General features: G+C 36.8%; 96 protein-coding genes, 10 tRNA genes, 4 rRNA genes, 1 other RNA gene and 5 pseudogenes (1 of these 116 running past the window's edge). 22 read left to right on the top strand and 94 right to left on the bottom strand.

The genetic code is table 11. The features are described from left to right. Nucleotides 1–40: 40 nt before the first annotated feature. Nucleotides 41–1,572: ribosomal RNA gene (locus EHV10_RS12865) — 16S ribosomal RNA — on the bottom strand. A 454-nt stretch (nt 1,573–2,026) separates the two neighbouring features. Between EHV10_RS12865 and holA the strand changes: the two genes are divergently transcribed. From holA to EHV10_RS12895, 6 genes are read left to right on the top strand one after another with little or no spacing between them, the layout of a single operon-like run. Next, nucleotides 2,027–2,995: a DNA polymerase III subunit delta gene (holA, locus tag EHV10_RS12870; protein ID WP_128675003.1), complete on the top strand. Its 969-nt coding sequence runs from the start codon at nt 2,027–2,029 to the stop codon at nt 2,993–2,995. A gap of 41 nt (nt 2,996–3,036) precedes the next feature. Next, nucleotides 3,037–3,624 carry a xanthine phosphoribosyltransferase gene (locus tag EHV10_RS12875; protein WP_128675004.1) on the top strand — a complete coding sequence of 196 codons (588 nt, stop codon included), beginning with the start codon at nt 3,037–3,039 and terminating at the stop codon, nt 3,622–3,624. 18 nt (nt 3,625–3,642) lie between these two features. Further along, nucleotides 3,643–4,197 carry a phosphodiesterase gene (gene yfcE / locus EHV10_RS12880; RefSeq protein WP_128675005.1) on the top strand — a complete coding sequence of 185 codons (555 nt, stop codon included), beginning with the start codon at nt 3,643–3,645 and terminating at the stop codon, nt 4,195–4,197. Further along, complete coding sequence (locus EHV10_RS12885; protein WP_128675006.1) at nt 4,181–5,338, top strand: THUMP domain-containing class I SAM-dependent RNA methyltransferase; 1,158 nt, start codon at nt 4,181–4,183, stop codon at nt 5,336–5,338. Before yfcE ends, EHV10_RS12885 begins: the two co-directional genes overlap by 17 nt. 2 nt (nt 5,339–5,340) lie before the next feature. After that, nucleotides 5,341–5,943, top strand: a complete 603-nt coding sequence (gene rdgB, locus EHV10_RS12890; protein WP_128675007.1) for an RdgB/HAM1 family non-canonical purine NTP pyrophosphatase — start codon at nt 5,341–5,343, stop codon at nt 5,941–5,943. Beyond that, complete coding sequence (locus EHV10_RS12895; protein WP_128675008.1) at nt 5,924–6,418, top strand: metallophosphoesterase family protein; 495 nt, start codon at nt 5,924–5,926, stop codon at nt 6,416–6,418. The genes rdgB and EHV10_RS12895 overlap by 20 nt, the downstream gene beginning before the upstream one ends. Before the next feature lie 40 nt (nt 6,419–6,458). On the opposite strand, the gene EHV10_RS12900 is transcribed toward EHV10_RS12895, so the two are convergent. The 11 genes from EHV10_RS12900 to EHV10_RS12950 form a co-directional block, all read right to left on the bottom strand. After that, the gene (locus EHV10_RS12900) at nt 6,459–8,102 is read right to left on the bottom strand and encodes a cell wall-binding protein (RefSeq protein WP_128675009.1); all 1,644 of its coding nucleotides are present in this window, start codon (nt 8,100–8,102) and stop codon (nt 6,459–6,461) included. Nucleotides 8,103–9,156: 1,054 nt separating this feature from the next. Then, the gene (locus EHV10_RS12905; RefSeq protein ID WP_128675010.1) at nt 9,157–12,870 is read right to left on the bottom strand and encodes a glycosyltransferase; all 3,714 of its coding nucleotides are present in this window, start codon (nt 12,868–12,870) and stop codon (nt 9,157–9,159) included. 12 nt (nt 12,871–12,882) lie between these two features. Then, nucleotides 12,883–14,211, bottom strand: coding sequence for an ABC transporter ATP-binding protein (locus tag EHV10_RS12910; RefSeq protein ID WP_128675011.1), 1,329 nt, complete (start codon nt 14,209–14,211; stop codon nt 12,883–12,885). 8 nt (nt 14,212–14,219) lie between these two features. Beyond that, nucleotides 14,220–15,029 carry an ABC transporter permease gene (locus EHV10_RS12915; RefSeq protein ID WP_207667170.1) on the bottom strand — a complete coding sequence of 270 codons (810 nt, stop codon included), beginning with the start codon at nt 15,027–15,029 and terminating at the stop codon, nt 14,220–14,222. Between the two features lie 85 nt (nt 15,030–15,114). Then, nucleotides 15,115–15,669, bottom strand: a complete 555-nt coding sequence (rfbC, locus tag EHV10_RS12920; protein ID WP_128675013.1) for a dTDP-4-dehydrorhamnose 3,5-epimerase — start codon at nt 15,667–15,669, stop codon at nt 15,115–15,117. 115 nt (nt 15,670–15,784) lie between these two features. Beyond that, a complete protein-coding gene (dnaJ, locus tag EHV10_RS12925) occupies nt 15,785–16,882 on the bottom strand; it encodes a molecular chaperone DnaJ (RefSeq protein WP_128675014.1) in 1,098 nt (365 codons plus the stop codon). A 15-nt stretch (nt 16,883–16,897) separates the two neighbouring features. After that, nucleotides 16,898–18,766: a molecular chaperone DnaK gene (gene dnaK / locus EHV10_RS12930; protein WP_128675015.1), complete on the bottom strand. Its 1,869-nt coding sequence runs from the start codon at nt 18,764–18,766 to the stop codon at nt 16,898–16,900. Between the two features lie 95 nt (nt 18,767–18,861). After that, nucleotides 18,862–19,479, bottom strand: a complete 618-nt coding sequence (gene grpE / locus EHV10_RS12935; protein ID WP_128675016.1) for a nucleotide exchange factor GrpE — start codon at nt 19,477–19,479, stop codon at nt 18,862–18,864. Between the two features lie 11 nt (nt 19,480–19,490). Then, nucleotides 19,491–20,522, bottom strand: coding sequence for a heat-inducible transcriptional repressor HrcA (gene hrcA, locus EHV10_RS12940; protein ID WP_128675017.1), 1,032 nt, complete (start codon nt 20,520–20,522; stop codon nt 19,491–19,493). A 187-nt stretch (nt 20,523–20,709) separates the two neighbouring features. Beyond that, nucleotides 20,710–22,056, bottom strand: a complete 1,347-nt coding sequence (locus EHV10_RS12945; RefSeq protein ID WP_128675018.1) for a sodium-dependent transporter — start codon at nt 22,054–22,056, stop codon at nt 20,710–20,712. 79 nt (nt 22,057–22,135) lie between these two features. Beyond that, nucleotides 22,136–23,821, bottom strand: coding sequence for a tryptophanase (locus EHV10_RS12950; protein ID WP_128675019.1), 1,686 nt, complete (start codon nt 23,819–23,821; stop codon nt 22,136–22,138). A gap of 613 nt (nt 23,822–24,434) precedes the next feature. Between EHV10_RS12950 and EHV10_RS12955 the strand changes: the two genes are divergently transcribed. Then, nucleotides 24,435–25,091: a helix-turn-helix transcriptional regulator gene (locus EHV10_RS12955; RefSeq protein ID WP_128675020.1), complete on the top strand. Its 657-nt coding sequence runs from the start codon at nt 24,435–24,437 to the stop codon at nt 25,089–25,091. 145 nt (nt 25,092–25,236) lie between these two features. Beyond that, nucleotides 25,237–26,040, top strand: a complete 804-nt coding sequence (locus EHV10_RS12960; RefSeq protein WP_128675021.1) for an N-acetylmuramoyl-L-alanine amidase family protein — start codon at nt 25,237–25,239, stop codon at nt 26,038–26,040. Nucleotides 26,041–26,331: 291 nt separating this feature from the next. Here EHV10_RS12960 and EHV10_RS12965 read toward each other — a convergent pair whose 3' ends face one another. Then, nucleotides 26,332–26,553 (bottom strand): transposon-encoded TnpW family protein, encoded by a 222-nt coding sequence (locus EHV10_RS12965; protein ID WP_128675022.1) that lies wholly within the window; start codon nt 26,551–26,553, stop codon nt 26,332–26,334. 176 nt (nt 26,554–26,729) lie between these two features. Continuing rightward, entirely contained in the window at nt 26,730–27,626 is an 897-nt protein-coding gene (locus EHV10_RS12970; protein WP_128675023.1) for a hypothetical protein, read from the bottom strand. A gap of 232 nt (nt 27,627–27,858) precedes the next feature. Here EHV10_RS12970 and EHV10_RS12975 point away from each other — a divergent pair, with 232 nt between their 5' ends. Beyond that, on the top strand, nt 27,859–29,142 hold the full coding sequence (locus tag EHV10_RS12975) for a helix-turn-helix domain-containing protein (RefSeq protein WP_128675024.1): 1,284 nt from the start codon (nt 27,859–27,861) through the stop codon (nt 29,140–29,142). A 417-nt stretch (nt 29,143–29,559) separates the two neighbouring features. Here EHV10_RS12975 and EHV10_RS15640 read toward each other — a convergent pair whose 3' ends face one another. The 12 genes and pseudogenes from EHV10_RS15640 to EHV10_RS13030 form a co-directional block, all read right to left on the bottom strand. Beyond that, entirely contained in the window at nt 29,560–29,706 is a 147-nt protein-coding gene (locus EHV10_RS15640) for a hypothetical protein (RefSeq protein ID WP_243116141.1), read from the bottom strand. 20 nt (nt 29,707–29,726) lie between these two features. Then, on the bottom strand, nt 29,727–30,284 hold the full coding sequence (locus EHV10_RS12980; protein ID WP_243116142.1) for a replisome organizer: 558 nt from the start codon (nt 30,282–30,284) through the stop codon (nt 29,727–29,729). 117 nt (nt 30,285–30,401) lie between these two features. Then, nucleotides 30,402–31,886, bottom strand: a pseudogene (locus EHV10_RS12985) (MobA/MobL family protein); the annotation flags it as partial. Between the two features lie 527 nt (nt 31,887–32,413). After that, nucleotides 32,414–32,572, bottom strand: a pseudogene (locus EHV10_RS15645) (DUF3847 domain-containing protein); the annotation flags it as partial. 177 nt (nt 32,573–32,749) lie between these two features. After that, complete coding sequence (locus tag EHV10_RS12995; RefSeq protein ID WP_128675025.1) at nt 32,750–33,166, bottom strand: sigma factor-like helix-turn-helix DNA-binding protein; 417 nt, start codon at nt 33,164–33,166, stop codon at nt 32,750–32,752. Between the two features lie 180 nt (nt 33,167–33,346). Further along, nucleotides 33,347–33,811 (bottom strand): hypothetical protein, encoded by a 465-nt coding sequence (locus EHV10_RS13000; RefSeq protein WP_128675026.1) that lies wholly within the window; start codon nt 33,809–33,811, stop codon nt 33,347–33,349. After that, entirely contained in the window at nt 33,795–34,448 is a 654-nt protein-coding gene (locus EHV10_RS13005) for a HEAT repeat domain-containing protein (protein ID WP_128675027.1), read from the bottom strand. Before EHV10_RS13005 ends, EHV10_RS13000 begins: the two co-directional genes overlap by 17 nt. Before the next feature lie 3 nt (nt 34,449–34,451). Next, the gene (locus EHV10_RS13010; protein ID WP_128675028.1) at nt 34,452–34,976 is read right to left on the bottom strand and encodes a PadR family transcriptional regulator; all 525 of its coding nucleotides are present in this window, start codon (nt 34,974–34,976) and stop codon (nt 34,452–34,454) included. Nucleotides 34,977–35,047: 71 nt separating this feature from the next. After that, a pseudogene (locus tag EHV10_RS13015) lies at nt 35,048–36,875 on the bottom strand (DUF4368 domain-containing protein). Nucleotides 36,876–36,964: 89 nt separating this feature from the next. Then, nucleotides 36,965–37,417, bottom strand: coding sequence for an IS200/IS605 family transposase (gene tnpA, locus EHV10_RS13020; protein ID WP_128675029.1), 453 nt, complete (start codon nt 37,415–37,417; stop codon nt 36,965–36,967). 208 nt (nt 37,418–37,625) lie between these two features. Next, complete coding sequence (locus tag EHV10_RS13025) at nt 37,626–38,000, bottom strand: hypothetical protein (protein ID WP_009664220.1); 375 nt, start codon at nt 37,998–38,000, stop codon at nt 37,626–37,628. Nucleotides 38,001–38,285: 285 nt separating this feature from the next. Beyond that, nucleotides 38,286–38,359, bottom strand: a tRNA-Pro gene (locus EHV10_RS13030). Between the two features lie 183 nt (nt 38,360–38,542). Between EHV10_RS13030 and EHV10_RS13035 the strand changes: the two genes are divergently transcribed. Both EHV10_RS13035 and EHV10_RS13040 read left to right on the top strand, forming a co-directional pair. After that, complete coding sequence (locus tag EHV10_RS13035) at nt 38,543–39,082, top strand: hypothetical protein (protein ID WP_243116143.1); 540 nt, start codon at nt 38,543–38,545, stop codon at nt 39,080–39,082. A 232-nt stretch (nt 39,083–39,314) separates the two neighbouring features. After that, complete coding sequence (locus EHV10_RS13040) at nt 39,315–40,277, top strand: Mbeg1-like protein (protein WP_128675030.1); 963 nt, start codon at nt 39,315–39,317, stop codon at nt 40,275–40,277. A gap of 42 nt (nt 40,278–40,319) precedes the next feature. Here the strand turns inward: EHV10_RS13040 and EHV10_RS14565 are convergent, their stop codons facing one another. The 9 genes from EHV10_RS14565 to EHV10_RS13070 form a co-directional block, all read right to left on the bottom strand. Next, on the bottom strand, nt 40,320–40,472 hold the full coding sequence (locus EHV10_RS14565; protein WP_158609922.1) for a hypothetical protein: 153 nt from the start codon (nt 40,470–40,472) through the stop codon (nt 40,320–40,322). Nucleotides 40,473–40,515: 43 nt separating this feature from the next. Continuing rightward, a complete protein-coding gene (locus tag EHV10_RS13045) occupies nt 40,516–40,746 on the bottom strand; it encodes a transposase (protein ID WP_128675031.1) in 231 nt (76 codons plus the stop codon). An 11-nt stretch (nt 40,747–40,757) separates the two neighbouring features. Beyond that, nucleotides 40,758–41,027, bottom strand: coding sequence for a hypothetical protein (locus EHV10_RS14775; protein WP_128675032.1), 270 nt, complete (start codon nt 41,025–41,027; stop codon nt 40,758–40,760). A gap of 41 nt (nt 41,028–41,068) precedes the next feature. After that, nucleotides 41,069–41,233, bottom strand: coding sequence for a hypothetical protein (locus tag EHV10_RS14665; protein WP_167456734.1), 165 nt, complete (start codon nt 41,231–41,233; stop codon nt 41,069–41,071). An 87-nt stretch (nt 41,234–41,320) separates the two neighbouring features. Then, the gene (locus EHV10_RS13055) at nt 41,321–41,611 is read right to left on the bottom strand and encodes a hypothetical protein (protein WP_128675033.1); all 291 of its coding nucleotides are present in this window, start codon (nt 41,609–41,611) and stop codon (nt 41,321–41,323) included. 206 nt (nt 41,612–41,817) lie between these two features. Further along, nucleotides 41,818–42,147, bottom strand: a complete 330-nt coding sequence (locus tag EHV10_RS13060; RefSeq protein WP_128675034.1) for a hypothetical protein — start codon at nt 42,145–42,147, stop codon at nt 41,818–41,820. After that, nucleotides 42,144–42,392: a hypothetical protein gene (locus tag EHV10_RS15165; RefSeq protein ID WP_243116152.1), complete on the bottom strand. Its 249-nt coding sequence runs from the start codon at nt 42,390–42,392 to the stop codon at nt 42,144–42,146. Before EHV10_RS15165 ends, EHV10_RS13060 begins: the two co-directional genes overlap by 4 nt. Before the next feature lie 114 nt (nt 42,393–42,506). Continuing rightward, a complete protein-coding gene (locus EHV10_RS15270) occupies nt 42,507–42,644 on the bottom strand; it encodes a hypothetical protein (protein WP_330508558.1) in 138 nt (45 codons plus the stop codon). 34 nt (nt 42,645–42,678) lie between these two features. After that, nucleotides 42,679–42,888, bottom strand: a complete 210-nt coding sequence (locus EHV10_RS13070) for a helix-turn-helix domain-containing protein (protein WP_128675035.1) — start codon at nt 42,886–42,888, stop codon at nt 42,679–42,681. 175 nt (nt 42,889–43,063) lie between these two features. Between EHV10_RS13070 and EHV10_RS14570 the strand changes: the two genes are divergently transcribed. The 4 genes from EHV10_RS14570 to EHV10_RS13090 all read left to right on the top strand — a co-directional run bounded on the left by EHV10_RS14570 (nt 43,064) and on the right by EHV10_RS13090 (nt 46,036). After that, nucleotides 43,064–43,651 carry a helix-turn-helix transcriptional regulator gene (locus tag EHV10_RS14570; RefSeq protein ID WP_158609923.1) on the top strand — a complete coding sequence of 196 codons (588 nt, stop codon included), beginning with the start codon at nt 43,064–43,066 and terminating at the stop codon, nt 43,649–43,651. A gap of 22 nt (nt 43,652–43,673) precedes the next feature. After that, nucleotides 43,674–43,895 (top strand): hypothetical protein, encoded by a 222-nt coding sequence (locus EHV10_RS13080; RefSeq protein ID WP_128675036.1) that lies wholly within the window; start codon nt 43,674–43,676, stop codon nt 43,893–43,895. 45 nt (nt 43,896–43,940) lie between these two features. Beyond that, nucleotides 43,941–44,774, top strand: a complete 834-nt coding sequence (dinD, locus tag EHV10_RS13085) for a DNA damage-inducible protein D (RefSeq protein ID WP_128675037.1) — start codon at nt 43,941–43,943, stop codon at nt 44,772–44,774. A gap of 158 nt (nt 44,775–44,932) precedes the next feature. Beyond that, complete coding sequence (locus tag EHV10_RS13090) at nt 44,933–46,036, top strand: tyrosine-type recombinase/integrase (RefSeq protein WP_128675038.1); 1,104 nt, start codon at nt 44,933–44,935, stop codon at nt 46,034–46,036. A gap of 268 nt (nt 46,037–46,304) precedes the next feature. On the opposite strand, the gene EHV10_RS13095 is transcribed toward EHV10_RS13090, so the two are convergent. The 33 genes from EHV10_RS13095 to EHV10_RS13255 form a co-directional block, all read right to left on the bottom strand. Next, the gene (locus EHV10_RS13095) at nt 46,305–46,856 is read right to left on the bottom strand and encodes an ImmA/IrrE family metallo-endopeptidase (RefSeq protein WP_128675039.1); all 552 of its coding nucleotides are present in this window, start codon (nt 46,854–46,856) and stop codon (nt 46,305–46,307) included. Further along, nucleotides 46,849–47,217 (bottom strand): helix-turn-helix domain-containing protein, encoded by a 369-nt coding sequence (locus EHV10_RS13100; RefSeq protein WP_128675040.1) that lies wholly within the window; start codon nt 47,215–47,217, stop codon nt 46,849–46,851. The genes EHV10_RS13095 and EHV10_RS13100 overlap by 8 nt, the downstream gene beginning before the upstream one ends. 361 nt (nt 47,218–47,578) lie before the next feature. Next, nucleotides 47,579–47,651 (bottom strand) — tRNA-Lys (locus tag EHV10_RS13105). A 13-nt stretch (nt 47,652–47,664) separates the two neighbouring features. Further along, nucleotides 47,665–47,737, bottom strand: a tRNA-Phe gene (locus EHV10_RS13110). Between the two features lie 4 nt (nt 47,738–47,741). Next, nucleotides 47,742–47,815 (bottom strand) — tRNA-Met (locus EHV10_RS13115). 49 nt (nt 47,816–47,864) lie between these two features. Continuing rightward, nucleotides 47,865–47,946: transfer RNA gene (locus EHV10_RS13120), tRNA-Tyr, on the bottom strand. Nucleotides 47,947–47,985: 39 nt separating this feature from the next. Then, nucleotides 47,986–48,058 (bottom strand) — tRNA-Thr (locus tag EHV10_RS13125). A gap of 61 nt (nt 48,059–48,119) precedes the next feature. Next, nucleotides 48,120–48,192, bottom strand: a tRNA-Val gene (locus EHV10_RS13130). Nucleotides 48,193–48,227: 35 nt separating this feature from the next. After that, nucleotides 48,228–48,301: transfer RNA gene (locus tag EHV10_RS13135), tRNA-Asp, on the bottom strand. Between the two features lie 66 nt (nt 48,302–48,367). Beyond that, a 23S ribosomal RNA gene (locus EHV10_RS13140) occupies nt 48,368–51,255 on the bottom strand. A 202-nt stretch (nt 51,256–51,457) separates the two neighbouring features. After that, a tRNA-Ala gene (locus EHV10_RS13145) sits at nt 51,458–51,530 on the bottom strand. Between the two features lie 3 nt (nt 51,531–51,533). After that, a 5S ribosomal RNA gene (rrf, locus tag EHV10_RS13150) occupies nt 51,534–51,651 on the bottom strand. Nucleotides 51,652–51,725: 74 nt separating this feature from the next. Then, nucleotides 51,726–53,257: ribosomal RNA gene (locus tag EHV10_RS13155) — 16S ribosomal RNA — on the bottom strand. Together the 16S, 23S and 5S rRNA genes with 9 tRNA genes alongside form the textbook arrangement of a ribosomal RNA operon. Before the next feature lie 354 nt (nt 53,258–53,611). Beyond that, nucleotides 53,612–53,699, bottom strand: a tRNA-Ser gene (locus tag EHV10_RS13160). A gap of 100 nt (nt 53,700–53,799) precedes the next feature. Continuing rightward, entirely contained in the window at nt 53,800–54,396 is a 597-nt protein-coding gene (locus EHV10_RS13165; RefSeq protein ID WP_128675041.1) for a DUF6630 family protein, read from the bottom strand. A gap of 138 nt (nt 54,397–54,534) precedes the next feature. Further along, nucleotides 54,535–56,256 (bottom strand): [FeFe] hydrogenase, group A, encoded by a 1,722-nt coding sequence (locus tag EHV10_RS13170; protein WP_128675042.1) that lies wholly within the window; start codon nt 56,254–56,256, stop codon nt 54,535–54,537. Continuing rightward, nucleotides 56,250–58,082, bottom strand: a complete 1,833-nt coding sequence (locus tag EHV10_RS13175; protein ID WP_128675043.1) for an NAD(P)-binding protein — start codon at nt 58,080–58,082, stop codon at nt 56,250–56,252. Before EHV10_RS13175 ends, EHV10_RS13170 begins: the two co-directional genes overlap by 7 nt. 273 nt (nt 58,083–58,355) lie before the next feature. Beyond that, on the bottom strand, nt 58,356–58,958 hold the full coding sequence (locus EHV10_RS13180; RefSeq protein WP_128675044.1) for a regulatory protein RecX: 603 nt from the start codon (nt 58,956–58,958) through the stop codon (nt 58,356–58,358). Beyond that, the gene (gene recA / locus EHV10_RS13185; protein WP_243116150.1) at nt 58,955–60,070 is read right to left on the bottom strand and encodes a recombinase RecA; all 1,116 of its coding nucleotides are present in this window, start codon (nt 60,068–60,070) and stop codon (nt 58,955–58,957) included. Before recA ends, EHV10_RS13180 begins: the two co-directional genes overlap by 4 nt. A 260-nt stretch (nt 60,071–60,330) precedes the next feature. Beyond that, nucleotides 60,331–61,695 carry an exopolysaccharide biosynthesis polyprenyl glycosylphosphotransferase gene (locus tag EHV10_RS13190; protein ID WP_128675046.1) on the bottom strand — a complete coding sequence of 455 codons (1,365 nt, stop codon included), beginning with the start codon at nt 61,693–61,695 and terminating at the stop codon, nt 60,331–60,333. Between the two features lie 87 nt (nt 61,696–61,782). Continuing rightward, entirely contained in the window at nt 61,783–62,742 is a 960-nt protein-coding gene (dusB, locus tag EHV10_RS13195) for a tRNA dihydrouridine synthase DusB (protein ID WP_128675047.1), read from the bottom strand. After that, a complete protein-coding gene (locus tag EHV10_RS13200) occupies nt 62,742–63,164 on the bottom strand; it encodes a GtrA family protein (RefSeq protein WP_128675048.1) in 423 nt (140 codons plus the stop codon). The genes dusB and EHV10_RS13200 overlap by 1 nt, the downstream gene beginning before the upstream one ends. 1 nt (nt 63,165) lies before the next feature. Next, nucleotides 63,166–63,534: a DUF6145 family protein gene (locus EHV10_RS13205; protein ID WP_128675049.1), complete on the bottom strand. Its 369-nt coding sequence runs from the start codon at nt 63,532–63,534 to the stop codon at nt 63,166–63,168. Nucleotide 63,535: 1 nt separating this feature from the next. After that, nucleotides 63,536–64,504: a 6-phosphofructokinase gene (pfkA, locus tag EHV10_RS13210; protein WP_128675050.1), complete on the bottom strand. Its 969-nt coding sequence runs from the start codon at nt 64,502–64,504 to the stop codon at nt 63,536–63,538. Between the two features lie 224 nt (nt 64,505–64,728). After that, nucleotides 64,729–64,991: signal recognition particle sRNA large type (gene ffs / locus EHV10_RS13215), an RNA gene on the bottom strand. Nucleotides 64,992–65,126: 135 nt separating this feature from the next. Continuing rightward, the gene (locus EHV10_RS13220; RefSeq protein WP_128675051.1) at nt 65,127–66,782 is read right to left on the bottom strand and encodes an ABC transporter ATP-binding protein; all 1,656 of its coding nucleotides are present in this window, start codon (nt 66,780–66,782) and stop codon (nt 65,127–65,129) included. 1 nt (nt 66,783) lies between these two features. Then, complete coding sequence (locus tag EHV10_RS13225) at nt 66,784–68,580, bottom strand: ABC transporter permease (protein ID WP_128675052.1); 1,797 nt, start codon at nt 68,578–68,580, stop codon at nt 66,784–66,786. 45 nt (nt 68,581–68,625) lie between these two features. Continuing rightward, on the bottom strand, nt 68,626–70,029 hold the full coding sequence (locus tag EHV10_RS13230; RefSeq protein WP_128675053.1) for a hypothetical protein: 1,404 nt from the start codon (nt 70,027–70,029) through the stop codon (nt 68,626–68,628). 204 nt (nt 70,030–70,233) lie between these two features. Beyond that, the gene (gene mfd / locus EHV10_RS13235) at nt 70,234–73,572 is read right to left on the bottom strand and encodes a transcription-repair coupling factor (RefSeq protein WP_128675054.1); all 3,339 of its coding nucleotides are present in this window, start codon (nt 73,570–73,572) and stop codon (nt 70,234–70,236) included. Nucleotides 73,573–73,580: 8 nt separating this feature from the next. Further along, complete coding sequence (gene pth, locus EHV10_RS13240; protein WP_128675055.1) at nt 73,581–74,210, bottom strand: aminoacyl-tRNA hydrolase; 630 nt, start codon at nt 74,208–74,210, stop codon at nt 73,581–73,583. 7 nt (nt 74,211–74,217) lie between these two features. Continuing rightward, complete coding sequence (locus EHV10_RS13245) at nt 74,218–75,555, bottom strand: glycoside hydrolase family 32 protein (RefSeq protein WP_128675056.1); 1,338 nt, start codon at nt 75,553–75,555, stop codon at nt 74,218–74,220. Nucleotides 75,556–75,567: 12 nt separating this feature from the next. Then, nucleotides 75,568–76,761: a toxic anion resistance protein gene (locus EHV10_RS13250; protein WP_128675143.1), complete on the bottom strand. Its 1,194-nt coding sequence runs from the start codon at nt 76,759–76,761 to the stop codon at nt 75,568–75,570. Nucleotides 76,762–76,765: 4 nt separating this feature from the next. Further along, on the bottom strand, nt 76,766–77,884 hold the full coding sequence (locus tag EHV10_RS13255) for a 5-bromo-4-chloroindolyl phosphate hydrolysis family protein (protein ID WP_128675057.1): 1,119 nt from the start codon (nt 77,882–77,884) through the stop codon (nt 76,766–76,768). 341 nt (nt 77,885–78,225) lie between these two features. Here EHV10_RS13255 and EHV10_RS13260 point away from each other — a divergent pair, with 341 nt between their 5' ends. The 5 genes from EHV10_RS13260 (at nt 78,226) to EHV10_RS13280 (ending at nt 84,820) form a co-directional block, all read left to right on the top strand. Beyond that, complete coding sequence (locus EHV10_RS13260; RefSeq protein ID WP_128675058.1) at nt 78,226–78,822, top strand: TetR/AcrR family transcriptional regulator; 597 nt, start codon at nt 78,226–78,228, stop codon at nt 78,820–78,822. A 65-nt stretch (nt 78,823–78,887) separates the two neighbouring features. Further along, nucleotides 78,888–81,353 carry a PEP/pyruvate-binding domain-containing protein gene (locus tag EHV10_RS13265; protein ID WP_128675059.1) on the top strand — a complete coding sequence of 822 codons (2,466 nt, stop codon included), beginning with the start codon at nt 78,888–78,890 and terminating at the stop codon, nt 81,351–81,353. A gap of 1 nt (nt 81,354) precedes the next feature. Next, on the top strand, nt 81,355–82,692 hold the full coding sequence (locus EHV10_RS13270; RefSeq protein WP_128675060.1) for an MATE family efflux transporter: 1,338 nt from the start codon (nt 81,355–81,357) through the stop codon (nt 82,690–82,692). 110 nt (nt 82,693–82,802) lie between these two features. Beyond that, nucleotides 82,803–83,480, top strand: coding sequence for a response regulator transcription factor (locus EHV10_RS13275; protein WP_128675061.1), 678 nt, complete (start codon nt 82,803–82,805; stop codon nt 83,478–83,480). Beyond that, nucleotides 83,477–84,820, top strand: coding sequence for a sensor histidine kinase (locus EHV10_RS13280; RefSeq protein ID WP_128675062.1), 1,344 nt, complete (start codon nt 83,477–83,479; stop codon nt 84,818–84,820). Before EHV10_RS13275 ends, EHV10_RS13280 begins: the two co-directional genes overlap by 4 nt. Before the next feature lie 80 nt (nt 84,821–84,900). Here EHV10_RS13280 and EHV10_RS13285 read toward each other — a convergent pair whose 3' ends face one another. The 8 genes and pseudogenes from EHV10_RS13285 to EHV10_RS13320 all read right to left on the bottom strand — a co-directional run. After that, nucleotides 84,901–85,092: a resolvase gene (locus EHV10_RS13285; protein ID WP_128675063.1), complete on the bottom strand. Its 192-nt coding sequence runs from the start codon at nt 85,090–85,092 to the stop codon at nt 84,901–84,903. Between the two features lie 260 nt (nt 85,093–85,352). Continuing rightward, nucleotides 85,353–86,678 carry an IS1380 family transposase gene (locus EHV10_RS13290; protein ID WP_128672997.1) on the bottom strand — a complete coding sequence of 442 codons (1,326 nt, stop codon included), beginning with the start codon at nt 86,676–86,678 and terminating at the stop codon, nt 85,353–85,355. 318 nt (nt 86,679–86,996) lie between these two features. Next, nucleotides 86,997–87,380, bottom strand: coding sequence for a hypothetical protein (locus tag EHV10_RS13295; protein ID WP_128675064.1), 384 nt, complete (start codon nt 87,378–87,380; stop codon nt 86,997–86,999). Then, nucleotides 87,380–88,432, bottom strand: a complete 1,053-nt coding sequence (locus EHV10_RS13300; RefSeq protein WP_128675065.1) for a phosphodiester glycosidase family protein — start codon at nt 88,430–88,432, stop codon at nt 87,380–87,382. The genes EHV10_RS13295 and EHV10_RS13300 overlap by 1 nt, the downstream gene beginning before the upstream one ends. Before the next feature lie 15 nt (nt 88,433–88,447). After that, nucleotides 88,448–89,524, bottom strand: a complete 1,077-nt coding sequence (locus tag EHV10_RS13305) for a bifunctional glycosyltransferase family 2/GtrA family protein (RefSeq protein ID WP_128675066.1) — start codon at nt 89,522–89,524, stop codon at nt 88,448–88,450. After that, nucleotides 89,524–91,380, bottom strand: a complete 1,857-nt coding sequence (locus tag EHV10_RS13310; RefSeq protein ID WP_128675067.1) for a carbohydrate-binding domain-containing protein — start codon at nt 91,378–91,380, stop codon at nt 89,524–89,526. Before EHV10_RS13310 ends, EHV10_RS13305 begins: the two co-directional genes overlap by 1 nt. A gap of 241 nt (nt 91,381–91,621) precedes the next feature. Beyond that, nucleotides 91,622–92,091 (bottom strand): annotated as a pseudogene (locus tag EHV10_RS15455) (transposase); the annotation flags it as partial. Next, nucleotides 92,082–92,879: pseudogene (locus EHV10_RS13320) on the bottom strand (carbohydrate-binding domain-containing protein); the annotation flags it as partial. The pseudogenes EHV10_RS15455 and EHV10_RS13320, both read right to left, overlap by 10 nt. A 229-nt stretch (nt 92,880–93,108) precedes the next feature. On the opposite strand from EHV10_RS13320, the gene EHV10_RS13325 reads away from it, so the two are divergent. Beyond that, the gene (locus EHV10_RS13325) at nt 93,109–93,474 is read left to right on the top strand and encodes a hypothetical protein (protein WP_128675068.1); all 366 of its coding nucleotides are present in this window, start codon (nt 93,109–93,111) and stop codon (nt 93,472–93,474) included. Here EHV10_RS13325 and EHV10_RS13330 read toward each other — a convergent pair. The 5 genes from EHV10_RS13330 to EHV10_RS13350 all read right to left on the bottom strand — a co-directional run bounded on the left by EHV10_RS13330 (nt 93,467) and on the right by EHV10_RS13350 (nt 99,099). Further along, nucleotides 93,467–94,111 (bottom strand): cyclase family protein, encoded by a 645-nt coding sequence (locus EHV10_RS13330; protein ID WP_128675069.1) that lies wholly within the window; start codon nt 94,109–94,111, stop codon nt 93,467–93,469. The two genes, EHV10_RS13325 and EHV10_RS13330, sit on opposite strands and share 8 nt — an antisense overlap. Nucleotides 94,112–94,120: 9 nt before the next feature. Further along, a complete protein-coding gene (locus EHV10_RS13335) occupies nt 94,121–94,642 on the bottom strand; it encodes a cysteine hydrolase family protein (RefSeq protein WP_128675070.1) in 522 nt (173 codons plus the stop codon). Nucleotides 94,643–94,767: 125 nt separating this feature from the next. Further along, entirely contained in the window at nt 94,768–96,492 is a 1,725-nt protein-coding gene (locus tag EHV10_RS13340) for a DUF3298 domain-containing protein (protein ID WP_158609924.1), read from the bottom strand. Nucleotides 96,493–96,515: 23 nt separating this feature from the next. Next, nucleotides 96,516–98,234 carry an RsiV family protein gene (locus EHV10_RS13345; protein WP_128675072.1) on the bottom strand — a complete coding sequence of 573 codons (1,719 nt, stop codon included), beginning with the start codon at nt 98,232–98,234 and terminating at the stop codon, nt 96,516–96,518. 223 nt (nt 98,235–98,457) lie between these two features. Continuing rightward, a complete protein-coding gene (locus tag EHV10_RS13350; protein ID WP_128675073.1) occupies nt 98,458–99,099 on the bottom strand; it encodes a helix-turn-helix transcriptional regulator in 642 nt (213 codons plus the stop codon). A gap of 254 nt (nt 99,100–99,353) precedes the next feature. On the opposite strand from EHV10_RS13350, the gene EHV10_RS13355 reads away from it, so the two are divergent. After that, nucleotides 99,354–99,803: a hypothetical protein gene (locus EHV10_RS13355; RefSeq protein WP_128675074.1), complete on the top strand. Its 450-nt coding sequence runs from the start codon at nt 99,354–99,356 to the stop codon at nt 99,801–99,803. Nucleotides 99,804–99,859: 56 nt separating this feature from the next. Here the strand turns inward: EHV10_RS13355 and EHV10_RS13360 are convergent, their stop codons facing one another. From EHV10_RS13360 to EHV10_RS13420, 13 genes are all read right to left on the bottom strand, one after another. After that, nucleotides 99,860–102,922, bottom strand: a complete 3,063-nt coding sequence (locus EHV10_RS13360; protein ID WP_128675075.1) for a toll/interleukin-1 receptor domain-containing protein — start codon at nt 102,920–102,922, stop codon at nt 99,860–99,862. A 2-nt stretch (nt 102,923–102,924) separates the two neighbouring features. Beyond that, complete coding sequence (locus EHV10_RS13365; protein WP_128675076.1) at nt 102,925–104,784, bottom strand: hypothetical protein; 1,860 nt, start codon at nt 104,782–104,784, stop codon at nt 102,925–102,927. A gap of 237 nt (nt 104,785–105,021) precedes the next feature. Further along, on the bottom strand, nt 105,022–106,509 hold the full coding sequence (locus EHV10_RS13370; RefSeq protein ID WP_128675077.1) for a UDP-glucose--hexose-1-phosphate uridylyltransferase: 1,488 nt from the start codon (nt 106,507–106,509) through the stop codon (nt 105,022–105,024). Nucleotides 106,510–106,606: 97 nt separating this feature from the next. Further along, nucleotides 106,607–107,164 carry a chromate transporter gene (locus tag EHV10_RS13375; RefSeq protein ID WP_128675078.1) on the bottom strand — a complete coding sequence of 186 codons (558 nt, stop codon included), beginning with the start codon at nt 107,162–107,164 and terminating at the stop codon, nt 106,607–106,609. Beyond that, on the bottom strand, nt 107,161–107,721 hold the full coding sequence (locus EHV10_RS13380; RefSeq protein ID WP_128675079.1) for a chromate transporter: 561 nt from the start codon (nt 107,719–107,721) through the stop codon (nt 107,161–107,163). The genes EHV10_RS13375 and EHV10_RS13380 overlap by 4 nt, the downstream gene beginning before the upstream one ends. Beyond that, on the bottom strand, nt 107,714–108,712 hold the full coding sequence (gene mgrA, locus EHV10_RS13385; protein ID WP_128675080.1) for an L-glyceraldehyde 3-phosphate reductase: 999 nt from the start codon (nt 108,710–108,712) through the stop codon (nt 107,714–107,716). The genes EHV10_RS13380 and mgrA overlap by 8 nt, the downstream gene beginning before the upstream one ends. A gap of 19 nt (nt 108,713–108,731) precedes the next feature. Beyond that, nucleotides 108,732–109,391, bottom strand: coding sequence for a YoaK family protein (locus tag EHV10_RS13390; protein ID WP_128675081.1), 660 nt, complete (start codon nt 109,389–109,391; stop codon nt 108,732–108,734). A gap of 112 nt (nt 109,392–109,503) precedes the next feature. Continuing rightward, the gene (locus EHV10_RS13395; protein ID WP_128675082.1) at nt 109,504–110,232 is read right to left on the bottom strand and encodes a hypothetical protein; all 729 of its coding nucleotides are present in this window, start codon (nt 110,230–110,232) and stop codon (nt 109,504–109,506) included. 138 nt (nt 110,233–110,370) lie between these two features. After that, nucleotides 110,371–111,531 (bottom strand): enhanced serine sensitivity protein SseB C-terminal domain-containing protein, encoded by a 1,161-nt coding sequence (locus EHV10_RS13400; RefSeq protein WP_128675083.1) that lies wholly within the window; start codon nt 111,529–111,531, stop codon nt 110,371–110,373. 12 nt (nt 111,532–111,543) lie between these two features. Then, nucleotides 111,544–112,179, bottom strand: coding sequence for an acyl carrier protein (locus EHV10_RS13405; protein WP_128675084.1), 636 nt, complete (start codon nt 112,177–112,179; stop codon nt 111,544–111,546). Between the two features lie 20 nt (nt 112,180–112,199). Further along, the gene (locus tag EHV10_RS13410) at nt 112,200–112,832 is read right to left on the bottom strand and encodes a hypothetical protein (RefSeq protein ID WP_128675085.1); all 633 of its coding nucleotides are present in this window, start codon (nt 112,830–112,832) and stop codon (nt 112,200–112,202) included. A 125-nt stretch (nt 112,833–112,957) separates the two neighbouring features. After that, on the bottom strand, nt 112,958–113,644 hold the full coding sequence (locus tag EHV10_RS13415) for a hypothetical protein (protein ID WP_128675086.1): 687 nt from the start codon (nt 113,642–113,644) through the stop codon (nt 112,958–112,960). A 111-nt stretch (nt 113,645–113,755) separates the two neighbouring features. After that, nucleotides 113,756–115,343, bottom strand: the 3' portion of a protein-coding gene (locus EHV10_RS13420; protein ID WP_128675087.1) for a hypothetical protein. It continues 224 nt past the right edge of the window; the window shows 1,588 of its 1,812 coding nt (coding positions 225–1,812); its start codon lies beyond the right edge, outside the window; it ends in the stop codon at nt 113,756–113,758.

The following is a 115,343-nucleotide window of genomic DNA, read 5'->3' on the forward strand; positions in this document are numbered from 1 at the left end:
AAAACTAAACAGTACTCACAACCCCTACTTTTATCCTTAGAAAGGAGGTGATCCAGCCGCACCTTCCGATACGGCTACCTTGTTACGACTTCACCCCAGTTATCCTCCCTGCCTTCGGCAGCTCCTTCCTTTCGGTTAGGTCACTGACTTCGGGCATTGATGACTCCCATGGTGTGACGGGCGGTGTGTACAAGACCCGGGAACGTATTCACCGCAGCATTCTGATCTGCGATTACTAGCGATTCCAGCTTCATATAGTCGAGTTGCAGACTACAATCCGAACTGAGACGTTATTTTTGTGATTTGCTTGGCCTCGCGGCTTTGCTTCACTTTGTTTACGCCATTGTAGCACGTGTGTAGCCCAAATCATAAGGGGCATGATGATTTGACGTCATCCCCACCTTCCTCCGGATTATCTCCGGCTGTCTCGTCAGAGTGCCCATCTTACTGCTGGCTACTGACGACAAGGGTTGCGCTCGTTGCGGGACTTAACCCAACATCTCACGACACGAGCTGACGACAACCATGCACCACCTGTATCCCTTGTCCCGAAGGTCTAGCTTCATTACAAAACTATTCAAGAGTATGTCAAGATTTGGTAAGGTTCTTCGCGTTGCTTCGAATTAAACCACATGCTCCACCGCTTGTGCGGGTCCCCGTCAATTCCTTTGAGTTTCATTCTTGCGAACGTACTCCCCAGGTGGAATACTTAATGCGTTAGCTTGCGGCACCGATGAGTTTACCTCACCGACACCAAGTATTCATCGTTTACTGCGTGGACTACCAGGGTATCTAATCCTGTTTGCTCCCCACGCCTTCGAGCCTCAACGTCAGTTGTCGTCCAGTAAGCCGCCTTCGCCTCCGGTGTTCCTCCTAATATCTACGCATTTCACCGCTACACTAGGAATTCCGCTTACCCCTCCGACACTCAAGCTATACAGTTTCCAAAGCAGTTCATGGGTTGAGCCCACGCCTTTCACTTCAGACTTGCATTGCCGTCTGCGCTCCCTTTACACCCAGTAAATCCGGATAACGCTTGCCCCCTACGTATTACCGCGGCTGCTGGCACGTAGTTAGCCGGGGCTTCTTAGTCAGGTACCGTCATTTTCTTCCCTGCTGATAGAGCTTTACATACCGAAATACTTCTTCACTCACGCGGCGTCGCTGGATCAGGGTTTCCCCCATTGTCCAATATTCCCCACTGCTGCCTCCCGTAGGAGTTTGGGCCGTGTCTCAGTCCCAATGTGGCCGTTCACCCTCTCAGGCCGGCTACCGATCGTCGCCTTGGTGGGCCTTTACCTCACCAACTAGCTAATCGGACGCGGATCCATCTTATACCTATAAATATTTTACCCCTGCACCATGCGGTGCTGTGGTCTTATGCGGTCTTAGCGGAAATTTCTCTCCGTTATCCCCCTGTATAAGGCAGGTTATCCACGCGTTACTCACCCGTCCGCCACTAAGTCTACCTAAATTCCATCCGAAAACTTCCTCCAGGCAGCTTCGTTCGACTTGCATGTGTTAAGCACGCCGCCAGCGTTCATCCTGAGCCAGGATCAAACTCTCATATAAAAGTTTAATCTAGCCTTCTCGCTAGCTTGCATCTGTTTTCACAGATCTACTGTTTTTTAAGGTTGTTCTATCGCACTCGTTTCACTCGTACGAAGAACTACTTTTTCACTAAGATATGAAACAAGCTTTCGCTCGTTTTCATCAAGTGAAAAATGCATCTGAAATCTCATCGATTATTATTAAAATAATCAAGTTATTTTCAGGGTTGTGTGTACTGTTTAATCTTAAATTATCAAGGTTCATGTTGCTTTGCTGTTTAAAACAGCTTAGCTATTATATCAAGTTCATTTTACCTTGTCAACAACTTTTTTAAATTTGTTTGATGTTTTTTTTGAACTTTTTCTGCTTGTTTTAAGCAGCTTTGATATAATACCAAACTTTTAAATTCGTGTCAACAATATTTTTAACGACTTTTTACTGGTGACTTTTTTCTATTCATGTTATAATCACCCTCATGAAAGTATTAAATAATGATTTGAAAAATTCCACATTCAAAGGCATTTATGTACTATCAGGTGATGATGAATTTTTAAAAAACAGCTATAAAAAAAGATTAAAAATGGCTATGGTAGGTGATGACCAAATGAACTATGCCTATTTTGAAGGAAAGGGGATAGATGTAGACGCTATTATTGACTTTGCCAATACGCTTCCGTTCTTTTCAGAATACAGATGTATTCTTATAGAAGAAAGCCAATGGTTTAAATCCGGAAACGATAAGTTTTTAAACTATATTTCAGATAAACCCGATAGTACAAAAATCATTTTTGTAGAAAAAGAAATCGATAAGCGTTCAAAACTCTACAAAAAGGTCAAGGATATCGGATATATCGCAGAACTCAATCATCCTACAGATGATGAGCTGAAAAATTGGGCAGGAAATATCATAAACAAATCCGGCAAAAAAATCACTGTTTCCAACATGGATTTTTTTATTGCCAGAGTTGGAAATGATATGGAAAGAATAAAGAGCGAATTGGATAAATTACTTTCCTATACTCTTGACAAAGATATTATAGAAGAGGAAGATATAGTAGCGATAACAAGCATCAGTCTTACCAACAGGATCTTTGAGCTGGTAAAAATGATTACCAACAATAAAATCAAAGAGGCGTTGGATATATATGAAGACCTGGTCGCTTTAAAAGAGCCGTCACTAAAAATAATGATTCTTATCACAAGACAGTTTAACCAACTTTTGCAAATCAAGGAATTGATGTCTGCAGGTTTTAATGAAAAGGATATAGCATCAAATCTGAAGCTTAATCCCTATGTAGTTAAAAATCTTATGCGTCAAGCCCGAGGCTTTGACATGGCATTGCTTTTATCCTATGTCAAAAATGCAATCGAGTTGGAAGAAGCTATAAAAAAAGGTAATATTAATGAGAAATTAGCACTTGAGTTGCTAATGCTTACACGTTAGTGTAAGCATTTGTTGTGTATTTTCAAAAAGAGAGGATTTTCATGAAGTTATTAGAAGAGCGTATCAGAAAAGATGGAGTAATCAAAGAAGGTAATGTAGTAAAAGTTGATTCCTTTTTAAACCACCAAATGGATGTGGAACTCTTTTTAGAAATGGCTAAAGAGTTTAAGTCAAAATTTGCTTCACACAATATAAACAAGATTTTGACAATAGAATCCTCAGGTATAGGTATTGCCGCAATAGCAGGACTTGAATTCGGAGTTCCTGTAGTATTTGCCAAAAAATCAAAATCCATCAATATAGACGGTGATATGTATACCGCAGAAGTTGAAAGCTTTACACACAAATGTAAAAATCAAGTAATAGTATCAAAGAAATTTTTAAGTGCTGATGACAGAGTTCTTATTATTGACGATTTTCTGGCAAACGGATGTGCACTGCAGGGACTTATCTCTATAGTAAATGAGTCGGGCGGAACAGTTGAGGGCATCGGCATTGCAATAGAAAAAGGATTCCAAAGCGGTGGACGTACTATAAGAAATCTCGGTTTCCATTTGGAATCACTTGCAATAATTGATTCTATGGATGCCGCTACACAGAATGTAGAATTCAGACAACAGGAGGACTAGGTCTTAGACCTTTTATTTATGAAATATTTTTTTGCATCCGATATACACGGCTCAGCTTTCTATACAAAAAAGATAATAGAAAAGTATAGAGAAAGCAATGCCGACAAACTTATACTGCTCGGTGACCTCTTATATCACGGTCCAAGAAACGATCTGCCAAAGGACTACTGCCCTAAGGAAGTCTTTGCAATGCTAAATGAATTTAAAGATGACATTATTGCGGTAAGAGGAAATTGCGATTCAGAGGTCGATCAGATGGTACTTGAATTTCCAATGCAATCCGATTATTGTATCGGAAATTTTAATGACATTTATTTTTTTATAACTCACGGGCATGTTTATGGAGAAGAAAGACTGCCGAAGCTGCCAAAGGCAGGTGCATTCATATACGGGCATGTACACCTTCCTATCGCAAAAAAAGTCGGAGATGTTTATATATTAAATCCCGGATCGGCATCACTTCCAAAGGAACAAAACCCAAACTCCTATGCAATACTTGATAATGACCTTTTTTCTATATATGATTTTGACGGCAATGTATTAAAGGAGATAAAACTTGAGAAAAATATTTGAACTGTACGCACCATGCCACTTCGGTCTTGAGGCTATTCTAAAAAAAGAAATAATAGATATAGGCTATGACATTACAAGAGTAGAGGATGGAAGGGTGTATTTTGAAGGTGATGACGAAGCCATCGCCAGAGCCAATATGTGGCTTCGTACTACGGAAAGGGTACTGATTAAAGTTGCGGAGTTTAAAGCCACAACCTTTAGTGAACTCTTTGATTCCGTTGCCGCTATACCTTGGGAAGATTATATCCCTGCCGACGGTAGGTTCTGGGTAAGTAAGGCTACTTCCATTAAAAGTAAACTATTCTCTCCTTCCGACATCCAATCAATAGTCAAAAAGGCTATGGTTGAGAGAATGAAAAAGATTTATAAGAAGGAATGGTTTGAAGAAACAGGTGCCGATTATCCGCTTAGAGTTTCTTTAAATAAAGATATTGTCACAATAGGACTTGATACCACCGGAGTATCTCTTCATAAAAGAGGCTACAGAACTATGACCGCCAAAGCTCCTATTACAGAAACTTTGGCTGCCGCCCTTATTATGCTTACACCTTGGAAAAAAGACAGAATACTTGTCGATCCTTTCTGCGGTAGCGGTACTTTTGTAATAGAGGCCGCTATGCTGGCTGCAAATATTGCTCCGGGGCTTAAAAGAGGTTTCTTAAGCGGCAAATGGTCAAATCTTATAGACAAGCAAATTTGGGATGATGCTTACGAAGAGGCAAGAGAAATGGTAAGTATCGATACAAATGTGGATATACAGGGATATGATATCGATAAATCCGTTGTAGAAGCTGCAAGAAGCAACGCAACAAGGGCAGGTGTTATGGATATGTTACATTTACAATACAGAGATGTGGCATCACTTTCTCATCCGAAGAAGTACGGATTTATCATTACAAATCCTCCCTATGGTGAAAGATTGGAAGAAAAAGAAAATCTTCCGGCTATTTATAAGAGTCTTGGCGACAGATATGCGGCTCTTGATTCATGGTCACTATATCTTATCACATCATATGAAGATGCTCAAAAATATATAGGAAGAGAATCCGATAAAAATCGAAAGATATACAACGGCATGATGCAGACAAGGTTCTATCAGTATATGGGCCCAAAGCCACCTAAGAGAACCGGACGGGAATAACAATGAAAAAAATCATTTTTGCAACCGGAAATAAAAATAAACTTAAGGAAATCAAAGAAATTCTGCCGGGATTTGATATCATATCAGCAAAGGATGCCGGTATATCTATTGATGTGGAAGAGACCGGAACAACATTTAAAGAAAACGCCTATATAAAGGCAAAAGCCATTTGGGATATCACCGGAGGTATAGTTCTCTCAGATGATTCCGGTTTAGAGGTAGATTACATAGGGGGAGAACCCGGAGTATATTCTTCCAGATATATGGGAGAAGACACTTCTTACACTGTAAAAAATCAAAACATTATATCAAGACTGAAAAATGCGCAGGGTAATGAAAGAAGTGCAAGATTTATAGCATTCATCTGTGCTATACTTGATGACGGTACAACTGTCTTTACAGAGGGAAGTATGGAGGGACTTATTGCTCATACCATATCGGGTGAAAACGGATTCGGATATGATCCGATACTTTTTCTTCCGGAATACGGTAAAACAAGTGCCGAAATAAGTCCTGAAGAGAAAAACAAGATAAGTCATAGAGGAAAAGCACTTATTGCAATGAAGAAAAAGCTAGAGGAATTTTATGAAGATACTGATTGTTAGTGATACCCATAGAATGGATGATATACTAAAAAAGGTAATCGGTAAAGAAAAGCCTTTTGATATGTTTATCCATCTTGGTGATATAGAAAGTAGCGAAACAAAAATAAGCTATATGATTGAACCTGACTGCGCCTGCCATATGGTACAGGGTAATAATGACTTCTTTTCACAGCTTCCAAGAGAAAAGGAAGTAAATATAAAAAATCACAAAGCCCTTTTGGTCCACGGACACCAGTACGGTGTAAGTATGAATGTAGATATCTTAAAAGATGAGGCTATTTCAAGAGGATGTGATTTTGCAATGTACGGTCATACACATAGACCGTTCTGTAAAACTATTGACGGCGTCACCATATTAAATCCCGGCTCTCTCGGATATCCCAGACAGGCCGGACATACTCCTACTTACATGATAATGGAAGTAGCTGACAATGGTGAATTTAAGGTAGAAACAAAAGAAATATTCGGAGCATAAAAACAGACCTGTGCATTTTGCACAGGCCTGTACTTTTTTCTTATTCAAGAGTTACGCTTGTAATAACCTTATTATTTACTTTGATCTTGTAGTCTTCTCCGTCTCTCTTTGTACCGTTCTTTACGATAGTTCCTGAGTTACCGAGTAATTTTACCTGATAATTTGAATTAGGAGCTGTAATCTTCCATGTAGTCTTATTGTCCTTTTCTTCTACAGAAGCCACGTAGCCTGTCATAGTAAGAAGCTCTCCTACAGTTCCCTTGTATACCAGCTGATTGTCATTGCTCTTATCAACTACAACAACCTCATATTTATCATATTGATCAGCCTTTATATTGAGTCCTGCAATATAGAGTCTTTCATCCTTTATACCGTTGAATCCGCTTCCCTTATTTGATCCGCCTTCCTTGAAATAGAAAGTTCTGTCTTCACCGTCAAGTTTAACAGTCTGCTTTCCGTACTTCTGGGAACCGTCCTTACCGTCTCCAAAATACATCATGCGATACTTTCCTGAAAGGAAATCACTGTAATGAATCTTTCCTATAGCATCCACAAACTTTTCCTGAGTACTGTATGGAACCGTTTTATTTCCTGAACCGAGTTTATCAACAAACTCTGTAGTAGAGTACTTTCCGTTATCAAGAAGCTTCATCTCAAATAATCCAAGACCTGATATCATACCGCCCTTATCATCAAAAGCATACTTCTTTCCGTTAATGCTCTTTATCTCATTTGCACTGATATGACCCTTTCCATCTCCGTAGTACCAAGCTGTTCCATCCTCTTCCCATTTACCTTTATTGAGGAAGTATCCCGGAACCACCTTAAACCATCCCTTGGTAGCCTTTGCTCCGTCCTCAGGTGTAGAGAAGTACATAAAGCTCTCTGTGTATTCAGCTCTTGCAGATCTTGAAACCGCTGTAGACGGTGTAGCTTCTGTATACCAGCTTGCAATCATTCTGCCGTACTCATCAAATCCGTACTTCTTTCCATTGATTGTCTTACTGAGATTGTTAATCTCCTTCTTTCCGGACTCTTTAAAATAAAACCATCTTACCTGGTCTGTATCCCAGTAATCTATATTAGGCTGCTCTTCCATTGTTCTCGCATTATCGTCATGAACAAGTATCTCTCTCCAGCCTGTAGTCATAGCTCCATCATTCTCATCACCGAAATAGTACTTTGCATTCTGCCATGCATCCTGATCTGTCAATCTTTCACCCTGTGAAACCCATCCGTAAAGCATTCTGCCTTCAAGATCAAAAGCATATTTCTTTCCATTGATAGTCTTTAGTGTAACATCACTTGTTGCGGAATCACTTCTCTTAAACGCTTTACCGTTTTCTCCGAAGTAGTACCACCACTGATCAGGTTCGTTTTTATCGTAGTCATTGGTATTCGGTATAGCAACCCATCTGTTCTTTACCATTGCACCATTGATATCTACATAATATGTAGCGTTTCCGTCATCAATCAGAGCATCAGTAGCCATATCTCCCATATCGTCCAAGTAATACCAATACTCTCCTGACTGCTGCCACTTCTGGGATACTTTTTCTTCGTTCTTATCATAGTATACCCATGTACCGTTTTCCTGCTGCCAACCTGTTGCGGCAAAAGATGTCATTGCACCTGCAATACTCATAGCGCCCACAAGTATTGCCAGCTTTGTCTTCTTCCTCATTTATTTCTCCCTCATAATCTATTGATATAAGTTCCTATGCCAATGTACACATTCGCTTAATCTGTTTTTATTTTATCAGATGAAAAAGAAATTTTAAAGCTTTTTATAAGATTTATATATATTTTTGCATATTTTATTAATTTTATACAAGTGTTTATATTCAGAATTTATTTTAACAAGTTATATACTAACTTTCTGTATTTTAATCTGCATTTATTTATTTAAAATATATATATTTTGTATATGGCAAGCAAACTTCGATCTTATTGAGTTAGTAAAACCTAACTAAATTAAGAAAATCTATTCATTTATTTACTTTCTGTCCCAACATTTACATAAAAAGAAGAGAGCACTAACCTTTCACATTAATGCTCTCTTCAAAATATTCCTGGTTCCATCGATTAATCCTCGCTTTCATAAAGAACCTTTTTTCTATATTCTTGATGTCCTATCACGATTCTACCGGACATTCTATATAGGTGTTCCTATTCAGTTTTTAATTTTTTCCCCTCCTATAAGCTTCCTTTCACATCTAATACATGGTTGTTATCAATCTATCTACACGGTCCATCTCTCATTCAAATCCTACTTTCTCGTCATAAAACCTGTATGAGTACTATCCTAACCGATTTTTCAGATAGTAACTTTTAGAGTTTTCAATAATATATTATCTCATCAATCTTCTTATAGGTTCCGGATTAGATCTAAGTCTAATCATTACTTAAGTTTTCTTTGGACTGTACCTCTCTTTCTTAAATTTCCACTTTTAAAGTCTTTCTACTTTTTCCCTGTGGATATGCATTCATCAAACTTTTAAGAATATATTCTCTCTTTGTTTATGTCTACAGTATATCAGATTTTTTATTTATGTCAATACTATTTTCTTATATTTTTGATATTTTTATTATTTTATTTTATTATTTGCTTTAAATAGTTATTTTAATCTGTGTTAATTGTGTGTATTGTTTTAATTATCTGAATATTATATATAATTAAAATAACTCTTTAAGGTAAAAAGAGTCTCGGAAAACTTATTTTCCAAGACTCTCTTTCTCTAAAAATCTTCCCTTATGATCTCCCAAACCGCCTCTATACTATGTTTATTCCTTACATAGTCATCTGCCGCCTTACTCATAGCTTTAAGGGCTTCTTTGTCATTATAAAGCTTCACACACTTTTCTACAAAATCACCCGGCTCATCTGCGACAAGCATTTGATTATATGAATTGTCTATACCCTCCGCTCCCACGCTTGTGGTTATTACAGGATCATTGTAGTATAGGGCCTCTATCACCTTGCCCTTTACTCCTGCTCCGTATCTTAGAGGTACCACAACAAGTCTTACCTTCTCATACAGTTCTTTCAGCTCTTCTTCACTTACGAAACCTTTAAATATAATTCCTTTTGCTTCATTGTGAAGAGCCTTTATCTCATCCGTAGCATTTGAACCGACTATATAAAACGGTGCTTTTATCTGTGCATATATTTCATCCCACATATTATCAAGGAAATACTTCAATGCATCTGCATTCGGCGGATGTGAAAATCCTCCGACAAACAGTACACCCTCTCTGATATCGGGATTGTAGTCAATATTGCCAAACTTTTCAAAAACATATGCTGTAATTGCTTTGGCATTTATCCTCTTGTCAAAGGTATGTATATAGTCTACCTCCACATTTGAAGGATAATAGCTTATGCTTGCCTTTCTCATAAGGTCAAGCTCCATACTCTTCCAATATGCACTGGCATTTTTTCTTTCCACATCACCTGTAAGCTCATACTCTCTTCTTTCACGCAGGAAATGTAAGTCATGACCATAGTATATAACCTTTATATTTGTCTTTTCTTTGATGAAATCAATATACTTTGTAGCTATATGCGGTCTGTTAAGATATGCAATATCAATATTTGACTGATTGTTTTCAATCCATTCAAATATATTCGTTCTCATCTCATTGCCGTATAATACCTCTACACCCATTTGCTCAAGTATGGAAGTATATGGCTCAGACTTTGCAAAATTATCAGGTAAGAACTTTACCACATAGCCTCTTTCTATAAACATCTTTATATACTGGAAGGTGGTCTTTGAGCCGGCGTCCTTATCAAAGGTAGGCACATAGTGATCTACAAAGAGGATAACCTTTTTACCTCTGCTTCTTTCCCTGGCTCTGAAGGCATTCGGTACACCTACATTGTCATACTGATTTTTGAATTCCTCACTCCATTTTTCCTGAAGCTTTTTATTGTTCTCCACCTGATATCTCTTAAGGCCTGTACCGTTGACATCTGTACCGTTTGATACTCCCTCAAAGTGTGTTACCACACTGAGCGGCTGATATACCACTCTTAAGCCTCTTTTTCTCACTTCAAAGGCAAGGTCGGAATCCTCACAGTATGCAGGTGCATATCTCTCATCAAATCCTCCGATATCTTCCCAAAGTTTTCTGCTAAGCATTATTGCGGCACCGGATATGTAGTCAACATCTCTTACATAATTGTACTCAGGCTTATTCGGATCATCACATCTTCCATAGTTCCAGCCGCTGCCGTCACTCCATATGATTCCACCCGCCTCTTGCAGTCTCCCGTCAGGATATATAAGTTTTGAACCTACCATTCCTATACTCTCATCAGACTCAAGCAGTCTTATCAGAGATGGCAACCAATCCTTTTGTACGGTTGTATCATTATTTAAGAAGAATATATACTTGCCTCTTGCCTTTTTTGCGGCATTATTGCAATTCTTTAAAAATCCCTGATTGCTTTCATTTCTTGCAATCACAAGTCCGCTTACGAATTTGTCGATTTCCTTTGTCGCATCTGTGGACACATCATCCGCAATAATTATCTCATAGTCAAACCCTTCAGTATTTTCTAAGATTGACACCAGACAGGCATAGGTATAATGTATTTGATTATACACAGGTATAATAATACTTACCTTCGGGTTTTCTACATATGGGAAGTTTAGCTTTCCCTTTTCTCTGTACAGATCGCCTATCTTAAATTCACCCTCTATAAGGTTTTTACCCTGTTCCGAATGGGTCAACTTAAAGTACTTTATAGGGTGGAAAATACTCATAAGTCTGTAGTTTAACTTCTTTCTTTCCACGCTTCCCTTAGGATATTTCTTATTATAAACAGTACTAAGCTTTCTTCTTATCCTGAACGGAATAGAGAGATTGTTATTATAAACATTTAAAGTCTTTGCAAGCTCTTCATTCTCATGCCTTAAATTATCTATTATAATACCCAGATTGTTTACATGATTGTCTGTAAGTGTCTTAAGCCTGTTCATCTCTTTGATGGCAAGCTCTCTGTCCTTATTGATTTCAGTAAGCTCATTTATTTTGTTCTTTGCATGCGGTAATTCGGCGAGTGCTACCAATCCCTCATTTAGAGTTTCATGGCTTACAGTCTCCACAAAGTAATTATCAAGATAAACTTCCTGATAATCTCCATGTATATAATCTTGGAATCGCCTTTCGATAAAGTCCATTCCGTCAATATCATCTATACAAAAACTTTCCATAAAATCAGATTCAGTTAAACAGAATTTATTCTGAATTTCATCTGCATTATTTTGATAGAAACTGTGTAATGCACGATATTTTATAAACAGCTCTCTGTCCTTTATAAAGTCCATAGACTCATCAAATATCCACTCGCAGTCTATTGCTGTAAGCTTATCTCCGTCCAGTATAAAATTATCAAATATAGCATCCAGATTAAGAGCATCCTCATCCACTATCTTTTTAATATACTCTTTAACACCTTCTATAAACCCGTTAATATCTTTTTCAATGTAATCTTCACAAAGTCTGCTTAAAGACTTTCCGTTTACGAAAGGAAAGTTTATCTCTCCGGCATTTTTTAGAGTGCCTTCAAGGACTTTTACACTGTCATTTCTGATAAGCTTTGCGCCGTCATACATACCCAAAATATGTGGAATACCCTCTTTTTTCAAAGCGGACTTTACAACATACTTTTTACCGTCTCTAAGTCTGATTTCCGTCTTTATCTGATACTTTGGAAGTCTGGTTCTGTTGTATTTGATATAGACATTCTCCTCAGTTCCACCTGCAACTATAATATATGAGTTTGCAAAGCTGTCAAAATCTCCTGTTTTTGCAGCCTGGGAAAATCTTTCTCCGATATCTTTCAGTGCAAACTTTGGATAATCATATGCCTTTATCTGTGAAAGCTCACCTGCTCCCGGCATCTCCTTATCTGAGAAAAGCTTATATACATATCTATAGTTCGGATATGGATAGTATGTGGAATGCTCACCTACCCATTCTCTTACGGCTTTTACGCTTAAAGCTTCTTTATCACCAAACTCTTCTTCAAAGTAGTTCATTCCGTATTTATTATCAAATATCAAAACAAGCTTTGTGTTCGGCTTTTCTCTTTGCATTAACTTAGATACCATATCGCTGCCATAGGCAATAACTGTATCAAAATCATTAAAATTTATGCTCTCAAAATCAGCTATATATTCTATATCAATACCGAAAACCGCCTGTACACTTCCAAGCCTTTCCATATCGTCTTCATAAATATATACTTTTGATTTTTTACATAAATCATCCAATATAGCTATTTGACTTCCTAAAAATAATGTCTTACCCTTTATATCTATCCATTCTGTGTTTCCAAGGGATAGGGATGAAAAGAAAGACAAATTTTCCAAACCGGGATTTTCTTTCAAAAGACTATATTCATCTTTTCCATACTTTTTTGAAAGTTCTAAAAGACTCATTTTCTCTCCCTTTTAATTACTCGTTTGAGTAAGATTTACCTTTGATTCCATATCATAAACACCCACAGTGTTCTTGTTTGAAATAACTGTTATGAATGTAACATCATAGAGTCTGTGATATACAACATGTGTGCCGTTTTCAAATCCGGTACAACTCATACTTAGAAGATACTCTCCGCCCTGTAGAGTCATTTTCTGCTTGAATTCCACAACCGCTTCATCACCCGGCTTTACAGGTTTTACTTCCACTCCTTCAAACATGGTATTGGTACCGCTAAGTTCAGTTCCTTTTTTATCTTTAATGGTGAATGTAAATATAGGAGATTCTATATTTGCATTAAACCTTATCTTTTCTCTGATTGTAAACTCTTCTCCCTTAAGCAAGAGATTGGTAAGCTCTCCCTTGGAATCTAAAAGTCCCAGATCGTATATCTCAGCTCTGCCGTCACCATACTCTGTTTTATTCGGATTAATGGATATCTTTTCCTTCATAAGACCATGATATTCTTTTGCATGTGTCTTATTGATATCATTGTTTAATTCCATCATATCTGAGAAATTACTGTCAAGTCTCTTAGCAAGGTCGGCTTCCAAATCGTCCATTCTTCCTGCCAGTATCTTCTTATACAGATCCACCATTTCTCCTGCAGGACCTTCCGCCAAAAACTCTCCCTTATTTAAAAGTATTACCTTATCACAGTACTTTATTACGCTTCCCATATCATGAGTTACCATCAATATGGTAGTACCGGTCTTTCTTATCTCTTCCATTCTTCTGTAGCACTTTGCCTGGAAGAAAACGTCTCCTACCGAAAGTGCCTCATCAACTATCAAAATCTCAGGCTCTACATTTATTGCAAGTGCAAATGCAAGTCTTACAAACATACCTGATGAATAGGTTTTTACAGGCTGGTACACAAAGTCGCCTATATCGGCAAACTCTAGGATCTCAGGAAGCTTTGCCTCCATCTGCTCCCTGCTAAAGCCCATCATAGTTCCGTTCATATATATATTTTCAATTCCGGTATAGTCCATATTAAAGCCGGCACCAAGCTCTAAAAGTGCGGAAATATTTCCGTCAACTTCCACACTTCCTGTAGTCGGATTTAATACTCCGGTTATGATTTTTAATATAGTTGACTTTCCGGAACCGTTTGTTCCTATAATTCCCACTGTAGAACCCTTTTCTACAGAGAAGGATATTTTATCCAAGGCAAAGAATTCCTTGTGATATTTTTTGTGTGTAAGGGAAATACTCTCCTTTAACCTGTCTATAGGCTTATCATACAGTCTGTAGATTTTGGTAACATCACAGACATTTATCGCTAAATTGCTCTGCATACTTCTCCTTATAATACATCTGAAAAATGTGGTCTTAACTTATTAAACATTCTAAGTCCTATAAATAACAGTAGTACGGTAACCACCCAAAAATACACTGTAAGTCCCGGTCTTTCAAAGAAAAAGTTCCCTCTCAGTATGCTGTCTCTGTATCCGACCACAATATAATATACCGGATTTAATTTCATTATCTTCTCAACCTTTGCAGGGAAATATGAGAACATTGTAGGATCCCACATAATCGGTGTCATCCACATTCCAAACTGTAATGCAATTCCAACTATCTGTGCCATATCCTTAAAGAATACATTTATGGCACAGGTTATATATATTATTGCAAGTGCAAATATTGACAAACAGAAGCTGTAATACACTATTCCTATCCAACTTACCATCGGTAATCTGCCAAATGCCAAAGTCATTGTTATCATTATCACAACAAAAATCCCATGCACTATAAGACATGAAATCACCTTGATAACAGGCAGTATTGATACATTAAACACTACCTTCTTAACAAGGTAATTATATTCTGAAAGTACACTTGTTCCCAAATTTAGAGTCTCTGCAAAGAAAAACCATGGCACAATGCCCGGTACCAGCCAAACCACATAGGGAACTCCCGGTACCGGAGGTGTACTCTTAAATCCCATTTGGAAGATTAAAAAGTATATAAGCACGGTAACTACCGGCTGAACAAACATCCATGCAATGCCAAAATAGGACCCGACAAAGCGTTTCTTAAAATCAGCCTTTGCCAAATCCCATATGATTGCTCTTGATTTTAATATTTCTCGTATAAGCGATATTATATTCATATCTTTTTCCATTCATTATTCTTACAAGGTTTTATCAACAATTATGTCGGAAAACCTGCGAACTCACAGGTTTCCAACATTAAAATCAATCAAACTTAAATGTTTCTTTAAGGCCTTTCCACTTTGTATCCTTATCAGACATTATCAGCTCAATTCCCTCTATAGGCCAGTCAATTCCTATATCAGTATCATTGTATATAAGACCACCCTCATCATTTGGATGATAGAAGTCTGTACATTTGTATGCAAATACCGCCTCATCTGAGAGTACTACAAAACCATGTGCAAAACCCTCAGGTATGTAAAACTGCTTTTTATTCTCATCTGATAGAACTACTCCAAAGTACTTACCATAAGTTTTTGAGTTATTTCTCAAATCCACAGCCACATCATAGACTTCACCGCTTAAAACTCTTACAAGCTTGCCCTGTGGATGCTCCTTTTGGAAATGAAGTCCGCGAAGCACTCCCTTTGATGACTTTGACTGATTATCCTGTACAAAGACCATATCAAGTCCCGCCTCTTTGAAGTCGTTCTGATTATATGTTTCTACAAAATATCCTCTGTCATCTTTAAATACTGTAGGAGTGATTACACATAACCCCTCTATTTCACATCTCTCTACTGTGATTTTTCCCATATTAATACACCTCATTGTTTTAGCTTTATTACTGTTCTAAATTATACTTCACAGTAGTATTTCAGTCAAATACGAACGTAAAAAAAGCCACCAAATAGTGGCTTTCTCTTATATTTTATTTATTCATTGTTGCATCAAAGGCTTCCAGTGCTTCCTTTTGTTCCTTTGTAAGCTTTGTAGGTACCGATACCACCAAGGTTATGTAGTGATCACCTCTGTTATTTTTATTTCTAAGGAAAGGTACTCCCTTGCCTTTTAATCTTACTCTTGTATCTGTCTGAGTTCCGGCTTTTACCGCCACTTCCACTTCACCGTCTACTGTCTTTACTCTGATACTGCCGCCAAGTGCAGCCTTTGCAAAGCTTATAGGCACTGTTGAGAAAATATTGGTATCCTGGCGCTTAAAGATAGGATGAGGACTTACGACCGCCTCTACAAGCAAATCTCCTCTCGGACCGCCGTTTATTCCCGGTTCTCCGCCTCCTGCCATTCTTATAGACATACCGTTATCTATACCTGCAGGTATATCCACCTCAAAGCTCTTCTTCTTTTGAATATATGCCTTACCGTTACATTCAGGACATTTGTCCTTAATAATTTTTCCTGTCCCGTTACATTCAGGACATGTCTTTACATTCTGCATAGTGCCAAACAATGTCTGCTGTGAATATATCACCTGACCTTTTCCGTTACACTTCGGACAGGTTGTAGGCGATGTACCCGGCTTTGCTCCCGAACCGTGACATGTAGCACATTCTTCCTTGAAGTTTACCTTAATTTCCTTCTTACATCCGAAAACACCCTCTTCAAAGGTAAGTCTTACAGATGCTCTTACATTTGCTCCCTTCATCGGGCCTGTTCTTGTGGCTCTGCTTCCGCCACCGCCAAACATGCCTCCAAAGAGATCTCCGAAAATATCCTCACCGCCAAAATCAAATCCGGAGAAGCCTCCAAATCCGCCGGCTCCGGCACCTGCTCCACCATCAAAGGCAGCATGACCAAATTGGTCATACTGTCTTCTCTTATCAGGGTCGCTTAGCACTGAATAGGCTTCACTGGCTTCCTTAAACTTCTTTTCAGCCTCAGGATTATCAGGATTTGAATCCGGATGATACTTTTTTGCCAGCGCTCTATATGCCTTTTTTATTGCAGAGTCATCAGCGTTTTTGTCAACGCCAAGTACTTCATAGTAATCTCTTTTACTCTCTGCCATCAGTTGCTCTCCTTATTATACCTCTTTAAAATCACCGTCTATAACATCATCATTTGAAGATGTGCCGGCATCCTGTGCTCCTGTTGTGTCTGCACCTGCTGCACCTGCATTCTGAGCCGCACCTGCCTGCTCATATACCTTTGCAAAAAGCTTCTGAGCACTTTCCATAAGCTTCTCTTTGCCTGCCTTGATATCACTTATCTGATCATCTGTCATAGCATCAATCGGTGCTCTGTTGATAGCCTCTTTTAATGTAGTAAGATCAGCCTCAACTGCAGCCTTGTCATTTGCATCAAGATTGTCACCAACTTCTTTTAAAGCATTCTCAGTCTGGAATACTATAGAGTCGGCTTCATTTCTTGCATCAATGCCTTCTTTTCTCTTCTTATCCTGTGCCTCAAACTCAGCAGCTTCCTTTACAGCCTTGTCGATATCACTTTCTGACATATTTGAACCTGCTGTAATTGTGATATGCTGCTCCTTACCTGTTCCAAGGTCTTTTGCAGATACATTAACGATACCGTTTGCATCAATATCAAATGTAACCTCTATCTGTGGAACACCTCTTCTTGCAGGTAAAATACCGTCAAGTCTGAACTGTCCTAAAGTCTTATTATCTCTTGCAAACTGTCTCTCACCCTGTACTACATGGATATCAACAGCTTCCTGATTGTCTGCAGCTGTAGAGAATATCTGGCTCTTCTTTGTAGGTATTGTAGTATTTCTCTCAATAAGCTTTGTAGCTACGCCACCCATTGTCTCAATTGAAAGTGAAAGCGGAGTAACATCAAGAAGTAATACATCTCCTGAACCTGCTTCTCCTGAGAGTTTACCTCCCTGAATACCTGCACCGATTGCAACACCCTCATCAGGGTTGATGCTCTTAGATGGCTCCATACCTGTAAGAGCTTTTACCTTCTCCTGTGCATTGATCATTCTTGTAGATCCACCTACAAGCAATACCTTTCCAAGATCGCTTGCTGTAATACCTGCATCCTTAAGAGCATTCTGTACAGGTAAAGCTGTTCTTTCAATAAGGTCAAGTGTAAGCTCATCAAACTTAGCTCTTGTAAGTGTAATATCAAGGTGCTTCGGTCCCTCTGCTGTTGCAGTAATAAACGGAAGGTTGATATTTGTTGTTGTTGCTGTTGAAAGCTCCTTTTTAGCCTTCTCTGCAGCTTCTCTAAGTCTTTGAAGTGCCATCTTATCTGTTGAAAGATCCACACCCTCAGTCTTCTTAAACTCACTTACAAGCCAATCTGTAATTTTATTATCAAAGTCATCACCACCAAGATGTGTATCACCGTTTGTAGCCAAAACTTCTATAACTCCGTCACCGATCTCAATGATTGAAACATCGAATGTACCACCACCAAGGTCATATACCATAATCTTTTGCTCTGCATCATTATCAAGACCGTAAGCAAGAGCTGCGGCTGTAGGCTCGTTGATAATTCTCTTTACATCAAGACCTGCAATCTTACCTGCATCCTTTGTGGCCTGACGCTGTGCATCGTTGAAATATGCAGGAACGGTAATAACAGCCTCTGAAACCTTCTCACCCAGGTAGCTCTCAGCATCAGCCTTCAGCTTCTGAAGAATCATTGCTGAAATCTCCTGTGGTGTGTATGACTTACCGTCAATTGTCACCTTATAATCTGTACCCATATGTCTCTTTATTGAAGAGATTGTTCTGTCTGCATTTGTAACCGCCTGACGCTTTGCAGGCTCACCTATAAGTCTCTCACCTGTCTTTGTAAATGCTACTACTGAAGGTGTTGTTCTTGAACCCTCAGAGTTTGGAATAACTACAGGCTTTCCACCCTCCATAACTGCTACACAGCTGTTTGTTGTACCTAAATCTATACCAATAATCTTACCCATTATTTTATCCTCCATAATAAATCAAAATTTGTATTTTCTAAATCTATATAAAATATCTTACTTTGTCTTTACAAAGCAAAATATAGTCTCAAAAATTAATTTGCAACCTTTACCATGCTATGTCTAAGAACACCGTCCTTATACATATATCCTTTTAAAAGTTCCTCAGCGACCACATTTTCACCTAAGCTTTCATCTTCTATATGCATTACTGCATTATGTAAGTTAGGATCGAAGTCTTTGCCCACACAATCAATCGGCTTAACTCCCAAATCCTCAAGAGTCTTTGTCATCTGATTGTATATCATTGCTATTCCTTCAGCAAAAGCTTTGCCTTCACCATCTGCAGGTGCTGCAAGCATTGCCCTTTCAAAATTGTCAACTATCGGCAAAAGTTTTTCAGCCACACTTCTTGCTCCCATATCAAACATGGTAGCTTTTTCTTTTTCACTTCTCTTTCTGAAATTATCAAACTCCGCCATGCTTCTTTTAAGTCTGTCCGTCAAATCAGCAATGGCAAGGTCTTTTTTATCAGGCTTTCCTTCAAGATTTTCATCACTGAAAGCTTCTTCCACCTCAGCCTCCATAGCTGCAGCCTTTGCCGCGGCCTCCTCAGGTGTTTCTTCGGCTTCCTCAACAAATTCCCCTGTCTCTTCGCCTTCTAAAACCTCTTTGTTCTCTTCCTGTTCTCTTTTTAAATCTTTTTCTTCCACAGCCCTCTCCTCTATTCATCATTTTTAAACTGCTCATCAAGCGATGCCATTACAGTTTTTATAGTTTTTAATACTTTCTCATAGTCCATTCTCTTCGGTCCTACTATACCTATAGAGCCTCTGAGTCCTTCGCCTATTTCATAATTGGCTGTAACTACGGAAAGATCTCTCATGTCTGAAATCGGCACTTCATTTCCGATATATACTCTGATACCGTCATTATCATCATCATTTACACCTGCAAGTATTTCCTTCAGCTTATCCTTTTCTTCAAAAGCGTTTACAAGCTGGCTTGCTTTCTCTCTGTCGGAGATCTCAGGGTACTTGAAAATATTTGTGGTACCGCTTGTATATATCTCAAGGTTGTCGGTAGCACTTTCAAACACTGCCGCTACTTCTCGTAAAACCTTATCTACTATATCACTATAAACTCCTGCATCCGTTCGTAACTTATTCATAATGCTTAAGTTTATCTCTTCCACAGTAAGTCCGTTTAATGAAGTATTTATAAGCAGATTCAGGTTTAAGATTTCGCTCTCTGATATTTCGCTGTCGATATCTATTATCTTATTGTTGATAATATTACCTTCGGCAACCGTTACCAAAAGGAGCTTGAACCTATCTATCTTTGAGAGCTGCAAAAACTTTACTTTATTGGAGTGTATTGTCGGTCCTGATATCATCGCGGCATAATTGGTGTCTCTTGCAATAATCTTTGCCAAGTGCTTTAAGAGCGTTTCCAATCTGTCCACTTTTTTAAACATCAAGTCCTTAAATGCCTCAGTCTCTATCTCCTTTTCTCTCAAAATCTCATCTACATAGAATCTGTATCCCTTATCTGAAGGTATACGTCCTGCAGAAGTATGGGGTTGTAAAATATAACCCATTTCTTCCAAATCGCTCATTTCATTTCTTATAGTAGCAGAGCTCAAATTTAACTCAGGGAGCTTTGAAATAGTTCTTGAACCTACCGGCTCCCCGGTTTCCATATAATTCTTTATAATAGCTTTTAAAATAATCGCTTTCCTGTCTTCCGAATCCATTCGCTCCTCCCTTCTTTATTTGTTAGCACTCATTTATATAGAGTGCTAACTCTATTAGTTACTATATTCCATATAGGAATATTTGTCAATAACTTTTTTAAATTTTTTATACCATTTTTTATACCGACAAAATAAAAAACTCCCAAACATATATGTCTGAGAGTTTATATTATTTATTATAGCCTTATCAGCCTATTCCTCCATAGAATGCACCTGCTATAAGTGCAAGCAATGCAAGACCTGTATATACATACTTACCTAAGAAGAACCAGATTTCTCCTTTCGGCTTCTTTGCACCTGTATTTACAGCTTCCATAGTATACTTCTTTCCGAATACAAAGAACAACATTACCGATGCCAGTACCGCACCTATCGGGCAAATATAGATAGATACCGCATCCATCCAGCTTCCTACAATTCCTTGTATAACTATTGCAACAACCACACCTATTACTCCGATGATTCCTACAGACTGTACTCTGCTGAGTTTAAACTGCTGCTGTAATGTAGCTACAGGCGCCTCATACAGATTTACAAGTGAACTGAGTCCTGCAAATGTAACACATACAAAGAATATAATTCCTACAATCATGCCGCCCGGCATCTGATTCATTATATTTACAAGGTAGATAAACATAAGTCCCGGACCGCCTTCACTAAGTTCTGCTCCCGATGTAGCCATAGCAGGTATAATAACGAGTGCTGCAAGAAGTGCCGCACAGGTATCAAATATAGCTATGTTCATTGCAGAGAAAGGTACATCCTCTTTCTTACTGAGATAGGAACCGTAAACAACGGTACCGTTACCTGCAATAGAAAGCGAGAAAAATGCCTGTCCGAATGCAAATATCCAAAGTCTTATGTCCTTTAATCCTTCAGGATTTACAGTAAAGATATACTTATATCCGTTTACTGCACCCGGCTGTATTCCTATATAAACAGCAAGTCCGATCATCATTACGAAAAGTAGCGGCATCATAAACTTATTTGCTTTCTCTATACCGTCTGCAACTCCTAATGCCATGATAGCAAAGTTTACAACGAGTGCTATTATTATCCAGGTGTTGTTTCCGAATGCTGTAGCTGTAGATCCGAAAGTTCCACCAATGACATCCATATTGGTGCCCATTCCAAAAAGCTTACCTGTAAATGCCATTACTACATATTTAAATATCCAACCTACTACACATGAATAACCTATTGCGAGAGCCAAAGAACCTATTGTAGGTATAATTCCTATACTCTCACCTACTTTTCTGCTCTTTCCGGCATGAGCCATAGCAGCACCGAATGCTCCTATAGGACCTTTTCCTGTGCTCCTTCCAAGTGCGATTTCTTCCACTACTCCTGTACTGCCTATCAATATAACGAATATAAAGTAGGGAATCAAAAAAGTCATTCCCCCCCAGGCTGACACAAGCACCGGAAATCTCCACAGGTTTCCCATACCTACAGCTGAACCTACACATGCTATAATAAAACCTATTTGTGAGTTAAAACCATCCTGCTTTACAGGCGTATTATCTAAACCCATAAACTTCCTCCATCTTGCCAAAAAATGCAAGTCCCACTTAAAGCAGTCCGGTCTTTACAAGACCGTCTGCCAAAATGTCTTATTTATTTTCCCAGTATCCGTAATTTCCTTCATCACACATCTCTTCTTTGCTTGGAGCATATGGCTCTGCCCATGCATGGAAATGTCTCATAGGTAATGTGTGACCGAATGTAATCTTTAAATTAGGAACGGTATCTCTGTCTTTATAAAGTTGTGTCAATGCTGCGATAATATAATCCATATGCTGTTTGCTGAACTGACTTCTGTTGATAGCCAAACGAACAACATTACATACTTCCTTTTGCTGCTCAGGAGTCTTTAAATCATATTCCATAGAGAAATCTCCAAGCTCTGAACAACGAATACCGTAACGATGGATCATCTCTAAAGAAAGTGCCTGTCCGGCAAAGCTCTCATGTCCTCTCTTATAGTTAAAGAATTTATCAACATCAATATAAACTCCATGTCCGCCTGCAGGCTGTACAACAGGAACACCGTTTGCTGTAAGTCCGTCTGCCAGATACTGACACTGTCTTACTCTCTCATCCTGATAATCAAATCTTGCCTCTTCATACATACCCTGGCAAAGAGCCATAATATCATGTCCCGACATTCCGCCGTAAGAATCATTACCGTAAGCTGATATCTGACGAACCTTTAAAAGATGTCCGATATCCGTCTTTACGCTGCCGTCCTCATTAAACTCTGAGAACTTCTGCCAGAAAAGACCTTTGTCACGGAAAGCTAAAACTCCACCCATATTTGCATGTCCGTTTTTCTTCAGTGATGCTGAAACTACATCAAAGTAAGAGAACATCTCTTTAGCTATTTCACAGATAGACTTGTCGGCATAACCCTCTTCATTCATCTTTATGAAGTAGCAGTTTTCAGCCCATCTTGCACCGTCCATAACAAATGGGATATTGTACTTATGTGCAATCTTTGAAACTTCTCTGATATTCTTCATAGAAACAGCCTGTCCGCATACCGAGTTGTTTGTTACTGTAGAATAAATAAGCGGAACATTCTCAACACCTACAGCTTCAATAAGCTGATTGAGCTTATCTATGTCCATATCTCCCTTGAAAGGATTTTTCTCATACTTTCCGCTCTCAGGTACCTCAAATAAAATCTCTTTGTGGAAAAGGTTTCTAGGTACATTACCCATCTGCTTGATATTACCTTCTGTAGTATCAAAGTGAGCATTTGACGGAATAGTAAATACTTTACCCGGCCATCTCTTTGCAAATAACGGCTTTAATACATCAAATAAAAGTGCCTCTGCACAACGTCCCTGTGGAACGATAAATGTGTTAGGTCTTGAAAGCTGATACTTACCGCCATTGATAAATCCACCTTCATAGTCAACCAGATACACTTCATTCATCATCTTCTCTACATCATCCTTGTCTACTCCCTCTTTGATGTAATTGATAAGTCTCTTCTGATCGTCTCCTCTTTCCCATACATCTCTGAATGCATCCAAAAGAACATAATATCCTTTATTTCTTCCGTAAGACTCATCTGCAAGGAACATAGCCGACCATTGTGTGTCTGTCATTGATGTAGTACCTGAGTCTGAAAGGCAGTCAATATATAAAAGACCTGCAGGGAAAGCAAACTCATTATAATGAGTCATTTCAAGGGCTTTTCTTCTTTGCTCCTGTGTAACTGTAGGAACTTCTCTCACTACATGTGTCCATGACTTCGGTGCCTCTACACCTAACATCTTCTCATACTCCATTTTAATACCTCCAAATACAAAAATATATTTTGATACCCCGGTCATCGTAAGTAACGACTGGCGGACGGTATTACAATCATTTTGAGCAATAAATATATCATCTGATTATCGAGACTATATGCATTTAATCTCTAAAAGTTTTATATTTATGTGAAATATTATCTAATTATTGCTATGAGAATAATTTATCACCTTTTTAGAACATTGTCAATATTGTTTAATAAAAAGCTTATTGAGGTTTATTTTTAGTATATTTATGTGCATTTTGCATTAATTTTTTATTTTAAGATAATTCTTTGGAAATAAAGAAATCGCTATTTGATAAATTTATCGGGATTTTTCTTAACTTCGGCTTTAAGCAGATATACAGATATATAGTTAAAAGCCCTTTATTTTCATATATATTTTTAAATAAAATAATATTTGAGAATTTTTATGAGAATTTTTTCTCATTTTCTTAATATCAACTCTTTTCTGCTTAATTTTTCATTTTCGTGATTTTGCTTAAAACTTAAATTTTATATCATAATGTTTTAAGTTTTGGTATAATAATAACAGTTATTTCTTCAAGCTTTAATATGCCGGTACAATACAAATATGATTTGGAGTATTTATGAATGAATTTGATATGAAGCGATATATTGATATTTCCGATTTTTTGGGCACTCTGCTGGGCCCGGACTATGAAATCATATTATATGATCTAAAACATATAATATATATAATAAACGGAAATATAACCGGCAGACAAGCAGGTGATGTGCTCAGTACAACGATGAAAACCCTATTGCAGAACAAAGAATCCGCTGATAAAAAATGGATATCAAACTATAGAGCTCTTTCAGCCAACGGCAAAATTCTCAGATGTTCTACATTTTATATAAAAGATGAAAAAGGCAAACTTGTAGGAGCTCTCAATATAAACTTTGACGACAACAGGTACAGAGAACTTTCAAACCTTGTTTTTTCTCTATGTCATCCGGATAATTATGTGTCCAAAAATATTTCTATCGAAATAAAGGGAAACGATGACCAGGCAATTTTTTCCGAAAACATTTCAAATACGATAGATGAAATATTAAAAAGAATCGATAAATCTCTTCCTTTCAGCAGACTGAGTCATTCAGAAAAGCTTGATATAATACGTCAGCTCTATCAAAAAGGTATTTTTTCTATGAAAGGTGCTATAAAGACAGTAGGTCATAGGCTTTCATGCTCTCCTGCAAGCATGTACAGATATCTGGAAACGGTAAAAAATGAGCAGCAATAAATTTCTACAGATATTTAAAAAAGTATATATTATCTTTAATTAAAAGTAATATTAACTACTCAATTTATGTGCTACAATAGTACAAAAGGTATATCTCTTTAAAAAAGAGATGTGAAAAAAATCCGGTATAAAAGAAAGGAATTTTATGAAAAAACTGATTTTAATTTTTTCACTGCTTTTTTCACTCTTTATGAGTATGTCGGTATTTGCTGCCGACTATAGTATAGGCAGTGCTTCATGGGATGTAGGAGACAAGGCATTGGCAACCTGGGATGAGACTGAGGACAAAACAAAGTACAAGGTACAGTTGTATAAGGGAAACAAAAAGGTTGGATCCAATAATGCCGCAAGCTCCGAGAAATATGATTTTACAAAACTGATCATCGACAATGGTGCAGGCAACTACCATTTTAAAGTTTATCCTTTAAAGGGTGGTCCAAGTATGACTGTAGATTCTGATATCGAGTATTTTGACTATGATGCGATAGCTGAATATAAAAAGAAAAGAAGCGGTACAACTCCAAGCTCCAATAATACTAACAACAATACTAACAGCACCACTTCTACAGGAACAAACAACGCAACCGTTACCGGATGGTATCAGACAAACAATACATGGCATTACAGAAAGGCTGACGGTACACATGCCACCAACTGGTTTATGGTAAACAACCTTTGGTATTTCTTTGATGCTAACGGAAATATGCTTACAGGATGGATCGAGAATAATGGTAACAAATATTATCTCAATCAGCCAAACGGTGACATGCCTGTAGGTTGGGCACTTATAAATGATAAGTGGTACTATTTTGAGGAGTCAGGTCTTTATAAAAAGGGCTGGATTGAGTACAACGGACATTGGTATTACCTTGATGCCAACGGACAGATGGTTACAAATACAACTATCGACGGATATAATATAAATCAAGACGGTGTTTGGGTTCAATAATAAAGGGGATTTAATATGCTAAAGAAACATCAATTCTGGGCAATTGTAGCAGTTGTTGGACTGGTAATGTGTTTTATCACAGGACATGCTATGGTAGCAGGACGTAAGACAAATGCAGTTGCAGAATAAAGAAATTAAAAATCAGTACCACCGGCTAAGCCGGTGGTTTGTTATTTCGCCCTATAAGGGCTCTTTACCTGCGCTAGAGTCTAAAGACTCATCGAAAGTTCGCCAACCGCACATCATTTACTTACTTAGCCCCTTAGGCTTATTTTTTCTTATTGTCTTTTATTACCGGCTCACCCTGTTGCTACTTGTCAAGGACTTTTTAATCAAAATCATCTTTTTTTCGTCCGATTTTCTCCTAAGCTCCCTCAACATTATTCTTGTCAACTTATCTTGCATTGTTTCTGTCGCATTTTCATTGAAATGGACAACAACCTCATAGGTGGTCTTTCCAATCTTTCTCTTTGTGCTAATGCCGTTTTTATCCTTATTTTTCAGTTCTTCCATAAATTCTCCTTTCCGTTTTTTGGATTTTTGACAACAAAAAAGGAAGTATCGGCAATTCGCTTTTACTTCCTCTTGGTAATATCCTATTTGATTTTTTTACTTCGACAAACTGGGACTTATCTATTCAACACCGTTATAAATATCAATTTCTCTCCATAACTTCCTATTTATCTATCCTACAACTTAGATTTTGTTTTGCTTATTAATATACAATTATTACTAATATCATTGATAATTTTCTCGATATCATCTTTAGATAGTGGAGTGATTGTCGAAAGTTTATCTTTACCAATTCCATTCAAAGATGTTCCACATAAAATACCCTTTTTTACATTTTCAACTATCCACCATCTATCATGTATAGCTTCAGAATCATAAACATACATCGGTATGGACACCTTCTCAAAAATATTTTTATGTGAATTAATATCACATTTGCGTGTGTCAATAATTAATTTTATACTTGATACTTTTGCTGCTCTAATAATTCCTAAAAATAAGTCTATATAATCTTTATCACATTTCTTAGGAAAAAGATATGGATCAAAAATTGTTAGTTGATTTCCTTCACTTTCGATATTAAGTAATTCTTCAGAAAGAAAAGAAATCTTTTCAGATAAAGTCATATTTTTGTTACCAACAGCCTCCTCAATGTATTGATAATTATTTTCCGCCATATAATTTTTCCATGCGAGATCTACTTCTTTGTTAGGAATACGAGTTATATAATCATAATGTATCCCCATATCTTTTAAAGATTTTCCTATATCTGTAATCGTTATCAAATGTGCAGTCTCCATTAATTCAAGTATTTCTTCAATTGGAGTTTCAACACTTTCATCATCTAGAGAACATAACAACCACTTTTTTCCTTTAAGTATATCATCATTTGCAAAGGGAGGGTATTCTGACCAATTGTTAGAATAGACTTTCACATTTGATAGGGCGGAAAATACCGTATTGAAAAAGAAACATTCTATAATTCCTAAGTTATTCTTTTCTCCATTAACCATAGGATCAATAAAGTTTGTCGTATTTAAATGAAAGTAAATTATTTTCTTTTCCTCCTTCATCACCAATTATACAAATTCTGATTTGTCAATTTCTCGTCCATCCTATTATATCACTTTTCTCATATTTTTCCATTCTATCAAGCTGAATATTCATTCTCCTAGGGTGAAAAGTTTATTTCCACAACCCCTATGCTAAAGTTGCGTTTAGTCTTACACATATTTCAACTTTTACAATAGTTGCGTTTAGTAGTACAATTCAGATAAGACAGCTACCGGAAAGGTAGGTAACACTATTACATCTTTAAACTCATTTTCACATTTAACCCTTGAAGATAGACGAATTATTCTAACGGGTATTACTAACGGCTCCACTAAGACTGCTATTGCTGAAACTATTGGTAAAGATAAATCAACTGTTTGTAAAGAAATCAAGTCACATCGTAAGCTGACATACAGGTGCAGCATGCCGCTTGAATTTAGTAACTACAAGAAGTGCCCTTTTGGACGTGAATGCAAAACTGATTGTATACTTTACTCTCCATTCCACTGCAAAAGACGTGACCGCTCTCCCGGTGCCTGTAACGGCTGCACAAACTGGCGTCATTGTCGTTTTAACAAATATAAATATTCTCCGGAAGATGCATGGAATGATTATCGTTATACACTGGTAGACTCCAGACAAGGAGTAAATCTTACAGTTAAACAAGCTAAGGACATTGCTGATGTGATAGCACCACTCCTTAAACAAGGTTTATCTCCATATCAAATACTTGCTTCTCACCCTGAACTTGGTATTTCTGAAAAGACTTTATACAACTACATAGAAGGCGATGTATTTCATGAAATAGCCGGTATAAGCGTTCTTGACCTTAGAAGGCAAGTCTCTCGTAAAATTCCAAGAAAGAAGTCTAATGGTTTTAAGAAAAGGGCTGACAACAAACATCTGATTGGACGTAACTACAATGACTATAAGCAATATATTGACGAAAATCCTAATGCTCTTATAACGCAGATGGATACAGTCTATAACAACGAAACCACAGGTCCATTTATCCAAACTTTTAAGTTTATTCCATCAGGCATCCTATTTGCAATCTACCAAACTGAAAAGACTTCCACTGCTATGAAGAATGGAGTCGATACTTTAGAAGACATTCTCGGCAATGATGTATTTAGAAAATATGTAAATGTCTTGCTAACTGATAGAGGTTCTGAATTTTATGCGGCAAAGGATATGGAAACAGATATAGATGGCTCCACACGCACCAGGGTATTCTACTGTGACCCGATGCAATCAGGTCAGAAAGGTTCTCTTGAAAACAATCACATACAACTACGTTACATACTTCCAAAACAAACAGACTTGACGTCTATTGGCTTAATCAATCAAAACTCCCTTAACCTTGTTATAAGTCATATAAATTCTGCACCTGTTGAAAAATTTGGTGGCAAGAGTCCTTTAGAGGTTGCTTCCTTTATGTATCATGACCTCTATGAAAAACTTATAGCATATGGTATCAAGGAAATAGAAAAAGATAGGATTGTTTTAAAACCCTATCTTCTAAAAAATAGATAACTCTTATTATAGGTAGCTGTCAAGAGCGTCTCAAACAGGTATTTTACAAGTGGAAGTTAGTCCTACACTCAAAAAAATTCGATTAAAATCCACTTATTTGTGATGCAAAAAATTACACCTATACGCCCAAATAGCTCCCTATAATATTTATATTGTAACAGTTATTGCACCTTTTTAGTAGTATAAATGTTATATTTCTTTGATTCTGTAACACTAAATGCAACTTACATAATTTTACTTTTTAAGTTGAACTAACATTTACACTTCAGCGAATATTCATTCTTGTAACCATATTTTTATTTAACTCACTACAAAACGGTGGTAATCGTTTTAAGGCTCTTTTTCTCTCTCGGCTCTTTGTACCTATTTTGCATTTAGAAACAAAACAGAGTGCTTGCACCGTCTTTTAAGCATATCTTAAAGGTGATCTCCTATCATATATTCCTCAATCGTTGGAGCTTTGCTTCTCTCATTTGTTTTCTTTCTCAATTCTTCCTCATCTTTCTCATACCAGTGAAGCAAGGTTGCATAATGGTCTTGATAGGTCTTTCCACTGCTTTGCATATACCTTAATAGCTTTTCAATCATTGTGTTTGTGTGGCTTTTAACTTTTCCTTTAGTCTTTGATATTCTTCATCGCTTAAGTTGACATTATGAAATTCCCCGTAGGTTTTTGAGTTTGTGGGTGGGGGACTTTCTTCTTCTCCTCTCCCCTTATCTATACTAACCTTATCTAATCTACCCTTATCTATACTGGGTTGACCGCTTGTCAACCTTTGGTCAACCAAATGACAACCACTCTCTTTGATATACATTCCGTTTTTAGTTTGGGATAGGCTTTGCACCTCATTTTCATAAAGGGTCGGCTTGTACCTGTCTTTACAGATAAAGTTGTTGATTTTCCAATGGGTAATGACGATAATTCCTTGTTCAAAGACAATCACAAAGCCTTTGGCAATGAGTATTTTAAGGTCATCTTCATTCGCTCCGATAATCTTGATGATTTTCTTAGGATTATTTACAAAGCCGTCATCATCTGCCCTCATTGATAGATGAAAATATAGGCATTGACTACTTAGTGGCATATCTAAAAATAAATCGCTATCTACTATCTTTAGTGAAAACATTCTTTTATCTGCCATTTTTCTCTCCTTTCGTTCCTCTTATGCACCGAAACAGTGCGTCTGCTTATCTTATTTACGATGTTATCCCATTTTGGGACTTCATCTTTCCTCATTCCTGTAATAGTTCTTTGTCTTTTACTTTCGTTTTTCGTAGGCTTCTTGTTGCTCCTGATATTTCTTAATCTGTGCAATGACACTTGGTTTTTCTCCTCTCTTAATTGCCTTATCAATCTCAATGGATAGGTCTATTCCATAATCGTCATTGACTGTTTTGACGGCATACTTGATATGATTGATTTGCTCGTATTCATCTTTGATAGATTGAGATTGTTTGTTGAGTTTCGATATTTCACTTTCAAGGCTTTCCATCTCTTTCTTCCAACTCTTTGGCTTTAAGGCACTTTCTCCGCTTAATTTTTCAATCCGTCCTTTTGCTCTTTGGTATTTGTCGATTTCCTCTTGATGGGTATTGTAGAAGCTGTCTTTGAACAAAAAGGTTTTGCTTTTCCACTCCTCATAAATCTTTCTGTTTGCTTTGATGATGTCTGCATAGACAAGGCATTGATGAAGTGTTTCTATTCTTTGGGTTTTGGCTTTGATGTCCTGATAGATGTTCTTATTCTTGCCTTGTAGTTCGGTGATTTTTCCTTGCAAATCTGCAATGGTCTGCAATTTGTTATCGGATAGATATATCCTTGCTTTGGAAAAGCAGTTGAGGTCTGCACTTATCTTTTTGTTGCTTGCATAGGGGTTTAGTTTTCTTGCCTTTTCGCCCTGTAAGTCATAGTAAATGCTGATGTACTCATAGAGATTAAAGAGTTCCGCTTTGTCCTCATATTCCACTTTTTTCTCCTGTTTGTACTGCTCATATTTTTCAAATAAAACTTTTGTAAAATCATTCAGCCAAGAGGTGAGTTCAGCTATTCTTTCTCGGACTGCTCTCACAATGGAATTATGCTTTTTGATTTCTCGGTTGATGTTTCCTTTCTCAGTTTCTACTCCTTTTCGCTCTAAGGCACCGGCACTCGCTCCTAAATGAATGGTCGGTATTTCTTCTTTCCCTTGTCTTTGATACGAACGATGATCCACTCGTTTTTGTTCTCCAGCTTTTTCTAAATACTGATTACAAAGCGTAGCAAAATGTTCTCTCCATTTCTCCGCATTTTCTTTGTTGTTCCAATCAGTGAGGTCGATTTCCCTTGTTTTAGGTTTTCCGTTCTTGCCTAAAATCTTGTTTCCCTGTTCATCAAAAAGATATTCTTTTTTTGCTCTTTGCTCCCCAAGTGCCATCTTGACTTAAGGGGCGAACAGTTGTCATTTTATATGAACGTGAATATTTCCGTTTCCCTCGTCATTTCCTTGATGAATAGCAAGGTCTGCAATCATTCCTTTGGATACAAAATTTTCTTGTATAAACTCCCGAATAAGTTCCTTGTTTTCTTCCAAACTTAACTCTTTGGGTAGGGCAATAATGAAGTTTCTTGCAAGTTGTGCATTGATGGCTTTTTCATTCAATTCCACACTGTTCCATAAGGTGGAGCGGTCTAAAAATTCTTTCGGTGCATTTTCCGGCAAGAAAATTTCTTTATGCCCCAAACCCTTTTTGTTGTGATAATCGTGGGTTACTCCGTCCCATTAATTCGTCAGTTTCTCACAAGAAATATAGGCAGCACTTGCCACAGCACTTTTTCCTTTTCCTCTTGAGATGATGGAAATATTAAAGTGAAAACTGTCTGCCACTCTTATCAACTCCTTTCGCTTTTAGATTGTCTTTGTTCTTTTATTTTGTTGTTTCAGGTGTCGGTCTTAGCGGTTTTCTTCTTGGATAATCCGCAAGGTGAATGACCGTTTTGAAACGGTACAATAGAAAAATCCGACTATACTGTAACTTCGTTTGTTGTTTCAGTATGTCGGCTTGATAAGTAGTATCCGTTTCAAATTTTTAGGGTCAAGGGTGAGCGATAGCGAATACACTTTACCCTTGACGATAAAAAAGGGAATGGGGGATATGCGAACATCTTCGCTATTCCTCTTTTGCTCCCTGCAAGGGTAATCTTAAGCAGGACGCAAGGACACTCTTTAGGGTGTATAATTGCGCACTTAGAAAATCTAAGGGAACCAGCAATTATACGATGTCCTTGCTTTTCTTAACTTTTTTGAAATGCTCTTTGCAAAATAGCCTTTATTTCTTGATTACTTTTCTCGCTTGCTCCCTCAATAAAACTTTCTAAAATTGCCCCTCGTTTTATCAATCTATGGTTTCGCTTTTTCCGTTCTTCAAGGCTCGCCCTCTTTCTGATTTTCTTTTCCTGATTTTTTAACTACACCAACTTTTTTTCGTACTTTTCAAGTTCATTTTCTTTGATTTCAATTTCCGATTTTACTTTTTGTAGTTCTGTCCTATTGTCTTTCATATCCATTCCTCGCTTTCGTTTTTTATGAAAAAAGGTTAAGCACATTTCGCACTTAAACTTTTCGATTTATTAGATTTTACCCTCTAAGAGTTTTCTTAATTTCTCTAAAATCTTATCCCTCCTTTTCCCGATTACCTGATAGCTTCTGTTTTTTCTTTCTCCGATAGACCGTAAACTCTCCTCTCTAAAAAATATGGCAGTAATGATGTCCCTTTCTTCTTCTGTAAGAGAATTTAATGCCTTATTCAGTTCTTCGATTTGCATTTTTACTTCTACAATTTTTTCAATATCAATGCTTTCATCTACGATGTTATCTATAAAATGTCCGTCATAGTCAAATACAGAAAAGGGAAGTACATTATACTTCCAATCTTTTCTTTGAAGATACTTTTCGTGTTCCGTTATTCTCCAGTAGGCTCTGTATATTTCCTCATCTACTTTAACCGCTTTTCCTTTGACATAAAGGTAGTAATCCTTTTTATCCATTGTGTAATCCTCCTTTTCCTGTTCTCTGATTTTGGTTTTTGAGAATAGAAAAAGGAGGACTTCTACACTTTGGCGTAAACAGTCCTCTCGTATCAAAAAAAGTTTTCTATTAAAATTAACCTGTTATTTTTTATTATTTCAAAATATCATTTTATTTCAACCTCCTTGTAATTTTCTTACTCAAAATTCTTCAATAATTCCTCGATAGCCGTTCGCTTTCTCTATCAATCTTCCCTTTACACCCATTGTAAAAGCAATATCACTGCTACGAATAGCTAAGAGTTTATCCCCGACTTTTATTTCTAACATCTTCATCAAATCATCTGAAAGGTATACCGTATTTTCTTTTAGTGCAAGCCAACCGTATTTTCTTCCTTTGTAAGCAATCAACTCTCCCTCGCTCAAACTTCGGTCTGCTAAACTTGAATTTTCTTTTAATATATTTTTGAGTTTTGAATGAGAAAGTAAGGGGTCTGTCATTACACAAAATCCCCCTGTCTGCTTGCTACCGGAAACAATATAAATATAGGTTTCTTCTTGTAAATTATATTCATCTACCGCCATTCTAGGAAAGATCAGTTCTCCATTTACTCTTATCCTCGACCAACCAAAAATATATTTTCCGCCTTTAGTCATCTTTGGCATTGTCTTCACTCTCCTTTAATGTTCTTTTGGTAATCCGTATTGCACCAGCACTATGAATACGAACAACAGGGTGTGTGTCATTATATGCAAACCATTGTAATTTTTCTAAATAAGGTTTTATATACTGCGGTTTTCTCTTTCCCATTACTCGAAACATTTCCGGTGCTTCTATCCGCACTCGCACACATTTATCTTGTATCATCTTATAAAACAGATCCATTCTTTCGCAAAATAATTCAGGAGCGTTGGTTGCAATATTTTCACAAGCCCAAACAAAAGCAAGCCTAACATCGTCTGCTTGATCTTTTCTCATTTTCATTATTTTATCTAAATAAGGGATAATCAAGTTTTTATCTGCTCTGCCTATTCTTCCTAAAGCATTAACCGCACGCTCCCTGATTTTTGGATGCTCGTCCTCTAAACAAAAGGCAATATCTATAATATATGCTTCTACTTGCTTCGGATAATTTAATCCCATTTCTCCAAGAAGCCACAAGATTTTTGCTTTTACAATAACAGAATGATTTTCATTTAGTTTATTTGCAACATCATCAATCACTCCTCCCCAGTTTTCTTTGTTCTTTGTTATTTTTCTTAATTCCTTCAGGGTTTCTTTATCCTCATCTTTATTTGCCATTTTTTATTCCTCTAAATACAATTCTCTAAAGTTCTCAATCCACTTATTCAATGCTTCTGATAACAATACTTGTTGTTTTAAAATAGTCTTGCCCGTAAACGGAATATCCGTCCTCTCTTTCTCCAACCCTGATACCGCTTTTTGAAATTCCCTAATTTGACACTCGATATTTTCTGTCAGTTCCTTTCGTTCATACGAAGATACCATTTCCAAATTGATGATGACAGCATTAAAATCCAAAAATATATTTATCATTTGAGCGGAAATTTTCTTCATCAACTCAAGAAAGTATTTATTTCCTTTCTCTGTGATATGATAGATGGACTTTTCGGGCATATTTCCCTCTTTTGACACATTTCCCTTGATATAGCCTTTTTCTTCCAACTGAACAACTTTCTTATAAATGGACGGTGTGCTTACCTTGATCCATTTAGAAATATTTCGATACTCCACATTTTTTTGTAATTCATAAGCACTTTGTTCTTTTTCTTTAATCATTCCTAAAACAATCAAATCTATTGCTGACATATTTTCTCCTCCATAAAAAACTACTATAAATTATATCACTACATTTTATAGTAGTCAATGAAAGGAAATATCTATGCAGGATAATTTTTTTCTATCCTCTTATATTCACTTAGTGGTATTCCGCTTTTTTTCAGTGTTTTCAGTTTCTCCTGTTTAAGTTTTTCTCTTTGCTCCTTATATCTGTCCTCATATTCTTTTTGCTTGCCGTTTGCTTTACGTTTCAAATAGTTTTGATGAAGCCTGTCTTTTCTTACTCGTTCTTTTTCTTCCTCCTCCCTTAAATTCTTCTTTCGACGGTTCATAGTTGCCGATAAAGTTGAAGTAGATTTCGACTTTCTGATTGGAGGTTTGACTGCCTTTTCGATCTCGTTCGTGGACTAAGATTTTTTCTACAAACTCGTTGATGATGGTCGGTGTCAGTTCATCAAAGTTATCATAGCGTTCGATCAATCGGATAAACTTCTTGGCTCTGTCTGTTTCTTTTTCGTATCGCTTGATGGTTTTTTCCAACCCATCGATTTCTTTTCTAAGTTCCCTTTGCTCGGTTTCATACTGATTGTTTAAGATTTCATATCGGGTGTTCGGTATCTTCTCCAGTATCATATCTTCGTATATTCGACACATTAAGCGTTCCAATTCCTGAAGCCTGTTTTTACTATCTGTGAGCCTTGTCTTTTTCTTTTCCATTTCCATTTTCTCGCTTTCTTCCATTTCGTTTTGAATGGAATGGAGAAAGGTTTCGTTATCTTCATCAAGGATTTTCTTAATGTCTTGTAGGTTGCTTTGAATGAGATTTAAGACTACTTCCGCTTTTATCCTGTGAGCAGATGGGCAAAGTATTCCACAAGGTACTTTCGTGTAGGCACTGCAAGTATAATAGGGGATATTCTTGTAGTTGCTCGTTCTGTGAACATACATTTTACTGCCACAATCGGCACAATACATCAGTCCTGTAAGGAGGTGATATTCGCCCCAACCATCTGGATACCGTTTGACATTTCCTCGTATTCTCTGCACATTATCAAAGGTTTCTTGGTCAATAATCGGCTTGTGGGTGTTTTCAAAGATGAGCCAGTTATCTTCAGATACATATTTGCTTTTCTTATCTTTGAAATGCTTTCTTGTTTTGAAGTTGACCGTATGCCCTAAGTATTCTTGTTTTTTTAAGATACTTGCAATCGTGGAACTACACCAACGATATGGATATTCAAACACTTTGCTTTGATGCAGTCCATATCCCAATTTCTGCTGATGATAGGCGGGTATATCTACCTTGTCGGCTTCCAATATCCTTGCGATGGCATAGGGTCCTTTTCCGTCCATTGTCAGATGAAATATTCTTCGGACAACCTCTGCTGCTTTTTCGTCAATAATCCACTGATTTTTATCGTCTTTGTCTTTGATATATCCATAGGGTGGACTGCTTCCTGTGTGTTTTCCGCTTTCTCCTTTCGCTTTGAATGTGGACTTGATTTTCCTTGAGGTATCTCTCGCATACCACTCGTTCATAATGTTTCGGAAAGGAGTGAAATCATCGTCTTTGTAAAAGCTGTCTACATTGTCGTTTATGGCAATGAGTCTTACTCCCTTTTGTCTTAATATCTCCATACATTGACCGACTTTGAGGTAATCTCTGCCAAGTCTACTCATATCCTTTACGATGATACAACCGATATTTCCTTGATTGACTCCGTTCATCATTGCCATAAATCCCGGACGATCGAACTGCGTCCCGCTGATTCCGTCATCGGTAAAATGAACGATGTTCTCCAAATGATTTTTCTTTGCGTATTCTTCCAAGATTTTCTTCTGATTCATGATAGACTTACTCTCACCTTGTAGTTCATCATCTCGGCTTAACCTTTCATACAAGGCGGTTATTTTCTCATAACTTCTCACGATTACCTCCTTTCACTCAAATTCTCCAATAAAAAAGAATTAAGCAAAACATCTTTCACTCAAATAGTGATGAAGTGTTCTTCTTAATTCTATAACTCCGTAAACGGGTCTATATATTCTTTCATACTCATCTGATCATACACCATATCTTCATTTAACTGGTTCCTTATATACTCTTCTATCTTTTTTGCATTTTTTCCTACTGTATCTACGTAATATCCCCTACACCAAAAATGCCTATTTCCATACTTATATTTTAAGTTTGCGTGTCTTTCAAATATCATTAATGTACTTTTCCCTTTTAAATACCCTACAAAATCTGACACACTCATTTTAGGTGGAATTTCTACCAACATATGTATATGATCAGGACATACTTCTGCTTCTACTATATGTACTTCTTTTCTTTTGCATAGCATACTTAATATATTTGCTATGTCCTGTTTTAATTCTCCATATATTATTTTTCTCCTGTATTTTGTCGCAAATACTATATTATACTTACAATTCCATGATGTATGTGATAAACTACTATTATCCATTTGGATACCCCCTTTGATATATTTATTGGTTGGCGAACCTTTAATATTATATCAAATTTGGGGGTTTTTTTACATAACGCTAAAGCTATTTCAACCACCCGCATAGCAGGCGGTTTATTTGTTCTCTTGCGAGAACAGGGCCTTGCCCTAACAATAAAGAGCAGGGACTTTTCTAAGTCACCTGCTCTTTTATCTTTAAAGTTTAATTTTAGAATTTAATAAGCATGCTCTTTGCTATAAACGCCGCACCTCCAAAAATAAGTACCAGCATCACTACCCAATCAAAGAGGGTCAGATACTGAATATAAAACCTGGTCGACTGAATGAGACTTGCTATAATCAAAAGTACACTTAGCACCATAGCAATCTTTGAACCTTTATTCGGTCTTATAAACATCCAAACTAAAGAAAAGATAAACGGTACTATCACCAAACCTGAACTGATGTGCATACCCATCAGTCTAATGCCGCCGCCCCAGAAGGAATTTGTCACAGTTACCTTTTGTGATAAGAAGAACAAACCTACTACCAGCATGATAAGTCCTCCCCAGAAATATAAATAAAAATCATTCTTTCTACTCATATCTTTTCTCCTCTCTACTATGCTTGCTTTTTATATCTACTTTAGGTTCATTTTATCATATATTAAAATTTATACAAATTAATTTTCATTTAAGGTTTATGTGAATGTATGTACTCGAGGGACTTTTATCAGACTTCATAAAGCGGCTTTAGACGTCCTTCTTTTTTAAGCTGTTCAATTTCTTCAGGTAATAACATGCGAATCCCTATTTTTTCTTCTGCAAGCTCCTCCCTAATGCTGTAAATGGCTTAAACAAGTGTCATACATGTTTAAGCCATTTTAATATCGGAATGACAAGACTTGAACTTGCGACCTCTTGACCCCCAGTCAAGTGTGCTACCAAACTGCACCACATCCCGTAAACTATTTATACATTAACCATTATATAAAAGTTTTTATTATTTGCCAACAAAAACTTTTACTGAAACTTATATTCATAGTATAAGATATAAGTTGACAGCTTTTGCAAACGTTATATAATATTAATTAATAATTAAATTTATATTTATATTTTAAGGAGCTAGTATGAAAAAAGATTTTATTTGGCATTATCCACTCTTGCTATCAGTACAATTCTTGCAATGCCTGTATTTGCAGGAACATGGAAACAGGATAATGTAGGCTGGTGGTACGAAAGAGACGATAAAAGCTTTCCTAAATCTATTTGGGAGCAGATAGACGGATCATGGTATTATTTTAATGAGAATGGTTATATGCTATCTAATCAATGGCTTGGCAACTATTATCTCGGTTCTACCGGTGCAATGCTGACAAATACTGTTGTAGACGGATATCAGGTGGGTGCAGACGGTGCATATATCCCGGCTTCACAGTCTACAGGCAGCTCAAAATCAAATACTCAGAATACATCAACTTCAGCTTCTAATAACAGTTCAAATACAGGAACTGTTGTAAATAACAGAGCTACTGATTATATATTAAATAAAAACAGCCATGTATTCCATTATTCAAACTGTACTGCAGTACAAAAGATGAGGGAACATAATAAGATACCTTTTAGCGGAACAAGAGATGAGGCTATTTCCAAAGGATATACACCTTGTCAAATATGTCATCCTTAAAACATGTAACTCTACTAAGTAGTATATGTAATACGCTTTAAAGACTGTATGTCCTGTTAAATCAGAATATACAGTCTTTTCATCTTCTACACTGTTCTATTTCTTTATTAATTATTTTTAATACTTACTTCACTTTATCTATGTTTACAATCAATTGCTTTTATATTATTGTATATCTAAGTAACAATATTTTCTGCAGCCATACATACTGTATTTACAAAAGGAGGTTATAATGGCAAATATCATTGACTATATAAAATGGCGTGGAGATTTATCTTTTGATGTTTCTCCTTTTAATGAACTTGATAATGCGGTTTTTTCATTATTCTCCTATCTTGACTTAAAAGACTTACAAAATGAAATAAACTCAATAGGCGTTTCTCTTGCAGATGCCTGCAGATATCTAATTACTCATGATTATCACTACGGTTATATGAGTGAAATAAATTCTGATTTTTTGAATGCTCTGGCAACTTCCGAGAGATTCGGTAAGGTTATGATCCTTGATTATATAGATCTCTATCATGAGAAAAAATATCAATTTTCGTCAACCGGATTTATGTATGACGACAGTCAGATGTATATTGCATTCAGAGGAACCGATGACAGTATTGTTGCTTGGAAAGAAGACTTTATGATGAGTTTTTCAGTTATTCCGGCTCAGAAATTTGCACTGGATTTTCTAAAGCATGTTATTTCTCGTCATCCGAATACAGATTTTATAGTTGGAGGACATAGTAAGGGCGGTAATCTTGCAATCTACTCCTGTGCAATGTGTGATGAACTATTTAGGGATAGAATTACAACCATCTATAATAATGACGGACCAGACCTTTGTGATGAAGTAATCAATACCGATATAATGAATGCTATAAAGAATAAAATAATCAAAATAGTTCCCGACTTTTGTGTGGTTGGCATGATTTTTAACAATACAAAAAATATAAAAGTGGTAAAAGCCGATAATATTGCTTTCCTACAGCATGATATACTCAACTGGAACTGTATAAGAACAAACTTTGAGTATGTTGATGATATAAACAAGGATGCAGGTAAATTCAACAGTTTTGTAGACAAGGTATTGGAGAACACTGATTTAAGTAAACGCAAGGAATATGTAAATAATTTCTTTGATAAAATAATAGAATCAGGCACGACAAGGCTGCCTTGGGGTAAGAATAATCATACAACTTAAATATAGAAAGGGATTTGAATCAATAAACGGTTCTAATCCCTTTTATACTTCATACAGCGGTTTTATACGCCCCTCTTTTATCAGTTTTTCAACTTCTTCATCCGATAATTTAACAGGGCATCCCGGCATAGATAACCTATCTAAATAAGCTTGATAAGATTCTTTTTGCATTTCTTCTTCACTTTTATTTATCATTATTTCACCTCGATATATACCAATAATTTGCTATAAAATAGTATTAAAGTAGTTCTCGCTCCAAATCAAAGTCTAATCCGATCCTATCTAAGCTTACTTCTCGAACATCAAATTCTGTTCTTAAAATATCCAAGACTTCATAGTATGCCAATGCTCTTCCATCTTTAAACGAGTCTTTTCTATCACCTCTTGATTCTACAGCTGCTTCCCTTGCTCTTTCTACTATTCTTTCTACAATATAGGCTATTCCTTCAATGCTGATCTTGTCTGCCATTTTTTCTTACTTTACTCAAATATCTTTAACAGCTTCTCAATGGTATCCGTGCATTCTGCATATAAAAAAGTTTCCTCTTCAGTTCTTACAATAGTAAAAGGATTTCCGTCTATTTCGCAATCATACAAATCATCCAATGGTGTTTCGTGCTTTCTACCGATACTGATATTTTTCTTTTTTAAAATACTTTGTAATTTTTTCAGTTCTTCTTCCGCCGAAATTCTCTCGTGATTCTGAAAATAAATCCTGTTTTTATCATTTTTAAGTAAAAAAGTTTTCATTATGATATACAAACCTCCGTAAGAATTACTTTCCCATCATATTATTTATCTTCCTCAACGATTTCAAACATATCAGGAGGATACAAATAATCGTCACCTGAATCATCTATGATTCTATACCAACCACGCTCTATAGATATTACATCATAAATCTTGTTATTTGTTAATACCAAAAAATCTGTTTTACCAAGCCATTTAACCTTCATCTTTTTTATCCCGATCCGCAGCTCAGCCTTTGCTTTGGTCGCATTTAATAAAAAGTATGACAAAAGAGACACCTATACTAAGTGTCTCTAAACCTCCATTTTAATTATAGGAAAGTAAGTCGGAGTTGCACCGGCCTTTTCCCCGTAGGGCTGTATACCTCCTATACGATTACCTTCCATTATTAGATGAGAACTTATAAATTTGTATGCTTCTTCTTGATTCAGATTATACCCATTCCGTATACTTTTTTCAAGATTGTGAAAGTCATTATATAGCGCCTGTTCAAAGTATTTACTTCCATCAGTCAATGATTCTAAGTCGTCTATATAATGTTCCAGTTCATGGAATGTGGACTTGAATTTACCTAATCTGTTCATTGAATCCTTGCTTAAATTCACAAAAATACCTTGATTATTGTAAAAAGCACCTCCTAATATTTCATAATTAGCAAAAGTAATTCTATACATATTGCGTTTTATCATGTCTTTAATTATAGGGTGTACACTTTCTATTATGCTTAGTATTTCATCTCTATAACCTGTAGGTAATTGATTGATCGAAAAACTCCTTGCAGTTGTCTTATCTATAAACCTATATAATTTACTTTTCCATTCTTTGACTTTTTTCTATAACTATCTGCATTTTCACTACCCAGTGAGTTTTCAGATAGCCTTGTATATTTCTTTACCTGTCTATCAGCATAATTTACAAGCTGATCCAGTCTATAATCTTCCTTAATCCCATTCAGCTCTCTTCTTGAAAACCTAGCCTCAGGATTATCGTCAAGTATAGGAAAATATGTACTGTGGCTATCTTTACAGTTGGGATGGTAAAGCCCATCTTGCATGGCTGAGCTTAATAGCATATAAGGTCCGTCTGTAGCCTTTCCACCGCTCCATACATCATCTATCATAACTTTGCCCACAAAAGGTAAACATAGCGGGCAAGCCACTGTGGTATCAAATCGTAGTATGTAGCTTTAGGCTGTAATTCTGCTATCTGCTGGTCTTTTATTTTGCTTTCAAGTCTTAGCCTACTAAGCTCCTGCTCTGCTATCCTCAATGCCCTTGCCATAATCTTTTCTGGAGAATTGTAATCTTTCTCTACCTGAATAAAATACTGTCTTGCCTGCTTACCTCTCTCAGTCCTCTGAATCATACAGATTTCTTTTGCCATATCAAGCTTGATTAGGTGGTCGATAAGCTCTATACTAACTTCTCTATCGCCTTCGTTTTGAACTTGGACAAATTTGTCTGAGTTGAAATCCTGCCACTATGTGAACCCATACTCTGCCATTCTCGGAAGCCACTTCATGTAAGGTGTTTCCACTCCCAAGGCCTTGTGCAACTCTATGCCACTTACCACGGGCTCTAAACTCTCATTGACTTCTATCTTTACTAAGATATCCATTTGTATCAACTCCTTTTTAAATTCGCATATCATGCTACAAAATCAGCAAAAAAATTGCATTCACATCTTCCATTGATAGATTTAAGACCTTTGATATTTTCTCAGCTTCGCTTATTGTTAACGTATCACCGTTTGAAGTAAGCTTTCTATACAGGGTTGTTCTGTCTATACCAATGTAAGAGGCTAATTGTGAGACATTTAGACCATTCTCTACAATCTTTCCCTTTAGCTTATTAACATTCATAGCTCTATTTCCTTTTTATCGCATTTATACGACAAGTTTATAATAAATCTTATTTATTTTTTGTCACACATTTTTTGCGTAATATGCGATTTTTTATTTTACAAGTTTTTAGTGGTGCATATTTGCAAATAAAGTTATATAATTACTCTATCCTAATATAAAAGGAGTTCCGTAAATGACGATAGGAGAAAGAATAAAGCAAAGAAGAATGGAATTAGGTTTATCAGTTGATGAAGTCGCTGAAAAACTAGGTAAAAATAGAGCAACAGTTTATAGATATGAAAGTAATGAAATTGAAAATTTGCCTGTAGGGACATTAGAACCCTTGGCAAAGATACTAGAAACCACTCCAGCACGACTTATGGGCTGGGAGTACGAGGAGCAAGACGAAAATTATAGAAGGATATTCGCCCGTAATCTAAATAGATTTTTGAAAATTAACGGGAAAAATCAAGCCGATATCGCTATGCTATTGAATGTGTCACAAGCAGCGGTTTCAACTTGGTGCAAAGGAATAAAATTGCCTAGAATGGATAAGGTTCAGGCCTTAGCGGACTACTTCGGCATAAACAAATCAGATTTATTAGAAAATAAGGGAACTCAGGAAGAGGATAACTCCTATTATATAGATGAGTATGCCAAAGAACTTGCACAGTTCCTTTTTAAAAATCCTGAATACAGGGTATTATTCGACGCTGCGAAATATGTATCGGCCGACGACTTAGAAATGGTAAAGACAATTATAGATAAATTTAAAAAATAGGGATTAAATTAAAAAGTATAGATTGACTAATGATAACTGCAGATATGTATATCTTCCCAGCATACCGCCCAAAATCAAAGGCTTTGTCATGGAAGAGGACGGATATTACACGGTTGTACTTAATCCTGCCTTGTCTGCAGATACAACTAAAAAGACCAAATTGCATGAGATAAAGCACATATTAAGAAGAGATTTCGACAATGCCGACTGCAATCAGGTCGAGAGTGATGTAAGGGGAGCTTAGAGGGAAAGTTTGATTTTTTATTTATAAAAATGGGGAGATAATAATATGATTAATAACTATACAGAAGAAGTATTTGAAAGTATTAAGCATATAAATGAATATGGACAGGAATTTTGGTATGCAAGGGAGTTGCAAAAGGTTCTTGAGTATAAAGACTTTAGAAACTTTGAGCTATCAATCTATAAAGCTATGGAATCGTGTAAAAATAGCGGTTTTGATTTTAATGACCATTTTGGTGAAACCACCGAAATGGTATCTATAGGCTCAAATGCAAAACGAAAAGTTTCAAGTTACATATTAAGCAGATATGCTTGTTATCTTATTGTAATGAACAGTGAACCATCTAAAGAAATTGTTGCACTTGGGCAAACTTACTTTGCAGTAAAAACAAGGCAACAAGAATTAATTGATGACTATGAGCATCTTACAGATGATCAGAAGAGACTTGCTATCCGTAAAGAAATGGCAGAGCATAATAAACAACTTGTAGCTGCTGCAAAAGATGCCGGCGTTGAAAGCTCTCTTGATTATGCTATATTTCAAAATTATGGTTATCAAGGTCTTTATGGTGGTCTTAAAGCTTCGGATATACACAAACTAAAAGGACTTAAAAAAGGGCAACAGATTCTTGATCACATGGGCTATGAAGAACTTGCAGCCAATCTTTTTAGAGCTACACAAACTGAAGCTAAGTTAAGGCGTGAAAATATTCAAGGTAAAGCAAATGCAAATCAGACTCATTTTGAAGTAGGTAAGAAAGTACGAGATACTATAAAGGATCTTGGCGGAACAATGCCGGAGGATTTACCTACACCTGATAAGAGTATTAAACAGATAGAAAAAGAACAGAAAAAGCTTGAAAACAAGCAAAAAAGATAATAAAAAAGCCACCCGGTACGCTAATACAGGATGGCCAAACATACTATTGCAAGCTACTGCTCACTACAATATGCCCTAGACAAGCTATATTGTACCATATTAGCAGCTGTTTTTGCAATGGCTGTTATTTTTGTGCGTAAAATTAAGGAAGGGGCAATATGGCAAAAGCAAAATATACCCAATCTAAAGATGGTAAGTGGTACGCTTATGTATGGGACGGAACATATACAGCTACTGGAGCCAAGAAAAGAAATAAGCTATCCTCATCCAAATCAAGTGGAGATCTTGAGAAAAAGGTTTTTGAATTTAATCGTACATTAAAAGAAAATGAGTATGTTAAACCAAGCCATTATTCTGTTTTAGAATACTCAAGGCATTGGTTTATCACTTATAAGGCAATCAGAGAACTAAATACCAGGAAGATGTATGAGAACATAATAGAAAAACACCTATCTATGTTCTCAACTGTCAGATTACAAGACTTACAACGATTCCATATACAGATGCTAATAAATAAAAATAGTGAGCAGCCTATAACCTGTGAACAAATAATGCTTACTATAAAGCAAATAGTAAAGTCGGCAATATCAGATAAGATTATTCCGCCTACTGCCCTCTTAGATCTGACAACCGGAATAAGCCTTCCAAAGAAAAATACAAAATCTAAAAAGAGACCGCTTACGAAGAATGAAATACAAGCTATCAAAACAGCTGATTTTCTTCCTGATGAAAAAGCCTATGTACTTATACTATATGGCTGTGGACTTAGAAGAGAGGAGGCACTAGCACTTATGAAATCAGATATTAATCTTTTAGATGGAACACTTAGAGTAGAAAGAGCTGTTGTATTTGATGTAAATATCCCTATTATTAAGTCTCCAAAAACTCATAATGGCTATAGAACAATTCCTATGCCTGATTGGCTTACATCATACCTAAAGGAATATATTCCTGCTCTTAAGACAGATTATCTGTTTACTACAAGGGATGAGCTAATAACAAAATCAAGTTTTAATAAGATGTGGAGAAGAATCTTAAAGAAGATGAATCTTGAAACAGATGAAGAGATTACCGGGCTAACCAGTCATATCTTCAGGCATAACTACTGCAGCAACCTCTGCTACCAAATTCCAAAAATCAGTATAAAGAAAATAGCCTCGCTAATGGGTGATACCGAGAAGATGGTCCTTGATATATATAATCATTTGATAGAAGAAAAAGAAAATACAACTGCTGCTATAAGTGAAGTATTTAAGTTGTAGTAAATATATAAAAGCAGAGCCGATGATACCGACTCTGCCCATTTGCATTTATCATTTAACTATTTAGTTACCCAAATTCTAAACGCTCTCTTTCCATAATCTCTAGCATATATTCTATCACCATTTTTTGTGGTAATCCATGCTCTGAAAATGTACATAAAGCACCCTCCTTTCCTCAACTTTTTATTGTCAAGGCCAGTTTGCTGTGCTATAATTTAGTTGCTTAAGAAAATTATAGTTTTAGCTTACCGGCTTTAACTTTGAGTCACTATACAGTGGCTCTTTTTTTATGTAAAAGGCTCTCGCCTGAAACATCAGAATATCTAATTCCTGCTGCCTGTAATGATATTTTACATCTCTCAGAAATTTCTTTTTTACCCATTCCTACTATCAGTTTACTAGGTGCTAGCAATTCACCTGCAAAAGTGTTTGCTTGCCACTCCGGGTCTCTATATGCCGGAATTATATCATTAGTTCTGGCAAGTTTTAAATCACCAATTATCTCAACTGGATGCAATATTATATGTCCCAGTTCGTGTGCCAGAGTAAACCTATCCCTAGGATTATCATTTACCGCTCCGTTATACACACTTTCTCTAATTTTCAGCAACTTCTCATTTGGGTAAGTAACAGCATAAGCCCTATTAAGCTCATGATCTTCCACTATCTCCATTTGATACCCTAATTCATATAAACAGTATTCCAAAAACTGAACTATTGGAAAGTATAGCTCATCACCAAATCCAATTATTTCCCTGAATTTATTTACTATATATTTAATCTTATCTTTTGACATTGGTGGTACTGCTATATCACTCATCAACACCTCTCTTTCTTTCCAGCAGCTTTGCGAAAGTTTCTTTCTTACTATCACTCATTGTACCCAGTTGTCTTGCAAACTTTAGAATCATATCCATATCATCCTGATTACCGGCACTTATCATTTCAACAACCTCAGTTCTGGCCTCTTCTATTGCATCTACTAATTCTCTATAAGTATTTTCATCAAGATCATATAATTCTTTGATTCGCTCTGCCCACTCCCTTACCGGTTTTGACTTTCCATTCTCAACCTTTGATAAAAATGCTGATGACACGCCCAGTTCCTTTGCCATATCATACATTAATATACCTTGGTCGATTCTTATCTTCCTGCATATCTTACCAAATGTTGTTAGCATAAAACCTCCTCCTTCTTTCGTGTTTTCTCCCTTAATACTTTTTACTTTATAGAAAGTATAAAGCAAATTAAGTTAATTATCAAGCGTTAATTTAAAGCATAAAATATATTTTAAAAACCTATGCCATAGTATGTAAAAAAGTTGCATTTACTTTTACTTACTTCCTTTAGTTCCTTTTATTTAAGGCTTTCCACGGTTGCAAAAAAGTTGTATTATGATTTTCATACGCCTATTTTTACCCTAAAGTTACAAGAAAGTTGCATTTACTCTCGCTTATTACAATTACTTTTATATACTGTAAAACACGCTAAAAATAGCGTATATAAGCCATTTCTAGCCTATATACGCCATTCTATACTAGTGAGACACCCGGGACTCGAACCCGGGACAACTTGATTAAAAGTCAAGTGCTCTACCACCTGAGCTAGTATCCCATAAAAGAATAAATGCCTTGAACCGGAATCGAACCAGTGACACGAGGATTTTCAGTCCTCTGCTCTACCAACTGAGCTATCAAGGCATACTTGCGGGGACAGGATTTGAACCTGCGGCCTCCGGGTTATGAGCCCGACGAGCTTCCAGACTGCTCTACCCCGCGATAACTATATTCAGAATAAAACTCACTCTTAAAAAGAGTGACTGAACAATGGGGGAAGGTGGATTCGAACCACCGAAAGCAGTGCTAGCAGATTTACAGTCTGTCCCCTTTGGCCTCTCGGGAATTCCCCCAAACTTATTTAGTTCTTTACCTTTACTCATAAGAGTAAAAGCCGATAATCGGACTCGAACCGATAACCTGCTGATTACAAATCAGCTGCTCTGCCAATTGAGCCATATCGGCATGTACACTATACTATCATATGACTAATATAATGTCAATACCATCTTTTTCCAAAGACAAATGGGACCTACAGGGCTCGAACCTGTGACCCTCTGCTTGTAAGGCAGATGCTCTCCCAGCTGAGCTAAGATCCCATATATAAACTTAAAGGCTGGAATTCTTTAAGTAACGACCCGAATCGGACTCGAACCGACGACCTCCGCCGTGACAGGGCGGCGCTCTAACCAACTGAGCCATCGGGCCATATAAAGGTATGTACCTTCAAAACTGCCTACCAAACTGCATTTCTTATAAATTTTTTCCTATCTTTTGGTTAAACCCTCGACCTATTAGTAACCATCAACTTAATACATTACTGTACTTACATCTTGGCCCTATCTACCTCGTAGTCTTCAAGGGGTCTTACTGTTTTCACATGAGATATCCCATCTTGAGGAGGGCTTCACGCTTAGATGCCTTCAGCGTTTATCCCGTCCCGACATAGCTACCCTGCCATGGAGTTACTCTCCAACAGGTACACCAGCGGTCAGTCCGTCCCGGTCCTCTCGTACTAAGGACGGCTCCTCTCAAATATCTTACGCCCACGCCGGATAGGGACCGAACTGTCTCACGACGTTCTGAACCCAGCTCGCGTACCGCTTTAATGGGCGAACAGCCCAACCCTTGGGACCTGCTACAGCCCCAGGATGCGATGAGCCGACATCGAGGTGCCAAACCACTCCGTCGATGTGAACTCTTGGGAGTGATAAGCCTGTTATCCCCAGGGTAGCTTTTATCCGTTGAGCGATGGCAATCCCACTTTATGCCACCGGATCACTAAGTCCTACTTTCGTACCTGCTCCACCCGTCGGTGTCGCAGTCAAGCTCCCTTCTGCCTTTGCACTCTTTGAATGGTTTCCGACCATTCTGAGGGAACCTTCGAGCGCCTCCGATACTCTTTCGGAGGCGACCGCCCCAGTCAAACTCCCCGTCTGGCATTGTCCCCCGGCCGGATTACGGCCGCAGGTTAGAAATCCAGCAATACAGGGGTGGTATCCCAACAGCGACTCTGCATAAACTGGCGTCCATGCTTCTACGTCTCCCACCTATCCTGTACGAGTATTACCGAATCCCAGTACCAAACTGGAGTAAAGCTCCATGGGGTCTTTCCGTCCTGGCGCGGGTAACCAGCATCTTCACTGGTACTTCAATTTCACCGGGTGCATTGTTGAGACAGCGCTCAAATCATTACGCCTTTCGTGCGGGTCGGAACTTACCCGACAAGGAATTTCGCTACCTTAGGACCGTTATAGTTACGGCCGCCGTTTACCGGGGCTTCAATTCAAAGCTTCGTTTCCTGACTTCTCCTCTTAACCTTCCGGCACCGGGCAGGCGTCAGCCCATATACTTCACCTTGCGGTTTCGCATAGACCTGTGTTTTTGCTAAACAGTTGCTTGAGCCTTTTTTCTGCGACCACTATTTCTAGTGGCACCCCTTCTCCCGAAGTTACGGGGTCATTTTGCCGAGTTCCTTAACAATGCTTCTCCCGCCGGCCTTAGGGTTCTCTCCTCATCTACCTGTGTCGGTTTGCGGTACGGGTACATATAACACAATAGCGGCTTTTCTTGACGGCTCCCTAACCGACTTCCCTACTAAATTTCGGTACGCATCACGTTTTCCCCTTGTATGGTGGTTTTTCCTCCCATACAGGTACTTCGCTTGCCCCGGTTTTTGTCCTCCCGGGTTCGGTTTTAGTCTCCGTGTCCCCACAGTTCTGATTATATGTAGTACAGGAATCTGTACCTGTTATCCATCGACTACGTCTTTCGACCTTGCCTTAGGCCCCGACTTACCCTGAGTAGATCAGCTTTACTCAGGAAACCTTAGATATTCGGCCAAGAGGATTCTCACCTCTTTCTCGCTACTCATTCCGGCATTCTCTCTTCTTATTACTCCACCATTCCTTTCGGTATGGCTTCTACGCCTCTAAGAATGCTCCTCTACCAATGTATAATATACATTCCTAGGCTTCGGTGTTGTGTTTAGCCCCGGACATTTTCGGCGCAGGACCTCTCGACTAGTGAGCTGTTACGCACTCTTTTAATGTATGGCTGCTTCTAAGCCAACATCCTAGCTGTCTTCGAAATCCCACATCCTTTTCCACTTAACACACACTTTGGGACCTTAGCCGTAGGTCTGGGCTCTTTCCCTTTTGACTACCCAACTTATCTCGTGTAGTCTGACTCCCGTCAATCATCTAGCCGGCATTCGGAGTTTGATATCTCTTGGTAGGCTTTGACGCCCCCGCAAAAATTCAGTGCTCTACCTCCGGTAGACTAATAACGAGGCTAGTCCTAAAACTATTTCGAGGAGAACCAGCTATCTCCGGGTTCGATTGGAATTTCTCCCCTATCCACACCTCATCGCCACCCTTTTCAACGGATGTGCGTTCGGTCCTCCATTCACTTTTACGCGAACTTCAACCTGGACATGGATAGATCACCCGGTTTCGGGTCTACACATACTGACTACATTCGCCCTATTAAGACTTGGTTTCCCTTCGGCTCCGTATCTTTAATACTTAACCTCGCCTGTACATGTAACTCGCCGGACCGTTCTACAAAAAGTACGCGGTTCACCTTTCGGTGTTCCACAGTTTGTAAACATAGGGTTTCAGGTTCTTTTTCACTCCCCTCCCGGGGTTCTTTTCACCTTTCCTTCACAGTACTATACGCTATCGGTCACTGACTAGTATTTAGCCTTGGGGGGTGGTCCCCCCTGCTTCCCACAAGGTTTCTCGTGTCTCGTGGTACTCCGGATACTGCTGGATTCAATATATTTTCCCTTACACGGCTCTCACGCTCTTTGGCCCGCTTTTCCAAAACGGTTCAGGTAATATATCTTACTCGTGTTGCAGTCCTCTACCCCGCAGTGCACGCACCACGGTTTGGGCTCTTACGATTTCGCTCGCCGCTACTTTCGCAATCACTGTTGTTTTCTTTTCCTCCGGCTACTTAGATGTTTCAGTTCACCGGGTTCCCCTCTGTACGTTATGTATTGGCGTACAGATACTTGGAGTTCTTCCAAGTGGGTTTCCCCATTCAGACATCTGCGGATCACTGAATATGTGCTTCTCCCCGCAGCTTTTCGCAGCTTGTCACGTCTTTCTTCGGCTGTCAGTGCCTAGGCATCCACCCTACGCTCTTTATGTTTAACCTCTTAAATCATTTAGATTTAGTGTTTATGTATGACACTAGCGTGTATCATACACTATGTTTAAAAATTTATTTTTGTTATTAAATATCAATTACATTATGTAATTGATACCTCGGATGTCTAATTATAAAATATTTATATAATTTCTCGTTTGGTATGCAGTTTTCAAGGTACATTTGTAGTTAAAGCTTTTGCTTTAACAATGGAGATGGAGAGATTCGAACTCTTGACCCCCTGCTTGCAAGGCAGGTGCTCTCCCAACTGAGCTACACCCCCATAAATTGGCATCCACCTACTCTCCCATACCGTCTCCAGTATAGTACCATCGGCCGACTAGGTCTTAACCATCGTGTTCGGAATGGGAACGGGTGTGTCCCCTAGACGCATCGACACCAATAATGTTATGTTTTTAGTTTTATCCTTGATAATGTAAAACTAAACAGTACTCACAACCCCTACTTTTATCCTTAGAAAGGAGGTGATCCAGCCGCACCTTCCGATACGGCTACCTTGTTACGACTTCACCCCAGTTATCCTCCCTGCCTTCGGCAACTCCTTCCTTTCGGTTAGGTCACTGACTTCGGGCATTGATGACTCCCATGGTGTGACGGGCGGTGTGTACAAGACCCGGGAACGTATTCACCGCAGCATTCTGATCTGCGATTACTAGCGATTCCAGCTTCATATAGTCGAGTTGCAGACTACAATCCGAACTGAGACGTTATTTTTGTGATTTGCTTGGCCTCGCGGCTTTGCTTCACTTTGTTTACGCCATTGTAGCACGTGTGTAGCCCAAATCATAAGGGGCATGATGATTTGACGTCATCCCCACCTTCCTCCGGATTATCTCCGGCTGTCTCGTCAGAGTGCCCATCTTACTGCTGGCTACTGACGACAAGGGTTGCGCTCGTTGCGGGACTTAACCCAACATCTCACGACACGAGCTGACGACAACCATGCACCACCTGTATCCCTTGTCCCGAAGGTCTAGCTTCATTACAAAACTATTCAAGAGTATGTCAAGATTTGGTAAGGTTCTTCGCGTTGCTTCGAATTAAACCACATGCTCCACCGCTTGTGCGGGTCCCCGTCAATTCCTTTGAGTTTCATTCTTGCGAACGTACTCCCCAGGTGGAATACTTAATGCGTTAGCTTGCGGCACCGATGAGTTTACCTCACCGACACCAAGTATTCATCGTTTACTGCGTGGACTACCAGGGTATCTAATCCTGTTTGCTCCCCACGCCTTCGAGCCTCAACGTCAGTTGTCGTCCAGTAAGCCGCCTTCGCCTCCGGTGTTCCTCCTAATATCTACGCATTTCACCGCTACACTAGGAATTCCGCTTACCCCTCCGACACTCAAGCTATACAGTTTCCAAAGCAGTTCATGGGTTGAGCCCACGCCTTTCACTTCAGACTTGCATCGCCGTCTGCGCTCCCTTTACACCCAGTAAATCCGGATAACGCTTGCCCCCTACGTATTACCGCGGCTGCTGGCACGTAGTTAGCCGGGGCTTCTTAGTCAGGTACCGTCATTTTCTTCCCTGCTGATAGAGCTTTACATACCGAAATACTTCTTCACTCACGCGGCGTCGCTGGATCAGGGTTTCCCCCATTGTCCAATATTCCCCACTGCTGCCTCCCGTAGGAGTTTGGGCCGTGTCTCAGTCCCAATGTGGCCGTTCACCCTCTCAGGCCGGCTACCGATCGTCGCCTTGGTGGGCCTTTACCTCACCAACTAGCTAATCGGACGCGGATCCATCTTATACCTATAAATATTTTACCCCTGCACCATGCGGTGCTGTGGTCTTATGCGGTCTTAGCGGAAATTTCTCTCCGTTATCCCCCTGTATAAGGCAGGTTATCCACGCGTTACTCACCCGTCCGCCACTAAGTCTACCTAAATTTCATCCGAAAACTTCCTCCAGGCAGCTTCGTTCGACTTGCATGTGTTAAGCACGCCGCCAGCGTTCATCCTGAGCCAGGATCAAACTCTCATACAAAAGTTTAATCTAGCCTTCTCGCTAGCTTGCATCTGTTTTCACAGATCTACTGTTTTTTAAAGGTTTTAAATTCTATTCGAATCTAAACGTTGTTTTTCTGAAACTTCTTAATCATTTTGATTTAGAATTTTTTCAGGGTTGTGTGTACTGTTTAATCTTAAATTATCAAGGTTCATGTTGCTTCACCGTTTGAAACAGCTTAGCTATTATATCAAGCTCATTTCATCTTGTCAACAACTTTTTTAAGTTATTTTTGAGATTTCTTTAAGCTTTTGCTCTTTAGGAGCAACTTTGATATATTATCATATCTATGTTATCTTGTCAAGAATATTTTTAAACTTCTTTGACAAGAAGCGGAGAAGGAGGGATTTGAACCCTCGCGCCGGTCGCCCGACCTACACCCTTAGCAGGGGCGCCTCTTCGGCCTCTTGAGTACTTCTCCTCATTTGCTTTCGCAATGCCTAGACATTATACAAGAATAACTCTTATCTTGTCAATAACTTTTTTAAAGTTTTTTAGCACATTTTCGGCAAATCAATAAACTACATATTTTGGGCAAAGTCGATCCTGTGATTTATACTCTTGGCAAGTTCTGTTAAACTCTTTAACTTATCCGTTTTACATACAAATAATACATAACTGTCGCTGTCTATATCAATGCATGATACACAATACCCGTCTTTCATCCATCTATTGTCCAACTCTTTACACCAAGACGGAATATCCCCTTCATCATCAAGCATAACCTCATCCACAATAAGATTATTCTCTTTTGCCAATTCTTCTATACTTGATAAAAATTCATCTTTTTCTTCTTTCCAATCAAGCTCTATTGCTAACCCGCTCTCAATCATCTCATCCGCTAGGGCAATCCAAACAAAGGTATCTATAGCATCTCTGCTTGTAATACCCCTCTCATCATACCTGTCCGCATTATCTTTAAAGTACTCTCTCGGATGACAAAAACAACTGTCCATATTTTGTAAAAAATCTTCATTATCCGATATGGTCTTTACAAGTTCTCTATAGACATCAACATTATCTATTTTAACATCTTCTACTGTACATTCGCCCTTTTCTACTCCGTCAATATCAAGTTTCCAATCAGACTTTCTTTTGCCAAAGATATTAAACAACATACTCTAAGCTCCATTTTAATAATACTATATACAAAAATTCTAAGGAAATGTAAAAACACTTCCTTAGAAAATAAATTTATTTAACGCACTCGTACCGATAGTAAATCACAATTTCAAAACAATTTTATTATAAAAACATTACTCGTGTACATGTAAAAGCTCATGTGCCTTATGTGAAAGAGGTTTATGGAAATACTCGTCATACAGTGCAATAATATCTTTGTTCTCATGTGAGTATCTTATCTCGGAGTTCTCATCCAGGAAATAAAGCTTCTTTCCTCTGTTAAATGCAAGCTCATAGCCATCTTTTACAGGTTGTCCGCCACCGCCTACGCAGCCTCCCGGGCAAGCCATAACTTCTACAAAATCATACTTTGCTTCACCGCGTTCAATCTTGTTAAGCAACTTTCTGGTGTTACCGAGTCCGCTCACTACAGCAATATTCAATTCAATATCATCAATATTAAACTTAGCCTCTACAGTTCCGTCATTCTCCTGGAATGCCTTACTTCTTACAGGCTTAAATGCATCTGCCGGCGGATTTTCTTTCTTTATTATGCTGTATGCGGTTCTGAGTGCCGCCTCCATTACTCCTCCGGTAGCACCGAATATTACACCGGCTCCCGAATAGTCACCCATCGGTCTGTCGGCTACTACATCCTCAAGACTCTTAGGATCTATATGAGAAGCTCTTATCATACGTGTAAGTTCTCTTGTTGTAAGAGCAATATCCACATCATGACCTGCATATTCACCATGGAAGAGTTCCATTTCTCTTTCGCCCTTTTTAGCTACACAAGGCATTATAGAAACAGATACCATGTTCTCAGGTTTTACACCTATTTTTTCAGCAAAATAAGACTTCATTACAGCACCGAACATCTGCTGTGGAGACTTGGCTGTTGAAAGTGATTTTGTCATTCTCGGATATTGTGATTTTACAAATCTTACCCAGCCCGGACAACATGATGTAAACATAGGTCTGTCACCGATAAGTCCGCTTGTGTATCTGTGTACAAACTCATTTGCCTCTTCCATAATTGTCAAGTCTGCTGAGAATGAGGTATCAAACACATAGTCTGCACCCATCTTCTTTAATGCATCAACGATCTTTCCTACAGTTGCATCCTTATCCTTAAGCCCGAACACTTCACCCCATGCCGTTCTTACAGCAGGTGCAATCTGGACAACAACTGTCTTTTCAGGATCGGCAATAGCTTCCCAGAACTTTGAAGTATCATCTCTTTCGCTAAGTGCACCTACAGGACAATGTGTTATACACTGTCCGCAAAGTGAACAGTCGGCTTCTTCAATCTTTTTATATCCGGTTACGTTTACTGTAGTTCTTGCTCCTGTACCGTGAAGATCCCAAACACTTAAAGTCTGCATCTTATCACAAACCTGTATACATCTCATGCATTTAATACATTTTGATGAATCTCTGATAAGAGGGAAATTCTTATTCCAAGGCTGTTTTTCAAGTTCAACAGCAAATGGTATCTCAAGTATATTTAAGTCATTGGCAACTTTTTGAAGTGAACAGTTGCCGCTCTTAGCACATATAACACATCTGTTATCATGCTGTGAAAGTATCAGCTCAACAGTCTTTCTTCTGTCTCTGATTACTTTTTTACTGTTTGTAAAGATCTCCATACCCTCTTCACATACATTATTACATGATGTGATAAGTTTCTCTTTACCCTTTAATTCAACAACACATACTCTACATGCCGCTATTTCATTCAAATTCTTCAAGAAACACAGTTTCGGAATATTAATATCTATACTCGCCGCCGCTTCCATAATAGTAGTATTTTCTTTTACGGAAACAGGTACATTATCAATAGTTAAGTTTACCATATACTCTCCCTACCTCCTTTGAAAATACCGAAGCCGAAGTGGTCGCATCTTAAACATCTTCCCGCCTCTTGTTTTGCTTCTTTTTCTGTCATGCAATTTTCAACGCCTTCAAAATCGAGAACTCTTTCACAAGCTTCTCTTTCTGTAAGCTCTACTCTACCACAAGGGCTCTTGTCCTCAAGACCGGCCTCAGGTATTACCACATCTACACTTATTTCATGATGATATCCCAAATATTCATCAATATTTGCCGCTACCACCTTTGCCGCACCGATTGCCTTTATAACTGTAGAAGGTCCGCTTGCACAGTCTCCTCCTGCAAATACACCAAGCATCTCTTTAAATGCGCCGGTAGAATCTGTAATGATCTTTCCGTTAGATACAGGGATTCCCGCTTCCTCAAAATGCTTTGTCTCTATATTTTGACCGATTGCAACTACAAGTATGTCGCAAGGGATATAAACATCTTCCTCACCTGTAGCCTTTACACTTGCTCTTCCGTCTTTAATAGAGCTGATCATCTGAGGTTTTACATATATACCCTTTATATTATTGTTCTCATCAACATCTATAGCGGATGGTGCCATCAAAGTTCTTAACTCAACACCCTCTGCAACCGCAGCCTCTATCTCGGCAGGTAAAGCTGTCATATCGGCAACTCTTCTTCTGTATGCAATACTTACTTTCTTCGCACCCATTCTCTTTGCAGTTCTGACCGCATCCATGGATACATTTCCGCCACCGATTATACAAACATTCTTACCTGTAAGATCTTTTATAATATTCTTTCCTACATCACGCAGGAACTCTACAGCAGATACCACGCCGTTTGCGTCTTCATGCTCAAGTCCCAGTTTCTTATCTGTACTTGCGCCTATAGTTATAAGCACCGCATCAAAAGCATTTCTCAAGTCGTCAATTGAAATATCTTCTCCAATCTTGAGACCATGCTTAACTTTCACACCTGTCTTTAAAATAGCCTTGATATCATCATCAAGTCTGTTCTTCGGTAGTCTGTAATTCGGAATACCGTACCTTAACATACCTCCAAGCTCAGGCAACATCTCATATACTGTTGTCTGATGTCCCATAAGCTGTAGGAAATAAGCCGCACTAAGTCCACCCGGTCCACCACCGAGTATTGCAACTTTCTTACCTGTGGACGGAGCACATTTTGGAGGATCGACTTCTCCTGCAAAATCTGCCGCAACTCTCTTTAAACCACGAATATTTATAGAGTCGTCCACCATATTTCTTCTACATCTTGCCTCACAAGGATGCTCGCAAATAAATCCGCAAGTAGTAGGGAAAGGATTATCTTTCCTTATCAATCTTACAGAGTCTGCATATCTGCCTTCCTTTATAAGAGCAATATATCCCGGTATATCCACCTGTGCAGGACATAAGTTTACACAAGGTACAGGCTGATTGTATGAGCATGTACATCTGCCATGTGCTATATGTTCTATATAGTCATCTCTATATCCTATAATACCTTTGTAAACCATATTTGCCGCTTCATAGCCTATGGCACAATCTGCCGATTCCATAATACTGAGGGCCGTCTTCTCCATCAGCTTCAAAGAAGCCATACTTCCCTTACCGTCAAGCACGTTCTCGATCAGCTTTTCAAGCTGTCCTAATCCGATTCTGCATGGAACACATTTACCACAAGTCTGAGCGTGAGCCAACTCCAGAAAAGCTCTGGACATATCAACCGGGCAAAGCCCCGGAGGAGATGCCTCGATTCTTCTTTCCAAATTTTTGTATAGCTCCTCCATAACAATTCTGGCTCTACTTGGGGAGACTATTTCTAATCTACTCATACCTCTTACTCCTAGAATTATTTCACCGTTTTACCGGTAGATTAATATATGTAAATGAATTACATATATAGATTTTAAATTGTATATTTCATGAAATAATAAGAGCACATATCTTTATATTTATTTGATACGAACTTTATACATGCATTATATACTTTTTTTATAAATTTTGTAATACTTTTCTGAAAAGTATTTTATTTAACAAATATGTTTGTTATTTAACTAGCGTTATATGCTAATAATCTCACAAAAAAGACACTTCCTTGAGTGTCTCTAACTCATAGAAGTGTCTTTTATTACATCTTTTATTTTTTGATATTTGAATCCCTGTCTCATTATAGATGCAATTATCTTTTGTTTTTTATCAGTTTCCTCAGTTTCAAAATAATGTTTTTTATTAAGAAGCTTTTTTATCATAGGCTCTTCATCTACTGTAAATGATTCCAAGGCGTTATCTATAATCTCCTTTTTTATGCCTTTTTCCAGCAGCTTATATTTCAATTTCATTTTGCTGTACTTATCTTTATATGTATTGATATATCGCTCGGCATATCTGTCATCATCTATGTAGCCGAATTTTTTTGCCTTTTCTATAGCCTCTTTGACGGCCTCTTCAGGATAAAACGAGAGCTTCAGCTTTTTTACTATATCATTTTCCGACTTGAAGGATTTCTCAAGTATATGCATCAGTCTTGCAAAAGCTCTCTTTTTTAAAACAGGATAGATGGTAGTATAATATTCCTCTTCATCTATCTCTTTTCCTACAGTGATATCTAGTCTTCTGATCTCTCCATTGTACAATCCTAGGCTTTCTCCATCTTGAAATATAACTTTACTTTTTTTAGTGTTCAGAGGGATAATTTCACTTACAATCAATCTTCTTCCTCAAGCTCTATTCCTGTTGCTTCATCCGCATCATCATCTATGAGTGAACCGTCAAACTCTTCATCATCATCTACAGAGTCATAATCTAAAGTTTTGTCGCTTTTTTCGTCTTCCTGTACAAATTTTTCTCTGATCTGTTCTTCTATTCTCTGACAAATTTCAGGATTTTCCATAAGGAAGGTCTTGGCATTTTCTCTTCCCTGACCTATTTTATTTCCTTCATAGGAGTACCATGCACCACCTTTTTCCACGACGTCACTTGCAACCGCCAGGTCAAGTATCTCTCCCGACTTTGATATACCCAGTCCGTACATTATGTCAAACTCCGCCTCTTTAAATGGAGGTGCCACTTTGTTTTTAACGACCTTTATTCTGGTCTTGGTTCCTATGATATCACCACCCTGCTTTATCTGCTCAACTTTTCTTACATCAAGTCTTACAGATGCATAGAATTTTAAAGCTCTACCTCCAGTGGTGGTCTCAGGGCTTCCAAACATTACACCTATCTTATCTCTGAGCTGGTTGATAAATATAACTATACAATTGCTCTTGCTTACTATACCTGTAAGCTTTCTGAGTCCCTGGCTCATAAGTCTTGCCTGCAAGCCCATATGAGAATCTCCCATATCGCCTTCTATCTCGCCCTTTGGTACAAGTGCCGCTACAGAGTCGACTATTATAATATCAATAGCACCGGATCTTACCATTGTCTCGGTAATTTCAAGGGCCTGCTCTCCGTTATCAGGCTGTGATACATAAAGCTCGTTTATATTTACACCTATCTTCTCAGCATAAGCAGGATCAAGTGCATGCTCCGCATCTATAAATGCCGCAATACCGCCAAGCTTCTGAGCTTCTGCAACCATATGAAGTGCTACTGTTGTCTTACCTGATGACTCCGGTCCGTATACCTCTATAATTCTTCCCTTCGGAATGCCGCCTACACCTAATGCTATATCAAGTCCCAGTGAACCTGTTGGAATGGTCTCTACAAACATATTTGTATTTCCGTCTCCAAGTTTCATCACTGAACCCTTACCGTATGCTTTCTCTATCTGTGTCAAGGCAGACTCAAGCGCCGCCTGTTTCTCACTTTTTTCCATTACTCTTTTAACCTGTTGTGCTGCTTTGGAACTTTTTTCCTTCTTCATAACAACCTCCATCGAATGTATGTTCTTGTTTTATTGTATATGCTTCTCTTTTATTTGTCAACAATGATATAAAGGGAATTAAAATTAAGACATAAAAACTAAGAATATAAAATACTTATTGATTTTTTTGAAAAATAGAATATCTGCCATGTAATATGATTGTAACATAAAAAAGGCAGGATTGCACTAATTATGCATCCTGCTTTAATATATTATTTATCCTTACTGTTTGCAGTAATTTCACCTTCACCTACGCCTTCTGTAGACTCCTTCATAAATAAAACTTTAGGTGTCAAAACTATCAATATAAGATCCATCCATATACTGTAATTTCTTATGTAGTGTAGATCAAGCTTTAATTTATCATAAGGTGTTGTATTATACTTACCGTGAACCTGCGCATACCCTGTGAGTCCCGCCTTCATTTTAAGTCTCATTGAAAACTCCGGCAGCTCTTCCATATACCCTGCGGCAATCTCCGGCCTCTCAGGCCTTGGACCTACAAGACTCATCTCTCCCTTTATTATATTAAAAAGCTGTGGAAGTTCGTCAAATCTGGTGGCTCTTAAAATCTTTCCGACTGCAGTGATTCTGTCATCATCTTCTCCTGCAAGTCTTGCTATACCGTCTTTTTCCGCATCCTCTCTCATGGTCCTGAACTTATATATTTCAAAGAGCTTTCCGTCAAGAGTAAGTCTGGTCTGCTTATAAAAAATCGGACCTCTGTCTGTAAGATGTATTGCCGCACCGAAAATAACAAATAGAGGCATTGTAATTATTATACCTATTACACTGACTACAACATCTATAATTCTCTTTACAAGCATCTGATCGGCCTGAAGTCCTTCATTTCTTGAAAGAAGTATAGGTGTATCGAAAAGATTCAAATTTGTGGAGGTTCTGATCAAGATATCACTTATCTTAGGTATCATATATACTCTGATACCTGCATCATAGCATTTCTTTAAAAGCAGGTTTCTATCATGTGAAGGTATATCTCCTACAACCATACCTTCAAACTCCTCCGCTCTTTTCATTATTTCATCAATACCTACTTTGGTACTTATTACTCCGCCGATTATATACTTGTCATCTCTGGCACCTATTTTTTCCATTATGGAAAATACAGGTCTGTTTCCATAGACTACAAGAAGCCTTCTTGGCGGAAAGAGCACACTGTATATCCACTGAAATAAAAAAACCCAGGCACATACCAATGCGGCATCTATAAGAGTTAAAATTATAAATGATGTCGGTGCATGAAATCTTTTATCCACCAACGCAAGTATAATATATCCTATTACATTGGCTATCAAAAGAGACAGAATATGAGAATAAATTATATTTCCCCTTTTTAAATAGCCTATTTTCAATCCGCCATATGTTTGTAAAAAGAAAAATAACAATGCCCCATACATTGCAGCCAGCAGCCAGATTCCTCTTCTCCAGAATCTTACTTCTATAATAGTATTCAGATGAAAATACCATAGCGCCCAATAAAGCCCTATTTCTATTAGCAATATGATAGCCGCCGAACCGAATTTTACAATTCGTTTATACTGTTCCTTTGTATTCATATCTCCTCCAATACCTCTCACTCCGATACTATTGTAGCATACTTTTAATATATGTATTTATAATTTTATATTAAGAGATAAAATCTTTTATACAGACCTTAGCAGACTTTCAAGTTCATCGTATTTTTCAATATGATTTACCCTATCCCTTAATGCCGATGAGCCCTTCATACCATGAGTGTACCATGCAACATGCTTTCTCATCTTTCTTATGGCCATAATTTCATCATCATATTGCATTTGCAGTCTGCAATGTTTAAGTATCATATCTATAACTTCATCTTTTGTAGGCCTTTCTATACTTTCCCCGTTCAAATATCCTCTGATCTCTTTGAATATCCATGGATTTCCTCTTGCCGCTCTGGCAATCATTATTCCGTCACAGCCCGTATACTCATACATTTCTTTTGCACTTTTTCCGTCTACCACATCTCCGTTTCCAATTACAGGAATATCAAGCTCTGACTTTACGGCCTTTATAATGCTCCAATCAGCCTTACCCGAATAATACTGTTCTCTGGTTCTGGCATGTACGGCAACAGCACTTACCCCTGCCGCTTCAGCTATTTTAGCAATTTCAACCGCATTGATATTGTCGTCATTGAAACCTTTTCTTATCTTTAATGTAATAGGCTTTTTTACACTCTTTACAAGCTTTGTGAGTATCTCCTCTACAAGTTTCGGATTTTTCATAAGCGCCGAGCCTTCACCGTTATTTACTATCTTAGGCACAGGACAACCCATATTGAAGTCGAATATATCAAAGTCTCTTTCCTCTATACTTGCGGCCATCTGTGCAATTATATCAGGATCCGATCCGAAAAGCTGCAACGCAACAGGATGTTCCCCTTTATCTATTTTCATAAGTGGTTCCGTGTTTTTGTTTTTAAAATAGATAGCCTTTGCACTCACCATCTCTGTAACGAGAAGTGAAGCTCCCATTTCTTTGCATAAATGACGAAATGGCAAGTCACTTACACCTGCCATTGGTCCTAGGCACAAACCGCCTTCTATATTTATATTTCCGATTTTAAAATCTTTTAGCATTATTCCTTATTCTTTCTAAAAATAAACAGCTTTGAAAAAATATAATTAAGTATAACTACGACCACACTTGAAACTATTTTTGCAATTATCCAGTTTCTCTTTAATAAGTCCACTCCAACAAACATAATCGCCGTGTCCAAAAAACCTGTAAACAATCTCGCTGTAATAAAACCTGACAGTTCAACCGCCAGTTTTGAAAACTCGAAGCTTTTACTTTTAAATACCCATATTTTATTTGTTATAAAGGCAAAAAGAACGGATAATATCCATGCAATTGTATTGGATACCAAGTTCGGAAATTGAAGTTTTGTATAGCAAATATGATATGCCGCAAAATTTACGAGAGTGGTCAGCACACCGAAAATAAGATACAGTATTACACTCTCATATTTTTTTATATAATATGATATTCTTTCAAGCATATTATTCTGCACTCTCTCCCAATATCACCACTTTATAAAACAATTCCAGCTGCGACAAAAGCTCTTCTTTTTTTCTTTGGTATAAACTTATCTTCAAGCCGCTCTCTATCTCGTCAAAATAAAAATCGGCATCATCAACTCTAACACAAAAGCTCAAATTTCCGAACTTATCAAACTCCATGGTAAGTATGCCTCCCGCCTCTTCGGCAAAAGACACACACATTATTTTGAGTTCATTTTTTATCTCATCCGGCAAAAGCTTGAACTTTTCATTGAAATAATACTTCTGAACATATGAGCTGGCACCACATAGCACCATATTTTCACTGTTTGTCCAATCGTAATTATATCCGTCCATCATTTCAGGCATATTATCTTACCAAAAGCTTGCTTATTCTGAATTGATCTTCCGGTATATCCTTAGTCATTGCCAATGCTTCCTGAATATCAAAGTCAACATACTCACCGTTTTTGTATGCAACAAGTCTGTTTGACTTACCGGCCAATAAAAGCTCTACAGCCTTTGCGCCCATAATTGACGCATAAACTCTGTCCTTACATGTAGGCGCACCACCTCTTTGCATGTAACCGAGGATTGTAGCTCTTGTCTCAATTCCTGTAGCAGCTTCTATTCTCTTTGCCATGGAAGTTGAATGTCCGATTCCCTCGGCATTGATTATGATATGATGCTTTTTTCCACGTTTTCTGTTTTCAATGATTCTGTCTATCAACACCTGCTCGTTTCCGTCATATCTCTCAGGTAAAAGCACATCCTCGGCACCGTTTGCAAATCCGCACCAAAGTGCAATATATCCTGCATTTCTACCCATTACCTCGATTATTGAACATCTCTCATGTGATGTGGAAGTATCTCTTACCTTATCAATAGCTTCCATTGCAGTATTTACCGCAGTATCAAATCCTATTGTATAGTCTGTACATGCTATATCAAGGTCTATAGTTCCCGGTATTCCTATAGTATTGATTCCGAGTGCTGAAAGCTTTCCGGCACCTTGGAACGATCCGTCACCACCTATGACGACAACTCCGTCTATACCATGTTTTCTACAGATTTCAGCGCCCTTTTTTTGTCCCTCCGCTGTAGTAAACTCCTGACATCTTGCAGTATAAAGTATTGTACCGCCTCTGTGAATGATTTCAGACACGCTGGTGCTGTCCATATCCACTATCTCTTCCTGTAAAAGTCCTGCATAACCTCTCATGATTCCCTTTACATTTATTCCGTTATGTATTGCTGTTCTGACTACCGCTCTGATAGCCGCATTCATTCCCGGTGCATCACCACCACTTGTCAAAACACCTATAGTTTTTATTGCCATATATTTCCTCCTATTTTAAAAAACGGATCTACTCTTTTTCTCTTTATATAATTTATATAGTATATCTCGGTAAGAATATACATATATAAATATCTACATCATTTTATATTAATAAAAAAAATTTTTCAATAGTCTTGTCATGGAATTAACAAATTCTAATTATAAAAATGCAAAGAGCATTATCAAAAAATCTAAAAACAGATTTCTTAATAATGCCCTTTTATATGCACGTCTTGCTTCGAATGCCATTCACAAGCGTTGCAAAAGCAGTTAGCTCTGCGGCGGCTATCTCACGGCACATGAAAGGTCTTCCTTAGTGCTGCTACATTCCTGTCCTGACACGGTTCGAAAGTTTCCATTGCGTGGGGACCCCCGCTTCAACACCACTTACTCCAGACTGCCAAGCAAATGAACACCCTAGGCAAGACATCACCCCTACTAAAGCGGATTGTAGGTACAGGACACCGCTATCTTCCCGGCTGTGCATTAACAAGTATACTTGCAATGATCTATATTTGTCAAATGATTTTTGATGTGCTAAAACAATTAAGTAAAATTTAAATAAAAATCTTTACAAGCCCATCTTTACAGCCATAGTTATAAGCAAAATTACTAACAATATTTAAGCATTCTCTAAAACTAGATGTCCTGTTGCGACTCTCATTCCAGATTTGCGATCAAATAACAGTATATCATCTCCATTTATATTGATACTTACATTCTCACCTATCTTATATGCTGTATTTCCAAATATTACACCGGTCAAAAGGTAATCTCCGAATCTTAATTTCAGTGTGCTTTCCATACCTGTAGGCATCGCACCGTATATGGTTGTATGAAGTCCTTCTCCTGATGTTATACCTATAGCCTCAGGTCTTATTGCAAGTACAAAGTCCTCATTGCTTACAACAGGCTCACTTTGTATACTGCTGTCCTCTTCCATAACCTTGGCTATATGATACTTAAACACCTCATCCTTGTTTGCCTTCTCCACATAGTGCTTACCCTTCATAAGCTCCTTGCGAAGTTCCTGCTTCTTTGCGGCATCAATGTCTCTTTTTTCAAACCACTCAGAAAGTTTTACATTCTCATTTGTAACAAGCTTTACCTTTACACCACCAAGGATATCTAGAGAAATACTTCCATCTTCTTGCTGATTTCCTCTTGCCTCTACAAAATTAATAGACGGATTTCCAACGAAATCGGCAACAAACAGATTTTCAGGTCTTCTGTAAACCTCAAGCGGAGGTGCATACTGCTGCAATACACCATTTTCCACTAAACATATCTGAGTCGCAAGAGTCATTGCCTCCATCTGATCATGTGTAACATAAACAAATGTACTTCCTGTCTCCACATGAAGTCTTTGAAGTTCATAACGCATCTCAAGTCTAAGCTTTGCATCAAGGTTTGAAAGCGGCTCATCCATAAATAAAACCTGTGGTCTTGGTGCAAGTGTTCTGGCAATGGCAACTCTTTGCTGCTGACCACCTGAGAGTTCGGCCGGATATCTGTCCATAAACATACCGATTTTTACAATTCTTGCAACCTGGCGGAGTCTTGAATCCATTTCCTCATCAGTAAGCTTGCGAACCTCTCTTACAACATTGCCTGACTTTACAACCTCAAAATCTTTATTTATCTCTTCACCCTTTGCCTTGTGAGCATCTAAAATTGCAGATAGCTTCTGTTCATATTCTGCTTTAAACTTATTTGCAGCCTCTTCAGGGTTATCGCTTTCATGAATTTTTAGCTCAAATACAGTCTTAGCACTGAATATTGAAAGTTCAAAGGCATCTATAAGCTTTACATAGGCTCTGTTATTATCAAGTTTGCCATTTTTATCACAGCAATCCAGTACTTCAGCCTTTATTCTCTTACCGTTTTGTAATGCTCTTATAATATCTGTATGTCTTTTTGCTTCCACATCTATTACCGGAAGTTCTTCTTTGATATTCTTTAAGCCGAACATTATATTCTGATAAACAGTCATATTGGGCCAGAGAGCGTAGTTTTGAAACAAGAATCCTACTCTTCTCTTGTTTGCCGGTACATTAATGCCCTTCTCGCTGTCAAATACTACATTATCACCTATAGTGATTCTTCCCTCGGTAGGTGTTTCCAAACCTGCAATCATACGAAGAATAGTTGTCTTTCCACAACCTGAAGGTCCAAGTAATGTAATAAATGAATTGTCAGGTATCTCAAGACTCAAATTGTCCACACCAAAATAGTTTTTCCATCTTTTGGTAATATTAGTTAATGTAATTGTCGGCATATCAACCTCCTATTCCATTGTCCAGGCTTGAGCCTGTAAGTTTATCTGCCAATGTATTAAAGAAAAGTATAGTTACAATCAAAATTAAGTTTATAGCACTTGAAAATGCATACAGTCCCATTTCATCAAAGTAATCAAGCGTAGTTGACAATATAAAGCCCTGTGTACAAAGTAAGAGGAATAATGACAACTCTCTGAGGCAGGTCATGAAAGGTAAGCTGAATCCACTTATAATAGAAGATTTCTGAATCGGTATGATTATTCTCACCATTCTCTTAAACCATCCTGTATTTTGAATTATAGCGGCTTCCTCAAGCTCATTACTGATTTGAAGCATTGAGTTTAGAGAAGCCCTGCTCGCAAACGGAATGTATTTTATAACACCTGCTATAATCAGCAGATAATATGTATTGAACAAATTGATATGTTCATTTGAAAACAATATAAAAAACGCAGCACCCACTGCTATAGATGGCATCAAATACGGAAGGAATGCCATATTGTTAACATAGGCTGCCCATTTTGATCTTCTATTCTTTGCTACAGCATAGCCTATCAAAGTACCGATAGTTCCTGCAATAGCTGCACATGCAAATGCTAAAAGTAGTGTACCCCAGAATGCCTTCCAGATAGTAGGATTATGAAGTATACCAAACTGACCGTAGAGTCCATTTTCTGTAACATTTTCACTTGTCAGCCACCACTTTGTAGTCAGATTACTAAAGTCATGCGTATAGAGGAAACTGTAATCTCCAGGGTTTGGAAGGAAAGTCTCAAGTGCAAAAAGCATAATAGGCCATATACTTGTAAAGAAAGTCAATACTGCAAATACAGCTCCTACCACATATTTCCCTATCTTTCCTATATTTATCTTAGACAGCTGACCGGATTTTCCTGTAACTGTTGTATAGTTCTTTCTACTTCTTAGCGATAGCTGATTTATTCCAAGTATCATTATACCAAATACCATCATAATGATTGCCAGTATACTTGCCTCACCTGTGTATTTACTATTCAAAGAGATATATTTGGTTGAAAGTGTTGTAAGTCCTAGGTAATGTGGTACCGGATATGAACCCATAGCTGAACCGAATACCAGCAAAATAGTATTAAGTATAGCAGGTGTGATCATAGGCAATGTAATCATTGTCATAATCTTCCACTTAGGTGTATCAAGTATCGTAGCGGCCTCTTCAAGATTGGTATCCATGTTTTTGAAAATTCCACCAATCATAATATAAGCAAACGGTGCATAGTGAAGTCCCAGTACTACCGCACTTGGAAATAGTCCCTGACACCACCACTTTGGAAATGTTATTCCTGTGAGTGAAGCAATCAATCCGTCCGATGTGCCAAGCACAGCATTTGAGTTGAACATATTTTGCCATACAACTGCCAATGTCCACTGTGGCATAATATATGGAAAAATGAAAATTGAACTCAGGTATTTCTTGAATTTCATATTAGTTCTAGTAATCAGAAACGCGAAAAAACCACCATAAAGAATTGAAATAATACATGTCAGAACCGCCAGAAGCATTGTATTTAAAAGTGGTTTCCAGAGATTTGACATTGCAAGCTTACTTGTAAATAAGTCTGTATAATTTACAATACTATAACCTGATGCCTTACCTGTAAGATGTTGATCAATAGTTCCCGGATGTATCTGAAGAGTATCTTTTATTATAGCTATAACAGGTGCCACAGTACTGAATGTAAGCATTATTCCAAATATAAGTAAAATGACATTCTGTGGCTTGCTAAAAAATGTTCGTATTCTATTTTTTAGTATTCCCATAATCTTCTCCTTAAAAAGGTGCTGCCAAAGGCAGCACCGGTCATATTAATTCTTATCAGAAGCCTTACTCAACATCTCTATCCAGCTACCTACAGTGAATGAAACATCTGCACAGTACTGTGGATCTTCAAGTACAAGACCACCGTCAGTTGTCCACCACTCATAGCCTCTATCATTCTTAGCAGGGAACTGATCCTCACCTGCCTCATTATATCCGCCCTTTTGATGATGATACTTAGCCTCTGTCTCTTCCATAACCTTAGGGTTTGAAGAATATCCACCCATATCTTTACCCCATGCACTAAATCCATCTTCTGTACATGTGATATATGCTATAAATGCACATGCTGTCCAAGGAAGTGGGCTATTCTTTGTAAGGAAGAGATAATGGTTATATCCAAAACCGCCCATACCGGTATAATCGTCCTGATATGCTGCTACAGTTACATTATTTACTGAAATATTTGAAGATTCCTCTATGGAACGAAGCTTTGAATATACCAAAAGTCCTGACTGATTCTTTGCTGATGCATCTACAAGTGTATTACATATCGGGCCATCATCTGTCTCTTCTGTGTAGTTTTCAACCCAAAGCTTGATCCAAGCAAGAGCATACTTACCGTTCTCAGACAATCCAAGGTCTGTTGCATCTGTTTCCATTTCTTTTATAACAGGATCAAAATATGCTTTCTTAGTAGCATCAAGCTTGTCATAAGCTTCTTTTAACTTATCTGAATATGTATCCTTTGTAAGCATGTAAAGAAAGTTCTTACCTACAAGCTCTGAATCTACATCCATAAATAGAGGATGTGAACCTTCATATACGAAATCCCAGCAGTTTGTAAACTTTGCATCTCCAGTATTATTGAACATAAATACTTTGTTCAATGTCTGAAGTGGAAGAAATCCTTTATAGCTGTCCGCAGTAACTTTATTTGCATCTGCCCAATCCTTTGGTATAAAGGTCTTTAATATGCCTGTATCTACCATCTTAGTCTGAATCTGATTGCCGTCCTGTATCAAAGTCATTGCAAATGTACCTGTAGGCTTTAATGAATCTGCACTAAGCTGCTCAAAAATCTTATTGTTCTTAGGTTGCTGCCACTCAAAATTCATATTGTAACTTGGATCAATTGTCTGCAAATATGAAATAAATAATGGTATTGCAGTCTTTCCACGGCTTGAGTTTCCTACGCCATAGAATGTCTGTCCGTTAGACTCTTCTATTGCTTTCTTTGCAAGCTCCTCTAAAGTCATACCCTGAGCTTCTGCAATAATCGCATCTACTCCTGTAAGATTCTCTGCAGGTGCCTTTGACTCTCCTGCTTCCTGTGACTGTCCTGCCACTGTAGTACTTTCACCTGTTGCCGGATTTGAACCGCCACATGCACCCAATGTTGCGATCAACATTGCTGATACAACTGCCAATGCTAAACCTCTTTTTTTCATTTCATCCTCCTATAATGGTTCTACCATTTTTCAGTTCATATTCTGAAGCGACTTTTCTTAAGATATTTTTTGATTTTCACGAACAATATATCAATTACACTTCTACATCAATACAAATTTGATTAAATATTCACTGATATGATTACTTAATTATAATAATATTATACAATTTTGTCAAGTTTATATATAGTATTAATAAGCGTACTAAAACAATTCCTCTTTCTGTCTTTCAAGCAAACTTATAGTAAATTCCATCCTGTCCTCGGTTGAGATTTTCTCCTTATCCCTATACTCCCAGTTCAATACCTTATCATATTTTACAGACAAATTCTTTCCGAAAGACTTTAAGAAAGCATCCAGGTTATCCATTTTTATATCCTTATTTTCTCTCATTGTCCACTTTATCTGCAACTTATTCACAATAATATCGGTTATAAACATACTGCTTGCCAGGGCCTTTATTCTTGCAACATACAAAAGATTGGCAACAGACTTCGGCATCTCACCGAATCTGTCTATAAGCTCATCCTGCATATCAAGGAAATCCTCCTCGGTTTTTACCAATGCTATCTTTTTATATATCTCAAGTTTTGTCTCTTCATTGGAAATATAGCTGCTTGGAATGTAGGCACTGCTGTCTATCTCCACGCTTGCCTCCACTTCCTCTTCCACAGGCTTTCCTGTCTTTAAAGCTCTTACGGCAGTGTTTAAAAGTTTCACATACAGATCATATCCTACTTCTTCCATATGGCCATGCTGTGTTACACCAAGCACATTTCCCGCTCCTCTTATCTCAAGATCTCTCATCGCAATCTTTATTCCGGAACCGAGTTCCGTAAACTCTCTTATTGCCTTAAGTCTCTTTGAAGCTTCCTCGGACAAAAGTTTATTTCTTGTATACATAAGGAAGGCATAGGCACTTCTTTTGCTTCTTCCTACTCTACCTCTAAGCTGATAAAGCTGTGAGAGTCCAAGTCTGTCCGCATCATGAACAATTATGGTATTGGCATTAGGAACATCAAGGCCTGTCTCCACTATGGTTGTGGTTACCAATACATCGACATCACCATTGATAAAATCGACCATTCTTTCTTCCAAATGTCTCTCATCCATTCTTCCATGCACATATTCCACATTTATATCAGGTAGGAGTGCTCTGACATGTGCGGCAACTTCTTCTATATTGTTGACTCTGTTATACAGATAGTACACCTGACCGCCTCTGGCAACCTCTCTTCTGATAGCCTCTTTAACAGTCTCATCATGATACTCCATTACATAGGTTTGTATCGGCTTTCTGTCAACAGGCGGCTCTTCCAATACCGACAGATCTCTGATACCTGAAAGTGACATATGAAGCGTTCTGGGTATAGGTGTTGCGGTAAGCGTAAGCACATTTACATTTTCACAAAGCTGCTTTAATTTCTCCTTATGCCTTACACCGAATCTTTGCTCCTCATCCACTATTACAAGTCCGAGTTTTTTCGGCACTACATCCTTTGATAAAAGTCTGTGAGTTCCTATCACTATATCCACAAGCCCTTTTTCCAGATCACTGACAGTCTGATTCTGCTCTTTCTTTGTATTAAATCTTGAAAGCAAACCTATTTTTACAGGAAAATCTTTCATTCTCTGGACAAATGTATTGTAATGCTGCCTTGCAAGAATAGTTGTCGGAACAAGGTAAAGTACCTGATATCCTTCCTGTATTACCTTAAATGCAATTCTTAAGGCAATCTCGGTCTTACCATATCCCACATCTCCGCATATCAGACGATCCATTATCTTTCCGCTCTCCAAATCTCTCTTGGCATCCTCTATGGCTTTTATCTGATCATAGGTCTCCTCATACTCAAACATTTCTTCAAACTCTCTTTGCCAAAGAGTATCCTCGCCATATGATACGCCCTGTCCTTTAAGCCTTGCGGCATAGAGTTCCACAAGCTCTTTAGCCATCTCTTCGACTTCAGTCTTTACTCTTGATTTGGTCTTGCTCCACTCCACTCCGCCAAGCTTATTGAGTTTAGGCTTTTTTATTTCTCCACTGCCGTATTTTTGTATTCTGTTCAGCTTTGAAACCGGTACAAAGCAGTTGTCACCACCCTGATATTCGATTTTTACATAGTCCTTAATTACATCGTCTCTTTCTATCTTCTCTATACCTTTATAGATTCCAAGACCATGATCTTCATGTACTATATAATCACCTATATGCAATTCGCTTAATGAGGTTACTCTGTCTCCCTCATATTCTTTTTCTCTTCTCTTTTTCTTCTTAGGACTTTTAAAAATATCAGTTTCCGAGATCAACGCAAAATTGATTGCCGGATACTCAAAGCCGGAGTGAATATTCCCAACAAGTATTGCAATCTGCCCCGGAGCGATACTTACATCTTTTTCCCCTTCCGAAAAGAAAGCATCCAAGGAATAATCATTTCTAAAACTGTCGGCAAGTCTCTTTGCTCTGGTCTTTGAGGCACAAACAAGAGCGACTCTGGTTTTATTCGACCTGTACTTTTTTAAATCGTCAACAAGATTTGTAAAATCTTCATGGTATACTCCGCTCATTCTTGAAAACACGGAGTACATTGCTTTGATTTCCAATTCCTTTATTCTGTTATCAAGCCCTGTAAGTGCAATACTCGGCGCTTTATTTAAGCTGTGAAACACCTCATCAGCTCCGAATATATCGGGAATATCCTCTTTTTTGTACTGCCCCGATTCTATTCTTCCAGCTGCACTTTGATTATATTCATCCTCCGTTTTTCTTGCCTTGTCCATTGTTCTTGCAGGCTCATCAATATATATAAGAGTATTTTTATAATCAAAATATCTTAAAAATGACTGTTCACCTCCAAGTACCTTTTCTCTTGCCGGATAGATATTTACATATTCAAGCTCATCTATTGATCTTTGACTTGCGGGATCGAAGCTTTTCATAGCATCTATTTCATCATCCCAAAGTTCTATTCTTACAGGATATTCTTCAGTAAGCGGAAAAATATCTATTATTCCACCTCTTATGGAAAACTGTCCGGGATTGCTTGTTTCAAAGCTTCTCTCATAGCCTATATCCGTCAGGTTTTTTGATATCTCTTCTATATCGATAATATCTTCTTTTTTAATCTCCAAAGTAGTTTCACAAAACTTATGATAATCTTCAAGCTTATCCATAAGGGCATCCACAGTTGTTACTATGACTCCGCTCTTATCTTCTCTTAAATGTTTCCATACTTCCACTCTTTTTTCTGTTATCTGTGAGGATCTTATATCTGCCGTAAAAAACAAAAGATCCCTTGCAGGATACAGGTAAACCTCGTCCAAAAAGCAGCCTATATCTTCATATAGCCTGCTCGCATTGTCCTCATCATATGATATAACAAGTTTCCAAGCCTTTTCTTCTTTCATCAGCTCGGAAATCAGATGTGCTTTTCCCGGCTCAGACATATCACTGACCTGTACCGGGAATTTTTCTTTTTTTATACTTTCTTCTAAAGATTCAAAATCCGCTAATCTTTTTAAGGGATTTTCAAATAAACTCATAATCTTCCTTACTTTGTCTTTTTGGTATTGTATCTGTTCATTGCAGTGTCGTACTGACCGTTCACCATAAGCTTTATCGCTTCTATGGCATCAGATGCCGCCTCATCCAAAAGTTTCTTGTCTGTATCGCCAAATCTGCCAAGTACATGATCTGCCAGATCCATCTTCGCCGGCTTTTCACCTACTCCCACCTTGACTCTCGGAAAATCGGATGTTCCCATATGTGCAATCAATGACTTGATACCATTGTGACCGCCTGCACTTCCCTTTAATCTGATACGCAAATTTCCCGGTTCCAAGTTTATATCATCATAAACCACTATTACATCTGCCGCCTCTATCTTAAAATAATCCATAAAGGCTCTCACAGATTCTCCGCTATTGTTCATATAAGTCTGCGGCTCCAAAATAATTGCCTTTTCATTACCTATTCTGACCTTTGCAAAAAGTCCCTTATATTTTCTTTCGGATATATCCTCGCCAAGCTCATATGCAAGTTTTTCCACAACATAAAAACCCGCATTATGTCTGGTATTTACATACTCTCTTCCGGGATTACCCAAACCAACTATTAACTTCATTTTACTTTCTTTTCTATCTTTATCAAATAAATTCTTTAATATACCAAGTAATGCCATTGTAAAATTATATATCCAAACTGTAGAGCATTCCTCTTATATTTCCGGACACCTTTATCTCTTTATACTCTGACGGATACATTCTTGTAGACATCACCTGTTTACCGTCATTTACAAATATTTCCACAGAACTTGCATCAATCATAAGTCTTAGATTTTCTATACTCTTGGTTCTTAAAAATCTTTTTTCTCTACCATATCCGTTTGCAATAAATGAAAGCTCCAAATCCCCTCTGCCTGCATCAAAATCAAGCTTTAAAGTATCAAATATTTCTATCTCAAACCTATCACCGAAGTTTTGAAGTTCTAAATCAAATGCTCTCTTATCATCCAAAACTTTATAAGAAGTATTTTCTTCGTCATACTCAAACAGCTCTTTTCTTAAGTGTTCAAATTCTTTAACAGGCTTCATATACAATGTATTATTGGCAAAGTCAAGCTCTCTGAATACACTCATACAATGCTGATATCCGTATTCTATAGTGGGATTTGTATAGCTTGCATCAGGCATACCCATCCATCCAAGCAGCAGTCTTCTTCCGTCATGTACAAATGTCTGTGGTGCGTAAAAGTCAAATCCGAAGTCAGCTTCCTTATACTCTGTTATAAAACCGTTGGTCCTAAAATCCCCTTCTATAATAAAGTATCCGCAGGAGTAAATATTTTGGAATTCATACTTTCCTCCCTCAAGCCCCTGTGGACATGCCATCAAAATCCATTGTCCGTTTATCTCAAAAAGGTCCGGACATTCCCACATATATCCGATTCTTGCCATGGTCTCAAATGTACGGATATGCTTCCAGTTATCGAGATCTTCAGACTCAAAAACCAGCACTTCTCCCTTATCTTCCATAGTTCTGGCACCGATTACCATGTAGTATTTGCCCTCATATTCAAATACCTTCGGATCTCTTACATGGCAGGACAGTCCTTCCGGGTAGTCCTTATTATACATAACTACCTTACCCGAATCCGCATTTATCCCGTCCTTACTTGTTACATGAACGGTATTATTCTCTCTACCCTCGTATATATAGTCAAAGTCTCCATCTTTTTTTACATTTCCGGTATAGAAGATATGCATGATATCATCCTTTATAATAGCCGAGCCTGAGTATGCACCGTTTTTATTATAGTCATACTCAGGTGAAAGGAATATCGGTGCTTCCTCCCAGTTTATAAGATCCTTTGACTTTAGATGTGCCCAGTATTTATTACCACCTGTCGGCTCATATGCGTACTGATAAAACACATGATAATATCCTTTAAAAAAGCAAAGCCCGTTAGGATCGTTCAGCCATCCGCTCTTTGGTTCTATATGATATTTTTGTCTCCAATTATTCATTTTATTTCCTATCTATTGATTATCACTTACCTGTCTGTTACTGATTTCAAGAAGCTTACTTCTCATTTCATTTTCTATATTTCTTAACTCGGCTTCCGCTTCTTTTCTTTTCTTTCTACCCTCATCCTGTATCTTTATAACTTCATCAAATGTGGATATAAGAGTTTTATTTGTGCTCTTTAATGTCTCAATATCTATTATTCCACGCTCGGATTCCTTGGCTGTTTCTATGGTAGCGGCCTTTAAGCTTTCGGCATTTTTCTTTAAAAGCTCATTGGTCATATCCGACACAGCCTTTTGTGCCTTTGCGGCATCTGTGGAATGCTTTAATCCTATAGCTATTACCATCTGATTTTTCCAAAGCGGAATGGTGTTTACAATGGTTGACTGTATCTTATCGGACATCATGGAATCATTGTTTTGAATAAGTCTTATCTGAGGTGCCATCTGTAATGATACCGTCTTTGTAAGTTCCAGATCATGTATCTTCTTTTCAAAGCGGTTTATCATCTGTGAAAAGTCTTTTGCCTTTTGTGTATCCTCAGGCAGTCCGCTTTCATCAGCTTTTTTTATAAGTTCAGGCAACTCTACATTATTTGCTCTCTCAAGCCTTTTCTTTCCTGCCATAATATACATTGACAGTTCCTTGTAGTAGTTCATATTGAGCTCATACATCTTATCAAGCATCAGTACATCCTTCATCAAGGTTACCTGATGATCCTCTAAAGCCTTTGAAATATTATTGACATTTACTTCCACCTTGTCATACTTCGCCTTAATATTTGCAAGCTTATTTCCGCTCTTTTTGAAAAATCCGAAAAATCCCTTGTCCTCTTCATCAATCTCCAGTGAACGGATCTCACCCACCACTCCGGCAAGCATATCGCCTATCTCACCAAGATCCTTGGTCTTAACTCTTTCAAGAGCATTCTCAGAAAATTCGGCAATCTTTTTTTGACTTCCGACTCCATATGTAAGTACAGCCTGTGAATTGCTTATATCTATTTTAGAAGAAAACTCCTCTACAAGTCTTTCTTCTTCAGGTGAAAGTTTTATCTGAGGTGTACTCTCAGGCTTGGCAGCCTCCACTACAACAGTTTCAGGTGCCTTCTCCTCAATGTCGAAGGTCAGACTTGGACCTTCCTTTAACATATCATCCAGTGAATCCATATTTATTTCATTGTTCTTTAATTCATTATCATTCATAGTCTCACCTCTCATCTTCTTTAATTCCGCCTCCTATCAGTCCTTCTTTTGCAAGCATAACTTTTAATAATGCCGCATCGGTGTCCGCATCAAATGCGGTATCCTTAAAAAGACGGTTTTGGAATTCACCACAAGCTTCATTTATAGAATCTATCGTCAATTCGATCTCGTTTTTAGTATTTATAATATCACTGTCAGGGGATAAAACATTGTCAAAGTCGGAATATGTCTTTATAAGCTTTACAGTTGTAGGTAAATAATACTTCATAAGCTTATAAAGCTTCTCTGTTTCCTTAGGCTCCTTTTCTACCCTGTCAATTATTGCAGTAAGTATAGTCTCCAGTTTTGTAAGCTTGGATGACATAGGCTCCTTTGTTATTCCAAGATGTAATTCTTTGATAGATATTATATACTCTCTACCCTCAGATATAAGGCTTCCGTCTTTAATATCAACCTTTTTCTCAATTATATCATTCTTTCTTTGTTCGGATTTTCTTTGCTCCTCCAGCGCTAAATAGCCTTTATATACATCATGACTTAACATAAAGCATTTATTTTCTTTATCCAAATGCCCCTGTGTGAAAATCCTTTTTTCTATCATTTTCTTTAAATTATTTGCAACGACTTCGGGACTTTCATTTGAAAATTTTGCAATGTCTTCTATGTTCATATAAGTCCTACCATTCATTATACGATAATATTTGTCCGCCTTTTCAACCAGACTAAGATCACTGATTGCCGGAAATGCAAGAAATGCTCCTATTCCAAAAAATGGTATAAGTGCAATCATCGGCACAATCCAGCCTACAAATGACGCAGGAAGTACAGTCAGTGTAAGTACAAGTATCGGAATACCGAAAAATATCATCATAGGTACTCCGACAAATATCCTTATAAACAGATCCGATCTGTTGGTCCTTAAATAAATATTTGCCATATTGCTTTTATTTACCTTTACACTCACTGCATTCTTATTATAATTTTCCTTTGTAAGATTGTTCACTTCCCTCAGGCTGTCAACAACATTGTCTGCAAATTTCTTTGCATTATTTCCTATATCCGTTTCATCAAAAATATGATCTATATAACCTCTGATACCGTTCCAATCCTTTTTTTCCTGCATACTCAACCTTCACCTCGTCTCTATTTTATTGGTAAACTTCTGAATATATTAACATTTTTATTATCCCACATCTTTATCAAGTTATCAATATTAAAGACATTTTACCCCACGAGTGCCGCTTCATCCATACAGGCTTTCTTTTATATAAGATATTTTTTGCTTAATTTTTTTTGAACCCTCTGCCCTTTTTAAAAGTTTTGAAGAAATAAAATGTTATATTTTAACAAAAAATATGCAATGAATATTGTGAATTATATTCATTGCATATTGTTGATTTTAGAATTATACTATCTATGAATAATAAAGCATATATTCATAGTGCTGTTTTATAAAGGAGTAGTATGGGAAGAGCATTCAGTGAAGAGGAAAAGGAAAAAATAAAAGAAGATGTTATGGAAACTGCTCTTGAGCTGTTTCATAATAATGGAGCAAAGTCACTTAGTATTTCAGTTTTGACAAAAAGAGTCGGTATTGCACAGGGAAGCTTTTATAATTTTTGGAAGGATAAGGATTCACTTATCATTGACCTGGCGGCATATAGATCCGGACAAAAACTAAAAGCTCTTGAATCCGTATTTTCAAGTTCACTTGATGACCCTGTAGGATTTTTAACTGATGTCATCTATAAATACTCTCTTGACTTGATGATAAAGATAAAAACACAGCCTATATATGAGGAAGCCTTTAAAATACTCAAAGTTAAAAAAGCTGATGAAATAAATCAAATAGAAAGTCTGTATGGAGAGTTTTTAAAAAAACTTGTAGCTTACTGGAGAGAAAATAAAGCTATAAAGTATGCTGATGAGAAAGGTCTTGCCAATGCCTTTATAGGTAGCTTTTTATTTTGTTCAGAACATCATCTCTTTGATGAGAAATATTTTGAAGATATACTAAAAACTTACATATCAGGAATAGTCAAAAAGTACATTAAGCTGTGATATTTTAAAGCTTTATATATTTTATACATACAGTAAGGTCATTTATTTAAATAAAAGGGGGAGATATGGTACTTGATTTTATTGATATAAAAAAAGAAGATATATCACTTGCCGGAGGAAAGGGAGCAAATCTTGGAGAGCTTATATCTGCCGATATAAATGTTCCAAAAGGATTTGTAATTGCCGCAGATTCCTATAAAGCTTTCCTGAAAGAAAACGGCATAGAAGAAATTATTAGAAATAAACTAAGAGAAGTATACGGTGATGAAATAAAACTCTTAAAAGCTGCAGACTGCTTTCGTGAGCTGATAAGATCAGGGGATTTTTCCGCTGAGACAAAAAAACTTATAGCGGATAAATATAATAGTCTTGGAGAAAATATAAGAGTCGCCGTTCGTTCCTCCGCCACTGCAGAGGATCTGTCTGATGCCAGCTTTGCCGGGCAGCAGGAAACTTATTTAAATGTAGTGGGCATTGATGATGTTCTATTGCAGATTCGCAACTGCTATGCCTCTCTTTGGGGGAACAGAGCAGTAAGTTACAGATTTCATCAAGGCTATGATCAGACTTCTACAGCCATTGCGGTAGTGGTACAAAAAATGGTGGAGAGTGAAAAGGCCGGAGTTTTATTTACTGTAAATCCACTAAGCCGAAACACAAATGAAATGCAGATAAATGCAAGCTATGGTTTGGGGGAAAGTGTTGTAAGCGGCAGAGTAACTCCCGACAGCTATATTGTAACAAAAACCGGCAAACTAATTGAAACCACTATAGGCTCTAAGGAAACAAAGATAGTATATGGAAATAAAAATACTGTAGAAATAGCTGTAGATGAGGAAGCACAAAAAAAGAGAGTTTTAGATGATAATGAAATATCCGGGCTTTTAAACTGTGGACTAAAAATAGAAAAGCATTATGGTATGCCTATGGATATTGAGTGGGCCATCAAAGACAGTAATATCTATATTTTACAGGCAAGAGCTATAACCACATTAAGAAAAAATACCGATGAAGATGCTCTTATAAAAAATTATATAAAGGGCACAAAGCCGACTAAGAGTATGCGTAAAAACCTGGCATTTCAACTTGAAAAAATGCCCTTTGCTTACAGAGTTTTGGATTATGATTTTATTATGGCAATCAATGACCAAAAATCAAAAATATTTGGAGAAGCCGGCATAATCTTTGACTCGGATCCGCAGATCGACAATGACGGCATACAGACTCTTCCAAAGGGCAAAAAGGGTATAAACAAAAATATTTTTCATTTCTTTAAAATACTGAAACAAATCAAAGACTTTGATTCCTGTGCTACTATATGTAAGGAATTTATGTGCAGATATGAAGAAGAGATTTCAATGCTTAAGGCTAAAGACTTTGAAAATATTAGTCTTCAAGAATGTAGAGAATTTTTAGAGTACAGCTATAAACTTACCAAAGATCTTTCCTATGACAGATTCAAATATGCCCTCTTTCCGACAATGCTTGTATTTGATAAATACACTAAATTACTTCAAAGAATAAACCCAAAATATACCGCCTTTGACCTTTATAAAAATCTGGATAATAAAACCTCAACTGTAAATAAAGATATATTCGATATGGCAAAGGAGATATCAAAACATAGCAAATTAAAGGAAGACTTACTTTCCGGTGAAAGCTATAAAAGTTTATATACCGGGTTTGATGATTTTAAAACTATGGTGGATAGATTTTTGCAAAAAAACGGATTTAAATCAGACTATAACTGCTACTGTCTGGAAGCCAAGACATTTATTGAAGATCCTGACAGACTTATAAATATTTTAAAACCGCTACTGCTTTCAGCTTCCGATCAAAACCAAAATTCGGAAAACTTTTATGAATTAATGAAGGAATTAGAAATTGTTTCCGGTAGAAAATACAAGTCTATAAAAGCTGATATACAAAACTTCAGATACTTCCATATAGTTCGTGAAGAAAGCCAGTATTTATGGGAGAGCTTATTTTTCTATGTAAGAAAATGTGTAACAAGGTCAAACCTGCTCCTTCTTGAAAATAAAGACTATAAAAGCGGTATAGCAAATCTTTTCTTTAATGAACTGATAAAAGCTATGCATAGAGGATATCTTGATAAATCCGACCTTGAAAATATCAAAAACAGAAACGAAAAATTTCCACTCTCTATAAAGGTTTGGGAAGCATCAAAGCTTCTTGTATTTGAAGCAGAGGGCGATATTTTAAAGGGTGTGAGCGGAAGCTTTGGCAAGGCTGTAGGAAGAGCCTGTATTATTCACAGTCCGAAAGAGTTTTATAAAATGCAAAAAGGTGATATTTTGGTATGTCATCTTACAGATCCTGAATGGACTCCGCTTTTTGAATCGGCAAGTGCGGTGGTGGCTGATACCGGAGCGGCTCTAAGTCACGCTGCAATAGTAGCAAGAGAATACGGTATTCCGGCAGTACTTGGAGTAGGCTTTGCAACAACAAAATATAAGGACGGTGATATGCTTCAAGTAGACGGTGATAAAGGAACAGTACGAGGTTTATGATATGGATAAAGAAATGAAAAGAAAGGCAATTTTAAATGACGCTCTTCTTCCACTACTTATAAAAACCTCCATTCCCACTATTATCGGAATGCTGGTAATGGTCATTTACAATCTTACAGATACCTTCTTTGTAGGTATCTTAAACAATAAGTCTATGACTGCCGCAATCGGTATAGTTTTCAGCTTTATGAGTTTTATACAGGCACTTGGATTTTGGTTCGGCTATGGAAGCGGCAATATAATGTCAAAAAAAATCGGAGAACAAAATGATAAAGAGGCTAAAGATATGGCTTCCATAGGAATATTCTTTGCAATATCAACCGGATTAATTATCGCCTTTTTATCGCAGATTTTTATTATTCCTCTCTCAAAGTTTTTAGGTGGTAATGCTTCAAATGATTTATTTGAATTTACTATAGAGTATTTGCGGATAATTATTCTAAGTATACCCTTGGGTCTTTATTCACTTACAATTTATAATCAGCTAAGACTATGTGGAAATGTGAAAGAAGGGATGACCGGACTGCTTTTTGGAATGATTACAAATATGATACTGGATCCTGTAATGATGTTTACTTTAAAACTTGGCTTTATCGGAGCCGGCTATGCTACTCTTACAGGCCAGATAGTAGGCTCTTTTATACTGACATATTTCTCTTTCAAATCGGGAAATATATCTTTACATTTAAATTTTAATAAAGAGAGAATATATCATATACTGGCCGGAGGTATGCCGAATTTTTCCAGGCAGTCCGTTACAAGTATTGCTCTGATTTTACTGAATATGACTGCTGCCAAATATGGAGATTCCATTCTGGCGGCTTTGACAGTAAGCTCAAGAATATCGGCAATCGCCTATATGATAATGATAGGCTGGTCTCAAGGCTTTCAGCCAATCTGTGCAATGAATTACGGAGCAAAAAAATATAACAGAGTAAAAGATGCTTTTAAACTTACAACCACAATCGGCAGTATATTTTTGATTTTTTCTGCAATCCTTTTATGTATCTTTTCATATAAACTTGTTAAGACGATGACATCCAATATTGAGGTTATATCTATAAGTGTGCAGATTTTACGTATGCAATGTATAACTATGCCCTTTGTAGGCTTCTTTGCAGTAAGCAGTATGCTTTTACAAAACATAGGAAAATACCTTATGGCTTCCATACTCTCCGTTTCTCGTCAGGGAATATTTTTTATACCTCTGCTTTATATTTTATCCGTCTTATTCTCCCAATATGGAATATACCTGCTGCAACCTATTGCAGATGTACTCTCATTTGCTTTAGCTGTTTTTATGGTAAGGAGTATTCAGAAATCTTTTGTTAAAACATAAGACAAAGAAAAGACTATATAATTGAATAAAAGTTAATTATATGAGAGAATAATACTCTATACTTTTAGTGTTAATTTAAGGTGTAAATACCACCTAAATGCGGAGTGTGTATGAATATTTTAGTAGTTGAAGATGAAGTACTGCTTGCTTCGTCTCTTAAAGAAATTTTAGAAGAATGTGGGCATATTGTAGAATGTGCCTATGACGGAATGGAAGGACTGATACTTGCAAGGTCTTCACATTTTGATCTGCTTGTACTTGACTTAATGCTACCTAAATTGAACGGTTTTGAGGTGGCAAGAACTCTCAGGAAAGAGAAAAACGGACTTCCCATTTTGATATTAACTGCCAAATCAGATATCCTTGACAGGGTTGAAGGACTTGATTCGGGTGCAGACTATTATCTTACAAAACCTTTTGACAGAAGGGAGCTCTTAGCCTGTGTAAATGCTCTTCTTCGCAGACAGGGAAAGGAAGTCAATCAAATAAGCTTTGGCAATACCACTTTAGATATAGATTCATCAGAACTTATATCCGGTGATAATTCCATACGACTCTCCTCCAAGGAGTTTCAAATGATGAGGTTTCTTTTAAAGGAGGGCAAAAACAATATTTCAAAAAATCTGTTCCTTGAAAAAATCTGGGGATATGACAGTGATGCCACAGAAAACAATGTGGAGGTATATATAGGATTTCTAAGAAAGAAGCTTAAGACATTGTCATCAGATATATCAATAGTTGCCAGCAGAAGGCTTGGATATCATTTGGAAGTAAGAGGTGATGAATGATTGAGAAATTACAAAAAAAACTCACTTTGCTTTTATCTTCCGTAAGTATTTTTTTGCTTATTTTCATGCTTATCTTCCCTTTTCTTTTTAACAGAAACAGCATTTACAGCGATATGAGATCCACACTTTCTGAAGCTATGAATACTCCAATGTATCAAGACTCCGTATCCGGATCCTATGCTGTTTTTCAAATGATGTTTGACTCTGACGGAAATATCATAGATACAAGTGGAGCTGATTTTTTTCTTGATAGCAAAATAAAACAGGATTTAATATCAGATGCATTAAACAAAATAAGTGGAAATTCAAACAGGTTTTATTCATCAATAAATGGTGGAAAACTTCAATATATCTGTGAAGTCAAAGCCCCGCCTGATCGCTTTGATGATGAAGAACGGCGACCTCATAATAAAACAGATAAATCCGATACAAATATATACTCTGCAGAGAATAAATCTATACCCCATAACCTTACCGATAGTAACAGACCGCCAACTTTGTATCGAATTGCAGTAACCGATTTCAGTACTGAAATAAAAAACTTAAACAATCTTTTAGTTTTGCTTGTACTGCTATTCTTTGTAATCTCTACCGTGATTATACTCTTTTCAAAATATTTTGTTAAAAAGAGTATACAGCCTGTAAGTGATGCCATTACTTCCCAACGCCAATTTATTTCAGATGCATCACATGAGATAAAAACTCCTCTCACAGTTATAATAAATAATGTGGGAAATATTCAAAAGGCAATATCAAAGAATTCTATTCAATTAGAAAATATGGAATTGCTGAAGAAAAATATCAACGGTATTGATGAGATGAGTGAAAGGATGAAGCATTTGACACAGGATTTGCTTGACCTAAGCCGCCTTGAAAACTGGCAGGATAGAAAAGAGCAGATGGAAAAAATAGTTTTATCAGATATTGCAACCAAAGAATGCCTGTATTTTGAGCCATTGTTTTTTGAGAATAACAAGGAACTTAATTACAATATAGAGGATAATATTTCTGTTTTGGGAGATGCAAATAAGATAAAAGATCTTATCTCGATACTTTTAGAAAATGCTATGAAATACTCGCTTTCACACACCACACTTACTTTAACTAAGACAAAAAAGAGTATTATTTTATCTGTAGAAAATGATATAGAAAAAGATCTTTCAAAAGAGGATACTGTCAATATATTTAAGCGTTTCTACAGACTTGACGAATCTCACTCCGGTAGCGGCTATGGACTCGGTCTTCCCATAGCAAAGGAAATAGTACTTATGCATAAGGGTGAAATAAAGGTAATAAGCAAGAATAAAAAGATATGTTTTGAGGTTTATTTTCATATGTAATTTTAACTAAGTAATTAGGAGGATATAGCAAATATTATATCCTCCTATATATTTCATAAAACCGGGTAATTTTGTCTCTTCTACTTAACATACTTCTCAAATTTGTTTACACTCATTTTTGCCCGCTTAGCAGCTTCATCAACACTCAATATACCATCCTTTACAAGTGATACCAGAGTACTTACAATTCCACTTTCTCTGGCTCTATCAAGCTCTACTACATCTACTTCTTTTCTTAAATCTTCATATAATTCCTTTAATGCTTCTGTCATATCTTCTCCCTTCTCTCAATATTTAAGGCGATATTTCATATTTGAGGTAATCTAAGATAACCTTTAGAACCCTTTCTATAGATATTTTAGAACTTTTCCTGCATTATTCACGGTACGATATTTAAGTTAATTACCGTGCTATAAATCTTTAAACCTAATCCATGACGCTATAACTGACTTGATACACCTAAAAATGGGCAGACTTCCCCTAGGTAGAGTTTACAAGTAGTTATCAAGCTGTCAAGGTTCATTATTAGTTGTTATTCAAGCTGTATACATAGCTTGCTGATATTTGATAGAGTATCATAGAACTCATCCTTATATGGGCAACTGCTACACAGCTTGAATGTTATATACCTTGCTGAACGAATTACTTTTGCAGCAATCTTTAGCAGTTTTAGACGGACAGTATCAATGCGTTGTTTTCTCATATTTGCAGATAACGCCAATCGTCTAAACCAATTAAATATGTTATAAGCAAGTGCATGTATTTGAAGCCTGTTGGCATTTACAATTCTTGTATGACTGCTGACAGAAGCAAAGTCAAAACCTGTTTTACTTTCCTTTATGAAGTTTTCCATCAAGCCTCTTTTGCAATAGAACTTGATAAGATATTCAGGGGATGATTCCATGTTTGTAACAATGAATGTATACATGTAAGTAATTTGGTTTTCAGGTTTTTCAACTTTACAGACAACACGTCTTTCATAAGGCCAAGGACCTGCCTGATACATGAATTCACCATAAACTACAGCATAATCTACTTTGTTGTTTTTTGTGATTTCATCAAGTTCATCTACAAGATATGATGCTTTATCACGAAGTATAGCATTCTCTTTCAAACGAATTACATAGCCGGTGCCGTTTTCTTCACACTGTTTATATAAACCGGGTGTTGCAAAGCCACTATCTCCACGAAGGAGAAGTTTAATTTCCGGAAAATCTTCAAGATATTCATCAAGTATAGGCTGAAGAAATTCCACAACTCCTGTGCTTGAATACTTAGTCCCATCGCGAAGCTGAATTTTAATCAAATCTCCTGTGATTCCATCATAGCAAACAAGTGGATGGTAACCGTTACTTTGATAGTGGAAGTTAAATGCTCTACCTTCCTGTTTGCCATAGGCATTAAGGAGTGTTGAGTCCAAATCTAAAATGATAGCTTCCGGCATCTGAATGCTATAAACTTTCTTTCGAAGAATTTGATTTATTGAAAGGAACTGATTCAGCGAATCCTCATCCATTCGATTATGAAATCTTGAAATGGTTGGTTGTGATGCTAAAGTGTCTTTATTTAGCACTGCTTTAAACACAGGATCATTTGTAAGTTCATCTGAAGCGTCATCTTCAAAATAACCTGCAATGATCATATATATCATCTGAAGAAGATTTTCTTTATCAGTGTGATAACGGAATAATGCAGAATCATTGGTCTTAAATGATTGACTGAAAAGTTTATCAATGCCAAGTTTACTTACGAATTCTTTTATAAGAAGTAAGCCTGCATCAGAGGATAAATCTCCTCCATCGAAATTAATTTTAATTTTTCTATTGCTTTCAAGTGATAAGGTGTTTACAATACTCATAAAGGGCTCCTTTGTGTATTTTTTTTGAGTTTAAGCACCTTAATTTTACCACAAATGGACGCTCTTTTTTTCTTCACTTAATAAGTGAAAGCAATATTTTGTTAAAATATAGTAATTATGTGGCTTTCAGCCACTTTCATGGAGTTAACAATGAATAATCTAGGCTTTTCATAACGCTCCTTATAAAGAATATTTTAGATAAAAAGAAAAACCATGTTTGTTATTCTATATTATTATATTTTTATGTTTTATACAACAAAATATTTTTTAATAAAAAAAGGGTGCAAATTCGAAATCCGTCAAATCTGCACCTTTTTACTATAAACTGCTTTCACAATCCTTATTTGTTTTTCCATTTCCGCCTGCCAGGAATACAGCTGCCATAATGCAAAATATACTTCCTATTATCAAATAAACCATTTCAAAGGTTCCGCTTGTACCATAGATTTCCAATATACCTTTGTATATTGAACCTGCACTAAGAGTTGCTATACCGCATTTCCAAGGCAAAGTGACATTATCCGAAATTGTTCTTTTTAAAATAAGATTGTTTAAAAGGCTTGGTATAAAAAGCCCTATAAAAGGTATCAAAAATGCATACATCATATAGCTTGAATATACGCCATGTGAGAAGTATTCATATATCTGCCCGAAGATAAATACAAATACCGAAATACCAAGATAAATCCATGATTTCTTCATCAGTTTCCACCTCCAATATATACTATATCACTTACCGATCTTTCCTGATTTGATCGCCCGTTTGTAGTAGGATTGTTTATGATCTCTCCCTTGAAAACCATAGTGGAAGAACCGCCACCATCCAGATTATAGGCATCTGTTATTCCAAGCTCTTTCATAAATGTTGCAAGTTCATAAAGGCTTAATCCTGCACTCTCGCTTGTTCTTCCGTCTGATACCACAAATACATAGTGATTGTTTCCAAGATATCCGATTGCCGTTCTCGGATTGCTTGCCATCGCCATTCCTACTTCTTCATTTTCACCTACAGATATTTCGCCGTCTTCAAGCAAGAACGGTCCGAATGATAACACCTGATATGCTCCACTTTGTAAAAGAGCTTCAGCAGTTGTTTCATTCTCTGATACAAACTCAAACTCTCCGGTATTTGTTATAACAAGGTCATCTCTGTCTCCTGATGTGTTTCTGTAAAGATTTCCGTTTCTTATAACATATCCTGCCTGTCTTGCACCATAGTAATCTCCATTGATAGCAAGTATGGAATTATTCTCTTTGGCTATATTTGAAGTTGTATCGGTAATATTTCTTCCATAAGTATTATTTGCAAGTGCAGTCTTTAAAACTGAAACATCACTTACCGTTACATCAGCCACATAGATATCACTATCATATGCCCTGTACTGTTTTAGTGTAATACTTGTGTTACTGTCGGAATATTCTCCTATAACAGTACCTCCTTCAACAGTCTGCATATTAGCCACTGTAGCACCGCTTATTTCATCAGTACTTTCGGTTTCAGTACTGTCAGATGATACATTTGTCCCTGATGTTATATTATTTGAAGTGCTTGTTCCGCTATTAAGTTTTTCTTCTATAGCAGCTTCAACACTTTCCTTTATATTGCTGTTTGTAGTCTCTGCGACTACATTTGAAGCCATTACACTTTGCATCGGATGCGGTATTACAAATGTATCTAAAAGTGCATATGTACTGAATGAAAATAAGGCTACACCATATAATATGCCTAAACCCTTTTTATTTAATTTCTTCATATATTTTACCCCTGTCTATTTTAAAGAAGCGGCATAATTATTCTCTCTTACAGTCTCTTTTTTCTTTGCAAACACCAAATGTCTTTGCACAAAGTATGATACTGTAAATAAAACCACTTCTGTTATTATCTTAGCCAAATATGCATTTATATTTAATGCTTCTACCATTCCTCGAAGAATCAAAGTATTCATTGCAAATATAAATGCCGCAAGTCCCAGATATGAGATATATTCCCCCGCAAGATTCTTCTCGTCTTTTTTATTATTATTAAACACAAACTTTTTATTTACAAAAAAGTTGAAGTGTAGTGATATAATGCGGGCAATCGCATTTGAAAGTATTATGCTTCCTGAAAACAAAAAGCATATAGTGTAAAGTAAAAAATCTATAATAAAGGATAAAATAGAACTGCCACAAAACTTGATGATCTGACTGTATATTCTTGCAGAGTCTTTTATAGTATCAAAGTGACTCTCTTCATTGTCATTGATATATATCGTTTCAATTGTGTATTCTTTCATCCTGATACCTTTTCTTGCAAAATGAAGTAACATATTCATCTCATACTCATACCTCTCACCCTTTATAAGTAGTAGCTCCGGAATCAGACTTTTGTGAAATGCCCTCATTCCGGTCTGAGTATCTTCAATATTTACACCTGTGGAAAGAGCAAATACCTTATTTGTGATATAGTTTCCTATTCTTGATCTGAGTGGCGAATCCTTTGACTGTTCTCTGCATCCAAGTATTAGGCTGTCTTCACTTTCCATTGATTTATCAAGCAGATATAGCGCGTCCTTTAGTGAATGTTGTCCGTCTGCATCCAATGTTATTACTGCAAAATCATCCTCTATTTTATTTAAATAGGACAATCCTTCTTTTATAGCGGCACCCTTTCCCTTATTTACATAAAAGTGAATGACCTTTGCTCTGCTGTTCTTTTCAAGTTGGGAAAAGAGGGGAAGATATTCTTCCCCTGAACCATCATTCACCACTACTACCTCTATTCCTCTTGCTTCAATGGACTGCACAAAATATATCAAATTTTCATTTGGCTTATATGCCGGTATTAGGGCAAATCTTCTTTTCATTACTTCTCCTTTCCGGATGTATCTCCTGTCTTTTGATTACTGTTATTCTTATTCTTTTTCTTCTTAGAATCAGTTTTATTTTCACTGCTCTGATTATTTTCATTCTGTGGCGGCTGACCCATCGGTGGCTGGCCTTGGCCATTTCCTCCTCTTTCCTGGAAGTTTCCATTCATTTCAGGTGGCTGACCCATCGGTAGTTGACCAAAGTTTCCGTCTTGAGAGTTGCCGTCTCTTCCACCCTGTGGTGGCTGGCCGAAGTTTCCGTCTTGAGAGTTGCCGTCTCTTCCGCCCTGCGGTGGCTGGCCAAAGTTTCCTCTCTGTGAGTTACCGCCCATTCCACCCTGTGGCGGCTGGCCCTGGCCATTTCCCCCTCTTCCCTGTGAATTTCCATTCATCTGTGGTGGCTGACCCTGTGGTCGCTGACCATTTCCTCCCATTCCGCCCTGCGGAGGCTGGCCGAAGTTTCCTCCCTGTGAATTTCCTGCAGTAACAGAACCCTCACTATTTCCTACACTTACCTTATAGTTCTTTCCTCTTTCAATCTCTGCACTGCTGTATAAAACTGCATTATATCTCTGTGTCTGATCTGCTGATGTGAAAAGCTCCTTTCCTGATTCGTCACTGATCTTTATAGTAGCTCCTGTAGCCGCATTGTTATCCAAGTAGTAAATAATACTTGACTGAGTTGAATTGTTCCCGTTAAATCCTTGGAACATTCCGGAATTACCTGTTGCAAGTATGCTTCCACCTGTAATAGTACCTGTTCCGTCATAGTCAATCGGTGCATTTCCACCATTTGAAGGTCCGTCTACTATTATATTTCCACCGGAAATATTTAAATCGCCATTGGAGTCTATACCGTCACCACCCGGAATTATATTTATATCTCCTCCTGAGATATTGATAGCATAGCTGACCTGTGATCCGTCTGTTGAGTCTCCTGCTGCATTTATACCGTCATCACTTGAATTTACCAGTATATTTCCGCCTTCAACATTTACTGTGATTCCTTCAAGACCTTCATTTGAAGTCGCTATATTTATTTTTCCGTCTTTAACAGTCAAAGTATTGTCTGCATGTAATGCATCATCACCTGAATTGATATTCAACTCACCGTTTTCAAATGTAACATCACCCTTGGAATGCAGTGCATCCTCTACTGTAGTGATATCAAAATTTCCATTCTTTACAACAAGTGTTTTCTTACCGTTAAGTCCATGATGTGAAGCGGTAATACTGTAGTTTCCGCTTTCTATATTCAAGTTTGATTTTGAATGTATAGCATCCTCATATCCGCCTTCCACTGTAAGCTTACCTGATCCTGTTAAGTTTATATCTTCTTCGCTGTAAACAGCCGCATCATAAACATTGTTTTCACTTGTGGAATTCTCATCTTGAGTATTTGCAGCTCTCATATCGCTTATCGTATTATCACTTCCATCAATAAGGTTGATATTTATATTTCCACTCTTTCCTACAATCGGTGCATCTGAAGAATTTGATATTGTAAAGTTATCAAGATTTAAGTTTACATCTCCGTCTGAATTTACTACTATCTGTCCTTCACTCAGATTGCCTTTCAGTCTATAATTTCCTGCCTTACTTATAGTAATGATCTTTCCTTCGCTGCTTGCTCCGTCTCCATTTATTGAAACGGTATTATTATCAACATTTATACTTGTTTCATTACCTTGAGTTTTCTCACTTTTACTGTTAGTTACATTTGCTCTTACCGTTGCCGCATTTGCATCCTGTGATGCATTGCAGGCACCAAGTCCAAGCATCAGTCCCATTCCCATTAAGGAGAATGCAATATTTCTGTTTATCTTCTTATTATCTGTTATTTTACTTTTCATAAGCTCCTCATTTCTCTTATACTGAATTTATTTTTAAAGGATTGTTTTCCTTTGATGCATTAAGGATACAAAAGTAAACTGAAATGAAGCTGAAAAAAACAGACTAATTTGTGAAGAATATGTGAAAAAAAGGGGCTGTCTGGAAATGACATCCCCCTTTTTACATTTATTGTGTATAAATGACTGAAATCATACGCAAAAAAGCGCAGTTCCCCTACCCCATAGAAATTCTTTTTTGAATCTATGCGGCAGCTCCGTTTCTCATCTTTTTTTTTGATATTTATATAAATTATGGCCTATGGCCACGAGTAAAACTTCCAGTTTGACTGAATGAATACCTCTTCGGACAATTCTCTTGTACCAACGGTCGCTTTTCATAATTCCGAAAGTACCTTCTGCCTGTATCAAACGGTTCATTCGTAATAACGCACCGTGGATACTTTCCATGTTTTCGATTACTTCCTGATGCATGGAAGTTAGTTCATGATTGATCCGAACGGTTCGATTCTTGTCTGTCTTCTTACATTTATTTGCATATGGACATTCGCTGCAGTCTTCGCATTCATACAGTTCTTCCTTGTGTCCGTATTGATTTCCCCTCACATTTTTTCTGCATAAAAAATGGAATGCTTTATCGTTAGGACATCTCATGAATCCTTGCTCATCAATTCTGAAGTTAACCGCACGAAATGGATCTTCATGATATTTCCGTCTTTAACGGTCAATGTATTGTCTGCATGCAGAGCATCATCACCTGCATTGATATTTAGTTCACCGTTTTCAAAGGTAACATCACCCTTGGAATGCAGGGCATCCTCTACAGTTGTAATCTCAAATTTACCGCCCTTTACAACAAGAGTTTTCTTTCCGTTAAGTCCATGATGTGAGGCTGTAATACTGTAATTGCCACCCTCTATATTAAGATTTGATTTACTGTGTATGGCATCCTCATATCCGCCCTCCACGACAAGTGTTCCGCTTCCTGAAATATTTATATCGGCTTCACTGTATAAAGCTGCATCATATGCTTTAGAATCATTGGAGCTGTTCTCTATCTGAGTATTCGCAGCTCTGGTATCACTTATTTTATTATCACTGCCGTCAGCCAAATTAATATTCAAATTTCCGGTCTTTCCCACAATAGGAGCATCCTTAGAATTTGATATGGCAAAATTATCAAGATTTAAGTTTACATCTCCGTCTGCATTTACGACTATTTGCCCTTCATCCAACTTACCGCTAAGACGATAATTACCTGCCTTATTTATAGTAATAATATTGCCTTCACTGCTTGCACCTTCACCTGTTATAGTAATATTATTATTCTCAATATTTATAGCTGTCTGTGTGCCCTGCACTTTTTGAGTTTTATCATTGTTCACATTTGCACTTACAGTTGCCGCACTTGCATTCTGTGATGCATTGCATGCACCCAGCCCAAGCATAAGTCCCTCTTTTTTAACTTCATTTTTGAAAGGATGTTTTGTTTTCCCTTCCATGCACTAAGGATACCCGAGTAAGCTGAAATGAAGCTGAAAAAATCTCTTATTTGTGAAGATAATGTGAAGAAATTTCTGCTGCATTTATTTATGGATTATCTAAACTGATTAATAATAAGAAAACAGACTATCTTTATGATAATAGTTGATATATTTAAGAATAAATAATGGAATCACAGATAAGTATCTATTATACTATAGATACAAAGCATAAAGTAAGGAGGTCTAAATGAGAAAAGTATTAAGATTTTTAATGATAGGTACAATATGTTGTTTGATATTTATTTTAAGCTCCTGTAGAAAATCAGATACGAATGAGACGGGTTTTAAAAACGGTGAGATAGAGCAGCCTCAAATAATGTACAATCAGCAGATTTACTGTTACTATGCAACCGGATTTGATGATACCCTGCCACAAAATTACTCAAAAGTTGGCGAAGTAAAAGCCGTAGACAACCGTCAAAAGCCTGATGAAGATTTTAAAGCTTGCAGGCTTGAGGTCGGACAGGCTGTCTATGCAAATACAGGGCAGGATATCATAGATACCGTTTATGTGCAGTATAATGAAGGATATGCAAAGTTTGACCTTAATTAAACCATGCCACCGCTCTTATCGGTGAACCGTCACAGTTTTCTATTTTTAAAGGAAAACAGCCAAACCAAAACAACTCATCTCCACACTGCTCCAGATTGGTAAGATTTTCTATATTTATAATATCACAGTTTTCAAAAAGCTTTTTATGGCGGGTGAGATTCTCATCCGCTATAGGATCAAGCCCCATAACATCAAAACCTATCCCCTTATAATTCCCCTTTAAAATATAATCCATCACTTCATCATCAATGCAGGGATAATCTCCAAAGTACTCATCACTTCCCCATCTCTTATCCCAACCCAGATTAAAGAGTAAGAAGTCGGCCATATCGGTTTTTTCTCCATAGACTTTCAAATTCTCCATAGTGATTGGCTCACCTTCCTTTAACATTCTACAGTCTATTACAAGAGCCTTACCGATAAATTGATCTATAGAAAATTCATCCAAAGTCTTTTTTCCTTCATAAATATGTGCCGGCGGATCCACATGTGTACCCGTATGAGTATACATTTGAAGAAATGTCTCTTTAAATCCGTCCTTTTTATAAGTATTTACCGGCGTAAGCTTCGGTGTATCAGTGCCCGGATATACAGGCATTTTTTCATTTATTATATGAGTTAAATCTATTACTTTCATATTTTATCTCTATTTTATATTTATCTGACAGCTTCTTAAGGTTTCCAGTGCAGCCTCATGCTTTTTAGGTGTAACACCTGCACAACAGCTTGAATCAACAAAAATCCTTGTTTCCGGCAAAAATGCCTTTAATAAAAGTGCGTTTGAAGCCACACATATATCAGTACAAAGTCCCACCATCTCTATTTCAATATCTTCAACCTTTGACAATTCAAGCATCTTATTTGCCAGATTAAGGCTTCCAAATCCGGGCTTTTTGAAGATATTTCCGGAATATATAAGCTCGGCTATACAAGGATAAAGCTCCCATCCGGATGTGTTTTCTATACAATGTTTTACAGGAAGATTCTTTCCTTCCTGACTTTCTAAATAGTTTTCCTTATGAGTATCCATAGTTGCAAACACATCTTCCTTAGGATATTCCAATATCTTTTTTCTTACAGCATCTACAATGGATACCGCCTCATCAGTTCCCAAACTTCCGTCAATAAAATCCCTTTGCATATCTATTACAATCAATATCTTTCTCATATAGCCTCCATACCGTACAGATTCTCTGTAAATTTTAAGCTTGCAGCGGTTATACACCGCAATGAGGGGCAAAATCCCCTTTACCCCTCATTATATATGAAAATAAAATAATTTTAAATAAAATTTTATCCTACAAAAAGTATACCTTCAAAAAGTTCTTCAATATCCACTCCATCCACAGTGCCCATCCATTCATTATCCCCAAAATCAACACTGATCCTGTAACAGTCACCATCATAGTCTAAAAGAGTATAGTCCTTAAGTGAGAAGTATTTATTATCCATCCCATCCCATTCTTTATCTTCCACATATTTCTTATCGATAATTCTTACATCCATATATTCTTTTGCATCACTTTTTATAAAAAGAATATATGATTCTGCCGGTATTATAGCATCTCCATTTATATTTCCGTCGGTATCCACTTCCTTACAGGAAATATCCGACTTTGTGCGTAAAACGACTCTATCTATAATCTTATATGCATCATCCTTTTCTCTCGGATATCCGCTCTTACCTATTGACCATTCTCTTTCACCGGTTACAGTACTTAAAAGATCAAAAGTCGTTTCCATAATAAATGAATCCGGATCTGTAAGAGTTTCCTCCAATATCTTATAGCTTCCACCATCCTCTTCATTTTCCTTATATAGTGAATTCCTTGATAAGCTTAACAACCGGTATTCTTTTTCATTTTTATTAAGTGTATCAAGATCTATTTTATAAAGTACGTTTATATCACCTTCTTCAGCCGTAAAATGATACATATAATATTTTCCGTCTTTTTTTACAATATATGATTCTGAACCGAATCCTTCAAACTCCAGTGTATCAACCCCTCTTACCACTACAGAGCCCACTGTGTATTTTTCACCTGTTTCATCCGGCTCCTCATAAATATTATTTACATAGACCATATCTCTTTCACCGTCATTGTCAACATCAAGACGCAATGTCATATCACTGTGTAAAATCGGGAATACATAATCTTTTTCCTTACTAATGTATTTGGGTTCAAATATATCTTTGGCATCATCAAAATATACCGTAATCATCTGTGTCCCCTCTTCATAGTTTCCAAGAGCATATGTATCAAAATAAAATGTAACTCCCTCGGCATTGGCAGTCCATGTCAAACCTGTAAAATCACCCTGATTAAAATCGTTTAAATACGTGGAAGGCTTCGTGATTTCAAGCTCCTTATAATCCTTTTCCGACATTTCATCCAGCAGATTTAAAAATGCTTCTCTATCTTTTACCATATCTTTAAGCTCTATTTGTTCACCTGTTTTTGTGTCAAAATTATAGGATGTTCTTGTTTCAATCGGATGTCTGATTCCCTGCTCCTCTATTTCATAATTCAGTATACTGACTATATCCTCATCCGCCCTCATTACATAACTCTTTGTTTCAATATATCTTGTCGTAGCGGGGTACTCGCTGTCTTTATCATTTTGACTGTACTCTTCCAGTTCCTCCTTTATCTCCTTAAACCTGATATCCACCATATCATTATATTCATTAAGGGCATTTCTTAGAGATTCAAATTCTTTATCCTCTTCCCTCAGCTTAAAATGTACGCTGCTCATTGTATATAAATATCTGTAGTTTTCCATATCAAAATTCCCGTCATGAACTTCTTCCAAAATTATATGGGGCTTTTTAGATACGGTATTTTCCTTTTTCTTAGAGCCGACTTCCTTTTTATTTTCTTTTTTATCTTCAGTACTTTCTGTCCGCTCTTTGCTTTCCTTTATTACTTCCTCCTCTTTCTTACAGGACGCTGATACAAATATCATTAAAATCATCAATACTGTAAGCCAAAAATATTTTTTGTTTTTAAATACCATAAAATCTCCTTAAAATTAAATCCTTATCCGGCAAATAAAATACCTTCAAAAATTTCAGTTATATCCACACCGTCTATTGTATATGAAATCTCATCTCCCTCGCTATCCAATGTGATTCTGTAACAATTTCCATCATAGTCCGGCAAATTTTCATCCTTCAGTGTAAAATAGCGCTCAACATCAGACCACTCTGAAACTTCCACATCATCCTTGTCTACAATCCGCACATCCACATAGCTTTCATTATCACTGTACACAAACAGCAAATATGAATCCTCAGGTATAGAGGCAGACTTTTTTTCTTTTCCGTCTTTATCAACTTCCTTACAGTCAACTTCTCTTAATGTACGAATTACATAGGGCATATTAACCTTTGCTCTTTCAGTTTTTGCCATCGGTATGCCCTCATCTCCTACATACCATTCTCTTTCAGTCATAATTGTACCTAATACATAGCCCACTTCATCAACCATAAATGTATCGGTATCTGTAAATGTCTCTTCTATGTATGTATAAATTTCCACATTATCTTCAGCCTCAAAGCTGTAATCACTGCTTAAAAGAGATAAATAGCTGAAATTAACATCATCATTTTCTAAATCGGAGAGGTCAAGAGTTGTAAGGATAGAAATCTCCGATTCCCCTTCAAATACATACATAAAATACTTACCTGACTTTTTTACTATATATGTACTTCCCTCAGAGTCCGTAAAAGTTTTTCTTTTATCTCCTACAAATACCTCAAAGCCTGAAGTATATATATCGAGGCTTTCTTTATCCTGTTCATATTTATTCTTTACATATACCGATTCTCTCTCTCCGTCACCGTCTGTATCAAGATGCAAGGTCATATTGTCTGCAAGAATAGGAAAAACATAGTCCTTTTCTTTATTGACATATTTTGATTCAAACAAAGCATCATCCTCATCAAAACATATAGTAATAACCTGAGGTCCGTCAGTAAAGCTTCCCAGTGTTCCTGTATCAAAATACACTGTAACTCCCTCCGGACTTACTGTCCAAACCAGGTCTTTATAATCATTTTCCTTAAGCCCCTTTACATACTCTGAGGGCTTTGTAATATTGGACTCCTGATAATCCTTTTTTGCCAAGTCATCCACCAATTCAAAAAAGCTCTCATCATCCTTTACCACATCCAAAAAAGATAAGATTTTTCCTGTCCGGGTATCAAAATTATAGGATTCACGGGAATACATAGTTTTTGCACCGGTATGATTGTACTCTTCATAGTTTAATATACTTACAATGCTTTCATCAGATCTCATTATATAGGTATTTACAATATCTTTGAGTATAGACGAATTAAATCCGTCCTTCCTGTTTTCAATTTCCTGCTTACCGAAAAAATCCATATCTTCTTTCATTCCGGCATACTTTTCTTCCATTTTTTCATTATACTCTTCTATTACCTTTCTGAGAGAATCAAAGCCCTCCTCCTCTTTTAAGCTGATTTTTATACTTCTTAAGTTGTATAAATATTCACCCTCATACGAATCATAGGCATGCTCATTCATCTCATTTAGAAGAATATGCGGCTTTTTTGATTTTTTTTCTTGTTTCTCTTTTTTTACCTTACTCTCCTTAACAGCTTTAGATTCTTTTGTTTCCTGACTTTCCTCTATCTCTGCTTCCTTCTTTGTTTCCTCATTTTTTTTACAGCCCACAGCCATCAACATTGCAATTATCAATATCAACCATATAAGATTTCTTTTATACTTCATATACCCTCCTTAAAATCTTTTTTATAAAATAGATTTTATAATCTATACAAATAAAAAGCCCCCTATAAATCTTCTTATTTATAGGGGAATCTGCATCCAAAACATAAACTATTCAGTGGATAGTGAATAAATGTTTGTTATTCAATTGATACCATCGGGCAATTCTACACCAAAATACCGCTCTCGGAATAAAATTTGCCCCGACACTTTTACTCAACTGTATTTATAGCTTTTTTTCATTTTCCATTAAAGCACAGTATCTGAGCATCATCTTCATGGAACTTACGGATAATTTGGCATAAATATTTTGATTATGATATCTTAATGTACTCTCTTTTATCTTTGCAATATCAAGGATTTCCTGAACACTGTATCCCTCCCTGTGCAAATCAAATATCTTTCTTTCCGTCTTTGTAAGTTCATCTATACCTTTAATAAATTGTTTAAAGCTTTCAGGATCTATCTCCTTTTTTCTGTCATATTCAAGCCTTTTAATCCGCTGCTTTAAATCATTGATTTTATTATTGTAAATTTCTTTTTCTTTATTCCTCTCTTCTTCAAGAATCATATAAAGCCATTTATAATCTTTTCTGACTTTTTGACCGTTTTCTGCTCCCTCTGATATACAGCTGCTTAAATCCTTAATAATAATTTTAATAATAAAATTCCCTGCAATAACAGCAATCAAGATTATAAAAATAAATATAAAAAATAATGATATTATAAAAGCAGCCATATTTTGCCTGATTATCCCATAAATATACTCAAATCCTGCTATATAAACAAAAGATAAAAAAGCAAGCAGTATTGATAATAACTCCACTATAAAAAAATATATAAAAAGCTTTTTTCGCAAAAAATCCATATCACATCCTCACTGTCTGCCGATTTTATTAAATTATAAACCTTAAATACGGTTTTTGCCATACAAGGATTTAAAAGGCTTACAAATAAATAAGCCTTTAAATGTATTTTTTTACTGTAAAATGTACATTTAATAATTCTTGTTCTTAACAAGATACCTTTCATATCTTGATAAATTGTTGATAAATTGTTAAGATTTTGATATAATTGACGACAGTGATACTTCACAATTTTTATTTTTTGGAGGAACTAAAAGTGAATATATTTTTGACAATTCTTATTGTCATACTGGTTATATTGATTGTCGCTTTGGTTGCCCTTTACTTCTTTGGAAGAAAGATGGAGAGCAGACAGGTGGAATCTCAAGCCGCTATGGAAGCTGCAAAGCAAACGGTTTCAATGCTTATTATAGATAAAAAGAAACTGAAAATAAAAGAGTCGGGTTTACCCAAGATTGTATATGAACAAACCCCTTGGTATCTTAAATGGACCAAGGTTCCTATTGTAAAAGCAAAAGTCGGACCTAAAATCATGACCTTGATGGCGGATGAAAAAGTATTTGCCTCTATACCGCTAAAGACAGAGGTAAAGGCTGTAGTAAGCGGCATATATATATCTGATATAAAGAGTGTCAAAGGTGGAAAGCTTGTAAAAACAGAGCCTAAGAAAAAAGGGTTCTTTGCAAAACTTTTTAAAAAAAAATAAAATATAATAAAAATACTGCCCGCTAAAAAGCTGTGGCAGTATTTTTTATAAAAATATTATTTTGCAATTATACCTATTTGGACCTTCTCTTCCTGTGAGAGTTTTCTTCCTGCAATAATACCCTCTATCTCAGCATTTACCTCATCCTCATTTAAAAGCTTATATACTGCAGATGCCATATAGTATTGGGATTTTGTACTGTCTTTATCAAAATTTACATAATAGTTTTGATCTATTGCTATCAGCCTACCTTCAGGTGAAATATGACCGTTTACATTATAATCCTTTACCGATGGACTAAGTGTCATATTCAGTCTTCCGGTTGAAAAGTCAACCACATAACATTTTCTATCCGTTTCATTATTTCTTATCATCATCAGTATATCTGCATCTTCATTATATAGGTTGACATCATTAAAACTTAATGCAGTTTCTGCACATGTCTCATCCATTTCCCATTTACTTAAACCGTCCTTGTCGCTCCAATAAAATGCAGTATTATTCTGTATTCCCCTTAATTTTATTCCACCATCAGATTTTTGTATATTTACTACCTCTCCCGGAATATCTACTATATGTTCATTAGTATCAAGATTGTACACGGAGGCTATACCTGCAAATCTGTTTATCACAAGGATTTCGGAGTTTATAAGTAATTTTATGACTCCCGATTCATCCTTTATATTATTATAGCTTTTTATCAGTTCTAAACTTTCCGTATCATATATCCTCAGTCCTTCTACACTGTCAAGCAGCAATATTTGCTTTGAATCATTGCTGAAAACAAATGCTGTCGAAGTATTATTTATAACCAACTGCTTATTTATATCATTTTGAACATCATACAATTTTAATATCGGCTTTGCAGTTGATAAATTATCCTTTGTCATACCTATATAGGCATAATATCTGCCGTCATTTGATATTCTGTTATATTTTGGATTTGACATAATGCCATAGGTTGTCGGTTCATCAGGATTGATTTTTTTACTTGTCTTTCCGTCATCATCGGAAAGAACAAAACCGCTTCCGTCAAATAGCAGCATATGTGAAAAATTATCGGAGTTTGCTATTATTCTTGCATATATAGGCTCTGATAAAACTCTTGATTTTAAATCAATTATCTTTATTGTCTGACTTTCATGTGAGTTTGCAAGTATCTTACTTCCGTCTTTTAAATATATAAATTCTATAGGAACTCCGCCTCCATAGCTTAAATTATTCTCAACTATTATTTTATCCTTCCATATAGAATAATTTCCGTTTTCTCCAAAACCTACCACAGTATTTGTATCATAGTTATAGGCAAAATATCTCATATTCACTTTCGGAAAATATATTTCATCCACTACTTCACCGCTGTTTCCATCCAGAATATATACCTGTGTACCTGCTTTTACCGCAATTTTTTCTCCATTGTAACTTTCAGTTAATACCCTTGTATCATTTGGGCTGATATAAATATCCTGTTTAAATATTTCCGTTTTATCTTCAAGTGAGATCTTCATAATATCACCCTCTGTAAGCAGTATTATATTCTTGCCGTCGGCTGAATAACTTGCCGCTATATATGGTTTATCAAATTCATCCTGCTCTAAAGCTATGCCTTTTATCCTTGGTATAATATCTATTATGCTACCATCTTCCATTTTTCTTCTTGTAAGCTGATCCTCTGTATTATCTTCCAGAGCTATCAAAATCTCACTTCCGTCACGCTTTATATCGGCATATTTTACCTGACCGTTGATCACAAAACCCCCCTGCTTTTGCCAGGTATCGGTATTATATACATAAAAGCAGGTATCGTCATTTACAAGCGTAACATAATACAATTTGGTATTATCCTCGGAAAATCTGGCAAGCATAGGTATACCTTCTATCTCAAGCTTTGCCGCCACTTCACCGCTTTCTATATCATAAATAATACAGGTACTGTCAAAAGAGGATGATGCCAGATATTTTCCGTCCTTTGAAAATGCAACAAATTTGACCTGTTGGGTATGCCCTGTAAATCTTTTTAATACCTCTCCGTTTTCTACACTTGCTATGGCGGTGTCATTATTATCAAGTCCGTATGCCACATATTTTTCATCCTCACTTATTGCCATATATGTAAATTTATTTTTTGTGGATATATTTGTCAATGTGGAAGCACCACTATGATATATGGTACTATTAAATATTGAAAACTCCTCAGCTTTTAAAGTATCATAATACTTCATATCCTTTTTTATAGGAAGCATAGCCTCTTTTGCCACCAATACCGCCTTGATATAATCTCCCTCCCTCAAAAAGTCTTTGGCAGTTTTCATCAATATTCCGGTATTTGACTGCACCGCCTCCTGCCTTGCAAGCTCCGCCTTTTGATAAGCATTTGCCATAAACAGCCCGAATATCAAAAATACCGCTCCCGCCATAGAGGATACGGTCAGAATCAGCTTGTTTTTTCTCTCCTTATCCCTTTGCTTAAGGTCTCCGAAACTACAACCGAGTATTGTTGCCATTATCCTGTATTTTTCAATTTTTAATAATTTTAAGGATTCCTTTGTAAGCTCCTTTAATTTTGAAATATTATTATTTTGCAGATTTTCGTATCCGCTAAAATCAGCCTTAAGTATTTCATCAGGTCTTATATCGGCTGCAAGTACATCCTGTAGACTCTCATTATCCCCACGCTTAAGCTCCTTAAGTGCCTGCGGGAAAGACTCATCCGGCTCACCCTCTATAAGTACCGGTATTATTCTCTCATCTCCATGTAAGCTTTTAAAGGTCTCTATCTCCTTTTGACACCAGTCTGATAAAGGTGTTCTTTTGGAACATATAACTATAAGATATCTGCTTGTTTCAAGTGCCTCTTCTATGGAAGCACCCAGATCCCTCGCCGCCAGCTCCTCTCTGTCACGAAACACTCTAAAGGTAGGTTTTTTACCGTCTTCATAGAACTCCTTTGGAGGCTTAAATGTCTCTATCATCTGATGCACCTGTTTGGCAATGCTTTGATCCGGCTCTACATGTCTGTAACTTATAAAAGCATCATATTTATACTTTTTTTCATTATATTCATAGGCCGCTCTTTGCATTTCATCAGACGGCTTTCTATGCCTTTGCTCTTTTTCCATTTCTATTCCTCCTTTTGAAAGAGAGTAAATACCGACAATAAATCATATTCGGGATGACAGATTTCAAACTTCTCCCCTTTTATAATATCCCAATCGTCTATAAGGCATGGATGTGTCTTTAAGTTCTCATCCTTTTTCTCTCCATACTTAAAATTCATTGCATAATAGCTGTTGCACCATCTCTTATGTTCAAGCCTTGATAAAAAATCAAGTAATGGAGCTTCTTCTAAATATTTACAAAATTCCTGCTTGAATTTTTCAGGATTTTCCCTTCGGTTTTTCTGCAAATCACTGAACTCTTCAAACTTTTTATTTAGATAATCGACAATCTCTTCCTCCGTTTTAGAAAAAAATACTTTTCTTACTATTTCTTCCTTTATTCTGTCATGTGATGCGGATAATCTTGAAGAATTCTTCTTTACATAGGAGAGTTCATTCCATTTTTGCCCTTCTCCCATACCTGCCGCCACGGAAGATTTATTATAGCTTTCATTAAACTGTTTTGCACGATTATCAAGTGACTCTCTTATCATTACATCACCTGTCATAATCTGTGAAACATCACCGAAGATTCGGATTTTATCCTGATTTTTAGGAAGTATATAGCTTAAATCCACATTTGATACATTTCTTATTATCTTTGGTACAGACTCAAAATACCCGTCAATTATCTTAAGATTTTTAAGACTCTTAACCACATCTTCATTCATTAAAAATATAATTGATAAATTATCATCATTTTTTATATTTCTTAAATGTTCATTTATGGCATTTTTTCCAAAGCCAAGATTCATTACCTCTATATCCAAAGATTTTTTTAAGCCCTCATTATTGTATAAAAGTTCTCTCATACGGTTGGCGGCATCCGTATCTATAATGCTGACCTTGGTATTTTCATTTAATGACATAGTCATATCATTTGAAATATGCTTTAGTAAAGTAATTGTAAGTTCATTTATACCTATTATGAGTATATGCATTTTATTTATATTTTTTTCTATAAGCTCTACCGAACAATTCTCTCCTATATCACAAAGCCCCTCCATATTGGCTGAAATACTCTGTCTTACACATTTATCGGATATTAACATTCTGACAGTCAAATCTGTCTGATCAAAATGTATGGTATCTATTCTTTTCAGTTTCTCTTCATTTTTTCTTTCAAGGCTTATCATATCCTCAATATATGAAGATACAGTCTTAGACTCACATTTTATATAGCAGTTTATATGCCTCTTGGGCTTGATTCTTTTTATAACATTGGTGTAGACAGCATAATTTTCCAAATCATTCTCCGAACAAAAAAAGATATACTTTGCATTATTGATATTTAAAGCGGAAAAAACTTCTTTTATCTCATTTCTGTCACTGTTTTCAAAATCAAGCTGATATGTAGCTATGCCCTTTTTCTCGTATTTACTTTTTAAATTATCATCAATAAACTTTTTTGAAATAAGAGAAATCTTATATGAGTTTTTCTCATTTAGCAAATTATTAATGAGTGTCTCACCTATAAAGCTGTTTTCAAATACTAAAATATGATTGCCGCTTATTTTATTAAAAACTATATTCTTTAGATGTAGCAGAGTAGTTGAAATCTTCGTAAATACAAAGGTGGATGTAAGTATTGGTGCAAGCCACTTTGCCAGCTCATAAAAAATAGTTGTATTATCCCCCGGAGATATCGGCGGTGCAAATAAAAACAACTTTATAATGCCGTATAATACAGCCGAAATCAGTTGAATAGGATCATCTATCTTAACTTTATAGTATTCATAAAGACTTTGAAATCCCAGAATAATTGTTACAATCAATATGACAAGATATATTTTTTTCTTATAATAATTTTTATTTTCTCTCATATTATCACCTTCTACTATGCTAAATACTTTTTAATATTATCCAATCGAGTTTTTATATAAGTTTTAAGAATATTGCCTTCATTATATATTATTTGCGACTACAGTTTATAACAACAATTTTAATGATTTATAAAAATATTAAGAATTTAATTCCAACAAATATATAAGGCTGCCAATATTGACAGCCCTGTATTTACACAAAAGAAATATTCGGTATAAAACCTTTTCTTTTAAACATTATAAAGTTTTTATAAATCGGTCAAATGCTTCCTGACCGTCTTTATCTCTCTTATATACTCCTGCACATTCAAGAACCTTTACAAACACCTTACTGATTTCATCCTGAATAATACCATGTATATTCTCAGCATTTATATCATAATTTTTGATCCATTCATCCACCCAGTCTGCATGCTTTTTAAGCTCCTCATTACTTCTTATATCTTTCTTTAAAAGGATATATTCCTCTAAAAGAGCCATTTCTTTTTTCAGTCTGGCAGGAAGAACCGCAAGTCCCATTACTTCGATAAGACCGATATTCTCCTTTTTTATATGGTGAAGATCTGCCGAAGGATGATATACCCCCCATGGGCTCTCATCAGTTGTGATATTATTTCTAAGCACCAAATCTATCTCATACAGATCTCCATGCATTCTTGCAATAGGTGTAATAGTATTATGCATGGTACCGTCAGTTTCTGCAAATACAAATGCATCCTTATCGGTATATCCTCTCCACAAAGATAAGATATGATCGGAAGCCTCCACAATCCTGTCAATATCCTTACCCTGCAGTCTTATAACCGACATAGGCCATTTTACAATACCTGCAATCAGATCCTCATATCCCGGAATCACAAAGTTTCTGTCATATGGAGCCTTGGCCATTGCAAATACATAGCCGCCACCCTGAAAATGGTCATGACTTAGTATAGAACCTCCGACTATAGGAAGGTCCGCATTTGAACCTGCTGTATAATGAGGGAAAAGCTTTACAAACTCTAAAAGCTTTTTAAATACAGCCTTATCTATCTTCATAGGCTTATGCTGTTTATTAAATATAATACAATGCTCATTGTAATACACATATGGTGAGTACTGCAAAAAATAATCCTCTCCGTCAAGAGAGATGGGAATTACTATAAGATTCTGTCTTGCCGGATGTGAGAAATGCCCTGCATAACCTTCATTCTCCGCACAAAGTAAGCAGCTTGGATAACCTGATTTCTTTGCCTGTCCTGCTTTTGCAATATCTCTCGGATCCTTTTCAGGCTTTGAAAGATTAATAGTAATATCTATAGGTCCGTACTCCGTTTCGGTAACCCATTTTTCATCTTTTGCAATACGGTCTGTACGTATATAATTTGTTCTCTTGCTGAATTTATAATAAAAGTCTGTAGCAAGTTTACTGCTTATATGATATATCTCTTTAAACATTCTTCTTACGGTTGAAGGCATAGGCGTAAGCTGTCCCATAATTTTTGTATCAAAAAGATCTGTTATTGTCACGGTATTATCCTCTATAATACCTTTTTCATAGGCAAACTTACACATATCGGAGAGTATATCCACAAGTGCTCTTTCTTCGGTCACCTCTTCTTCTTCAAATTCTATCTGACCGAAAAGATCCAGCAATCTGTTTGTAATATATACTCTGTCATCTTCATCCACAAGATACTCACGCATACCGTAAGCCATAAGTTCATTGATAAGCCTGTTAATCATTTTTTTGCTCCCTAAATCAATTCTTTATTTTTTCACATATAACAATCTGCAAGTCAATTATCAATCAAGAAATCCACAATTACAACAGTTCATATTTTTATAGAAATAATACATTGTAAAATAGATTTAATAAACCTGCCAATACCATTACAAATATCGGATTCTTATTGTATTTTAATAAAAGCACCATGCATATAATAAATATAGCCAACATATGAATTTTGAAATTTTCCATAGAAAACCCATTTATTCCAAATGCCGACTCTAATATCTTTATACCCGATATTGCAATCATAACTACCACAGCCGGTCTCAAAACGGAGAGTATAGACTGTATCATATTCAATTTTTTATACTTCTTATACATCCACGCCAAAAAAATAAGGAGTATGGTAGATGGAAGTATACAGCCTAAAGTAGCAACTGCGGCACCAACTACTCCACCTATTCTGATACCCACAAAGGTAGCTGAATTTATCGCAATAGGTCCGGGTGTCATCTGTGATATGGTAATAAGATCTGTAAACTCTTCCACAGTAAGCCATTTATATGTATCCACCACTTCACTTTGAATGATGGGCATTGCAGCATAGCCTCCGCCAAAACTGAAGGCGCCTATTTTTAAAAAGCTTATAAACAATTTTAAATAAATCATTTACTTTCCTCCACATTTTTGGATAATAAGGTCTTTACAACTCCTGCCACAATACAGAGTAATATAATATATATTACATTTATTTTTAAACAAAAGCTGAGAAAAAAGGCTGTTGCCATTATAACAATATTTAAAAAACCCTTCTTTACTATTCCTGTACCCATCTGAAAGCTTACAGAAGCAATTACAGCCCCCACTCCCGACTGCATTCCTTCAAGCATATATGCAATAAACCTGTTTTCCCTGAATATGATATAAAACATAGATATAACGGAAATAATTAAAAAAGGTGGAATGACAGTGGCAAATATCGCCACCATAACCCCCGGTATCCCTGCAATCTTATACCCGACCACTATAGCTCCGTTTACTGCTATAGCTCCGGGTGCAGACTGTGCGATAGCCACCAAATCAAGCATCTCATCATTTTCTATCCAATGATATTCATCTACAAACTTTTTCTTCATCAATGTAACTATGACATAGCCCCCGCCAAAGGTAAATGCGCTCAAATAAAGTGTTGAAAGAAAAAGCTTAATAAGAACCTTCTTATTCATTTTCTTTCACTATTTCATCTATTTTCTTTAATTCTTCTTCACTGAATACAGTATTTTCTATAGCGGATATGTTATCAAGTACCTGTGAAGATTTTGATGCGCCTATAAGTACAGAGGTCATAACTTCATCCTTAAGTACCCATGAAAGTGCCATCTGTGCAAGGCTCTGGTTTCTTTCTTTTGCAATATCATTTAATCTTCGTATAGCATCAAGTTTATTTGCTGTCAGATTATTCTCATTTAAGAATCTTCCATCTGTTACTATTCTGCTGTCGGAAGGTATTCCGTTTAGATATCTGTCACTCAAAAGTCCCTGTGCCAAAGGACTGAAGGATATGATGCCCTTCTTTAATTTACCTGCAATATCTTTTAATCCGTTATTTTCAATAGTTCTGTCAAAAATTGAATATCTGTTTTGATTTATTATAAAAGGAACCTTCAGTTCATCTAAAATCTTTGCAGCCTGCTCCAAAGTCTCACCGTCATAGTTTGAGATTCCGACATATAATGCCTTACCGCTGTTTACTATCTGCGCCAAAGCACCACAAGTCTCCTCAAGCGGTGTATTCTTATCCATTCTGTGGTGATAGAATATATCCACATATTCAAGCCCCATTCTCTTTAAGCTCTGATCAATACTTGCTATCAAATACTTTCTGCTGCCGAAATCTCCGTAAGGACCATCCCACATGGTATATCCGGCCTTTGTACTTATGATCATTTCATCTCTGTACTTTCCGAAATCCTCTTTTAAGATAATTCCGAAATTCTTTTCGGCACTTCCCGGTGCAGGACCATAGTTATTTGCAAGATCAAAATGAGTGATACCGTTGTCAAAAGCCGTAAACAATATATCCTTCATACTTTCAAGATTGGAATGATCTCCAAAATTATGCCAAAGTCCAAGAGATACCAACGGCAATTTTAATCCGCTGTTACCACAATGAGTATATTTCATTTTCTCATATCTGTCTTCCTTTGCAAAATACATAAAAAACCCCTTTCAAATATCAATTTTCAAATTCCTTGAACATCATTAAAAAAATCAATGTCAGCATTACTGCAGCAATCAAAATAGCCTTTTCATTAAAAAGCCCTACGGCAAAATATCCTAAAGCTGTACCTGTGATAAATATCAAAATACATATATAATAATATAAACCCTTTTCTATAGATAACTTATCACCTTTACTGATTCCACGATAAAGATTCTGTGTTCCGTTCTTTAAATTTCCGGTACACATTGTAGTTGCTATTACAACATCTCTTATTTTAGGGAATGTGGCAAACTGTACTCCCGATACCAAAGATATTATGGAATTGGCAACTCGGTTCATATCCTGCGGTAAAAATGCCACAACAATAAATGCAAATATTTCAAGCATTAAAGGAATCTGCCTCCAGTGTATCATATTAATATTTTCTTTTCTCTGCTTTATTATTTCCGATATTGCCACGCCTATGGCAAAGGATGTTATGGGTATAAGATAATTTATTGATTCTAAAAACTTTCCTTCACATATTTTTAATGTCATCAATATAATATTACCTGTTTCGGCATTGGCAAAAACTTTTCCACGGTTTATGTATGAATAAGCATCCATAAAACCTCCGGAAAGTGCCAAGAACAACCCGACCGTTATGGACTCTGAAGTCTGCCATCTTCTCATTTTATCCCTCTTAATCTAAAAGAATTCCTCTTTATTTTAAACTATTATAGCGATAAATTAAAGCAATAAAAAAAGTATAGCCTATATTTTATATAAACTATACTCTTAAAATTTACTTTAATGATGTAAATGCATCCAAACATTTTTGTGCTTTTTCTTCAGAAGTACTGCTTGCTGTAATAATCGCCATAAAGTTTCCGGACTTTATATAAATCTGCTTTCTGTACACAGTATAATCTCCACTTGTATCTGTAGCGCTCATTGCTATGGTTTCTCTACCGTTAAACATTGCCTTGGCACTCTCAACACTGACATTTACCATTCCTGAAGCTTTGTACTGCTCCTGTAGTTTGGCTACTACATTTTCCAATTCGGTTTCAGTTTCAAAAGGTGTACCCATCTTTTCAATAACAACATTTACATTGCTGACTCCGGTTCCGTTCTCACTGGTAGCGTATAAATCCATATATATACTTTCATCCGCTTCCTCCTGTGTCATACCGGCTTGCTTTATGAAAATATCTCTCATCTGAGCGATATTATCTCTGCTCTCCATCTTGTAATTATTTGCAGGCGCATCAAACTTGATATTAAAAACCTCATTTGTATATACTGAATCTTCTTTTCTGCCTCTGTAATATTGTATATCATCTTCGGCATGTGTCTCTTCCTGTATAACTTCCGCCTGTTTGGTAGTCTCCTCTGTAGTAGGTACTTCGGTAGTAGTCTTGGCTACAGTTGTTTCCGCCTGTGAGGCAGTTGTCTCGACATGAGTTCCGCCACTGCAGGCAGTCATCATTACCGATAAAAATAATATAGGAATAAAAATATTTTTCTTCATTTTCATCACTCCGTGTAATAAATAATTTCCGAGTATTCTAGAATCTAACTGTGACTAAATTCTGATAAGATATTACAACAATGTGATTAAAATGTAAATATTTTTTTAAATCCCCTTCGGTAATCATTAAGAATTACTTTAATTCTTTTTATATAAAGGTTGTTTGGTCATCATATTCTTTGCAAAATCCGCCTGCTCCAAAGTAGCAAAATCAAGATATACCACTTCTCTGAGTAGATCTCTGCAGCTATCATAAACTTCTTTATAGTATTTTCTGACGTCTTCATCATCTATATCCATTATTATAAGATATGACTTTATACCTTCTTCATCCACCCTCAGCATCATGTCTATTAATTTTATCTCACTGTGAGTATTTCCAAAATTAATCAATCTCCTTTTTATGGCAGATACTTCTTCATTATCTGCCGGATATACTAAAAGATTTTGCTCTCCACCCTTTGCCACCTTTCTTTCTATTTTTGCCTCACCAAATTGGCTTTGATATCCGGGTGAATTCACTATATTATTGATATTTTCCGAATTCATATAGAACGACTGCGGACCGTAAGGATTAATGATAAATCCACCGCCATTCTTTAAACATCCTAAAATATCCGGGAATCTTACAATGATAGTTTCCTGTTTCCAATTTGCAGGTCCTTTATCCGCCCAATTTTTCAAAGCAGTCCAGTCTGTAAATACAGGAAGTGCATTCACACCACCTTCAAGATTTATACCATAAATATTTATTTTTGTATCTTTTTTCAAAACAGTCTCTCCGCTGCCCTTAAAATCTCCCGACATATGTATGGGCAACAGATAATGTGCACTTACCATCTCACGGAAAAATAGATTTACAAAATCTTCATCCTTATAGTAATTATCATATTCATATAAAAGTCCAAGTATATATGGATTTTCCACCGCCTTATTCACATCGGATTCTATCTGAAATTCTATATTTGTAAGCAAAGCGTATTTAAAATCATCCGACTCGTCTATATGTTCAAACCCTATATTTGCATATGAATCTTTTATTATTTCCAAGTCATTTCCGGCACTGTCTGCAATCTTCGCAATTTTAAGATGAGATACTTTTCCACTTTTAAAAAGTACCGTTACTTCTTCTTTGCCTACCGTACCGTGCACATCTCCTTCAAGTATTATACTTCCGGTATCTTTACAGCCACTTACCAACATGGTAAATCTGTTTTTACCTGTTTCAACAGGTTTATTTTTTTTATCATCAACACTTTTTTCAGATGAAAAAGCATCTTTTATCTTATCCCAAAACATATATACTCCAAGTTACTGCGCTTTTGTAAAGGCGTTCAAACAGTCTTTAACAACCTTTTCGTCTTTAGCATTTATAACTATAACTGATACATCCTTTCCAGACTCTAAAAACACCTGTGTATGATACTGTGTAACACCGTTTGCGGTTAACTTTGCATTTATACAAGGAGCATCCTGACCCAAAAATTTTATAGTGGTACTTTCCGCCTTAATATCTCCCGCACCCTCATTATCCTTATTGATTCTCGCTATATTTCCGTCTATATATGCCTTTAAATCCGAGGTTATATTCACAAGTCCGAATAATACAGAGCTGCTGTTTGCAGTGTCATGTGCATACATTTTTAATGTATCATCATGTGTCTTTTTCTGCATATCACTAAGATCCTCGGTACTTACCATCTCCATATTTACAGACTTAGCATCAAACTTTATATTAAATACTTTATTGGTATATATACTGCCGTCATATGTACCGTTCATATCTTCATTGTTTGTGCGCTCAGCAGTGCTTTCTACAGTACTTGCAACAGGACTCTCTGTCTTACTTTCAGCTTTGTTATCAGCCTTGTTACCTCCACAAGCAGTTATGGAAAGAGCAGACAAAACTACAATACCCGCCATTATAAGTTTAATATTCTTCTTCATTTTTCCTCCTTTATAAACACTTACTCTGCCTTTGTAAATGCACCGAGACAATTATCAATACTCTGTGCATCTTGTGAATTTACTTCTATTACAGCCACATGGTTGTCCGACTGTAAAAATACTTTTGTACGATAATATGTCACACTTCCCGAAGTAAGCTCCGCATGAAGAGACTCTACATCCTCACCCAGAAAGTTTATTGTAGAGCTTTCCACTTTAACATTCTCATCACCAAGACCTTTATTTTCCTCTTTTATTGTCGAGATATCTTCATCTATGTACGCCTCTACATCGGTACCGTCATCCAAAACTGTAAAATCCACTCTACTTCCCGAATCGCCGCTTTGTACCTCCATCTTTAATGAATAATCATTGTGGCTTATACTCATAGCATGAATCTCGTCGGCACTTGTTATCTCCATATTTGCAGCTTTTGCATCAAACTTAACATTAAATACACTATTGGTATACACATCCCCGTCAAGCTTACCGTCAAGCTCAGTATTTTTTTTGTCATCCGAAAAAGACATCACCACTATATCCTTATCCGCCTGTGCACTCTCTTTTGCTTTATCTTTACGGGCGCAAGCCGTTATATAAAGTACAGACAGCACTGCAACACCCATAATTATAAGCTTAAAATTCTTCTTCATTTTTCCTCCCGAGTACAAAATATACTTTTTATTTTAGTATATCACCTATTAAAATAAAAATAAATTGTTCAATCAAAAAGGCACACCTTATTTTATCAAGGTATGCCCTTTATTATAAATAATATTTACTCCGCCTTTGTAAACATATCAAGTCCTTTAGAGCTTTCATCAGCATTTGTTGTTATTGTAGCAATTGTATATATTCTTCCTCCAACCTCAACAAAAGCCTGAGTTGTATACTGAGTTACTCCACCCATAGTTAAATCTGCAACTATAGCAGGTACATCCTTGTCCATTAATTTTGTTGTTGTGCTTTCAATCTTTAAAGCATCCTCTCCTAAGGATTCATTACTTTTCTTTGTTGTTTCAATATACTCATCCATATAGGTCTTTAAATCTGTACCTTCATCCAATATGCCTATCATAGCTATTTTAGTATAATTATTGTTGTAAGCATAAAGTTCCAGTTTTCCTTCAGACTGAATTCCCATAGCTTCAAGCTCAGCTTGATCTGCTAATCTCATATCATTGGCTGTGGCATCAAACTTTAAATTTAATGCTTTATTTGTATAAACATTATCAGCAGTAACTCCTGCCAAATCCTCTGCAGATATATTAGCTTCACTTGAAGCTTCTGCGCTGCTTTCATCTTTCTTTTCTTCAGTAGCTGCTTCTGCGCTTGTTTCTTTACTTTGTGCTTCAGAAACACTTTCACTTCCCACTGTTGTTTCAGCCTTTTTGTTACCTCCACATGCGGTTACAGCCAATACCGATGCTATAGCCAATACTACCAATTTAAAACTTCTTCTCATAATGTCCTCCGTTTTATATAACTTTTTTCGTACTGATTATACAAGACAGAACATATAAAAGCTTTAGGATTTGTATTAATTTTTATTTAAGATAATTTAGGTTAGTATTATTTATTCGTATTTCTGAAATAAATCAAATCCGGCCTGTGCCTCTTTTTCATCCTTTCCGCTTGATACTATAATCATCATATAATCATCTTTTACTCTGAAGAGATATTTCTGACACTGTTTTCCAACCGTTGTATCCACATAAATATCCAAACATGATAATTCCTTACCGAGAAAATATACATCCGATTTCTTTACCTCTGAACTTTTTAGCTGATCTTTAGGGACTTTACTAAGTTGACTTTCCATTATCTCTTTTTGTGCATCCAAATATTCGTCCATAGGCATTAACACATCATTTTTTGCCAACGAAACACTGATTCTCTTTGTAGTATCGGTATTGTCAACTGCAAACATATCTGTAAATGATTTGCCGTCTTCGATATGCTTCTTCACAGCAGCTAAATCCGATTTTTCTATACCGTCATTTCCCATATTTTTAAGTCCTTCATCACTTACAAATTCCAGACCTGTTTTGCTTATATCAAACTTTATATCAAGCATCTTATTTGAATAAACTTTATCACTTATACTTCCAAGCACAAGATTACCTTCAGAGTCGTTAACTTCGGTTGTATCCTCAACGGATTCTTTATTTGTATCGCCTGATACACTTGTAAACGACTCCAAAACTTTTTTTGCCTCATCCTTATCTTCACCAAATGAATCAATAACCGCTACATATTTTCCTGACTGTATATAAACTGTGTATCTGTATATTTTTTTTCCGCTACCGTCTTTTGCCTCAACTTCTACACACGGTACTTCTTTGCCGCAAAATTCCATTTCTGTTTTTTGAGAATTCTTGTTACTTTTAATAACATTATCTACATAATCATCTATATCGCTTTCAATATCATCTATTGAAATACCTAACTTACTTGATGAATCTCCGTCCTTAGTTGCATATACAACTACCGGTGCGCCGCCCATTCCGATATATTTCAGCATATCTTTTTCAAGGTAAGCTTCTGTGGCACTCTTATATAATTCATCAAATTTATACCCGTTTGACTTTGCATCAAAACTTATATCAAATTGCTTATTTATATATGTTTCACCTATATACTCGCCCTTGGAAAACTCCGTATCGGCTTTTTTATCTGCATTATCCGACTTATCCACTTTACTGCTCTTTGCATTGTTATTGAAGCCTGTGTACTTTTCAAACATTCCCAAATATTTATCAATATCCTCTGACCTGTCACCTCTTACATGAATTTCTATAAAGTATTCACCCATCTTCTTATATAATGTGGTGTCGGCAGATTCTATACCGTCCTCATCTATGATAACATCCACACTAAGTAACTTATCTCCCAGAAAATCCCTTGTTGTCTTTTCTACTTTAGGATTTTTAAACCTCTCTTTTTGCTCACTTTTTTCTTTTTTTACCTCATTGTCAATATAATTTTCCAAGCCGTTTTTCATCTCATGGTGTATATCCTTATATATCTCCACCTCTACATAATTCCCCTTATTTTTATTATCATAAGCTTCCATATCACTTATATAATAACCCTTATCAAGTCTGTCATGTACGGCTTCCATATCCGATCTTTTTACAACTTTTCCGTCAAGCCTGTTTGTA

The organism is Lachnoanaerobaculum gingivalis, from assembly GCF_003862475.1.
Lineage (GTDB): Bacteria > Bacillota > Clostridia > Lachnospirales > Lachnospiraceae > Lachnoanaerobaculum > Lachnoanaerobaculum gingivalis.

Bases quoted from the DNA above. Each gene is read 5' to 3' on its own strand.
- hrcA (WP_128675017.1), bottom strand. From the start codon at position 20,522: ATGGATTCGGAAGACAGGAAAGCGATTATTTTAAAAGCTATTATAAAG.
- EHV10_RS13380 (WP_128675079.1), bottom strand. From the start codon at position 107,721: ATGAATAAGAAGGTTCTTATTAAGCTTTTTCTTTCAACACTTTATTTG.
- EHV10_RS12945 (WP_128675018.1), bottom strand. From the start codon at position 22,056: ATGGGTTTAGATAATACGCCTGTAAAGCAGGATGGTTTTAACTCACAA.
- EHV10_RS13265 (WP_128675059.1), top strand. From the start codon at position 78,888: ATGGTACTTGATTTTATTGATATAAAAAAAGAAGATATATCACTTGCC.
- EHV10_RS13400 (WP_128675083.1), bottom strand. From the start codon at position 111,531: ATGTTTTGGGATAAGATAAAAGATGCTTTTTCATCTGAAAAAAGTGTT.
- EHV10_RS13165 (WP_128675041.1), bottom strand. From the start codon at position 54,396: ATGTTGTTTAATATCTTTGGCAAAAGAAAGTCTGATTGGAAACTTGAT.
- rdgB (WP_128675007.1), top strand. From the start codon at position 5,341: ATGAAAAAAATCATTTTTGCAACCGGAAATAAAAATAAACTTAAGGAA.
- EHV10_RS13000 (WP_128675026.1), bottom strand. From the start codon at position 33,811: ATGCCAAAGATGACTAAAGGCGGAAAATATATTTTTGGTTGGTCGAGG.
- EHV10_RS13025 (WP_009664220.1), bottom strand. From the start codon at position 38,000: ATGAGTAGAAAGAATGATTTTTATTTATATTTCTGGGGAGGACTTATC.
- EHV10_RS13060 (WP_128675034.1), bottom strand. From the start codon at position 42,147: ATGATAGATGATGTATGGAGCGGTGGAAAGGCTACAGACGGACCTTAT.
- EHV10_RS13100 (WP_128675040.1), bottom strand. From the start codon at position 47,217: ATGCTAACAACATTTGGTAAGATATGCAGGAAGATAAGAATCGACCAA.
- EHV10_RS13190 (WP_128675046.1), bottom strand. From the start codon at position 61,695: ATGAATACAAAGGAACAGTATAAACGAATTGTAAAATTCGGTTCGGCG.
- EHV10_RS12965 (WP_128675022.1), bottom strand. From the start codon at position 26,553: ATGGAAGAACTGAAAAATAAGGATAAAAACGGCATTAGCACAAAGAGA.
- EHV10_RS14775 (WP_128675032.1), bottom strand. From the start codon at position 41,027: ATGAAAACTTTTTTACTTAAAAATGATAAAAACAGGATTTATTTTCAG.
- EHV10_RS13340 (WP_158609924.1), bottom strand. From the start codon at position 96,492: ATGGTATTTAAAAACAAAAAATATTTTTGGCTTACAGTATTGATGATT.
- EHV10_RS13325 (WP_128675068.1), top strand. From the start codon at position 93,109: ATGAGAAAAGTATTAAGATTTTTAATGATAGGTACAATATGTTGTTTG.
- EHV10_RS14665 (WP_167456734.1), bottom strand. From the start codon at position 41,233: ATGAAGGTTAAATGGCTTGGTAAAACAGATTTTTTGGTATTAACAAAT.
- EHV10_RS12960 (WP_128675021.1), top strand. From the start codon at position 25,237: ATGAAAAAACTGATTTTAATTTTTTCACTGCTTTTTTCACTCTTTATG.
- recA (WP_243116150.1), bottom strand. From the start codon at position 60,070: ATGGAAAAAAGTGAGAAACAGGCGGCGCTTGAGTCTGCCTTGACACAG.
- EHV10_RS13375 (WP_128675078.1), bottom strand. From the start codon at position 107,164: ATGATTTATTTAAAATTGTTTATAAGCTTTTTAAAAATAGGCGCCTTC.
- EHV10_RS13300 (WP_128675065.1), bottom strand. From the start codon at position 88,432: ATGAAGAAATTAAATAAAAAGGGTTTAGGCATATTATATGGTGTAGCC.
- EHV10_RS12910 (WP_128675011.1), bottom strand. From the start codon at position 14,211: ATGCAGAGCAATTTAGCGATAAATGTCTGTGATGTTACCAAAATCTAC.
- EHV10_RS13220 (WP_128675051.1), bottom strand. From the start codon at position 66,782: ATGCCGACAATTACATTAACTAATATTACCAAAAGATGGAAAAACTAT.
- EHV10_RS13070 (WP_128675035.1), bottom strand. From the start codon at position 42,888: ATGAATGTTAATAAGCTAAAGGGAAAGATTGTAGAGAATGGTCTAAAT.
- EHV10_RS12995 (WP_128675025.1), bottom strand. From the start codon at position 33,166: ATGGATAAAAAGGATTACTACCTTTATGTCAAAGGAAAAGCGGTTAAA.
- dinD (WP_128675037.1), top strand. From the start codon at position 43,941: ATGATTAATAACTATACAGAAGAAGTATTTGAAAGTATTAAGCATATA.
- EHV10_RS14565 (WP_158609922.1), bottom strand. From the start codon at position 40,472: ATGATAAATAAAAGTGAAGAAGAAATGCAAAAAGAATCTTATCAAGCT.
- EHV10_RS13405 (WP_128675084.1), bottom strand. From the start codon at position 112,179: ATGAAGAAGAATATTAAACTTATAATGGCGGGTATTGTAGTTTTGTCT.
- EHV10_RS13335 (WP_128675070.1), bottom strand. From the start codon at position 94,642: ATGAGAAAGATATTGATTGTAATAGATATGCAAAGGGATTTTATTGAC.
- EHV10_RS13330 (WP_128675069.1), bottom strand. From the start codon at position 94,111: ATGAAAGTAATAGATTTAACTCATATAATAAATGAAAAAATGCCTGTA.
- EHV10_RS13280 (WP_128675062.1), top strand. From the start codon at position 83,477: ATGATTGAGAAATTACAAAAAAAACTCACTTTGCTTTTATCTTCCGTA.
- EHV10_RS13290 (WP_128672997.1), bottom strand. From the start codon at position 86,678: ATGAGTATTGTAAACACCTTATCACTTGAAAGCAATAGAAAAATTAAA.
- EHV10_RS12875 (WP_128675004.1), top strand. From the start codon at position 3,037: ATGAAGTTATTAGAAGAGCGTATCAGAAAAGATGGAGTAATCAAAGAA.
- EHV10_RS13230 (WP_128675053.1), bottom strand. From the start codon at position 70,029: ATGAAAAAAAGAGGTTTAGCATTGGCAGTTGTATCAGCAATGTTGATC.
- EHV10_RS13045 (WP_128675031.1), bottom strand. From the start codon at position 40,746: ATGGCAGACAAGATCAGCATTGAAGGAATAGCCTATATTGTAGAAAGA.
- EHV10_RS12900 (WP_128675009.1), bottom strand. From the start codon at position 8,102: ATGAGGAAGAAGACAAAGCTGGCAATACTTGTGGGCGCTATGAGTATT.
- EHV10_RS13250 (WP_128675143.1), bottom strand. From the start codon at position 76,761: ATGAATGATAATGAATTAAAGAACAATGAAATAAATATGGATTCACTG.
- EHV10_RS13225 (WP_128675052.1), bottom strand. From the start codon at position 68,580: ATGGGAATACTAAAAAATAGAATACGAACATTTTTTAGCAAGCCACAG.
- EHV10_RS13260 (WP_128675058.1), top strand. From the start codon at position 78,226: ATGGGAAGAGCATTCAGTGAAGAGGAAAAGGAAAAAATAAAAGAAGAT.
- EHV10_RS13410 (WP_128675085.1), bottom strand. From the start codon at position 112,832: ATGAAGAAGAATTTTAAGCTTATAATTATGGGTGTTGCAGTGCTGTCT.
- dnaJ (WP_128675014.1), bottom strand. From the start codon at position 16,882: ATGGCAGAGAGTAAAAGAGATTACTATGAAGTACTTGGCGTTGACAAA.
- dnaK (WP_128675015.1), bottom strand. From the start codon at position 18,766: ATGGGTAAGATTATTGGTATAGATTTAGGTACAACAAACAGCTGTGTA.
- EHV10_RS13005 (WP_128675027.1), bottom strand. From the start codon at position 34,448: ATGGCAAATAAAGATGAGGATAAAGAAACCCTGAAGGAATTAAGAAAA.
- EHV10_RS13350 (WP_128675073.1), bottom strand. From the start codon at position 99,099: ATGGATTTTTTGCGAAAAAAGCTTTTTATATATTTTTTTATAGTGGAG.
- pfkA (WP_128675050.1), bottom strand. From the start codon at position 64,504: ATGGCAATAAAAACTATAGGTGTTTTGACAAGTGGTGGTGATGCACCG.
- mfd (WP_128675054.1), bottom strand. From the start codon at position 73,572: ATGAGTTTATTTGAAAATCCCTTAAAAAGATTAGCGGATTTTGAATCT.
- EHV10_RS13200 (WP_128675048.1), bottom strand. From the start codon at position 63,164: ATGCTTGAAAGAATATCATATTATATAAAAAAATATGAGAGTGTAATA.
- EHV10_RS13040 (WP_128675030.1), top strand. From the start codon at position 39,315: ATGGCAAATATCATTGACTATATAAAATGGCGTGGAGATTTATCTTTT.
- EHV10_RS12895 (WP_128675008.1), top strand. From the start codon at position 5,924: ATGAAGATACTGATTGTTAGTGATACCCATAGAATGGATGATATACTA.
- EHV10_RS13370 (WP_128675077.1), bottom strand. From the start codon at position 106,509: ATGATTAACAGGCTTATCAATGAACTTATGGCTTACGGTATGCGTGAG.
- EHV10_RS13170 (WP_128675042.1), bottom strand. From the start codon at position 56,256: ATGGTAAACTTAACTATTGATAATGTACCTGTTTCCGTAAAAGAAAAT.
- EHV10_RS13395 (WP_128675082.1), bottom strand. From the start codon at position 110,232: ATGAAGAAAAATATTTTTATTCCTATATTATTTTTATCGGTAATGATG.
- tnpA (WP_128675029.1), bottom strand. From the start codon at position 37,417: ATGGATAATAGTAGTTTATCACATACATCATGGAATTGTAAGTATAAT.
- EHV10_RS13255 (WP_128675057.1), bottom strand. From the start codon at position 77,884: ATGCAGGAAAAAAAGGATTGGAACGGTATCAGAGGTTATATAGATCAT.
- EHV10_RS13305 (WP_128675066.1), bottom strand. From the start codon at position 89,524: ATGAAAAGAAGATTTGCCCTAATACCGGCATATAAGCCAAATGAAAAT.
- EHV10_RS13095 (WP_128675039.1), bottom strand. From the start codon at position 46,856: ATGAGTGATATAGCAGTACCACCAATGTCAAAAGATAAGATTAAATAT.
- EHV10_RS13175 (WP_128675043.1), bottom strand. From the start codon at position 58,082: ATGAGTAGATTAGAAATAGTCTCCCCAAGTAGAGCCAGAATTGTTATG.
- EHV10_RS14570 (WP_158609923.1), top strand. From the start codon at position 43,064: ATGACGATAGGAGAAAGAATAAAGCAAAGAAGAATGGAATTAGGTTTA.
- EHV10_RS13275 (WP_128675061.1), top strand. From the start codon at position 82,803: ATGAATATTTTAGTAGTTGAAGATGAAGTACTGCTTGCTTCGTCTCTT.
- mgrA (WP_128675080.1), bottom strand. From the start codon at position 108,712: ATGTATTTTGCAAAGGAAGACAGATATGAGAAAATGAAATATACTCAT.
- EHV10_RS13090 (WP_128675038.1), top strand. From the start codon at position 44,933: ATGGCAAAAGCAAAATATACCCAATCTAAAGATGGTAAGTGGTACGCT.
- EHV10_RS13295 (WP_128675064.1), bottom strand. From the start codon at position 87,380: ATGAAGAAATCATGGATTTATCTTGGTATTTCGGTATTTGTATTTATC.
- EHV10_RS12915 (WP_207667170.1), bottom strand. From the start codon at position 15,029: ATGAATATAATATCGCTTATACGAGAAATATTAAAATCAAGAGCAATC.
- EHV10_RS13365 (WP_128675076.1), bottom strand. From the start codon at position 104,784: ATGAGAGAAAATAAAAATTATTATAAGAAAAAAATATATCTTGTCATA.
- EHV10_RS15165 (WP_243116152.1), bottom strand. From the start codon at position 42,392: ATGATTCAGAGGACTGAGAGAGGTAAGCAGGCAAGACAGTATTTTATT.
- EHV10_RS13360 (WP_128675075.1), bottom strand. From the start codon at position 102,922: ATGGAAAAAGAGCAAAGGCATAGAAAGCCGTCTGATGAAATGCAAAGA.
- EHV10_RS12905 (WP_128675010.1), bottom strand. From the start codon at position 12,870: ATGAGTCTTTTAGAACTTTCAAAAAAGTATGGAAAAGATGAATATAGT.
- EHV10_RS12980 (WP_243116142.1), bottom strand. From the start codon at position 30,284: ATGGCAGATAAAAGAATGTTTTCACTAAAGATAGTAGATAGCGATTTA.
- EHV10_RS12955 (WP_128675020.1), top strand. From the start codon at position 24,435: ATGAATGAATTTGATATGAAGCGATATATTGATATTTCCGATTTTTTG.
- EHV10_RS12950 (WP_128675019.1), bottom strand. From the start codon at position 23,821: ATGGAGTATGAGAAGATGTTAGGTGTAGAGGCACCGAAGTCATGGACA.
- EHV10_RS12970 (WP_128675023.1), bottom strand. From the start codon at position 27,626: ATGAAGGAGGAAAAGAAAATAATTTACTTTCATTTAAATACGACAAAC.
- EHV10_RS13390 (WP_128675081.1), bottom strand. From the start codon at position 109,391: ATGAGAAGATGGCAGACTTCAGAGTCCATAACGGTCGGGTTGTTCTTG.
- rfbC (WP_128675013.1), bottom strand. From the start codon at position 15,669: ATGGGAAAAATCACAGTAGAGAGATGTGAAATAGAGGGGTTATGTGTA.
- EHV10_RS13245 (WP_128675056.1), bottom strand. From the start codon at position 75,555: ATGAATAATTGGAGACAAAAATATCATATAGAACCAAAGAGCGGATGG.
- EHV10_RS15640 (WP_243116141.1), bottom strand. From the start codon at position 29,706: ATGCAAAGCAGTGGAAAGACCTATCAAGACCATTATGCAACCTTGCTT.
- EHV10_RS15270 (WP_330508558.1), bottom strand. From the start codon at position 42,644: ATGGATATCTTAGTAAAGATAGAAGTCAATGAGAGTTTAGAGCCCGTG.
- dusB (WP_128675047.1), bottom strand. From the start codon at position 62,742: ATGCTAAAAGATTTTAAAATCGGAAATATAAATATAGAAGGCGGTTTG.
- EHV10_RS13285 (WP_128675063.1), bottom strand. From the start codon at position 85,092: ATGACAGAAGCATTAAAGGAATTATATGAAGATTTAAGAAAAGAAGTA.
- EHV10_RS13010 (WP_128675028.1), bottom strand. From the start codon at position 34,976: ATGTCAGCAATAGATTTGATTGTTTTAGGAATGATTAAAGAAAAAGAA.
- EHV10_RS13345 (WP_128675072.1), bottom strand. From the start codon at position 98,234: ATGAAGTATAAAAGAAATCTTATATGGTTGATATTGATAATTGCAATG.
- EHV10_RS13310 (WP_128675067.1), bottom strand. From the start codon at position 91,380: ATGAAAAGTAAAATAACAGATAATAAGAAGATAAACAGAAATATTGCA.
- EHV10_RS13205 (WP_128675049.1), bottom strand. From the start codon at position 63,534: ATGCCTGAAATGATGGACGGATATAATTACGATTGGACAAACAGTGAA.
- holA (WP_128675003.1), top strand. From the start codon at position 2,027: ATGAAAGTATTAAATAATGATTTGAAAAATTCCACATTCAAAGGCATT.
- EHV10_RS13270 (WP_128675060.1), top strand. From the start codon at position 81,355: ATGGATAAAGAAATGAAAAGAAAGGCAATTTTAAATGACGCTCTTCTT.
- pth (WP_128675055.1), bottom strand. From the start codon at position 74,210: ATGGCATTACTTGGTATATTAAAGAATTTATTTGATAAAGATAGAAAA.
- yfcE (WP_128675005.1), top strand. From the start codon at position 3,643: ATGAAATATTTTTTTGCATCCGATATACACGGCTCAGCTTTCTATACA.
- EHV10_RS13415 (WP_128675086.1), bottom strand. From the start codon at position 113,644: ATGAGAAGAAGTTTTAAATTGGTAGTATTGGCTATAGCATCGGTATTG.
- EHV10_RS13055 (WP_128675033.1), bottom strand. From the start codon at position 41,611: ATGAACAGATTAGGTAAATTCAAGTCCACATTCCATGAACTGGAACAT.